The 101,512-nt window shown below is 75.2% G+C and carries 102 protein-coding genes and 2 rRNA genes; 32 read left to right on the top strand and 72 right to left on the bottom strand.

Annotated features, from left to right (window positions below):
• Nucleotides 1-193: 193 nt before the first annotated feature.
• The 7 genes from ACI78S_RS16855 to ACI78S_RS16825 form a co-directional block, all read right to left on the bottom strand.
• Entirely contained in the window at nucleotides 194-1,201 is a 1,008-nt protein-coding gene (locus tag ACI78S_RS16855) for a sugar phosphate isomerase/epimerase family protein (RefSeq protein WP_456975366.1), read from the bottom strand.
• Between the two features lie 91 nt (nucleotides 1,202-1,292).
• Nucleotides 1,293-2,456: a Gfo/Idh/MocA family protein gene (locus ACI78S_RS16850; RefSeq protein WP_456975364.1), complete on the bottom strand. Its 1,164-nt coding sequence runs from the start codon at nucleotides 2,454-2,456 to the stop codon at nucleotides 1,293-1,295.
• A 70-nt stretch (nucleotides 2,457-2,526) separates the two neighbouring features.
• The gene (locus tag ACI78S_RS16845; RefSeq protein ID WP_456975362.1) at nucleotides 2,527-3,579 is read right to left on the bottom strand and encodes a substrate-binding domain-containing protein; all 1,053 of its coding nucleotides are present in this window, start codon (nucleotides 3,577-3,579) and stop codon (nucleotides 2,527-2,529) included.
• Nucleotides 3,580-3,690: 111 nt separating this feature from the next.
• Nucleotides 3,691-4,815, bottom strand: a complete 1,125-nt coding sequence (locus ACI78S_RS16840; protein WP_456975360.1) for an ABC transporter permease — start codon at nucleotides 4,813-4,815, stop codon at nucleotides 3,691-3,693.
• A complete protein-coding gene (locus ACI78S_RS16835; RefSeq protein ID WP_456975358.1) occupies nucleotides 4,812-6,371 on the bottom strand; it encodes a sugar ABC transporter ATP-binding protein in 1,560 nt (519 codons plus the stop codon). The genes ACI78S_RS16840 and ACI78S_RS16835 overlap by 4 nt, the downstream gene beginning before the upstream one ends.
• Before the next feature lie 176 nt (nucleotides 6,372-6,547).
• Complete coding sequence (locus tag ACI78S_RS16830; protein WP_456975356.1) at nucleotides 6,548-7,717, bottom strand: ROK family protein; 1,170 nt, start codon at nucleotides 7,715-7,717, stop codon at nucleotides 6,548-6,550.
• A gap of 39 nt (nucleotides 7,718-7,756) precedes the next feature.
• Nucleotides 7,757-8,428 (bottom strand): alpha/beta fold hydrolase, encoded by a 672-nt coding sequence (locus ACI78S_RS16825; protein ID WP_456975354.1) that lies wholly within the window; start codon nucleotides 8,426-8,428, stop codon nucleotides 7,757-7,759.
• A 238-nt stretch (nucleotides 8,429-8,666) separates the two neighbouring features.
• Between ACI78S_RS16825 and ACI78S_RS16820 the strand changes: the two genes are divergently transcribed.
• A complete protein-coding gene (locus ACI78S_RS16820; protein WP_456975352.1) occupies nucleotides 8,667-10,025 on the top strand; it encodes an NAD(P)/FAD-dependent oxidoreductase in 1,359 nt (452 codons plus the stop codon).
• Nucleotides 10,026-10,058: 33 nt separating this feature from the next.
• Here the strand turns inward: ACI78S_RS16820 and ACI78S_RS16815 are convergent, their stop codons facing one another.
• From ACI78S_RS16815 to ACI78S_RS16795, 5 genes are all read right to left on the bottom strand, one after another.
• On the bottom strand, nucleotides 10,059-10,835 hold the full coding sequence (locus ACI78S_RS16815; RefSeq protein WP_456975350.1) for a sporulation protein: 777 nt from the start codon (nucleotides 10,833-10,835) through the stop codon (nucleotides 10,059-10,061).
• A gap of 71 nt (nucleotides 10,836-10,906) precedes the next feature.
• Nucleotides 10,907-11,596, bottom strand: coding sequence for an alpha/beta hydrolase (locus tag ACI78S_RS16810; RefSeq protein WP_456975348.1), 690 nt, complete (start codon nucleotides 11,594-11,596; stop codon nucleotides 10,907-10,909).
• Complete coding sequence (locus ACI78S_RS16805) at nucleotides 11,593-12,873, bottom strand: erythromycin esterase family protein (protein WP_456975346.1); 1,281 nt, start codon at nucleotides 12,871-12,873, stop codon at nucleotides 11,593-11,595. Before ACI78S_RS16805 ends, ACI78S_RS16810 begins: the two co-directional genes overlap by 4 nt.
• A 1-nt stretch (nucleotide 12,874) precedes the next feature.
• Nucleotides 12,875-14,056: a carboxylate-amine ligase gene (locus tag ACI78S_RS16800; protein ID WP_456975344.1), complete on the bottom strand. Its 1,182-nt coding sequence runs from the start codon at nucleotides 14,054-14,056 to the stop codon at nucleotides 12,875-12,877.
• 176 nt (nucleotides 14,057-14,232) lie between these two features.
• A complete protein-coding gene (locus ACI78S_RS16795; protein ID WP_456975343.1) occupies nucleotides 14,233-16,203 on the bottom strand; it encodes an alpha-amylase family protein in 1,971 nt (656 codons plus the stop codon).
• 224 nt (nucleotides 16,204-16,427) lie between these two features.
• Here ACI78S_RS16795 and ACI78S_RS16790 point away from each other — a divergent pair, with 224 nt between their 5' ends.
• Entirely contained in the window at nucleotides 16,428-17,390 is a 963-nt protein-coding gene (locus ACI78S_RS16790) for a S1C family serine protease (protein ID WP_456975341.1), read from the top strand.
• Between the two features lie 92 nt (nucleotides 17,391-17,482).
• The gene (locus ACI78S_RS16785) at nucleotides 17,483-18,409 is read left to right on the top strand and encodes a diguanylate cyclase (protein ID WP_456975339.1); all 927 of its coding nucleotides are present in this window, start codon (nucleotides 17,483-17,485) and stop codon (nucleotides 18,407-18,409) included.
• Between the two features lie 55 nt (nucleotides 18,410-18,464).
• Here ACI78S_RS16785 and ACI78S_RS16780 read toward each other — a convergent pair whose 3' ends face one another.
• From ACI78S_RS16780 to ACI78S_RS16770, 3 genes are all read right to left on the bottom strand, one after another.
• Nucleotides 18,465-19,271 (bottom strand): SDR family oxidoreductase, encoded by an 807-nt coding sequence (locus ACI78S_RS16780; protein WP_456975337.1) that lies wholly within the window; start codon nucleotides 19,269-19,271, stop codon nucleotides 18,465-18,467.
• Nucleotides 19,272-19,355: 84 nt separating this feature from the next.
• Nucleotides 19,356-19,535: a hypothetical protein gene (locus ACI78S_RS16775; protein WP_456975335.1), complete on the bottom strand. Its 180-nt coding sequence runs from the start codon at nucleotides 19,533-19,535 to the stop codon at nucleotides 19,356-19,358.
• Between the two features lie 118 nt (nucleotides 19,536-19,653).
• Nucleotides 19,654-20,634, bottom strand: a complete 981-nt coding sequence (locus ACI78S_RS16770) for a helix-turn-helix transcriptional regulator (RefSeq protein WP_456975333.1) — start codon at nucleotides 20,632-20,634, stop codon at nucleotides 19,654-19,656.
• Nucleotides 20,635-20,724: 90 nt separating this feature from the next.
• On the opposite strand from ACI78S_RS16770, the gene ACI78S_RS16765 reads away from it, so the two are divergent.
• Nucleotides 20,725-21,240 carry a DinB family protein gene (locus ACI78S_RS16765; protein ID WP_456975331.1) on the top strand — a complete coding sequence of 172 codons (516 nt, stop codon included), beginning with the start codon at nucleotides 20,725-20,727 and terminating at the stop codon, nucleotides 21,238-21,240.
• 81 nt (nucleotides 21,241-21,321) lie between these two features.
• On the opposite strand, the gene ACI78S_RS16760 is transcribed toward ACI78S_RS16765, so the two are convergent.
• From ACI78S_RS16760 to ACI78S_RS16730, 7 genes are all read right to left on the bottom strand, one after another.
• Nucleotides 21,322-21,519 carry a hypothetical protein gene (locus tag ACI78S_RS16760; protein ID WP_456975329.1) on the bottom strand — a complete coding sequence of 66 codons (198 nt, stop codon included), beginning with the start codon at nucleotides 21,517-21,519 and terminating at the stop codon, nucleotides 21,322-21,324.
• A gap of 101 nt (nucleotides 21,520-21,620) precedes the next feature.
• Nucleotides 21,621-22,817, bottom strand: a complete 1,197-nt coding sequence (locus ACI78S_RS16755) for a vWA domain-containing protein (protein WP_456975327.1) — start codon at nucleotides 22,815-22,817, stop codon at nucleotides 21,621-21,623.
• Entirely contained in the window at nucleotides 22,810-23,724 is a 915-nt protein-coding gene (locus ACI78S_RS16750) for an AAA family ATPase (protein ID WP_456975325.1), read from the bottom strand. The genes ACI78S_RS16755 and ACI78S_RS16750 overlap by 8 nt, the downstream gene beginning before the upstream one ends.
• On the bottom strand, nucleotides 23,717-24,586 hold the full coding sequence (locus tag ACI78S_RS16745) for an XdhC family protein (RefSeq protein ID WP_456975323.1): 870 nt from the start codon (nucleotides 24,584-24,586) through the stop codon (nucleotides 23,717-23,719). The genes ACI78S_RS16750 and ACI78S_RS16745 overlap by 8 nt, the downstream gene beginning before the upstream one ends.
• Nucleotides 24,587-24,680: 94 nt before the next feature.
• Complete coding sequence (locus ACI78S_RS16740) at nucleotides 24,681-27,095, bottom strand: aerobic carbon-monoxide dehydrogenase large subunit (RefSeq protein WP_456975321.1); 2,415 nt, start codon at nucleotides 27,093-27,095, stop codon at nucleotides 24,681-24,683.
• Nucleotides 27,092-27,583 (bottom strand): (2Fe-2S)-binding protein, encoded by a 492-nt coding sequence (locus ACI78S_RS16735; RefSeq protein WP_456975319.1) that lies wholly within the window; start codon nucleotides 27,581-27,583, stop codon nucleotides 27,092-27,094. The genes ACI78S_RS16740 and ACI78S_RS16735 overlap by 4 nt, the downstream gene beginning before the upstream one ends.
• Before the next feature lie 15 nt (nucleotides 27,584-27,598).
• On the bottom strand, nucleotides 27,599-28,477 hold the full coding sequence (locus tag ACI78S_RS16730; protein ID WP_456975317.1) for an FAD binding domain-containing protein: 879 nt from the start codon (nucleotides 28,475-28,477) through the stop codon (nucleotides 27,599-27,601).
• A gap of 115 nt (nucleotides 28,478-28,592) precedes the next feature.
• Between ACI78S_RS16730 and ACI78S_RS16725 the strand changes: the two genes are divergently transcribed.
• Nucleotides 28,593-29,519: a LysR family transcriptional regulator gene (locus ACI78S_RS16725; protein ID WP_456975315.1), complete on the top strand. Its 927-nt coding sequence runs from the start codon at nucleotides 28,593-28,595 to the stop codon at nucleotides 29,517-29,519.
• Nucleotides 29,520-29,650: 131 nt separating this feature from the next.
• On the top strand, nucleotides 29,651-30,100 hold the full coding sequence (locus ACI78S_RS16720; RefSeq protein ID WP_456975313.1) for a DUF1643 domain-containing protein: 450 nt from the start codon (nucleotides 29,651-29,653) through the stop codon (nucleotides 30,098-30,100).
• Nucleotides 30,101-30,102: 2 nt separating this feature from the next.
• Here ACI78S_RS16720 and ACI78S_RS16715 read toward each other — a convergent pair whose 3' ends face one another.
• The 11 genes from ACI78S_RS16715 to ACI78S_RS16665 form a co-directional block, all read right to left on the bottom strand.
• A complete protein-coding gene (locus tag ACI78S_RS16715; protein WP_456975311.1) occupies nucleotides 30,103-30,411 on the bottom strand; it encodes a hypothetical protein in 309 nt (102 codons plus the stop codon).
• Nucleotides 30,412-30,479: 68 nt separating this feature from the next.
• Nucleotides 30,480-31,436: a hypothetical protein gene (locus ACI78S_RS16710; RefSeq protein ID WP_456975309.1), complete on the bottom strand. Its 957-nt coding sequence runs from the start codon at nucleotides 31,434-31,436 to the stop codon at nucleotides 30,480-30,482.
• Between the two features lie 339 nt (nucleotides 31,437-31,775).
• Nucleotides 31,776-32,747 carry an aldo/keto reductase gene (locus ACI78S_RS16705; protein ID WP_456975307.1) on the bottom strand — a complete coding sequence of 324 codons (972 nt, stop codon included), beginning with the start codon at nucleotides 32,745-32,747 and terminating at the stop codon, nucleotides 31,776-31,778.
• Nucleotides 32,748-32,817: 70 nt separating this feature from the next.
• Nucleotides 32,818-33,855, bottom strand: coding sequence for an L-glyceraldehyde 3-phosphate reductase (gene mgrA, locus ACI78S_RS16700; RefSeq protein WP_456975305.1), 1,038 nt, complete (start codon nucleotides 33,853-33,855; stop codon nucleotides 32,818-32,820).
• 79 nt (nucleotides 33,856-33,934) lie between these two features.
• A complete protein-coding gene (locus ACI78S_RS16695; protein WP_456975303.1) occupies nucleotides 33,935-34,231 on the bottom strand; it encodes a DUF1905 domain-containing protein in 297 nt (98 codons plus the stop codon).
• A gap of 44 nt (nucleotides 34,232-34,275) precedes the next feature.
• On the bottom strand, nucleotides 34,276-34,653 hold the full coding sequence (locus ACI78S_RS16690; protein ID WP_456975301.1) for a hypothetical protein: 378 nt from the start codon (nucleotides 34,651-34,653) through the stop codon (nucleotides 34,276-34,278).
• A gap of 54 nt (nucleotides 34,654-34,707) precedes the next feature.
• On the bottom strand, nucleotides 34,708-35,082 hold the full coding sequence (locus ACI78S_RS16685; RefSeq protein WP_456975299.1) for a formylglycine-generating enzyme family protein: 375 nt from the start codon (nucleotides 35,080-35,082) through the stop codon (nucleotides 34,708-34,710).
• A 27-nt stretch (nucleotides 35,083-35,109) separates the two neighbouring features.
• Nucleotides 35,110-35,364 (bottom strand): hypothetical protein, encoded by a 255-nt coding sequence (locus tag ACI78S_RS16680; RefSeq protein ID WP_456975297.1) that lies wholly within the window; start codon nucleotides 35,362-35,364, stop codon nucleotides 35,110-35,112.
• A gap of 24 nt (nucleotides 35,365-35,388) precedes the next feature.
• Nucleotides 35,389-36,909 (bottom strand): MFS transporter, encoded by a 1,521-nt coding sequence (locus ACI78S_RS16675; protein WP_456975295.1) that lies wholly within the window; start codon nucleotides 36,907-36,909, stop codon nucleotides 35,389-35,391.
• Nucleotides 36,910-36,992: 83 nt separating this feature from the next.
• The gene (locus ACI78S_RS16670; protein WP_456975293.1) at nucleotides 36,993-37,961 is read right to left on the bottom strand and encodes an NADPH:quinone oxidoreductase family protein; all 969 of its coding nucleotides are present in this window, start codon (nucleotides 37,959-37,961) and stop codon (nucleotides 36,993-36,995) included.
• Between the two features lie 12 nt (nucleotides 37,962-37,973).
• Nucleotides 37,974-39,083 (bottom strand): DUF3616 domain-containing protein, encoded by a 1,110-nt coding sequence (locus tag ACI78S_RS16665; RefSeq protein WP_456975291.1) that lies wholly within the window; start codon nucleotides 39,081-39,083, stop codon nucleotides 37,974-37,976.
• Between the two features lie 55 nt (nucleotides 39,084-39,138).
• On the opposite strand from ACI78S_RS16665, the gene ACI78S_RS16660 reads away from it, so the two are divergent.
• The 3 genes from ACI78S_RS16660 to ACI78S_RS16650 are packed head-to-tail and all read left to right on the top strand — an operon-like array spanning nucleotide 39,139 to nucleotide 41,278.
• Nucleotides 39,139-39,933: an SDR family NAD(P)-dependent oxidoreductase gene (locus tag ACI78S_RS16660; protein ID WP_456975289.1), complete on the top strand. Its 795-nt coding sequence runs from the start codon at nucleotides 39,139-39,141 to the stop codon at nucleotides 39,931-39,933.
• Between the two features lie 42 nt (nucleotides 39,934-39,975).
• Complete coding sequence (locus tag ACI78S_RS16655) at nucleotides 39,976-40,365, top strand: hypothetical protein (protein ID WP_456975287.1); 390 nt, start codon at nucleotides 39,976-39,978, stop codon at nucleotides 40,363-40,365.
• A 43-nt stretch (nucleotides 40,366-40,408) separates the two neighbouring features.
• Entirely contained in the window at nucleotides 40,409-41,278 is an 870-nt protein-coding gene (locus tag ACI78S_RS16650) for a DUF1206 domain-containing protein (RefSeq protein ID WP_456975285.1), read from the top strand.
• 5 nt (nucleotides 41,279-41,283) lie between these two features.
• Here ACI78S_RS16650 and ACI78S_RS16645 read toward each other — a convergent pair whose 3' ends face one another.
• The gene (locus ACI78S_RS16645) at nucleotides 41,284-41,958 is read right to left on the bottom strand and encodes an NAD(P)-dependent oxidoreductase (RefSeq protein ID WP_456975283.1); all 675 of its coding nucleotides are present in this window, start codon (nucleotides 41,956-41,958) and stop codon (nucleotides 41,284-41,286) included.
• Between the two features lie 155 nt (nucleotides 41,959-42,113).
• Here ACI78S_RS16645 and ACI78S_RS16640 point away from each other — a divergent pair, with 155 nt between their 5' ends.
• A complete protein-coding gene (locus ACI78S_RS16640; protein ID WP_456975281.1) occupies nucleotides 42,114-42,908 on the top strand; it encodes a cupin domain-containing protein in 795 nt (264 codons plus the stop codon).
• 9 nt (nucleotides 42,909-42,917) lie between these two features.
• Nucleotides 42,918-43,061, top strand: a complete 144-nt coding sequence (locus ACI78S_RS16635; protein WP_456975279.1) for a helix-turn-helix domain-containing protein — start codon at nucleotides 42,918-42,920, stop codon at nucleotides 43,059-43,061.
• On the opposite strand, the gene ACI78S_RS16630 is transcribed toward ACI78S_RS16635, so the two are convergent.
• From ACI78S_RS16630 to ACI78S_RS16605, 6 genes are all read right to left on the bottom strand, one after another.
• Nucleotides 43,062-43,490 carry a DUF1622 domain-containing protein gene (locus tag ACI78S_RS16630; protein WP_456975277.1) on the bottom strand — a complete coding sequence of 143 codons (429 nt, stop codon included), beginning with the start codon at nucleotides 43,488-43,490 and terminating at the stop codon, nucleotides 43,062-43,064.
• An 83-nt stretch (nucleotides 43,491-43,573) separates the two neighbouring features.
• Complete coding sequence (locus ACI78S_RS16625) at nucleotides 43,574-43,828, bottom strand: hypothetical protein (RefSeq protein WP_456975275.1); 255 nt, start codon at nucleotides 43,826-43,828, stop codon at nucleotides 43,574-43,576.
• Nucleotides 43,829-44,109: 281 nt separating this feature from the next.
• Nucleotides 44,110-46,971, bottom strand: a complete 2,862-nt coding sequence (locus ACI78S_RS16620) for a vitamin B12-dependent ribonucleotide reductase (protein WP_456975273.1) — start codon at nucleotides 46,969-46,971, stop codon at nucleotides 44,110-44,112.
• A gap of 150 nt (nucleotides 46,972-47,121) precedes the next feature.
• A complete protein-coding gene (gene nrdR, locus ACI78S_RS16615; RefSeq protein ID WP_456975271.1) occupies nucleotides 47,122-47,643 on the bottom strand; it encodes a transcriptional regulator NrdR in 522 nt (173 codons plus the stop codon).
• 361 nt (nucleotides 47,644-48,004) lie between these two features.
• Nucleotides 48,005-48,748 (bottom strand): hypothetical protein, encoded by a 744-nt coding sequence (locus ACI78S_RS16610; protein WP_456975269.1) that lies wholly within the window; start codon nucleotides 48,746-48,748, stop codon nucleotides 48,005-48,007.
• Nucleotides 48,749-48,900: 152 nt separating this feature from the next.
• Complete coding sequence (locus ACI78S_RS16605) at nucleotides 48,901-49,482, bottom strand: LysM peptidoglycan-binding domain-containing protein (protein WP_456975267.1); 582 nt, start codon at nucleotides 49,480-49,482, stop codon at nucleotides 48,901-48,903.
• Nucleotides 49,483-49,701: 219 nt separating this feature from the next.
• Between ACI78S_RS16605 and lexA the strand changes: the two genes are divergently transcribed.
• Complete coding sequence (gene lexA, locus ACI78S_RS16600; RefSeq protein WP_456975265.1) at nucleotides 49,702-50,496, top strand: transcriptional repressor LexA; 795 nt, start codon at nucleotides 49,702-49,704, stop codon at nucleotides 50,494-50,496.
• 22 nt (nucleotides 50,497-50,518) lie between these two features.
• Here the strand turns inward: lexA and ACI78S_RS16595 are convergent, their stop codons facing one another.
• The 4 genes from ACI78S_RS16595 to ACI78S_RS16580 all read right to left on the bottom strand — a co-directional run bounded on the left by ACI78S_RS16595 (nucleotide 50,519) and on the right by ACI78S_RS16580 (nucleotide 54,390).
• A complete protein-coding gene (locus ACI78S_RS16595) occupies nucleotides 50,519-51,556 on the bottom strand; it encodes a hypothetical protein (protein ID WP_456975263.1) in 1,038 nt (345 codons plus the stop codon).
• Nucleotides 51,557-51,560: 4 nt separating this feature from the next.
• Nucleotides 51,561-52,304, bottom strand: coding sequence for a phosphatase PAP2 family protein (locus ACI78S_RS16590; RefSeq protein ID WP_456975261.1), 744 nt, complete (start codon nucleotides 52,302-52,304; stop codon nucleotides 51,561-51,563).
• Between the two features lie 66 nt (nucleotides 52,305-52,370).
• Nucleotides 52,371-53,786: a GTPase HflX gene (hflX, locus tag ACI78S_RS16585; protein WP_456975259.1), complete on the bottom strand. Its 1,416-nt coding sequence runs from the start codon at nucleotides 53,784-53,786 to the stop codon at nucleotides 52,371-52,373.
• 76 nt (nucleotides 53,787-53,862) lie between these two features.
• On the bottom strand, nucleotides 53,863-54,390 hold the full coding sequence (locus ACI78S_RS16580; RefSeq protein WP_456975257.1) for an ArsR/SmtB family transcription factor: 528 nt from the start codon (nucleotides 54,388-54,390) through the stop codon (nucleotides 53,863-53,865).
• Nucleotides 54,391-54,459: 69 nt separating this feature from the next.
• Here ACI78S_RS16580 and ACI78S_RS16575 point away from each other — a divergent pair, with 69 nt between their 5' ends.
• Nucleotides 54,460-55,740, top strand: coding sequence for an MFS transporter (locus tag ACI78S_RS16575; protein ID WP_456975255.1), 1,281 nt, complete (start codon nucleotides 54,460-54,462; stop codon nucleotides 55,738-55,740).
• A gap of 9 nt (nucleotides 55,741-55,749) precedes the next feature.
• The gene (locus ACI78S_RS16570; RefSeq protein ID WP_456975253.1) at nucleotides 55,750-55,965 is read left to right on the top strand and encodes a hypothetical protein; all 216 of its coding nucleotides are present in this window, start codon (nucleotides 55,750-55,752) and stop codon (nucleotides 55,963-55,965) included.
• Here ACI78S_RS16570 and dapF read toward each other — a convergent pair.
• From dapF to ACI78S_RS16555, 3 genes are read right to left on the bottom strand one after another with little or no spacing between them, the layout of a single operon-like run.
• Entirely contained in the window at nucleotides 55,962-56,828 is an 867-nt protein-coding gene (gene dapF / locus ACI78S_RS16565) for a diaminopimelate epimerase (protein WP_456975252.1), read from the bottom strand. The two genes, ACI78S_RS16570 and dapF, sit on opposite strands and share 4 nt — an antisense overlap.
• On the bottom strand, nucleotides 56,825-57,748 hold the full coding sequence (miaA, locus tag ACI78S_RS16560; protein WP_456975250.1) for a tRNA (adenosine(37)-N6)-dimethylallyltransferase MiaA: 924 nt from the start codon (nucleotides 57,746-57,748) through the stop codon (nucleotides 56,825-56,827). The genes dapF and miaA overlap by 4 nt, the downstream gene beginning before the upstream one ends.
• Entirely contained in the window at nucleotides 57,745-58,452 is a 708-nt protein-coding gene (locus ACI78S_RS16555) for a hypothetical protein (protein WP_456975248.1), read from the bottom strand. The genes miaA and ACI78S_RS16555 overlap by 4 nt, the downstream gene beginning before the upstream one ends.
• A gap of 112 nt (nucleotides 58,453-58,564) precedes the next feature.
• Between ACI78S_RS16555 and ACI78S_RS16550 the strand changes: the two genes are divergently transcribed.
• A complete protein-coding gene (locus ACI78S_RS16550; RefSeq protein ID WP_456975246.1) occupies nucleotides 58,565-60,055 on the top strand; it encodes a DUF349 domain-containing protein in 1,491 nt (496 codons plus the stop codon).
• A gap of 59 nt (nucleotides 60,056-60,114) precedes the next feature.
• On the opposite strand, the gene miaB is transcribed toward ACI78S_RS16550, so the two are convergent.
• Nucleotides 60,115-61,554: a tRNA (N6-isopentenyl adenosine(37)-C2)-methylthiotransferase MiaB gene (miaB, locus tag ACI78S_RS16545; protein ID WP_456975244.1), complete on the bottom strand. Its 1,440-nt coding sequence runs from the start codon at nucleotides 61,552-61,554 to the stop codon at nucleotides 60,115-60,117.
• 111 nt (nucleotides 61,555-61,665) lie between these two features.
• Here miaB and ACI78S_RS16540 point away from each other — a divergent pair, with 111 nt between their 5' ends.
• The 7 genes from ACI78S_RS16540 (at nucleotide 61,666) to ACI78S_RS16510 (ending at nucleotide 67,933) form a co-directional block, all read left to right on the top strand.
• On the top strand, nucleotides 61,666-62,421 hold the full coding sequence (locus tag ACI78S_RS16540) for an amino acid ABC transporter ATP-binding protein (protein ID WP_456975242.1): 756 nt from the start codon (nucleotides 61,666-61,668) through the stop codon (nucleotides 62,419-62,421).
• Between the two features lie 47 nt (nucleotides 62,422-62,468).
• Nucleotides 62,469-63,362 (top strand): glutamate ABC transporter substrate-binding protein, encoded by an 894-nt coding sequence (locus ACI78S_RS16535; RefSeq protein ID WP_456975240.1) that lies wholly within the window; start codon nucleotides 62,469-62,471, stop codon nucleotides 63,360-63,362.
• Nucleotides 63,363-63,437: 75 nt separating this feature from the next.
• Nucleotides 63,438-64,088, top strand: a complete 651-nt coding sequence (locus ACI78S_RS16530; RefSeq protein ID WP_456975238.1) for an amino acid ABC transporter permease — start codon at nucleotides 63,438-63,440, stop codon at nucleotides 64,086-64,088.
• On the top strand, nucleotides 64,085-64,975 hold the full coding sequence (locus tag ACI78S_RS16525) for an amino acid ABC transporter permease (protein ID WP_456975236.1): 891 nt from the start codon (nucleotides 64,085-64,087) through the stop codon (nucleotides 64,973-64,975). The genes ACI78S_RS16530 and ACI78S_RS16525 overlap by 4 nt, the downstream gene beginning before the upstream one ends.
• Before the next feature lie 58 nt (nucleotides 64,976-65,033).
• On the top strand, nucleotides 65,034-65,429 hold the full coding sequence (locus tag ACI78S_RS16520; protein ID WP_456975234.1) for a hypothetical protein: 396 nt from the start codon (nucleotides 65,034-65,036) through the stop codon (nucleotides 65,427-65,429).
• A gap of 119 nt (nucleotides 65,430-65,548) precedes the next feature.
• Entirely contained in the window at nucleotides 65,549-67,309 is a 1,761-nt protein-coding gene (gene ctaD / locus ACI78S_RS16515) for an aa3-type cytochrome oxidase subunit I (RefSeq protein ID WP_456975232.1), read from the top strand.
• Nucleotides 67,310-67,540: 231 nt separating this feature from the next.
• Nucleotides 67,541-67,933, top strand: a complete 393-nt coding sequence (locus ACI78S_RS16510) for an MmcQ/YjbR family DNA-binding protein (protein WP_456975230.1) — start codon at nucleotides 67,541-67,543, stop codon at nucleotides 67,931-67,933.
• 55 nt (nucleotides 67,934-67,988) lie between these two features.
• Here the strand turns inward: ACI78S_RS16510 and ACI78S_RS16505 are convergent, their stop codons facing one another.
• From ACI78S_RS16505 to ACI78S_RS16475, 7 genes are all read right to left on the bottom strand, one after another.
• A complete protein-coding gene (locus tag ACI78S_RS16505; RefSeq protein ID WP_456975368.1) occupies nucleotides 67,989-68,486 on the bottom strand; it encodes a regulatory protein RecX in 498 nt (165 codons plus the stop codon).
• 324 nt (nucleotides 68,487-68,810) lie between these two features.
• On the bottom strand, nucleotides 68,811-69,842 hold the full coding sequence (recA, locus tag ACI78S_RS16500; RefSeq protein ID WP_456975228.1) for a recombinase RecA: 1,032 nt from the start codon (nucleotides 69,840-69,842) through the stop codon (nucleotides 68,811-68,813).
• 184 nt (nucleotides 69,843-70,026) lie between these two features.
• Nucleotides 70,027-70,221 (bottom strand): DUF3046 domain-containing protein, encoded by a 195-nt coding sequence (locus ACI78S_RS16495; protein WP_456975226.1) that lies wholly within the window; start codon nucleotides 70,219-70,221, stop codon nucleotides 70,027-70,029.
• Nucleotides 70,222-70,262: 41 nt separating this feature from the next.
• Nucleotides 70,263-70,895: a PH domain-containing protein gene (locus ACI78S_RS16490; RefSeq protein WP_456975224.1), complete on the bottom strand. Its 633-nt coding sequence runs from the start codon at nucleotides 70,893-70,895 to the stop codon at nucleotides 70,263-70,265.
• Entirely contained in the window at nucleotides 70,892-71,356 is a 465-nt protein-coding gene (locus ACI78S_RS16485) for a MarR family winged helix-turn-helix transcriptional regulator (protein ID WP_456975222.1), read from the bottom strand. The genes ACI78S_RS16490 and ACI78S_RS16485 overlap by 4 nt, the downstream gene beginning before the upstream one ends.
• 154 nt (nucleotides 71,357-71,510) lie before the next feature.
• Nucleotides 71,511-72,779, bottom strand: coding sequence for an MFS transporter (locus ACI78S_RS16480; RefSeq protein ID WP_456975220.1), 1,269 nt, complete (start codon nucleotides 72,777-72,779; stop codon nucleotides 71,511-71,513).
• Nucleotides 72,780-72,825: 46 nt separating this feature from the next.
• Nucleotides 72,826-73,971 (bottom strand): acyl-CoA dehydrogenase family protein, encoded by a 1,146-nt coding sequence (locus ACI78S_RS16475; RefSeq protein WP_456975218.1) that lies wholly within the window; start codon nucleotides 73,969-73,971, stop codon nucleotides 72,826-72,828.
• A gap of 150 nt (nucleotides 73,972-74,121) precedes the next feature.
• On the opposite strand from ACI78S_RS16475, the gene ACI78S_RS16470 reads away from it, so the two are divergent.
• The gene (locus ACI78S_RS16470) at nucleotides 74,122-78,708 is read left to right on the top strand and encodes an ATP-dependent helicase (RefSeq protein ID WP_456975216.1); all 4,587 of its coding nucleotides are present in this window, start codon (nucleotides 74,122-74,124) and stop codon (nucleotides 78,706-78,708) included.
• A 116-nt stretch (nucleotides 78,709-78,824) separates the two neighbouring features.
• On the top strand, nucleotides 78,825-79,670 hold the full coding sequence (locus ACI78S_RS16465) for a cold-shock protein (protein ID WP_456975214.1): 846 nt from the start codon (nucleotides 78,825-78,827) through the stop codon (nucleotides 79,668-79,670).
• Nucleotides 79,671-79,719: 49 nt separating this feature from the next.
• Here ACI78S_RS16465 and ACI78S_RS16460 read toward each other — a convergent pair whose 3' ends face one another.
• A complete protein-coding gene (locus ACI78S_RS16460) occupies nucleotides 79,720-80,307 on the bottom strand; it encodes an antibiotic biosynthesis monooxygenase (RefSeq protein WP_456975212.1) in 588 nt (195 codons plus the stop codon).
• 100 nt (nucleotides 80,308-80,407) lie between these two features.
• On the opposite strand from ACI78S_RS16460, the gene ACI78S_RS16455 reads away from it, so the two are divergent.
• Nucleotides 80,408-81,259, top strand: a complete 852-nt coding sequence (locus ACI78S_RS16455) for a DNA-formamidopyrimidine glycosylase family protein (RefSeq protein ID WP_456975210.1) — start codon at nucleotides 80,408-80,410, stop codon at nucleotides 81,257-81,259.
• On the opposite strand, the gene ACI78S_RS16450 is transcribed toward ACI78S_RS16455, so the two are convergent.
• Both ACI78S_RS16450 and ACI78S_RS16445 read right to left on the bottom strand, forming a co-directional pair.
• Complete coding sequence (locus ACI78S_RS16450) at nucleotides 81,256-81,762, bottom strand: cupin domain-containing protein (RefSeq protein ID WP_456975208.1); 507 nt, start codon at nucleotides 81,760-81,762, stop codon at nucleotides 81,256-81,258. The genes ACI78S_RS16455 and ACI78S_RS16450 overlap by 4 nt on opposite strands.
• A gap of 10 nt (nucleotides 81,763-81,772) precedes the next feature.
• Nucleotides 81,773-82,615: a PspA/IM30 family protein gene (locus ACI78S_RS16445; RefSeq protein WP_456975206.1), complete on the bottom strand. Its 843-nt coding sequence runs from the start codon at nucleotides 82,613-82,615 to the stop codon at nucleotides 81,773-81,775.
• Nucleotides 82,616-82,746: 131 nt separating this feature from the next.
• On the opposite strand from ACI78S_RS16445, the gene ACI78S_RS16440 reads away from it, so the two are divergent.
• Nucleotides 82,747-83,766, top strand: coding sequence for a carbohydrate kinase family protein (locus ACI78S_RS16440; RefSeq protein ID WP_456975204.1), 1,020 nt, complete (start codon nucleotides 82,747-82,749; stop codon nucleotides 83,764-83,766).
• Nucleotides 83,767-83,847: 81 nt separating this feature from the next.
• On the opposite strand, the gene ACI78S_RS16435 is transcribed toward ACI78S_RS16440, so the two are convergent.
• From ACI78S_RS16435 to ACI78S_RS16410, 6 genes are all read right to left on the bottom strand, one after another.
• The gene (locus ACI78S_RS16435; protein ID WP_456975202.1) at nucleotides 83,848-84,399 is read right to left on the bottom strand and encodes a TetR family transcriptional regulator; all 552 of its coding nucleotides are present in this window, start codon (nucleotides 84,397-84,399) and stop codon (nucleotides 83,848-83,850) included.
• 8 nt (nucleotides 84,400-84,407) lie between these two features.
• Nucleotides 84,408-84,821 (bottom strand): helix-turn-helix domain-containing protein, encoded by a 414-nt coding sequence (locus ACI78S_RS16430; RefSeq protein WP_456975200.1) that lies wholly within the window; start codon nucleotides 84,819-84,821, stop codon nucleotides 84,408-84,410.
• A gap of 109 nt (nucleotides 84,822-84,930) precedes the next feature.
• On the bottom strand, nucleotides 84,931-85,428 hold the full coding sequence (locus ACI78S_RS16425) for a CinA family protein (protein WP_456975198.1): 498 nt from the start codon (nucleotides 85,426-85,428) through the stop codon (nucleotides 84,931-84,933).
• A 13-nt stretch (nucleotides 85,429-85,441) separates the two neighbouring features.
• Nucleotides 85,442-86,107 carry a CDP-diacylglycerol--glycerol-3-phosphate 3-phosphatidyltransferase gene (gene pgsA, locus ACI78S_RS16420; protein ID WP_456975196.1) on the bottom strand — a complete coding sequence of 222 codons (666 nt, stop codon included), beginning with the start codon at nucleotides 86,105-86,107 and terminating at the stop codon, nucleotides 85,442-85,444.
• 5 nt (nucleotides 86,108-86,112) lie between these two features.
• Complete coding sequence (locus tag ACI78S_RS16415) at nucleotides 86,113-87,528, bottom strand: MiaB/RimO family radical SAM methylthiotransferase (RefSeq protein WP_456975194.1); 1,416 nt, start codon at nucleotides 87,526-87,528, stop codon at nucleotides 86,113-86,115.
• Between the two features lie 46 nt (nucleotides 87,529-87,574).
• Entirely contained in the window at nucleotides 87,575-90,067 is a 2,493-nt protein-coding gene (locus tag ACI78S_RS16410) for a DNA translocase FtsK (protein WP_456975192.1), read from the bottom strand.
• A gap of 129 nt (nucleotides 90,068-90,196) precedes the next feature.
• Between ACI78S_RS16410 and ACI78S_RS16405 the strand changes: the two genes are divergently transcribed.
• Nucleotides 90,197-92,116 carry a prolyl oligopeptidase family serine peptidase gene (locus ACI78S_RS16405; RefSeq protein WP_456975190.1) on the top strand — a complete coding sequence of 640 codons (1,920 nt, stop codon included), beginning with the start codon at nucleotides 90,197-90,199 and terminating at the stop codon, nucleotides 92,114-92,116.
• Nucleotides 92,117-92,147: 31 nt separating this feature from the next.
• Here the strand turns inward: ACI78S_RS16405 and ACI78S_RS16400 are convergent, their stop codons facing one another.
• The 5 genes from ACI78S_RS16400 to thyX are packed head-to-tail and all read right to left on the bottom strand — an operon-like array spanning nucleotide 92,148 to nucleotide 96,931.
• Nucleotides 92,148-93,848: a ribonuclease J gene (locus ACI78S_RS16400; protein ID WP_456975188.1), complete on the bottom strand. Its 1,701-nt coding sequence runs from the start codon at nucleotides 93,846-93,848 to the stop codon at nucleotides 92,148-92,150.
• The gene (gene dapA, locus ACI78S_RS16395; RefSeq protein ID WP_456975186.1) at nucleotides 93,845-94,744 is read right to left on the bottom strand and encodes a 4-hydroxy-tetrahydrodipicolinate synthase; all 900 of its coding nucleotides are present in this window, start codon (nucleotides 94,742-94,744) and stop codon (nucleotides 93,845-93,847) included. The genes ACI78S_RS16400 and dapA overlap by 4 nt, the downstream gene beginning before the upstream one ends.
• A gap of 9 nt (nucleotides 94,745-94,753) precedes the next feature.
• Nucleotides 94,754-95,329 carry a dihydrofolate reductase gene (locus tag ACI78S_RS16390; protein WP_456975184.1) on the bottom strand — a complete coding sequence of 192 codons (576 nt, stop codon included), beginning with the start codon at nucleotides 95,327-95,329 and terminating at the stop codon, nucleotides 94,754-94,756.
• Between the two features lie 17 nt (nucleotides 95,330-95,346).
• Nucleotides 95,347-96,156: a thymidylate synthase gene (locus ACI78S_RS16385; RefSeq protein WP_456975182.1), complete on the bottom strand. Its 810-nt coding sequence runs from the start codon at nucleotides 96,154-96,156 to the stop codon at nucleotides 95,347-95,349.
• A 22-nt stretch (nucleotides 96,157-96,178) separates the two neighbouring features.
• Nucleotides 96,179-96,931 (bottom strand): FAD-dependent thymidylate synthase, encoded by a 753-nt coding sequence (gene thyX / locus ACI78S_RS16380; protein ID WP_456975180.1) that lies wholly within the window; start codon nucleotides 96,929-96,931, stop codon nucleotides 96,179-96,181.
• Between the two features lie 99 nt (nucleotides 96,932-97,030).
• Here thyX and ACI78S_RS16375 point away from each other — a divergent pair, with 99 nt between their 5' ends.
• Genes ACI78S_RS16375 through ACI78S_RS16365 form a run of 3 tightly spaced genes read left to right on the top strand, consistent with a single transcriptional unit; the run spans nucleotide 97,031 to nucleotide 98,521 of the window.
• On the top strand, nucleotides 97,031-97,186 hold the full coding sequence (locus tag ACI78S_RS16375) for a hypothetical protein (RefSeq protein ID WP_456975178.1): 156 nt from the start codon (nucleotides 97,031-97,033) through the stop codon (nucleotides 97,184-97,186).
• A 16-nt stretch (nucleotides 97,187-97,202) separates the two neighbouring features.
• Nucleotides 97,203-97,691 carry a toxin-antitoxin system HicB family antitoxin gene (locus ACI78S_RS16370; protein WP_456975176.1) on the top strand — a complete coding sequence of 163 codons (489 nt, stop codon included), beginning with the start codon at nucleotides 97,203-97,205 and terminating at the stop codon, nucleotides 97,689-97,691.
• A 32-nt stretch (nucleotides 97,692-97,723) separates the two neighbouring features.
• Nucleotides 97,724-98,521: a DUF4097 family beta strand repeat-containing protein gene (locus ACI78S_RS16365; RefSeq protein ID WP_456975174.1), complete on the top strand. Its 798-nt coding sequence runs from the start codon at nucleotides 97,724-97,726 to the stop codon at nucleotides 98,519-98,521.
• Between the two features lie 19 nt (nucleotides 98,522-98,540).
• On the opposite strand, the gene ACI78S_RS16360 is transcribed toward ACI78S_RS16365, so the two are convergent.
• The gene (locus tag ACI78S_RS16360) at nucleotides 98,541-99,767 is read right to left on the bottom strand and encodes a winged helix-turn-helix domain-containing protein (protein WP_456975172.1); all 1,227 of its coding nucleotides are present in this window, start codon (nucleotides 99,765-99,767) and stop codon (nucleotides 98,541-98,543) included.
• A gap of 63 nt (nucleotides 99,768-99,830) precedes the next feature.
• Here ACI78S_RS16360 and ACI78S_RS16355 point away from each other — a divergent pair, with 63 nt between their 5' ends.
• Complete coding sequence (locus ACI78S_RS16355) at nucleotides 99,831-100,433, top strand: N-acetyltransferase family protein (RefSeq protein ID WP_456975170.1); 603 nt, start codon at nucleotides 99,831-99,833, stop codon at nucleotides 100,431-100,433.
• The gene (locus ACI78S_RS16350) at nucleotides 100,430-101,089 is read left to right on the top strand and encodes a DUF2461 domain-containing protein (RefSeq protein ID WP_456975168.1); all 660 of its coding nucleotides are present in this window, start codon (nucleotides 100,430-100,432) and stop codon (nucleotides 101,087-101,089) included. The genes ACI78S_RS16355 and ACI78S_RS16350 overlap by 4 nt, the downstream gene beginning before the upstream one ends.
• Before the next feature lie 82 nt (nucleotides 101,090-101,171).
• Here ACI78S_RS16350 and rrf read toward each other — a convergent pair.
• A 5S ribosomal RNA gene (gene rrf, locus ACI78S_RS16345) occupies nucleotides 101,172-101,288 on the bottom strand.
• 108 nt (nucleotides 101,289-101,396) lie between these two features.
• Nucleotides 101,397-101,512: ribosomal RNA gene (locus ACI78S_RS16340) — 23S ribosomal RNA — on the bottom strand; the annotation flags it as partial.

The following is a 101,512-nucleotide window of genomic DNA, read 5'->3' as shown; positions in this document are numbered from 1 at the left end:
GGGGGGGGGGGGGGGGGGGGGGGGGGGGGGGGGGGGGGGGGGGGGGGGGGGGGGGGGGGGGGGGGGGGGGGGGGGGGGGGGGGGGGGGGGGGGGGGGGGGGGGGGGGGGGGGGGGGGGGGGGGGGCGCGGCGGGGGGGGGGGGGGGGGGGGGGGGGCGCCCCCCCCCCCCCCCCCCCCCCCCACTCCGGTACCTCAGTTCCCGCTGGCGAAGGCGGCGTCGAAGGCGGCCGCCGGCGGGTCGAACGCCAGCCGGCGGACGAACGCCAGGGCCTCCGGCGCCCCGACGAGCCGGTCCATGCCGGCGTCCTCCCACTCCACCGAGATCGGCCCGTCGTAGCCGATCGTGTTGAGCATCCGGAAGCAGGCCTCCCACGGGACGTCGCCGTGGCCGGTCGAGACGAAGTCCCAGCCGCGCCGCGGGTCCGCCCACGGCAGGTGCGAGCCCATCCGGCCGTTGCGGCCGTTGCCCACCTGCTTCTTCGCGTCCTTGCAGTCGACGTGGTAGATCCGGTCCTTGAAGTCCCAGATGAAGGAGACCGGGTCGAGGTCCTGCCACACGAAGTGCGACGGGTCCCAGTTGAGCCCGAACGCCTCGCGGTGGCCGATGGCCTCCAGGGTGCGCACCGTCGTCCAGTAGTCGTAGGCGATCTCCGACGGGTGCACCTCGTGCGCGAACCGGACGCCGACCTCGTCGAAGACGTCGAGGATGGGGTTCCAGCGGGCGGCGAAGTCGGCGTAGCCGTCCTCGATCATCGACTCGGGCACCGGCGGGAACATCGCCACGGTCTTCCAGATCTTCGACCCGGTGAACCCGACGACGGTCTTCACGCCCAGCTTCGCCGCCGCGCGGGCGGTCAGCTTCATCTCCTCGGCGGCCCGCTGCCGCACGCCCTCGGGCTCGCCGTCGCCCCAGACGCGCGCGTTCACCATGCCGCGGTGCCGCTCGTCGATCGGGTCGTCGCAGACCGCCTGCCCGTGCAGGTGGTTGGAGATGGCCCACACCTTCAGGCCGTACTTGTCGAGCAGCGCGAGCCGCTCCTGCACGTAGGAGTCGTCGTTCGCGGCGCGCTCGACGTCGAGGTGGTCGCCCCAGCAGGCGATCTCCAGGCCGTCGTAGCCCCACTCGGAGGCGAGCCGGGCCACCTCCTCGAACGGCAGGTCGGCCCACTGGCCGGTGAACAGGGTGACGGGACGGGGCATCAGAGAGGTCTCCTCGTTCGATTGGTCCTGTGGCCCCGTCCAGGGCACCGCCGCGAGCTCGCGAGGGGCGGGGAGGACGGGGTCCTTGGTCTCAGATCGCGGTGAAGGTCGACTTGTCGCCGGCGCTGCGCTCGACCGCCGCGAGCACCCGCTGCACCTGCAGCCCGTCGGCGAACGACGGCGTCGGGTCCTCGCCCGAGGCGATGGCGGTCAGCAGGTCGACGACCTGGTGGGTGAAGCCGTGCTCGTAGCCGAGGCCGTGCCCGGCCGGCCACCAGGCGGCCACGTAGGGGTGCTCGGGCTCGGTGACGACGATGCGCCGGAACCCGGCCGTCGCGGCGGGCTCGCTCGCGTCGAGGAAGTGCAGGACGTTCATGTCCTCGAAGTCGAACGCGAGGCTGCCGGCCGAGCCGTTGATCTCGATGCGGATGGCGTTCTTGCGGCCGGTGGCGAACCGGGTCGCCTCGAACACGCCCAACGCGCCGCCGTCGAAGCGCGCCAGGAAGACGGCGGCGTCGTCCACGGTGACCCGGCCGACGCCCTCGCCCCCGACGCCGGAGAGGGCGCCGCCGGCGGCGGCCAGCGGCCGCTCCTCGACGAACGTCTCCAGCATGCCGCTGACGCCGGCGATCGCCTGGCCGGTGATGTACTGCGTGAGGTCGATGATGTGCGCGCCGATGTCGCCGAGCGCGCCGGAACCGGCCTTGTCCTTCTCCAGGCGCCACGACATCGGCGCGGACGGGTCGGCGATCCAGTCCTGCAGGTACTGCGCGCGCACGTGCCGGATCTCGCCCAGCCGGCCGTCGGCCACCAGCTGCCGGGCCAGGCCGATCGCCGGCACGCGGCGGTAGGTGAACCCGACCATCGACCGGACGCCGCGGGCGGCGGCCCGGGCGGCGGCCTCGGCCATCGCCTCCGCCTCGGCCACGGTGTTGGCCAGCGGCTTCTCGCAGAGGACGTGCTTGCCGGCCTCGAGCGCGGCGATGGCGATCTCGGCGTGCGTGTCGCCGGGGGTGCAGACGTCGACCAGGTCGACGTCGTCGCGCTCGAGCAGCCGGCGCCAGTCGGTCTCGGTGTCCTGCCAGCCCAGGCGCGCGGCGGCGTCCTCGAGCCGGGCCTTGTCGCGGCCGACGAGGACCCGCAGCTCCGGCTGCAGCGGGAGGTCGAAGAAGTGGGGGGCGGTGCGCCAGGCCTGCGAGTGCGCGGCGCCCATGAACGCGTAGCCGACGAGGCCGACGCCGAAGGTGGGGGGCATGAGCGGGTCTCCGTGGATGTGCGGGGTCACCGGGGAGCGGGTGCCGCTCCCCGGTGACCCCACGGGTGGGTCAGGACTCGAAGGCGCGGTCGATGTACTGGTCGACGTTGTCCGCGGTGACCACGGGCGCGTTCAGCACGATCGTGCGCGGCACCTCCTGCGAGACGATGTCGGACAGCGACTTCTCCTGCGCGACCAGGCGGGCCAGCCGGATGCCGTCGGCCGCCTGGGTGTGCGGGTAGATGACCGTCGCCTGCAGCACGGAGTCACCGGACTGGATCTCGCGCATCGCGTTCGCCGAGCCGGCGCCGCCGACCATGAAGAACTCGTCGCGGCCGGCGTTCTCGATCGCCGCGAGGACGCCGACGCCCTGGTCGTCGTCGTGGTTCCAGATGGCGTCGATCTGCGGGGCGGCCTGCAGCAGGTTGGCCGCGGCCTCCTCGCCGCCCTCGACCGTGAAGTCCGCGGCGACCCGGTTGCTCACCTCGAGGCCGCAGTCGGCCAGCGCGTCGGCGAAGCCCTGGCTGCGGTCCTGGGTCAGCGGCAGCGAGTCGATGCCGGCGATCTCCGCGACGACCGCGTCGGGGTTGTCGCCGAGCTGCTCGCAGATGTAGGTGCCGGCGGAGACGCCCATGCCGTAGTTGTCGCCGAGGATCGTGGCCCGGGCGGCGAACGGGCTGTTGAACTCGCGGTCGACGTTGATGACCGGGATGCCGGCCTCCATCGCCTGCAGCGCGACCGGGGTCAGCGCGTCGCCGTCGAAGGGCAGCAGCACGATCACGTCGACGCCCTCGTTGATGAAGGTCTCGACCTGGCTGATCTGCGTGCTCACGTCGTTGGTGCCCTCGGCGACGCTGAGCTCGATGTCGCCGTACTCCTCGGCGGCGGCCCGGGCCGCCTCGGTGATGCCGGCCATCCAGCCGTGGTCGGCCGCGGGGGCGGAGAAACCGATGGTGACGGTGTCGCCCTCCTCGTCGTTCGAGCTGGCCGCCCGGGTGCCGCCGTCGTCCCCGGAGTCCTCGGGGGTGTTGCTGGTGCAGCCGGCCACGAGCGCGCCGGCTGCGAAGAGGCCCACGGCCGTGGGCATCAGGCGCCGGAACCGGCGCTGCCGCACTGCAGACATCTCTCTCTCCTCGGTGAGTGGACCCCTGGCACGGAACCAGGGCCGAGCGGTGCCGGTGGACCGGGTGGTCCGCCGGGGTGGTGCCGACCGGGGCGCGGACGCCGCGCCGGGTCAGGTCGTGGGTGACGGGCCGCTCGCGGGCGGGGCCGACCCGGCGGACGTCGTGCCGCCGGACGCGAGGCCACCGGGGCCGCCCGGTGAGCGGGCGCTGCGCATCCGGCCCTCGCGGCTGGCCAGCCGCTGCTGCAGCAGGACGGCGAGCACGATGATCACGCCGCGGGCGACCGCCTGCGCCGAGCTGGACAGGTTGTTCAGCGTGAAGACGTTGCCCAGCGTGGTGAAGATCAGGACGCCGAGGACGGTGCCGACGATCGTGCCGCGCCCACCGATGAGCAGGGTCCCGCCGATGACCACGGCGGCGATCGCGTCGAGCTCGTAGAGCGTGCCGTGGGTGGAGCTGCCCGTCGTCGTCCGGGCCATCATCATGACCGCGGCGATGCCGCAGGTGATGCCGGACAGCACGTAGAGCGCCACGGTGTGCCGCTGCACCCGGATGCCGGCGAGCCGGGCCGCCTCGGCGTTGCCGCCGACGGCGAACGTGCGCCGCCCGAACGTCGTCCGGTTGAGCAGCACCCAGCCGGCCGCGGCGACCAGCGCAAAGATGATCACCAGCGTCGGGACGCCGAGGACGCTGCCGGAGAAGAAGTCGAGGAAGCTCTCGTCGCGCACGATCTGGGTGCGCCGGTTGCTCATGATCTCGGCCAGGCCGCGGGCGGCGGCCAGCATGGCCAGCGTCGCGATGAACGCGGCGAGCTTGCCGTAGGCGATGACCACGCCGTTGACCAGCCCGCAGCCGGCGCCCACGGCGATGGCCGTGAAGACCATGACGATCCAGTGCGTGTCCTCGGCCATCGTCTGCGTGGCCAGGGTGGTGGCCCAGACCGACGACAGCGCCACGATCGCGCCGACCGAGAGGTCGATGCCGCCGCCGATGATCACGAAGGTCATGCCCACGCTGACCACGCCGATGACCGCGGCCAGCCGCAGGATCGTGAGCACGTTGTCGACGTCGGCGAAGCGGTCGCCGGCGGTGATGACGCCGACGACGCAGAGGATGACGAGGGCGACGACGAGGCCGAGCAGCCGGCCGAACGGCCCGGCCATCAGGCCCGGTCCGCGGCCGGGGGCCGTCGCGGTGGACGACCCACCCGTGCTCGTGCTGGTCGTCGCGCTCATGCTGCGTCCCCTCCGTGCCGTGAACCTGCCGGGACGGCGACCGTCCCCTCCATGACCATGTCGAGCACCGCGTGCTCGTCGAGGGCGCCGGCCGGGCGCTCGGCCACGACCGCGCCGTCCGAGATGACGAGGACCCGGTCGGCCAGACCGAGCACCTCCGGGATCTCGCTGGAGACCACGACCACCGCCACCCCGCGGTCGGCGAGGGTGCGGATCAGCGCGTAGATCTCCGACCGCGCGCCGACGTCGACGCCGCGGGTGGGCTCGTCGAGCAGCAGCACCTTGCAGTCGCGCAGCAGCCAGCGGGCGAGGACCACCTTCTGCTGGTTGCCGCCGGAGAGCGTGCGCACCTCGCGCTCGACGTCGGCCGGCCGCACCTCCAGCGCGGTGACCTGCTCGCGCGCCGCCGTCCGCTCCGCGCCCCGGGCGAGGAAGCCGGCGCGGGCGAAGCGCGCCATGCTCGAGACGCTGATGTTGCGGTAGACCGCCTCGCCGAGCAGCAGCGCCTGGCTCTTGCGCTCCTCCGGCGCCAGCCCGATGCCCGCGGCCACCGCCGACGCGACGTCGCCGGCACGCAGCCGCTTGCCGAGGACGCGCACCCGGCCGCTGGTGGGCCGGCGGGCGCCGTAGACGGTCTCGAGGATCTCGGAGCGGCCCGAACCCACCAGGCCGGCCAGGCCCACGATCTCGCCGGGGCGGACGACGAACGAGACGTCGGCGAAGTGCCCGGCCAGCGACAGGCCCTCGACCTCCAGCACCGGCGCCTCGTCGCCGAGCCGGGCCCGCCGCTCGGGGAAGACGTACTCGATGTCGCGACCGGTCATCAGGGTGATGACCTCGCGGGTGGGGGTCTCGCGCACCGGCAGGCCGGTGGCGACCGTGCGACCGTCCTTGAGCACGGTGATCCGGTCGCCGATCTCGCGGATCTCCTCCAGCCGGTGGGAGATGTAGACGACGGCCACGCCGTGGGCCGTGACGTCGCGGATGACGGCGAACAGCCGCTGGACCTCCTCGTTGTCCAGCACGGCCGACGGCTCGTCCATGATGATCAGCTGCGCGTTCTGCGACAGCGCCCGCGCCATGCTGACCACCTGCTGGGCGGCCGCCGGCAGCGAACCGACCTCGGCGGTGGGCCGGATCTCGGGGTGGCCCAGCCGCGTGAGCAGCTCGGCGGCCTCCCGGTTGGCCTGCGCCGGGCGGGACAGGCCGAAGCGCGCTCGCTCGCGGCCCAGGAAGATGTTGTCGGCCACGGTCAGGCCGGCGACCAGGTCGAGCTCCTGGTAGATCGTGGCGATGCCCAGGCTCATCGCCGCCTGCGGGTTGCCCAGCCGCACCGGCTCGCCGCGCCAGGTGATCTGCCCGGCGTCGGGCTGGTGCGCACCGGCGAGGACCTTGATCAGGGTCGACTTGCCCGCACCGTTCTGGCCCAGCAGGCAGTGCACCTCACCGGCCCGGACGTCGAGGTCGACGCCGTCGAGCGCCCGCACCCCTGGGAACGCCTTGACGATGCCGTGCATCTCCAGCAGCGGACCCCCCGCCGCGGACGCCTCGACCACGAGACCTCACCCCCGGACTTCTGCTCACCATTGACCATTAGTCGGCTGAGCGCAGAACATAAGGGGGCGCCGGGGTGTGGTCAAGGCCACCCCGGGGTGTTGACCGAACTGCAACCAACGGTGACCCGCGCCACCACGGCGCGAGCAGCCACCGTCGGGGGCCGCCCGGCGGGCCGTCAGCGGGCGGCGAGGGCCTGGTGGACGCCGTCCTCGTCGAGGAAGCCCTCGATCGCCATGAGCGCGGCGCCCACCCGGCCGGACATCTCCGGGGCGTCGCTGACCGTGATCTCCAGCGACCGCGCGGCCAGCGGCATCGACCGCCGGTAGACCGTCTCGCGGATGCCGGCGAGCAGGGGCAGCCCGGCCTGGGCCACACCGCCGGTCATCACGATGCGGTGCGGGTTGAAGAAGTTGACCAGCGCGGCCAGCACCGTGCCGATGGTCCGCCCCGCGTCGCGCACCAGCTCCAGCGCGGCGCCATCGCCCTGCACCGCCAGCTCGACGACGTCCCGGGTGCTGGCGACCGGCAGGCCGGCCGCTATGGCGTCGCGCAGCAGCGCCCCGCCGCCGGCGATCGCCTCCAGGCAGTTCTCGTTGCCGCACCGGCAGGTGACGGTGCGGCCGTCCGGCTGGGCGACGTAGATGTGCCCGATGTCGCCGGCGCTGCCCTGGGCGCCCCGGTAGACCTGGCCCTCGACGATGACGCCGCAGCCGATGCCGGTGCCCACCTTCACGACGAGGACGTCCTGCAGCGAGCCGGCGACGCCCATCTCGCCGAGCGCCATGACGTTCACGTCGTTGTCGACGTAGACCGGGCACTCGTAGCGGCCGAACGCGCTGGGGACCGGGTAGTCGTGCCAGCCCGGCATGATCGGCGGGTGGGAGGGCCGGCCGGTCGAGAACTCCACCGGGCCCGGCACCCCGACGCCCACGGCCCGCACGTCCTCGGGGGTCAGGCCGGCCTCGCCCAGCACCTTCTGCGCCAGCCGGTCCACCTCGGCCAGCACCGGCCCCGGGCCCTCGGCGATGTCGATCGGGTGCCCGATGGTGGCGAGGACCTGCGCGGACAGGTCGGTGACGGCGACGTCGACGCTGGTGACCCCCAGGTCGACGGCGAGCACGCAGCCGGCGCGGCTGTTGAACCGCAGGATGGTGGGGGGCCGGCCGCCGGTGCTCCACCCCCGGCCGCCCTCCTCCAGCAGGTTGGCCGCGATGAGCTGGTCGACGCGCGCGCTGATCGTGTTCCGCGAGGCGCCGGTGAGCGCGACGAGGTCGGCCCGGCTGCGCGCACGGCCGGTGCGCACGTGCCGCAGCAGCGCGCCGGCCGAGGCAGAGGTGGACCCCACGGCGTCATAGTGGCACGTCGGCGGCTCGCCATCGGTCGATCAGCGATCGCACGCGACCCCACGGGGTGGCGCTTCCTCCGCCGGCCGGAGGAGGCCGGCGACCGCGTCCGGGCGGGTCAGCGGCGTCATGTGCGCGGCCCCGGGCAGCTCCACCAGCCGCCCGAGCGGGGCGGCCGCGGCGACGGCGCGGGCCCAGTCGGCCGGGCAGAGCGCGTCGCGCGTGCCGCGGACGACGGTGACCGGCACGCCGACCCCGCGCAGCCGGTGGTCGATCCGGTCGGGCGCGGCGGAGCGGAACAGCGCCGCCATCGCGCGCGGTCCGGTGCGCAGCCACTGCGCGAGCACGAGGGGGTACTGCCAGGGCGGCTCGCGCAGCGCGGTCGCCAGCCAGCGCGCGGTCAGGCCCCACGGCGAGCGCAGCCGCGGGTCGGTGGTGGGCCCGAGCAGGACCAGCCCGACGACCCGCGGGTCGCCGGCGGCGGCGACCACCACCTGGCAGCTCTGCGAGTGGCCGACGAGCACCACCGGCCCCTCCCCCAGCCCCGCGCGCAGCAGGCCGGCGAGCGCGTCGACCGAGGGCACCGGCGCGCGCCGCCCCATGCCGGGCAGCGCGACGACGTCGGCGGCCAGCCGGCGGCGCAGCCGTGCCCAGGTGCGGCGGTCGAGGCCGAGGCCGGGCACGAGGACGACCCGGGGCGCTGCGGGGGGCATACGCGCCCCCTACCCGTGGTTGACCAGTGCGGGAGGCCGCGGCGGGACGGCCGCGGAGCTCACGATTGGCCCACTCGGGGGCTGGGCAGGGAGACTGTGTCCCGGATCGCACGGCCTCCCAGCATGCCCCTGGCGGCCGGAGAACCCCGGAGTGGGAGACTGATTCATCATGACGACATCATCTGCGGGCGTTCAGACAGGCAGCGGCTCCGCGACCGGCCGGCCGCGCGTGGTCATCGTGGGCACCGGGTTCGGCGGGCTGTTCGCCGCGCAGGCGCTCAAGCGCGCTGATGTCGACGTCACGATCATCGGCAAGACCGCCCACCACCTGTTCCAGCCGCTGCTGTACCAGGTGGCCACCGGCATCCTCTCCGAGGGCGAGATCGCCCCGGCCACCCGCGAGATCCTGCGCCGGCAGAAGAACGCCCGGGTGGTGCTCGGCGAGGTCACCGACATCGACCTGACCCAGCGCACGGTCACCTCGACGATCCTGGGCCGCACCACGGTGCACCCCTACGACGAGCTGATCGTCGCCGCCGGCGCCGGCCAGTCGTACTTCGGCAACGACCAGTTCGCCGAGTTCGCCCCCGGCATGAAGAGCATCGACGACGCCCTCGAGCTGCGCGGCCGCATCTTCGGCGCCTTCGAGCTCGCCGAGCTGGCCACCGACCAGGCCGAGATCGACCGGCTGATGACCTTCGTCGTCGTCGGGGCCGGCCCCACCGGCGTGGAGATGGCCGGCCAGATCGCCGAGCTCGCGCACCGCACGCTGCGCCGCGACTTCCGCAACATCGACCCGACGACGGCGCGGATCATCCTGCTCGACGCCGCGCCCATGGTGCTGCCGTCGTTCGGCGAGCGGCTCGGCGGGCGGGCCCGCCGGCAGCTGAACAACATCGGCGTCGAGGTCCAGCTCGGCGCGATGGTCACGAACGTCGACGAGAACGGCATCGAGGTCAAGGACGCCGACGGGCAGGTCCGGCGGATCAACGCGGCCACCAAGATCTGGGCCGCCGGCGTGCAGGCCTCCCCGCTCGGCAAGCAGCTCGCCGAGCAGTCGGGCGCCGAGATCGACCGCGCGGGCCGGGTCTCCGTCCAGCCCGACCTCACGCTGCCCGGGCACCCCGAGGTGCACGTCGTCGGCGACATGATGAGCCTGGACAAGCTCCCAGGCGTCGCCCAGGTGGCCATCCAGGGCGGCAAGTACGCCGCCGACGCGATCAAGCGCCGGCTGGCCGGCAAGCCCCCGGCCAAGCCCTTCCACTACTTCGACAAGGGCTCGATGGCGACGATCTCCCGGTTCTCCGCGGTCGCCGACATCGGGAAGTTCAAGTTCGGGGGCTTCGTCGCCTGGGTGCTCTGGCTGGTCGTCCACCTCTTCTACATCGTGGGCTTCAAGAGCCGGGTCACCACCGTGCTGCACTGGGCGGTCAGCTTCCTGGGCCGGGGCCGGTCCCAGCGCGTCGCCACCCAGCAGCAGGTCTACGGCCGGCTGGCGCTGGAGCACCTCGGCCCCGACTTCGAGGTGTCCAAGACCGGCGGGCTCACCGACGGCGAGGAGGTCCACGGCGACCTCACGGGACGCCGCTCCGCCTAGCCGTGGGCCCCGCCCCGCACGGCGGGGCCCGCGTCAGAGCCAGCCGCGCCGGGCCCCCAGCCGGCGGACGGCGTCGTCGAGCTGCGCGGCGGCCGTCGCCGGGTCGGTGCCGTGGGCCAGCCGCAGCCGGCCGGCGGCGTCGTACCCCTCGGTGAGCAGCCCGCCGCGGCGGTCGACCTCGAGGACGACCTCGACGCCCTGCGGATCGGCCAGGAAGGTCACCTCGAGCTCGTTGATCCGCCCGCGCAGGTCGGGCGGCGGGGCGAACTCCACCTCCTGGTAGAAGGGCAGGTCGCTGCCGCGCAGCCGCCCCTTCTCCACGTCGGCCCCGAGGAACCGGAAGCCCCGCCGGCCCAGGGCCTGCAGCACGGTGCGCTGCACCGGCAGCGGGACGACGTCCACCGCGTCGAGGTCGCCGGGGTCGACCGCGCCGGAGATGTCCACGCGGGTGCGCAGCCCGACCGACATGCCGCGCAGGTGCCAGCCGTCGAGGCTGGTGAACGGGCACTGCAGGGGGACGGCGAACCGGAACGGCACGCTGCGGCGCTCCCCCGGTTCGATGCGGGCGGCGCCGGCGATCGCGGCGGAGCCGAAGACGACCTCCTCCCGCCACTCGCTGTCGTGGTCCTCGACCTCGACGGTCGCGACCAGCTCCACCCGGATCTCGTTCACGTCCTGGGCCAGCTTGCCGCCGGTGACGGTCGCGGTGCCCGAGACGGTGCCGCCGGGCGTCGTCTCGGCGGAGTCGAGCACCGTCTCGACGTCGGCGTTGCCCGCGCCGAGGCGGGCCATGAGGTTGCGGAAGGCCATCGCTGCACTCCTGGGGGAAGGGGAGCTGCTCGACGCAGCCCGCGTGCCCCGGCAACGTCCTCGCCGCCCCGTCAGGTTCCGGCGTCCAGCCACCACGCGAGGGCCTGCCGGGCCAGGGCCGGCGGCACGACGTGGCCGCCGTCGAACTCCTCGTAGGTGACGGTGTAGCCCTCCCGGCGCAGCACCCGCACCACCCGGCGGCCGCACACGTCGACCGGCAGCACCCGGTCGCCGGTGCCGTGCGAGATCCACACGCGGGGCCGCCCGTGCACCGCCGGCGGCGCCACGAACCCCGGCGAGAAGGCGACGACCGCCTCGGCGAGGTCGCCGTTGCCCAGGCCGAGCGAGAGGGCGTAGGAGGCGCCGTCGGAGAATCCGGCGAAGCCGACGCGGCTGATCGCGCACGTCTGGGCCGCGGCGTCGAGCGCCGCGTCCAGGACGGCGACGTCGCGGCCCCACCCGCCGGCCAGCAGGTCCCAGGTCGTCGCCGCCGACGTGGGCGCGAGCACGAGCACGCCGCGCTCCTCGGCGACGCCCCCGAGGGCCGCGATGCCCTGCGCGGCCGTGCCGCCGGCGCCGTGGAAGAACACCAGCAGCGGCCGCGGCGCGGGCTCCCCCGGTGGCACGGCGAGCACGACCTCGACCCCGGGGCCCAGGTCGAGCGGGTGCAGGCCGGGCTCCGGGCACCCCCGCGGCGCCCCGGTGGTGGGGCGGCTCTCCAGCCGGCCCTCGGCCGCCGGGCGCGGTGCGGGCCCGGTCACGTGGCGTGCGCCAGCGGCGGCACGTGCTCGTCGGCCCGCTCGAGGTGCAGCGGCCGGACCGGACGGGTGTCCTCGAACCAGAGGAAGGCGTCGTAGCGGTCGCCGAGGACGGTGGGCACGTAGTTGCCCCACCGCTCCCGCTCCGGCCGGTAGACCACGCCGATCGCCCGGTGGTCCAGCCGCCGGTCGAGCCACCCGGGCCGGTCGCCGCCGTCCCACACGAGCAGCGCGTCCCGGCCGAGCCGCTCGTGCAGCAGCGCCTCGAGGCTGCCGGCGCGGGCCGGCGGCACGGGCATCCGCTGCATCTGCGCGCCCCACGCCTCCCCCGCGACGACCCCGCCGCGGTGCCCCCCGCACCCGACGAGGACGACGTGCTCGCGGCCGTGCCGCTCCCGGGCCAGCTGCCCGAGGTTGACCATCCCGGCGTCGGCCATGTCGGTGTGGCGCGCGTCGCCGACGTGGGTGTTGTGCTCCCACACGACGACCTTGCCGGCGGTGTGCTCGAGCAGCCGGTCGAGGGTGTCGGCCATGTGCACGTCGCGGACGTTCCACGACTCGGCCGAGCCGCGGACCATCGCGCGGTAGTACCGCTCCGCGCCGACGACGACCGCCGCGTTCTGCTCGGCCGCGAACCGGCCCTCGTCGTCGGTCGCCGCCTCCGCGCGCCCGCGCTCCTCGCAGAGGTGGCGCAGCAGGTCGACCACCGCCTGCTCGCACGACGAGGGGGCGAACCGGCTGGCGAACGCGTACTCGGCGCCGTCCTCCCCGAAGGGCTCGAAGCAGCGCAGGGCCCGCGCGGCGGTGTCCACGGACCCCGGCTCGTGCGCGCGCAGCCACCCGACGAGCTCGTGCATCGAGTCCCAGAGGCTGTAGACGTCGAGCCCGTAGAAGCCGACCCGCGCGGCCTCCGCCCGCCCGGCGTTGAAGCCGCGCAGCCAGCGGCAGAAGTCGACGACCTCGTCGTTGGCCCACATCCACGTCGGCCAGCGGGCGAAGGCGTCGAGCGCGGCGCGCGGGTCGTCGTCGGAGCCGGGCCGCAGCCGCACGCTGCGGTTCACCCGGTAGCAGTCGGGCCAGTCCCCCTCCACGGCGACGGCGCCGAAACCGAGCTCGGCGACGAGCCGGCGGGTGAGCTCGGCGCGCCAGGCGTAGTACTCGTGGGTGCCGTGGCTGGCCTCGCCGATCGCCACGATCCGCGCGTCCCCGATCCGCGCCAGCAGCGGGTCGAGGTCGGCCGGCGTGGCGAGCGGGCGCGCCAGGGAGTGGACGGCGTCCACGTCAGCTCCCTCCGGTATTGCCCTCCCGCACGACCGCCTCGGCGACCGCCCGGGCGTCCCGGGTGCGCAGCCAGGTCCTCCGCTGCCGCGCCGCGGACGTACCCCGCGCGAGCAGCCCGGCAACCAGCTCCCCCACCTGCTCCCACTCGCCGGCGGCGCGCAGGTCGTCCTCCAGCTCGGTGAGCAGCCGCCGCACGGCCAGCCGCGCGTCGACCAGCGTGCCGAGCACCGGGTCGAACAGCTCGCCCCACAACCCGTGCCGGGCGGCCCGCCAGCGGGCGGCCCGCAGCAGCTCGGGCCGGGGGTCGGGGCAGGGCTCTCCGCGCGCCGCGCGGGCGGCCAGCACCCGCACGAGCGAGCGGGCCAGCGCGGCGTGCAGCACGGCGTCGTCGACGCGGGTGCACACGTCGCCGATCCGGAACTCCAGCGTGGGCAGGTGGTAGGAGGGCCGCACGTCCCAGTAGAGGTGGGAGCTGTCGGCGACGACGCCGGAGGCGACCAGGCCGGCCACCACCTCGGTGAACCGCTCCGCGCTGCCGAAGCGCTCGGGCGAGCCGCTGTTCGGCCAGCGCGACCACCACAGCGTGCGGTAGCTGTCGTAGCCGGTGTCGACGCCGTCGTGGAACGGCGAGCTGCCGGTCATCGCCAGCAGCAGCGGCAGGTACGGGCGGGCGCGGTCCATGACGGCCACCGCCGTCTCCAGGTCGGGCACGGCGACGTGCACGTGGCAGCCGCAGATGTCCTGCTGCAGGGCGAGCACCGCCCACCGCTCGACCATCGCCTCGTACCGCGGCGCGGCGGTCAGCCGCAGGTCGCGCCACGAGCCGGACGGGTGCGTGGACGCGGCGAGCAGCGCCCGCCCGGCCGAGGCGGCCGCGGCGGCGGCCTCGGCCCGGGTGGCGGCGAGCTCGGCCCGCAGGTCGTCGAGGGAGGCGCACACGCCGGTCGCCGTCTCGAGCTGGGTGGTGGTGATCTCCGCGTGCAGGCGGCCCCCGGCGCGGCCCGACATCGCCGACGCCGACAGCTCCGGAGCCGGCGCCAGCGCGAAGGTCTCCGGGTCGACGAGGTGGAACTCCTCCTCCACGCCGAGCGTGGCGCCGGGCAGGGGCGGCGGGGCCGGCGCGAGCACCGAACCGCCGGGGTCGACGGGCGAGGACCCGGGGATGCCGGACGGACGCTCCATCGCGCGCTCCTCTGCACTGAGGGGCGGGACGCCGACCAGCGGCGCCGCCGGCTGACCGGACACAGGGCGGCACGATCCTCGGCCGTGCCGGAACGGTACGGCGTCCCGGCGCTCCCGCGCACCCCGTCCCGCGGCCGGTTCCGGACCGGATGCCCGCCGCTCCGGCGACGGGTCGGTCACGGCTCGGCGAACCAGGCGAAGCCGAGCCCCGGCAGCACCAGCCGCCCCGCCACGACCTCGGGCGGCCCGTCGCTGGTGAGCACCGGCTCGAACGTGCCGAAGCCCGTGACGGTGTCGGCGTCGACGTGCTGGGCCGCCGGCGAGAAGTTGGCCAGCCCGACGAAGGTGCCGCTGCGCGGGTGCCGCCGGCGCCAGGCGAGCACCGCCTCGCTCCCGACGTCGAGCACCTCCGACTCGCTCCCGCCGCGCAGCGCCAGCAGCGACCGGCGCACCTCCCCGAGCCGGCGGATCCGGGCGAACACCCGGCCCTCGAGCGTGGTCGGGTCGCCCCGGCGCGCGGCGGCGGCCCAGTCCATCGGCGGGCGGTGCAGCCAGCGGTTGTCCGGCGCCCGCGCGGGGTCGGCCAGGTAGCCGTGGTCGTTGCGCAGGGCCAGCTCGTCGCCCATGTACAGCAGCGGGATCCCGCCCCAGGCGTAGGTGACGGAGTGGAGCAGCTCCAGCCGCCGGAGGGCGGCCTCCAGCGCGTCGCCGTCCCCGGCCTCCAGGGCCGCCTCGACGCCGCACAGCGACGCCGCGGAGCCCGAGATCCGCGCGTCGCCGGTGGCCTCGTTCTCCTGGAACAGCGCGCCGCGGGCGAAGGAGCCGGGGAAGCGGCCGGAGTAGAAGTCGTTGAGGAACCGCCGGTGCGCGAAGCCGTCCGCCCCGATCGCCGCGGCGTCCTCGTCGGAGACGGCCCAGCCGATGTCGTCGTGCCCGCGGACGTAGGTGACCCACGACGTCCCCGGCGGAATCGGCTCCATCCGGCGCAGGGACTGCCGCGCCAGGCGGGCGTCCTGGGTGGCCAGGCTGCTCCACAGCAGCACCATGAGCTGGTTGTGGTAGGCCAGCTCGCACTCCGGGCGGTACCGGTCGTGGCCGCCGAGGTAGGGCACCAGGTCGTCGGGCGCGACGATCGCCTCGGCCTTGAAGACGACGCCGGGCGCGGCCAGCCGGGTGACCGCGTGCAGCAGCTGGAGCAGCGTGTGCCCCTCCGGCTGGTTCTGGCACGTGGTGCCCAGCCGCTTCCACATGAACGGGACGGCGTCCATGCGGAAGACGTCGACCCCGCGGTTGGCCAGCCAGGTGATCTCGCCGAGCATCGCGAGGGTGACCTCGGGCTCGGTGTAGTCGAGGTCCCACTGGTAGGGCCAGAACGTCGTCCAGACCCAGCCCCCGGCGCCGCCGCAGGCCTCCGGCACCCAGCTGAACGACCCGGGCGCGCGGTCGGGGAAGACCTCCGGGATGGTCGCGTCGTAGGCGTCGGGCATCTCCCGGTCGGGGAAGGCGGTGTAGAACCCGGCGTACCCCGGGTCGCCGGCCAGCCAGCGCCGCGCCCACTCGTGCTCGCGGGCGGTGTGGTTGAGCACCAGGTCGATGCACAGGGCCATGTCGCGCTCGTGCAGCGCCGCCGCGACCCGCTCCAGGTCGGCCATGGTGCCCAGCCTCGGGTCGACCGCGCGGTAGTCGGCGACGGCGTAGCCGCCGTCGTTCTCGCCCTCCCGGGGCCTCAGCAGCGGCATGAGGTGCAGGTAGGTGGTGCCCAGCTCGGCGAGGTGGTCGAGCCTCGACGGCAGCTCGGCCAGGGTGCCGCAGAACCGGTCGACGTAGCAGACGTAGCCCTGCACGCGGGCCCGCTGGAACCAGGCGGGGTCGATCTCGCGCCGCCGGTCGAGCCGGCGCAGCGACGCCGGCCGCTCGGCCGCGGCGGCCAGGGCCAGCCGCAGCGCGCGGGCGAGGAGGTCGTCGGCCCGGTCGCCGTAGAGGACGGCGAGGGGCTCGTGGACGTCGAACAGGGCCAGCTCGGCGCGGGCGAGGAAGGCGTCGCCCTCGGTGCCGAGCGCCGCGTGCGCCTCGTCGGCCAGGGCGGGGCGCAGCGCGCGCCAGGCCGTCTCCGCCGCTGCTCGGCGGGTGGCGTCCGAGGCCGTCATGCGCTGCCCTCTCCGTCGAGGTCCGGCGGTCCTGGGGGGATCATGCTGCCGGGCCGGCGGGAGCGCGCGCCGGGTCGTCCTGCCCGGTCCGCACCGAGATCGGCGTTCCGGGGCCCTGGCGGCGGCGCTGTTCACCGACGGCGCAACGCGGCGGGTGCCACCGACGCCCTCGGCGGCGTTCACTGGACGTGTAATCGCGTAATCACGTCGGAAGGGGGCGCGTCGTGAGCGTCCTGCCCGAGCCGGGGACCGCGGCGGCGGCCGAGGGTGCCCTGGACGCCTACTCCCGCATCGTCACCGCGGTCGCCGCCGACCTCACCCCGCACGTCGCCGCCCTGCAGGTCACCGGCCCCGACGGCCGCTCCGGCGCCGGGTCCGCCGTCGTGTTCACCCCCGACGGGCTGCTGCTGACCAACGCCCACGTCGTGGCCCGCGCGCGCCGCGGGCGCGCGGTGTTCGGCGACGGCACGGAGGCCGACGTCGACGTGGTCGGCGCCGACCCGCTCTCCGACCTCGCCGTGGTCCGCGCCCGGACCGAGACGCCGCCGCCGGCCGAGCTCGGCGACGCCGGCTCGCTCAAGGTGGGCCAGCTGGTGGTCGCCGTCGGCAACCCGCTCGGGCTGGCCGGGTCGGTGACCGCCGGCGTCGTCAGCGGGCTGGGCCGGTCGCTGCCCACCCGCGACGGCCGGACGGCCCGCGTGGTGGAGGACGTCATCCAGACCGACGCCGCCCTCAACCCGGGCAACTCCGGCGGCGCGCTGGCCGACTCCGCCAGCCGGGTGGTCGGCATCAACACCGCGGTCGCCGGCTGGGGGCTGGGGCTCGCCGTCCCGATCAACGACACCACCCGGCGGATCGTCGGCTCGCTGATCACCGACGGGCGGGTGCGCCGGGCCTACCTCGGGCTGGTCAGCACGCCGGCGCCGCTGCCCGCGCAGCTGGCCGAGCGCACCGGGCGGCGGCACGGGCTGCGCATCGTCGACGTGGTCGCCGGCTCGCCGGCCGACCGGGCCGGGCTCAAGGCCGGCGACCTGGTGCTGGAGGCCGGCCGCCGCCCCGTGGCCGAGGCGCAGAGCCTGCAGCGGCTGCTGTTCGCCGACGCCATCGGGCAGCCGCTGCCGGTGACCGTGTACCGGCGCGGCGCGATGGTCGACGTCATCACCGTGCCCACGGAGCTGACCGGCTGACCGCTGCCTCACCCGACCGGGTGACGGCCCCCGCCGGGGCGCGCGGCTCCCTCCGCGCGGCTGCCGATGCTGGCGGCCGAGGGAGGGATGTCGTGCACGCCGGTCGACCGGCGGCGACGGTGCTGCTGTCGCTGCTCTACGCGCTCAGCGGGGCGCTGTGCCTGGTGGGCGCGGCGCGCCCGATGGACGCGCGCACCCCGGTGACCTTCCTGTGGGTCCTCGGGGCCGTCGGGCTGGCCGTGGGGACGGCGGTGCGGCTGCTCGGCCGCCGCGTCGGGCCGGCCGCGCAGCACGTGCTCACCGCGGGCATGGCCGTGCTCGTCGGGCTGCTGGCCTGGCGCTCGGCGACGGCGGTGGGCATCGTCGGCCTCGGGCCGGTCCTCGTCGCGCTCGGGCTGTACGCCGCCTGGTTCTTCCCCCTGTCCGCGGCCCGGGCCCACGTGCTGCTCCTCGTCGTCGCCGCGACGGCCGGCGCGGTCGCGGCGCGGCCCGGCGGGTTCGCCTCGGCGTGGGTGCCGGTCGTCGTCGCCACGCTGGTGCTCGCCGAGGTGCTGGCCCGGCTGGCCGCCGCCCTCCGCGCGGCCGCGGCGACCGACCCGCTCACCGGCGTGGCCAACCGGCGGGCCTGGGAGCAGGAGGCCGCGCGCAGCCTGGCGCACGCCAGCCGCACCGGTGAGCCGCTCACGGTGGCGATCCTCGACCTCGACCGGTTCAAGGAGGTCAACGACACCGAGGGCCACGGCGCCGGCGACGCGCTGCTGCGCGACCTCGCCGACCGGTGGAGCGCGCAGCTGCGCCGCGCCGACCTGCTCGGCCGCTACGGCGGGGACGAGTTCGTGCTCTGCCTGCCCGACACCGACCAGCGGGGCGCGACCGAGATCCTCCAGCGGCTCGACGCCAGCCACGACTTCGGCTGGTCGGTGGGCGTGGCCGACGTCCGCCCCGGGGACACCCTCGGCAGCGTGCTCGCCCGCGCCGACGCCGACCTCTACCGGCACAAGCGCAGCCACCGCCGCTAGGTCCCGTCCCGGGTCCCGCCCTGGGCCGGTGAACGGCGGGGAGGGCGGGGTCCTCTCAGGGCCGGCGCCAGTCGTCGGACTGCAGGTGCGAGCCGGCCATCGGGCCCATCTGCAGCATCCCGCCGTCGACGCTCCACGACGCCCCGGTGACGTACCCGGCCGCCGGCGAGGCGAGGAACGCGACCACCGCGGCGACCTCGCGCGCGTCCCCCGGGCGGCGCAGCGGCACGCCGGGCCGGTCGTGACCCGGTGCGGTCGGGTCCTCGTTCTCCTGCCCCGTCATCGGGGTGGCGATCTCGCCCGGCGCGACCGCGTTCACCGTGACGCCGTGCTCGGCCAGCTCGATGGCCGCCACGCGGGTGAGCAGGCCCAGTCCGCCCTTGGCGGCGCAGTAGGCGGCCGCGCCCACCCGCGGCTGGTGCTCGTGGACGCTGGTGATGTTCACGATCCGGCCGCCGCGGCCGGCGTCGACCATGCGCCGGGCGGCCCGCTGCAGGCAGAGGAAGGCGCCGTCGAGGTCGGTGGCCAGCACCTCCCGCCAGGTGGCGAAGTCCAGGTCGAGCACGGTGGTCATGTGCCCGGTGCCGGCGTCGTTGACCAGGACGTCGATCCCGCCCAGCGCGTCGGCCAGCTCGTCGACGACGTCGGCGGCGGCGGGCAGCCGCGTGAGGTCGAGGTGGCGCACCTCCGCCCGGCGGCCGAGCGCCCGCACCTCCTCCGCGGTGGCCTCGGCGGCCTCCTCCTCGCGGTACCAGGTGATGCCGAGGTCGCAGCCCTGCTCGGCCAGGGCCACGGCGGTGGCCCGCCCGATGCCCGACTCCGACCCGGTGACGATCGCGATCCGGGATCCGCTGTCCGCCATGCCTGAAGGCTAGGAACACCGGCGGGTCGCCGCAGGACGACGGCCCGCCGGGTCGACCCCGCGCCTCGGACCGGCGGAGGGCTCCTAGCGGCGGGCCAGCCGCTCGTCGAGCAGCGCGTCGACGTCGCGCTCGGCCTCGGCCAGCCGGCGGGTGTTCTCGGCCGACGGGCTGTGCGCCCACGCGCTGCGGGCCGCGCCGAGGACGAGGTAGGCCAGCGAGATGTCCAGGTCCAGCTGGTCGATCGTGGTGACGGTGGGGCTCATGGCGACCTCCCGGCGGTGGTGCGTCGCTGGCGGTACCAGGCTCCTGCCACGGCGGCCGGGACGGCAGCCTGGAACAGGTGACCCGGCACCCCCCTGTGGTGGGGGAACGCCCTGGACGTTAGGCCGGGGGTACGACAGAACCGGCCGCCTCGGTGAACCTCCGCGCCAGCTCGTGGAGGTGGTGGCGCAGCTCCGGGGAGACCGCGGTGAACGGCGCCCCGGTGAGCGCCAGCCCCGTCGCCGCCCACGTCAGTTCGTCGGCGTCGAGCCGCACCCGGCAGCGGCCGGGGCCCTCGGGCTCCACGGTGGCCCAGCGGCCGATCCGGTGGCGCACCTCCTCCGCCGGCGCCTCGACCAGCGCCTCCGCCTCGCGGCGCACCGGCAGCTCCGCGATCCGGTCGCGGACGAAGGTGGCCGCGTCGGCGGCCGGGAAGCGGCGCGGGCCGAAGCGGGCCCCGGTGCCGCGCGGGCCGAAGACGCGGTCGAGGCGGAAGCTGCGCCAGTCGCCGCGGTCGAGGTCGTAGCCGACGAGGTACCAGCGGCGGCCGAGCGAGACGAGGCGGAAGGGCTCCACGGTCCGGTCGGTGCGCTCGCCGCGGGCGGCCGTGTAGGCGAACTCGACCCGCTCGGCGTCGCGGCAGGCCAGCGCGAGCGAGGTGAGCACGGCGGGGTCGACCCCACCGGCCTGCGCCGGCGCCTCCCCCCAGGCCGCGGGCACGGTCACCGCCCGCAGCGCGTCCACCCGCTTGCGCAGGCGGGCCGGCATCACCTGGACGACCTTGGCCAGCGCCCGCACCGACGTCTCGGCCACCCCCGCGATGTCCGCCGACGCCGCGGCCTGCAGCCCGACGGCGAGCGCGACGGCCTCGTCGTCGTCGAGCACCAGCGGCGGGAGCGCGGCGCCGGGGGCGAGGGCGTACCCGCCGTCCACCCCGCGCCGGGCCTCGACCGGGTAGCCGAGCTCGCGCAGCCGGTCGACGTCGCGGCGCAGCGTCCGCACGGAGACGCCGAGGCGGGCGGCGAGGTCGGTGCCCGCCCAGTGCCGCCGGGCCTGGAGCAGCGACAGCAGCCGGAGGGTGCGCGAGCTGGTGGCGGCCACGACCCGAGTATGTCCGGATTGCGGTCAGGAACTGGCACCTGCGGTCCCTAACGTGGTCCTCACCAGCCGGGACGACGAGAGGACGCGACCATGACGAGCACCGGGACCACCCTCACCGGCGAGCGGGCCGACCTGGTGCAGACCCTGGACAAGCACCGCGGGTTCTTCCGCCACACCGTCCGGGGCCTGACCGACGAGCAGGCGACCGCGCGGCCCACGGCGAGCGAGCTGACCCTCGCCGGGTTGGTGAAGCACGTGGCGAGCACGGAGCGGCAGTGGGCCGACTTCGCGGTGGACGGCCCCTCGGCCTTCGACATGGGCGAGGGCGGCTTCGAGGCCTGGATGGCCCAGTGGCAGCTCCAGGACGGCGAGACGCTGGCGAGCGTGCTCGCCGGCTACGAGGAGGTCGCCCGGCGCACCGACGAGCTGGTGGCCACCCTCGACCTCGACGCCGCCCACCCGCTGCCCGAGGCGCCGTGGTTCGAGCCGGGCGCGGTGTGGTCGGTGCGGCGGGTCTTCCTGCACGTGATCGCCGAGACCGCCCAGCACGCCGGCCACGCCGACATCCTGCGGGAGACCATCGACGGCCAGAAGACCATGGGCTGAGGTCCGCCTCAGCCGGTGATCATCGAGCTGTTGCCGCTCCCCGCGGCGCGTCCGCGCGTGCCGGCGGCGACAACTCGATGATCACGCCGCCGCCCGCGGGGCCTGGACGGCGAGGCGGCGGTCGAGCAGCTGGTCCAGGTCGGCCTCGGCCTCGGTGACCCGCAGCTCGTTCTCGGCGCTCGGGCAGCGGGCGAACCGCCCGCGGGCGCTGCCGAGGGCGATCCAGGCGACGGAGATCTCGAGGTCGAGCTCGTCGGTGCTGGCGGCGGTGGGGATCATGGCGACCTCCTGACGACCGTTCGGTGCGGCGAACGCTAGGTGCCAGATGTGACCGATCGGCGACGCGGAAGTCACCGCTCGGCGCAGCTCTGTCACACCGGTCACACCTCTGCCACCGCGGCCGCCACCTCCTCCAGCGCGGCGAGGCTGTGCCCGCTGACGAACGCGTCGACGTAGGGCAGCGCCGCGGCCATCCCGCCCACCAGCGGGGCGTAGCCCGCGGCCGCCCGGCGCGGGTTCACCCAGACCACGCGGTGCGCCAGCCGGCGCAGCCTGGCCATCGCCGCGGCGACGTCGTCCGGCTCGTCGAGGGCCCACCCGTCGGACAGGACGACGACCACGGCACCGCGGGCCACCCCGCGGCGGCCGTGGTCGACGACGAACCGGCCCAGCGCCTCGGCCAGCCGGGTGCCGCCGGCCCAGTCCGACGACGCCGCCCCGGCGCGGGCCAGGGCGGTGTCGGGGTCGCGCACCGCCAGCTGGCGGGTGAGGCGGGTGAGCCGGGTGGAGAACGCGAACGCCTCGGCCCCCGCTCCGGCCACCGCGCCCTGCAGCAGCGAGAGGTAGACGCGGGTGTAGGGCTGCATCGACCCGGAGACGTCGCAGAGCAGCACCAGCCGGCGCGGCCGGGTGCGGCGGCGGTCGGCGACCAGGCGCGCCGGGTCCCCGCCGGTGCGCTGCGCGGCGCGCACGGTGCGGCGCAGGTCCAGCCGGTCCCCGCGCCGCCGGGTGGAGCGGGTGCGGCGGCTGCGCCGGTGCGGGGTGGCGAGCACCAGGCGGCCCACCACCCGGCGCACCTCCAGCAGCTCCTCGGCGGTCAGCTCGGCGAACGAGGTGTGCCGCAGCCGTTCCTCCCGCGAGGCCGCGGCGAGCAGCACCTCGCGCTCGGCGTCGCCGGCCTCCCCCTCGCTGCCGGGCAGCGACAGGTCGGCCTCCCCCGATCCCGTCCCCGGCGGGCGCTCCGACGACGGCTCGTGCGGCACCGGCCGGGTCCGCGGCTCCGACCCGATCGCCGGTGGCGCGGTGGGGTCCCCCCGGCCGTCCGCCGGGTCGAGCGGGTGGGCGGGGGTGGAGGCATCGAAGACGGCGGAGAAGACGGCGTCGAAGGTGGGCAGCTGGGCGCGGTCGGTGACCAGCGCGATCCGGCAGGTCCAGTAGAGGGCGTCGCGGTCGGTGGGCGGCACCAGCCGCAGCGCCCGGGCCAGGCCCACGGAGCGCTCCGGCGGCGCGGGCAGGCCGGCCCGGTGCAGCGCCGTCGTCAGCCCGACCGCCAGCGGGCCCGGGGCGACCTCAGGCACCGGCCAGCCACGCCGCGCCGCGGGCCTGCGCCAGCTCCAGGTCCTCGCGGTTCTTCAGCACCGAGCCCCAGGTGGCCTCGACCGACGCCGGGTCGAGCCGGTCCACGCCGAGCAGGCCGAGGGCCGCCACCCAGTCGATCGCCTCGGCGATCCCCGGCGGCTTGGCCACGTCCAGCCCGCGCAGCCGGGTGACGGCGGCCGCGGCCTCGAGGGCGAGCGGCTCGTCGCTGCCCGGGACGCGCCGCCGGACGATCTCGGCGACCCGCTCGGGCGACGGGTAGTCGATCCAGTGGTAGAGGCAGCGGCGGGTCAGGGCGTCGTGCAGGTCGCGGGTCCGGTTGGAGGTGAGGACGACGACCGGCGGGTGGCCGGCCCGCACCGTGCCGAGCTCCGGCACGGTCACCGCCGCCTCGGCGAGCACCTCGAACGTGAACGCCTCGAACTCCGCGTCGGCCCGGTCGATCTCGTCGAGCAGCAGCACCGCCGGGCGGGGGCCGGGGTGGGCGATGGCCTGCAGCAGCGGCCGGCGCAGCAGGTACCGCTCGCCGAAGAGGTCCTCCTCGGCGAGCTCGGCGTGCCGCGCCTCGGCCAGCCGGATGCCGAGCAGCTGGCGCGGGTGGTCCCACTCGTAGAGCGCCTCGGCGGCGTCGATGCCCTCGTAGCACTGCAGCCGGAACAGCGGGGTGTCGAGCACCCGGGCCAGCGCCTTGGCCGCCTCCGTCTTGCCGACCCCGGGCTCGCCCTCCAGCAGCAGCGGCTGCGGCAGGCGGACGGCGAGGAACAGCGCCGTCGCCAGGCCGGCGTCGGCGAGGTAGTCGACGCCGTCCAGGGCGGCGGCGAGCGCGGCGACGTCCGGCATCCGCTCCAGGACCTCGGCCTCCGCGCCCGCGCGGGCCGACTCAGGCATAGGCGGCCGGGTCGGCGAGGAAGGCGCGGCGGCAGCCCTCGCCGCAGAACCACGTCCGGACGCCGTCGACGTCGGCGTGCAGCGAGGACCCCACCGCGGCCACGGTCATGCCGCACACCGGGTCCACGGCGGAGGCCGGTGCGGCGACGGGTTCGGGCGACGCCGGCCGCGACCGCCGGGTCGCGACGATCTCGGCCAGCACCGACAGCGCGATCTCCGCCGCCGTCCGGGCGCCGATGTCCAGGCCGGCCGGCGTGCGCACCCGCTGCCGGAGCTCGTCGGGGACGTCGAGCGAGGCCAGCACCGCGGCCCCCCGGCGCCGGCTGGCGACCAGCCCGACGTAGGGCACCCCCGCCCGCAGCGCGGCCGCCAGCGCCGGCTCCTCCCCCGTCCCGTGCGAGGCCACCACGACGGCCTCGGCGTCCTCGGGCGTGACGTCGTCCCCCCGCTCGACGGCGAGGCCGAGCGGGCGGCCCAGCTCGGCCAGCGCATCCGCGATGGGCGAGCCGCCCACCACGACGACGCGCGGCGCCGGCACCCGCGGCTCGAGGAAGATCTCCACCGAGCCGCCGGACAGGCACGGGTTGGCGACGGTGACCGCCCCCTCCTCGTCCGGCGCCGTCCCGACGCCGTCCGGCACAATCCGCAGCAGCAGCGGCTCGCCGCCGGAGAGCACCTTCAGCCCGTACTCGCGCACCGACGCCTCGGCGCACTGCCCGCCGACGAAGCCGTCGATCACCCCGTCGGCGCGCACCAGCGCGGTGTCGCCGGCGTGCGCGCTGGTGGGCCGCGAGGCGCGGACCACCGTCGCCTGCACGAACGGCACCCGCGCCCGCGCGAGGGCGTCAGCGGTCTCGAGCACCGAGGACACGATGGCTCCTCCGATCCGCGCGGTCGGCCCCGCTGCAGGGGTCCGCCGCGAGCCTGCGAGTGGTGGGGGGCAGCGGGGTCCTGGCTCAGATCGGCGGGGTCGGCCGGCCCTGCATCGCGGCCCACACCCGGGCCGGCGTGCACGGCATGTCGACGTGGACGACGCCGAACGGCGCGAGGGCGTCGACGACGGCGTTGACCACCGCCGGCGGCGACCCGACGGTGGCCGACTCCCCGATGCCCTTCGCGCCGATCGGGTGGTGCGGCGAGGGGGTGACCGTGTAGCCGGTCTCCCAGTCCGGCACCTCCATGGCGGTGGGGATCAGGTAGTCCATGAACGACCCGCCGAGGCAGTTGCCCTGCTCGTCGAAGCCGATGAACTCCATGAGCGCCATGCCCACGCCGTCGGCCAGCCCGCCGTGGATCTGCCCCTCGACGATCATCGGGTTGATCCGGGTGCCGCAGTCGTCGACGGCGACGAACCGCCGCACGTGCACCTTGCCGGTGCCCGGGTCGACGTCGACCACGCAGATGTAGGCGCCGAACGGGAAGGTCAGGTTCGGCGGGTCGTAGGTGACCTCGGCATCGAGGTTGCCGTCGATCCCCTCCGGCAGCTCCACGGTGCCGTGCGCGCCGAGCGCGATCTCGGCGATCGTCTTCGCCGCCGTCGGGTCGCCCGCCACGGAGAAGCGTCCCTTCTCCCACTCGAGGTCCTCGGGGCGGGTCTCGAGCATCGCCGCGGCGATCGCCCGTGCCTTGTCCCGCACCTTGCGCGCGGCCAGGGCCACCGCTCCCCCGCTCACCGGCGTCGAGCGGCTGCCGTACGTGCCCAGGCCGAACGGCGTCTGGTCGGTGTCGCCGTGCACGACCTCGATGTCCTCGGGCGGGATGCCCAGCTCCTCGGCGACGATCTGCGCGAACGTCGTCTCGTGGCCCTGGCCCTGGGTCTGCACCGACAGCCGGACGACGGCCTTGCCGGTGGGGTGCACCCGCACCTCGGCGCCGTCGGCCATGCCCAGCCCGACGATGTCCATGTGCTTGCGCGGGCCGGCGCCGACGGTCTCGGTGAAGAACGAGACGCCGATGCCCATGAGCTCGCCGCGGGCCCGCTTCTCGGCCTGCTCGCGGCGCAGCTCGTCGTAGCCGATCTGCTCCATCGCCATGCGCAGCGCCGGCTCGTAGTCGCCGGAGTCGTACTCCCAGCCGGTCTTGTTCTTGTACGGGAACTGCTCGGGGCGGATGAAGTTCTTCAGCCGGAGCTCGGCCGGGTCCATCTCCAACTGCTGGGCGAGGACGTCGACCATCCGCTCGACCAGGTACACCGCCTCGGTCACCCGGAACGAGCAGGCGTAGGCCACCCCGCCCGGGGCCTTGTTGGTGTAGACGCCGGTGACCGAGCAGTGCGCGGCCTCCAAGTCGTAGCTGCCGGTGAAGATGGAGAAGAACCCGGCCGGGTACTTGGTCGGCTGGGCGGTCGCGTTGAACGCGCCGTGGTCGGCCAGCACCTTGGTGCGGACGGCGAGGATCTTGCCCTCGCGGGTCGCCGCCACCTCGCCCTGCATGATGTAGTCGCGGGCGAACGAGGTGCTCATCAGGTTCTCCGAGCGGTCCTCCACCCACTTCACCGGCTTGCCGGTGACGATCGAGCCCACGACGGCGCAGACGTAGCCCGGGTAGATGCCCACCTTGTTGCCGAAGCCGCCGCCGATGTCGGGGGCCACGACGCGGATCTTGTGCTCCGGGATGCCGGCGACCATCGCGTAGAGGGTGCGGTGGGCGTGCGGCGCCTGGGTGGTCTCGTAGAGGGTCAGCTTGCCGTCGACCGGGTCGTAGTCGGCGACCGCGCCGCAGGTCTCCATCGGGGCGGGGTGCACCCGCGGGTAGACGACCTCCTGGCTGACGACGACGTCGGCGCGGGCGAACACGGCGGCCGTGGCCGCGGCGTCGCCGGCCTCCCAGTCGAAGATGTGGTTGTCGGTGCGCCCCTCGAGGTCGTCGCGGATCACCGGGGCGCCGGGGTCGAGCGCGCGGCGGGCGTCGACGACCGGCGGCAGGTCCTCGTACTCGACGTCGATGAGCTCGAGCGCGTCGCGGGCGGAGTAGCGGTCCTCGGCGACGACGAAGGCGACCTCCTGCCCCTGGAAGCGCACCTTGTCGGTGGCCAGGATCGCCATCACGTCGGCCGACAGGGTGGGCGCCCAGGCGAGGTTGAGCGCCTCGAGGTCCTTGCCCGTGATCACCGCGTGCACCTTGGGGTGCGCCAGCGCCTCGGTGGTGTCGATGGAGACGATCCGGGCGTGCGCCAGCGGGGAGCGCAGGATCGCCCCGTGCAGCATTCCCGGCAGCACGAGGTCGTCGACGTAGCGGCCCTTGCCGCGCACGAACCGCGGGTCCTCCTTGCGCTGCACGCGGCCGAAGCCGATCGGCCGGTCGGCCGAGGTCATCGCGGGGTTGGGCTCGCGCTCCTGCGGCATGGTGGAGCGCTCGACGACGGTGGTCATGCCCGCACCTCCTGGTCGGTCGGGGTCGCGGCCGGGTGGGCGGCGGCCCACTGCACCGAGCGGACGATGGTGGCGTAGCCGGTGCACCGGCAGATCTGACCGGAGATGGCCTCGCGGATCTCGCCCTCGTCGGGGTCGGGGTTGCGGTCGAGCAGCGCGCGGGCGGTCAGCATCATCCCGGGCGTGCAGAACCCGCACTGCAGCCCGTGCTCCTCCATGAAGCCCTGCTGCACCGGGTCGAGGGTGCCGTTCTGCGCCATCCCCTCGACGGTGCGGATCTCGTGCCCCTCGGTCATCGCCGCGAGCACGGTGCAGGACTTCACCGGTTCGCCGTCCATGAGGACGACGCAGGTGCCGCAGTTGCTCGTGTCGCAGCCCCAGTGGGTGCCGGTCAGGCCGAGGGTGTCGCGCAGGTAGTGCACGAGCAGCAGCCGCGGCTCGACGTCCTTCGTGATCTCGGTGCCGTTGACGTTCGTGGTGATCTGCACGGGAGGCCTTCCTGCTCAGGCGGGGGTGAGCGCGCCGGCGCGCGCGACGGCGCGGCGCAGCACGCGGCGGGTGAGCTCGTCGGCGAGGTGCCGCTTGTAGTCGACCGGGCCGCGCTGGTCCTCGACCGGCGAGCTGGCCTCGGCGGCGAGGCGGCCGGCCTCGTCGAACAGCTCCTCGGACGGCTGCTGCTCGCAGAGGGCCTCGAGGACGCCGGGCACGCAGCCCTCGACGCCGAGCGCGGTGAGACCGACGGTGACGTCGCAGATCCGGCCGTCGTCCTCGAGGACGACGGCGGCGCCGGCGGCGGCGACCGCCCAGTCGCCCACGCGACGCTCGACCTTCTCGTAGGCGCTGCCCTGGCGGGCGCGGATCGGGAAGCGGACCTCGGTGATCAGCTCGTGCTGCTCGCAGGCGGTCTCGTACGGGCCGCGGTGCAGGTCGGCGATGCCGACGACCCGCTGCCCGGTCTTCCCGGTGATGACGATCTCGGCGTCGAGGACGTCGCACACCGTGGTGAGGTCCTCGGCGGGGTCGGCCTGGCCGAGGGACCCGCCGATGGTGCCGCGGTTGCGGACGACGGGGTCGGCGATCACGCGCTCGGCGTCGTGCACGATCGGGAACAGCCGGCCGACCAGCGGCGAGGCCAGCAGCGTCGCGTGCCGGGTCAGCGCCCCGATGCGCAGGTGGTCGGCGTCCTCGGTGACGAAGTCGAGCTCGGCGAGGCCGTTGATGTCGATGACCCAGTCCGGCCGCGCGAGCCGCAGCTTCATCATCGGCAGCAGGCTGTGGCCGCCGGCGATGACGCGGGCCTCCGGGCCGTGCCGCTCGAGCAGGTCGAGCGCCTCGGCGACGCTGCCGGCCCGGGCGTAGTCGAACGGAGCAGGTGTCTGCACGGGCGCACCCCCTGACCGCGGGCCCCCACGCCGGAGCCCTGGTGGCGGCGAACCTTGTCCGCCCCCGGGGCGGGTGTCAACATCCCGATAAGCAACCCCTTAAGAGGGCGGGACAGTGACGTTCACCCAGCTCAGGACGTTCGCGCTCGTGGCCGAGCTCGGGTCCCTCCGCGCGGCGGCGGCCGCCCTGGGCGTGAGCGAGCCGGCCGTCTCCGCGGCGCTCGCCGCGCTGCGCAACGACCTCGGCGACGCGCTGTTCGTGCGCACGGGCACCGGCATCGCGCTCACCCCGGGCGGCCGGGCGCTGGCCGGGCGGGCGCGCGAGCTGGTGCGGCTGGCCGACCGGACCCGCCGCGACGTGGCCGAGGCGACGTCGGAGGGCCGGCTGCGGGTGCACGCGACGCACGCCTGCGGCGAGCACGCCGCCGAGCCGGTGGTGGCGGCCTTCACCCGCCGGTTCTCCGGGCACGGGGTGCAGATCCGCACCGGCGCGGCCGAGGGGGCGGCGCACGCGCTGGCCGAGGACGCCGCCGACATCGCCCTCGGCGGCCGGCCGGTGCCGCTGCCGGGGCAGCTGCTGGAGAGCGTGCCGTTCCTGCGCTGGTCGCGGGTCCTGGTGGCCGCACCGGCCCTGCCGCTGCCGCGGCGGGGACCGGTGCCGCCGTCGGCGCTGGCCGGCGCCCGGTGGCTGGCGGGGCCGGCGGGCGTGGAGGGCGACCTCGGGGCCGGGCTGCTCGTCGAGCGGCTCGACAGCGAGACCGAGGCGCTGGCCGCCGCCCGCGCCGGCGACGGGGTCTTCCTCGCCCTCGCCCACCTGGTCGCGGAGGACCTGCGCCGCGGCACGCTGGTCCGGGTGCCGCTCGAGCCCACCCCGGTGACCGGCATGTGGTGGGCGACGATCGCCACGGCCTCGGCGACCGGGCCGGCCCGCGCGCTGCAGCGCTTCCTCACCACCCCCGACGCGACCACCGCGCTGCTCGCCCGCCCGCCGCGCAGCACCCGCCGAGCGGCCCCGACGGTGCGCGTCGAGCTCTGGAGTTAGGGGACCCGCGCCGCGGGCACCGGCGACAGGGATGGACGAACTTCGCGGAGCTGGCGGCCCGGCACGGGCTCGAGGACCGGACGGGCACGTCTCCGGACGGACTGCCGGAGCGGTACCTGTACTCGCCGGACATGGCCTACCGGTACGCCTTCGGCCGCTGGTGGGGCGCACCGGACCCGCGCACGACCGACGTGTGGGTCCTGCTCAACCCGGCGACCGGGGACACCGAGCGGCGTCGCCGGCCCACGCTGGAGCGGTGCATCGCCGGGAGCCGGGCGGCCGGCCGGAGCGGGTTGCTCGTCGTGAACCTGTTCGCGCACCGGCACACCGACCCGAAGGCGCTGCGCCGGGCGGCCGAGCCGGTGGGTCCCGCGAACGACGACGTCCTGCGGCGCTTCACCGCGTCTGTCGCCGGGACGATCGCGGCCTGGGGCGCCGGCGGCTCGCTGCACGGGCGGTCACGGGCCGTCGCACCCCTGCTGGACCGGCCGCTGTGCCTCGGCACGACACGGCTCGGGGAGCCGCGGCACCCCCTCTACGTCCCGGCGGACGCGCTGCTGGTCCCCTGGACGGCGCCGTAGCGTCAGGCCCCGTCGATCGGGCGGGCGCCGCGGACCGACTGCGCGGCGCCGGAGCTGACGCCCTCGGTCCCGGCGGGCGCCGTCCCCTCCTCCGCGCCGGAGCCGTGCACGACCTGGCCCTGGGTCATCTCGGGGTCGTCGCGCACCTGCTCGACCGGCGCCTCGCCGGACTTGTCGAACTGCCCGCGGTCGTGCACCTGCTCGACCCGGCTGCCGGCCTCGGCCACCTCGATCGCCTCGGCGATGTCGGCGCCGCTGCGGGAGTCGTCGGGCGCGGTGTCGGCGATCGGGTCGTCCTGGGGAGCGCTCATGCTGGTCTCCGCACGTCGTCGGGCCGGATGGCCGCCGAGTGTGGCCCCGGCACCCCGCGGCGGCAAGGTCAGCGCTGCTGCAGCTCGGCCAGCCGGGCGAGCGCCCGGTCGCGGGCGGCCGCCGCCTCGCCGGCGCGTCGGCCGGCGGACTGCGCGCGCCGCTGGGCGCGGGACAGCTGCGCGTTGACCGAGTTGACCTCCTCGCGGGTGCGGGCCAGCTCGTCCATCAGCTCCTCGACCCGCGCCTCGAGGTGCTCGTGCCGGCCGGCCAGCTCGTCGGCCCGCGCCTGCTCGCGCTCGGCCGCGGCGGCGGCGTCCTCCGCGAGCTCGGCCGCCTCGTCGGCGGCCTCCTGCGCCTCCGCGAGCTCCCGCCGGCGGCGTTCCTCGGCCTCGCGCCGGGCCTGCTCCTCGGCCTGCCGCCGCTTCTCCTCGGCGGCGCGGCGCCGCTCCTGCGCCGTCGTCCGTGCCTCGGTCCGCTTCCCGGTCGCCTTCCGCGGCGCGGGACCGGCCTCCCGCTCCGGTGGCCGGACGACGCGCAGGTCTGGCCGCTGCCCGGTGCCGAGCCCGCTGTAGGACAGCGGCGAGGTCAGCCGCCCGGAGAGCACCGCCTCGCCCGCGTCCGGGTCGGCCATCGCCGCCCGCAGCGTGTCCTCCACCTGCCCGGCCACGCCGCTGCTGATGGGGTGGCCGAGCCGGCGGGCCAGCCCCATCCCCTGCCGGCTCAGCGCGGCGAGCAGCTGGTTGCGCTGCACCGACAGGGCACGCAGCTGGTCGCCGGCGAGGTTCTCCTGCGCCTCGCGCAGCAACCCGCCGAGCTCGACCAGCGACTCGATCTCGTCGCGGTGGTGGCGGACCAGCACGTTCGTCGCCCACGCGGCCAGCGACGGCTTGGGCAGCTGGGAGATCGACTTGGCGAGCACCCGGTCGCCGCCGGCGCGGGCCTCCTCCTCGCGGGCGCGCCGGGTCGCGGTGAACTCCTCCGGCGGGATGCCGTAGAGCTCGTCGGCGACCTCGTCGAAGTCCACGTCCCGACCCTGGCATGCCGGGGCGCGTCCGCGGGACCCCGCATCCCCCGGAGGAGTACCGAGGGTCTGCCGACGACGCCGTCCTGAGCTGCGGGAACGGTCGTACCCGCTCCGTGGGTTCGGGGCGTGCCGCGGATCTCCGGTTCCTCGACCTTCGAGGGCGTGCTGATCGACCGGTCGATCCACCCGCCGGCCACGCCTGCGCGCGTGCCGGCAGCGTGGCTGGACCCGCACCGGGTCGCGGCCCGGCTCCAGCGGATCCAGCGCAACCGGGCGATGGGCGCCGCCGAGGAGTGTCGGCCCGCCGCGAGGTCGACGAGCCGACACGTGCCTGCGCGATCAGCGTCCCAGCGGCGTCATGTCGGCGTAGCGGTCGCCGACCGGCGGCTGGATCGCGCTCAGCCGGCCGAGCTGCTCGTCGGTCAGCCGCAGGTCGTCGGCGGCGGCGTTCTCCTCCAGCCGCGCGACGCGCTTGGTGCCGGGGATCGGGACGACGTCGTCGCCCTGGGCGAGCAGCCAGGCCAGCGCCACCTGCCCCGGGGTCGCGTCGGCCTCGCGGGCGACGGCCTCCACCTCCTCGACGATGCGCAGGTTCCGCTGCAGCGCCTCCCCGGCGAACCGGGGGTTGCTCGCCCGGAAGTCGGAGCCGTCCAGGTCCGCCGCCGAGCGGATCTGCCCGGTGAGGAACCCGCGGCCCAGCGGCGAGTAGGCGACGAACCCGATCCCGAGCTCGCGGACCAGCGGCAGGATCTCCGTTTCGGGGTCGCGGGTCCACAGCGAGTACTCCGTCTGGAGCGCGGTGACCGGGTGGACCGCGTGCGCGCGGCGGATCGTCTCCGCCCCCGCCTCCGACAGCCCGATGGCGCGGACCTTGCCCTGCTCGACCAGCTCGGCGAGCGCCCCCACGGTGTCCTCGATCGGCACGTCGGGGTCCACGCGGTGCTGGTAGCAGAGGTCGATGACGTCGGTCCGCAGCCGCCGCAACGACCCCTCGACCGCGGTGCGGACGTTCGCCGGGCTGCTGTCGTACCGCCGCTCCCCGCCCGCCGCGTGCGAGATGTTGCCGAACTTGGTGGCGAGCACGACCTCGTCGCGGCGGCCGGCGATCGCCCGGCCGACGAGCTCCTCGTTGGTGTACGGGCCGTAGATCTCGGCGGTGTCGAGGAACGTCACGCCGAGGTCGAGGGCGCGGTGGATGGTGCGGGTCGACCCGGCGTCGTCCGTGCCGGCGCCGGTGTAGAACGCCGACATCCCCATGCACCCCAGACCGAGCCGGGAGACGTCGAGCGAGCCGAGGGAGACGTGCCGCATGTGCGAGCCCTTCGAGGTGTCAGGAGCAGGGACACCTCAACCGTAGGCGCCTCCGCTTCGGCCCGCCGCCCTACAGCGTCTTCTCCCGGGCCCCCTGCCACAGGTCGATCCCCGCGTCGACGGCGTGCCGGTCGATCTCCGCCAGCTCGTCGGCGCCGAAGTCGAGGCGCTGCAGCGCGCCGACGTTGGTCTCCAGCTGCCGGACGCTGCTGGCGCCGATGAGCACGGTGGTCACGCGCTCGTCCCGCAGCGCCCAGGCCAGCGCCATCTGGGCCAGCGACTGCCCGCGTCCGGACGCGATGTCGTTGAGCGCCCGCACCCGGTCCAGCGACTCCTCGGAGAGCAGGTCGGCGGAGAGCGACTTGTCCTGGCTGGCGCGCGAGCCCTCCGGGATGCCGTTCAGGTAGCGGTCGGTGAGCATGCCCTGCGCCAGCGGCGAGAACGCGATGCAGCCGACCCCCTTGTCGGCCAGGACGTCGAGCAGGCCCTCGGTCTCGATCCAGCGGTTGAGCATCGAGTACGAGGGCTGGTGGATGAGCAGCGGCGTGCCGAGGTCGGCGAGGATGTCCGCGGCCCGGGCGGTGTCCTCGGGCGAGTAGGACGAGATCCCGGCGTAGAGCGCCTTGCCGGAGCGGACGGCGGTGTCGAGCGCGCCCATCGTCTCCTCGAGCGGCGTCGTCGGGTCCGGCCGGTGCGAGTAGAAGATGTCGACGTAGTCCAGGCCCATGCGCCGCAGCGACTGGTCGAGGCTGGCCAGCACGTACTTGCGCGAGCCGCCGCCCTGACCGTACGGCCCCGGCCACATGTCCCAGCCGGCCTTGGTGGAGATGATCAGCTCGTCGCGGTAGGCGGCGAAGTCCTCGCGCAGGTGCCGGCCGAAGTTGCTCTCGGCGCTGCCGTAGGGCGGCCCGTAGTTGTTGGCCAGGTCGAAGTGGGTGATGCCCAGGTCGAAGGCCCGCCGCAGGATCGACCGCTGCCGGTCGAGGGGGACGTCGTCGCCGAAGTTGTGCCACAGGCCCAGGCTGATCGCCGGCAGGTCGAGGCCGCTGCGGCCGCAACGGCGGTAGGTCATCGAGTCGTAGCGGTCCTGCGCCGCGGTGTAGCCCATGCCTCCATCCTCGTCGGCGGCCTCCGGCGCGGTCAGGCCGGGTCCCGGCGCGGGCGCGGCGCCAGGGAGGCCGGCACCGTCAGCCGAACCGCTCCCGCAGGTGCACCGTCACCTGCTCACCGGCCGCGCTCTTGCCGATCGCCGCGCAGAGCGCCTTGCGCAGCGGCAGCCAGTGCGGTCCCTCCCCCGACGGCATCAGCGTGGCGGTGAACGGCTGCCCGTCGAGCAGGCCGCCGACCTTGACCGGCCGCCGCGTGCCGAGCAGCTCGGCGGAGCCGGTGAGCTCGAGGTAGGTGGGGAAGGCGCCGTCGGTGCGGATCCGCTCGGTGAAGGTGGCGTCCAGGGGCTCGGGTCCCAGGGGCTGCGGTGTCGTCACGCGGGGTTCGACCGGCACGACGGCCGCGACTCATCGGCGGCGGCTCATCGGCCCAGCGCGTCCAGCCTCTCCTGCCGGGCCGTGCGCAGCAACGGCGCCAGCCGCGGGTCGGCGAGGGTGTCCGCCGTCCGCACGGTCAGCTTGCGGAACGACTTCCCGGTGCCCTCGAGCAACCCCTCGTCCGGCAGCCGCGCGCCGTGGTTGAACCCGAGGTTGAGGTGCCGGTCGAAGGCAGCGATGTAGGCGTAGTGCTCGGACATCTTCTTGGGGCCGACGCCGTACCCGACGGTGCGCTGGTGCGGCCAGACGACCCGGACGACGCCGGGGTCCACCTCGTGCACGAGCGCGTCGACCGCCCGCACCAGGTCGGCCACCTCGGGGGTGAGGCGGGGCAGGAGCTCGTCGAGGTCGGCGCCGGCCACGGCGTCCTTCCTACCGCCCCCGGCGGGTCCGGGAGCCGGTCGCGCCCCGATCGGTCACCCCGAGCGGGCCAGGCGGAACCCCAGGTCGTCGATGCGGAAGGTCGGGTGGCTCCTGCGCCGGCAGGAGGCGCGCAGGCTGCGCGGCAGGTCGTGCCACCCGCCGCCGCGGAAGCCGCGGTACGGCCCGTAGACCACGGGGTCGTAGAGGTCCCAGCACCACTCCCAGACGTCGCCGATCGTGTCGTGCAGGCCCCAGGCGTTGGGCGCCCGCGTCCCCACGTCGTGGGCCGCGCCGCCGGCGTTGCCGCGGTGCCAGGCGATGTCGTCGAGCTCCCCGTGGCGCACGTCGCCGGAGCCGGCGCGGCACGCGTGCTCCCACTCCGCCTCGGTGGGCAGCCGGAAGCCGTCGGCGTCGCGGTCCCACACCACGTCGAGCCCGTCGACGTCGTCGCCGGGCTAGTAGGCCGGTGCCAGGCCGTGGTGCTGCGACAGCAGGTTGCAGAAGCGCACGGCGTCGAGCCAGGAGACCTCCGTGACCGGGGCGCGCGGGGCGGGCGCCGGCCCCTTCCCCAGCACCCGCGCGTGGAGCTCCCGCGTGACCGGGTGCGCCGCCAGCCGGAAGGGCGCGACCTCGACCGGCCGGCCGGTCCGGGTGCCCTCGTCGCGCAGGACGATCGTGCCGGCGGGGACGTCGACCATGACCGGTTCCACCGGGCCAGCTTCCCGGTGCGGCCGTCAGCCGGTGCGGGTGGGGGCGAGCTGCGGGCCGGTGACCCCGCAGTGCGGGCACTCCTCGACCCGCAGGCGCGCCGGTTCCCCGGGCCCGGGTTCGGGGGCTGCCGCCAGCGGCCGGCGGACGAGCAGGGCCGCGAGCACGCCCCCGGCGACGAGCAGGACGACGAGGACGAGCATGGCCGTCCGGAACCCGTCGTCGAAGGCCGCCGGGTCGGCGTAGTCGTCGCCGCCGATGCCGGCCGCCACCGGGACGACGGCGACGGCGAGCAGGCTCGCGGCGCGCGCGACGGCGTTGTTCACCCCCGAGGCGACGCCGGCGAACCGGTCCTCGGCCGAGGCGAGCACGGTCGCGGTCAGCGGCGCCACCAGCAGGGTCAGGCCGGCGCCGAAGGCGATCGTGGCGGGCAGCACGTCGGTGACGTACGAGGCGTCCGGGCCGATGCGCAGCATCAGCAGCACGCCCGCCGCGGCCACGAGCGGGCCGGCGGTCAGCAACGGCCGCGGGCCGACGCGCTGGGCCAGCGCGCCGACCCGCGCCGAGAACAGCAGCATGAGCACGGTGACCGGCAGCAGCGCCGTGCCGGCCAGCAGCGGGCTGAAGCCGGAGACGACCTGCAGCTGCAGCACCAGGAGGACGAACACGACCCCCAGCGCCGCGTAGACCAGCAGCGTGACCACGTTCGCCGCGGTGAACTGGCGGTCGCGGAAGAGCGCCGGGGGCACGAGCGGGTGCGGCGAGCGGAGCTCCACCCGCACGAAGAGGGCGAGCGCGAGCAGCCCGACGACGGCGGTCGCCCCCACGACCGGACCGGCTCCCTGCTCGCCGGCCGCGGTGAGCGCGTACGTCAGGGCGCCCAGGCCGACCACCACGAGGGCGGTGCCCGCGAGGTCCAGCCGCGGCGCCGCGGCCGGGTCCCGGGTCTCGGGCACGTGCCGGACCGCGACCAGCACGATGACGACGGCCAGCGGCAGGTTGAGCAGGAACACCGCGCGCCAGTTCCAGTCCACCAGCCACCCGCCGAGGAACGGTCCCACCGCGCCGGCGACGCCGCCCAGGCCCGACCACGCCCCCACCGCCGCCGCGCGGTCGCCCTCGGCGAACGTGGCGGAGATGATCGCCAGGCTGCCCGGGGTGAGCAGGGCTCCCCCGACGCCCTGCAGCGCCCGGGCGGCGACGAGCGTCTCGATGTTCGGCGCGAGACCGCACAGCAGCGAGGCGACGGCGAACCAGCAGACGCCCACGACGAAGACCCGCCGCCGGCCGTACCGGTCGCTGAGCGAGCCCCCGAGCAGGATCAGCGCCGCCAGGGTGAGGGTGTAGGCGTTCACCGTCCACTGCAGGCCCGCGAAGCCGGTCCCCAGGTCCGCGCCGATCCGCTCCAGGGCCACGTTGACCACCGTGGCGTCGAGCATGGCCAGGCTGGACCCGAGCACCGTGGTGAGCAGCACCCAGCGCGCCTGCGCCGTTCCCATGCGCAGGCCCGGCCGGCCGACCGCGGGACGGGATGCCTCTGCGTCCATGTCGCCGTCCCCTCGCGCCGCCCCGTCCGCCGGTCAGGATCGACCCCCGGCGGGGTCGCCGTCCAGCGGCGACCGCCCGCGGGTCAGCCGCGGACCCGGAGCAGCACCTTCCCGGTGGCGCGGCGCTCCTCGAGCTCGGCGATCGCCGCCGCGGCGTCGGCGAGGTCGTGGGTGGAGCCCAGCACCGGGTCGAGGGCGCCCTTCTCCAGCAGCGGCAGCAGCTCCCGCCACTGCTCGGCGACGTACCCGGGCTCCCCGGACCAGAAGGCGCCCCAGCCGACGCCGAGCACGGAGATGTTGTTCAGCAGCAGCCGGTTGACCCGCACCGTGGGGATCTCGCCGCCGGTGAAGCCGAGCACCAGCAGCCGGCCCTCGCGGGCGAGGCTGCGCAGCGAGTCGGTGAAGCGGTCGCCGCCCACCGGGTCGACGACGACGTCGACGCCGCGGCCTCCGGTGAGCTCCTTGACCCGGTCGCGGAAGCCGTCGGCGAGGACGACGTCGTCGGCGCCGGCCGTGCGCGCCACCTCCCCCTTGTCCTCGGTCGAGACCACCGCGAGGACGCGCGCCCCGTACGCCTTGGCGAGCTGGATGGCCGCCGTGCCCAGCCCGCCGGCGGCGCCGTGCACGAGCACGCTCTCCCCGCTGCGCACGCCTCCCCGCCGGGTCAGCGCGAAGTGCATGGTCAGGTAGTTCATGGGCAGCGCCGCGCCCTGCTCGAACGACGTCGAGTCCGGCAGCGGGAAGACGAACCGCGGGTCGGCGGCGACCACCTCGGCGAACCCGCCGAAGCCGGGGAAGGCGGCCACCCGCTGGCCGGGGGCGAACCCGCTGCCCTCGGGCGCCCGCCGGACGGTGCCGGCGACCTCGCTGCCCGGGACGAACGGCAGCTCCGGCTTGAGCTGGTACGCGCCGCGGCTGAGCAGCACCTCGGGGAAGGTGACCCCGGCGACGTGCACGTCGACCAGGACCCTGTCCTCGTCGGCGGGCTCGGGGACCTCGGCGAGCTGCGCCGCTCGCGGGCCGTCGAGGGTGGCGATCTGGACAGCGCGCACGGGACCTCCTGATCAGGACGGGCGGACGCCGCCGAGCATGTCACCCGGCAACCGGACGACGTCGGCGAGGACGCTGCCGTCGGCGCCGAGCCGCTCCGGCGACGGGCTGTCGTACACGACGAGCAGGCGCGGCCGCTCCGGCGGGCCGACGAGCCCGATCCCCTCGGCGTGGTCGCACTCCTCGCCGTAGCCGAGCACGAGGTCGCGGGTGAGCTGGTCGCCGCGGACCACCTGCGGGGTCTCCGCCCGCAGCGCGTCGTGCCAGCGGAAGACGTGCACCGGCCCGTCGAGGTCCATCGTGGGCCCGGCCAGCACGAGCAGGTCGTCGCCGTGCGGGCACAGGTCGCGGACGCCGAGCCCCTGCAGGCGCAGCACGTGCTTGCGGTAGGGGCGGCCGTCGTCGAACGGCGTCAGCAGCAGCCGGTCGGGGGCGTCGGGGTCGACCTCGGGGCGCAGCTCCAGCACCACCGCCCAGCCGCGCAGCACCGGGCCGCGCAGGCCGAGGTACACCCGCGGGCCCGCCACCGCGATGCCCTCGACGTCGAGCCCGTTGTCCTTGCCCGGCAGCGGCAGGAAGGGGCCGAGGTGCTCGTCGTCGGCGAGCAGGTCCCGCAGGTCGGGGCCGTGCGCCCCGAACGAGGCGGCACGGGAGCGGACGCCGTCGCGCTCGAGCTCGCGCACGACGGTCGGCAGGCCGCCGTCCATGCGGACCGGCAGCCGGACCAGGACCTGGCGGTTGGGCTGGCCGGAGACCTTCGCCAGCCGGCGCAGCGCCTTCTCGCCCTCGTGCCGGGCCTTGATCTGCTTGCGGCGCAGGCTGTGCGACCCGACCGCCCACAGGAAGTCACCGGCGCGGGCCAGGCCCTCGAGGTCGGCCTCCCCCTCCTCGTCCTCGCCGCCGCCGGGCAGCGGCACGAGGTCGGCGAGGCGGAAGCTGGTCTGCTGCCCGTAGACGTGCGGGTCGTCGGGGTCGTCGGCCACCAGCCGCTCGACGGTCGCGGTCTCGTCGCCCGCGACCCACAGCACGGGGCCGTCGCTGCGGACGGCGGAGAGGTTGGTGTGCGTGCCGGCCGTGCGCGCCGACTCCTCGAACAGCAGGCGGACGGTCCGTTCCACGGTCACGCCGCCCACCCTTCCACGGCGGAACAGCAGGTCCGCCGCGCGCCTTGCTCGCAGCATGCAGATCGACCTCAGCGGCCGCCGCGCCGTCGTCACCGGCTCCTCCCAGGGCATCGGCCTGGCCATCGCCACCGGGCTGGCGCGCGCCGGCGCCGCCGTCGTCCTCACCGGGCGGGACGCCGCGGCGCTCGACGCGGCCGCCGGGCCGATCCGGGAGCAGGGCGTCGCCGGCGGGGTGACCACCGTGGCCGGGGACCTGACCACCGACGAGGGGACGGCGCAGCTGCTCGCGGCCGTTCCCGACGCCGACGTGCTGGTCAACAACCTGGGCGTCTTCGGCGCCCGCCCGGCCCTCGAGATCTCCGACGACGAGTGGCGGCGGTACTTCGAGACGAACGTGCTCACCGCCGTCCGGCTGACCCGGGCGTACCTGCCGGGGATGCGGGAGCGCGGCTGGGGCCGGGTGCAGTACATCGCCAGCGACTCGGCGGTGGCGATCCCGGCCGAGATGATCCACTACGGCATGACGAAGACGGCGCTGCTCGCCGTCTCCCGCGGGTTCGCCAAGGAGGCGGCCGGCTCGGGGGTCACGGTCAACTCGGTGATCGCCGGCCCGACGCACACCGGCGGGGTCGAGGAATTCGTCCGCTCCCTGGTCGGTGAGGAGCTGCCGTGGGACGAGGCGCAGCGGGAGTTCATGCTGCGGCACCGGCCGCAGTCGCTGCTGCAGCGGCTGATCGAGCCGGAGGAGATCGCGAACATGTGCGTCTACCTCGCCTCGCCGCTGGCGTCGGCGACCACGGGCGGTGCACTGCGCGTCGACGGCGGGTACGTGGACGCGATCGTGCCGTGAGAACGGGCCCGCGTTCCCAGGAGCCGGCGCTACGGTGCGCGCATGACCACCGCGGTCCGCACCCACCGCTCGCTGACGGCCTCGCTGCTCGTGGGAGCGGGGGTCGTCGCCGCCGTCGGCCTGGTCGGCTGGCTGCTGCTGCTGTTCGTCAAGGGCACCGTCGTGCTGGTCAGCTGGGCGCTGGGCATCGCGCTCGTGGTGCTGCCGCTGCTGCTGGCGCGGCGCATCCTCGGTGGGCACACCGGGGCCGAGCGGCGGCAGCGGCTGTGGACCATCGGGCAGGCCGTGGCGCTCGGCGTGGCCCTGTGCGCGATCGCCTACTTCGTCGGCGACCACGGCTGGCTGCTGGTGGCGGTGCCGGCGGCGGTGGTCGCGGTGCTGCGCGTGGTCCGCGCCGTGCAGGCCCGGCGCGAGCGGCGCGCCGTCCGCTGAGCCCGCCTGGCGGCTCCGCCCCGGCTCCACCACCATCGGCGCGGTGACCTCCGCCGCCCGCTCCCTGCTCGGCCGGGTGCACCGGATCGTCGAGCGCGCCCGGCAGGTCACCGACCACCCGGTGCTGGAGGCGGTGGCCCGCGTGGGGCTGGTCGCCTACGGGGCGGTGCACCTGCTGATCGGCTGGCTCGCCCTGCGGCTGGCGTTCGGCAGCACCCGCGCCGACGCCGACCAGACCGGGGCGCTGCAGACGGTCGCCTCCTCCCCCGGCGGGCTGGTGCTGCTGTGGGGGATCGGGCTGGGCATGGTCGCGCTGGCGCTGTGGCAGGCCGGCGAGGTGCTGCTGTGGTGGCGCGGCCTGCTCGACCGCGCCCTCCGGGGGCGGACGGCGTTCGTCTGCGCCAAGTGCCTGGCCAAGGCCGGGGTCTACGCCGTCCTGGGGGTCACCGCGCTGCTGTTCGCCGTCGGGGTGGAGTACGAGGCCGACGAGCGGCTGCGCGAGCTCACCGACGAGACGCTGGACGTGCCCGGCGGCGCGGCGGTCGTCCTCGCCGTCGCCGTCCTCGTGGTCGCCGTGGGCCTCTACACCTTCGTGCGGGGGCTCACCGGTGGCTTCATGAAGGACATCGACCTGCCGGCGGCGCCGGACCCGCTGGAGCCGTGGATCGAGACGATCGGCCGGGTCGGGTACGTCGCCAAGGGCATCGCCTTCGGCCTGGTCGGTGTGCTGCTGTGGCAGGCCGCGACCTCGGCCGACGTCTCGACCGCCACCGGCCTCGACGGCGCGATGACCGTGATCGCCGGGGTCCGCGGCGGGCCGTGGCTGCTCTCCGGGGTGGCGGCCGGGTTCGCCGCGTTCGGCGTGTACGCGCTCGCCCGGGCCCGCTACCCCGACCGCGACCCGTCGTCCTGACGCTCTCAGGCGGGGACGGGCGCCGGCGCTCCGGAGACCGCCACCGTGCGACCGACCAGCCCGGCGTCGGCCACGGCGTCGGCCAGCACGCCGCCGACCGCCCGCCGCGACACGCGCATGCCCTCGACGGCCAGGGGGGCGGCGTCGGCGTCGGTCGACCGGGTCGCCTCCTGCTCGTCGTCGGTCAGGTTGACCGGCTGCACCAGGGTCCAGTCGAGCCCGCTGTCCCGGACCACGCGCTCCTGCCGCTCGGTGTCGGCGATCTGCGGGCGCAGCAGCAGGGCGAACACCAGCCGGCTCGAGAACGGCAGCCGGTCGCGGGTCGGCCCCACGCCGTAGGACGACAGCACGACCAGGCGGCGGACGCCGTGCGCCCGCATCGCGGCCACGATCCGCTCGGTACCGCGTGACCGGACGTCCATCGGCGTCCCCGCGCTGCCGCGCAGCCGGACCCGCAGCGGGCTCTCGGCGATGCCGAGCGCGACCACGACGGCGTCCTGCCCCCGCACCGCGCGGTCGACGTCCGCGGCGACGGTGGCGTCGCCGATCGCCGTCCCGACGCCGGGCGGGAAGCCCGCCGGCCTCCGCGCGAAGGCGGTCACCTCGTGACCGCGCGCGACCAGGGCCTCCACGGCCGCCCGGCCCGATCCTCCAGTGGCTCCCACGACCAGCACTCGCATCGTCCGCTCCTCCCTCGGTGGTGCCGGCCCCGCCGGCCGGCCTGCATCCAGCCTGCGGACGTCCGGAGCGGGGGAACAGGCTCACGCGTCCTGGTTTCCGCGCCGTTCGTCCAGCGACGCTGGACGACCGGCGCGCCCGGCGGCACAGTGGGCCGGTGACCACCTCGCGCAGGCCGTGGACGGCGGCCGACCCGCTCGGCGGTGTGCTCGCCGACCTGCGGATGCGCGGCACGTTCTACTGCCGGGCCGAGGGGACGGCGCCCTGGGGCCTGGAGATGCCGGCCCTCGACGGGTGCCTGAGCTTCCACGTGATCACCGAGGGCGGCTGCCGGCTGGAGGTCGGGGGCACCGTGCACACCCTGGGGTCCGGCGACCTGGCGCTCGTGCCGCACGGCCGCGGTCACCTGCTGCGCAGCGGTCCCGGAGCCCCGATCGCCGGCCGCGCCGATCTGCTGCCGCAGGAGTTCCTCGCCGAGCACTACTCGGTGCTGCGGCTCGGCGGTGGCGGCTCCCTCGCCGGGATGTTCTGCGGCGTCGTGGAGATCGACCGGCCCGGAGCGGCGCACGTGCTGGACCTGCTGCCGCCGGTGCTGGTCCTCTCCGGCCGCGACGCCCGGCACTCCGGGTGGTTGCCGGTGGTGCTCGGGCTGCTCGCCGACGAGGTGCGCCACGACCGCCCGGGCGCGGAGGCGGTCGTCACCCGCCTGGCCGACGTCGTCGTCATCCAGGCGATCCGGGCGTGGCTGGAGACCGGCGGCGACTCCCCCGGCTGGCTGCGGGCGTTGCGCGACCCGCAGATCGGGCGGGTGGTCGCGCTGGTCCACCAGGACCCCGGGGCCGCCTGGACGCTCGACGGCATGGCGCGGGAGGCCCGCATGTCCCGGTCGGCCTTCGCCGCCCGCTTCACCGAGCTCGCCGGGGAGCCCGCCATGCGGTACGTGACGCGCTAGCGCATGCACGTGGCGGGGACCGCCCTCACCCGCGGCGCGCGGGTCGGCGAGCTGGCGCGGGACCTCGGGTACGAGTCGGAGACGGCCTTCGCCCGGGCGTACAAGCGGGTGGCCGGGACGACGCCCGGCGCGGCCCGGACCGCGTCCTCCTGATCAGCTGGGCGTGAGCCCCTCGTCCTCCGCCGTCGCCTCCGCGGTGGCCCGCCGCCCGGCCGCGCGGAGCCGGCCGGCGCCGCTCACGAACGCGCGGCGCCACGGGGCGACGCCCTCGATCTCGATCTCCAGGGAGAAGCTGAGGACCGTCCGGATCAGCACGATCGCGCCGAGGACGAGCACGTTCTCGGCGGTCGGCGCGACGACGACGGTGCGCACCAGGTCGGCCGCGACCAGGATCTCCAGGCCGAGCAGGATGACGGCGCCGAACGACTCCCGGAGCACCCGGTAGGCCCGCCGGCCGTCGTGGGCGTGGCGCCAGGACCGCCCGGCCAGCACGACCGCGACGACCAGCCCGCCGAGCAGCACGAGCGCACCGAGGGCCTCGAACGCCTGGGCGACGCGCTCCATCACCTCGGAGAACGACATGCCGGCGGATCCTGGCCCGCACCAGGCCCGGGCACGTCACCCGCAGCAGAGGAGCTGCACGGCCGGCGGCCCGGGCCCGGCTGCTACGCCACGGCGCGCAGGTCGCCCGTCGCCGTCAGGTCCGCGTAGGCGTCGTCGATCGTGCCGCGGCTGACGACGAGCTCCCGGACCGCCTGGCCGCGCACCAGGTACAGCCGGTCGCCCGCGTCGGGCTCGAACACCGCCGCGTCGCGGAAGCGGAAGGCGTGCCAGAGCGGCACCACGCCACTCAGCTCGGCGGTGAGGTCCCGCCCCAGCCACCGGCTCAGGACGGTCACCTCGTCGACGAACTCGCCCATGTCCCGCTCCTCCCTGACGCCCCTGCCGCGCTGACCGACCGGATCATCGAGCAGGACGCCGTCGCGCGGGGTGCGCCGTGAGCGGTGGTCACGGAGTCGTCATGAACCCGTCATGGACGCCGCCACGCGGCCGGGCAGGGACCCGGTGCACGGGACACGGGCGGACCCGCCGGTGGGCCGCGCACGGACCGCCTTCTCGGCCGGCGGCGGCGTCCCGCACGACGACCGGCGCCCCGGCCCGCGCGGAGCGGGACCGGGGCGCCGGTGGGTTCAGCGGCTGATCAGCTGCAGCCGCTGGTGGAGCCGCAGCCCTCGCAGACGTAGCAGCTGCCGGCGGGGCGCATCTTCGTGCCGCAGGTCATGCACAGCGGCGCGTCGGTGACGTTGCCGGTGACCAGCTCGAGCAGCTCGGCCGAGGAGTGCGCCTCCTTGGCCGGCTTCTCCGCCTTGGGCTCCGGCTTGCGCTCGTCGGTGGGCACCGAGCTGCGCAGCGCCTCGACGTCGACCTCCTCCTCCTCGACGACCGTGCCGGCCGACGCGGAGGTGTCGTAGCCGGACACCTGGGCGGCCCGCTCCTCGGCGGTGAAGATGCCGAGGGTCGCGCGGGTCTCGACCGGCAGGTGGTCCAGCGCCAGGCGGCGGAAGATGTAGTCCATCACCGACTGGGCGATCCGGATGTCCGGGTCGTCGGTCATGCCGGCCGGCTCGAAGCGCATGTTGGTGAACTTCTGGATGTAGGTCTCCAGCGGCACACCGTGCTGCAGCGCGATCGACAGCGCGATCGAGAAGGCGTCCATGACACCGGCCAGGGTCGAGCCCTGCTTGCCGAGCTTGAGGAACACCTCGCCGAGGCTGCCGTCCTCGTACATCCCGGCGGTCATGTAGCCCTCGGCGCCGGCGACGCTGAACGAGGTCGTCATGCTCGTCCGCTTCTTCGGCAGCCGCTTGCGCACCGGGTGGGCCAGCGCCGTCGGGGCGGCCTCGACCTTCACCTCGGCGTCGGCCTTCTTCGCCTTGGCGTCGGAGAGGGGCTGGCCGACCTTGCAGTTGTCGCGGTAGATGGCCAGCGCCTTGAGGCCGAGCTTCCAACCCTGGAAGTAGATGTTCTCGACGTCCTCGACGGTGGCCGACTCCGGCATGTTGACCGTCTTGCTGATGGCGCCGGAGATGAACGGCTGGACCGCCGCCATCATCCGCACGTGGCCCATCGGGGAGATGGCCCGCTCGCCCATGGCGCAGTCGAAGACCTCGTAGTGCTCCGGCCGCAGGCTCGGGGCGTTGACCACGTGGCCGTGCTCGGCGATGTACTCGACGATCGCCTCGATCTGCTCCTCCTGGTAGCCCAGGCTCTTGAGCGCGCGCGGCACCGTCTGGTTGACGATCTGCATCGAGCCGCCGCCGACCAGCTTCTTGAACTTGACCAGCGAGAAGTCCGGCTCGATGCCGGTCGTGTCGCAGTCCATCATGAAGCCGATCGTGCCGGTGGGGGCGAGCACCGAGGCCTGGGCGTTGCGCCAGCCGTTCTCGGCGCCGATGGCCAGGCACTCCTGCCACTCGGCGGTGGCCGCCCTGAGCACGTCGGCGTCGTCGGCGCCGACCGGGCGGATGGCGTCGTTGGCCGCGGCGTGCTTGCGCATCACGCGGGCGTGGGCGTCGGCGTTGCGGGCGAAGCCGTCGTACGCGCCGACGATGCCGGCCAGCTCGGCCGAGCGCCGGTAGGCGGTGCCGGTCATCAGCGAGGTGATGGCCGCCGCGAGGGTCTGGCCGCCGCGCGAGTCGTAGGCGTGGCCGGTGGCCATGAGCAGCGCGCCCAGGTTGGCGTAACCGATGCCGAGCTGGCGGTAGGCCCGGGTGGTCTCCCCGATCGGCTCGGTCGGGAAGTCGGCGAAGCAGATCGAGATGTCCATCGCGGTGATGACCAGCTCGACGGCCTTGACGAAGTTCTTGGTGTCGAAGGTCCCGTCGTCCTTGAGGAACTTCATCAGGTTCAGCGACGCAAGGTTGCACGAGCTGTTGTCGAGGCTCATGTACTCCGAGCACGGGTTGGACGCGTTGATCCGGCCGGTCTCGGGGTTGGTGTGCCAGTCGTTGATCGTGTCGTCGTACTGGATGCCCGGGTCGGCGCACTCCCAGGCGGCCTGCGTGACCTTGCGGAACAGCGTCTTGGCGTCGACGGTCTCGATGACCGAGCCGTCGAGCCGCGCCCGCAGCCCGAACTCGGTGCCCTCCTCGACCGCGCGCATGAACTCGTCGGAGACCCGCACCGAGTTGTTGGCGTTCTGGTACTGGACGCTGGTGATGTCCTTGCCGCCGAGGTCCATGTCGTACCCGGCGTCGCGCAGCGCGCGGATCTTGTCCTCCTCGCGCGCCTTGGTCTCGATGAACTCCTCGATGTCGGGGTGGTCGATGTCGAGGACGACCATCTTGGCCGCGCGGCGGGTGGCGCCGCCGGACTTGATGGTCCCGGCGGAGGCGTCGGCACCGCGCATGAAGCTGACCGGGCCGGAGGCGGTGCCGCCGGAGGAGAGCAGCTCCTTGGAGGAGCGGATGCGGGAGAGGTTGAGGCCGGCACCCGAGCCGCCCTTGAAGATGAGCCCCTCCTCCCGGTACCAGTTCAGGATCGAGTCCATCGTGTCGTCGACGGCGAGGATGAAGCAGGCGCTGACCTGCTGCGGCGCGCTGGTGCCGACGTTGAACCAGACCGGCGAGTTGAAGCTGAAGTACTGGTGCAGCAGCATCCAGGTGAGCTCGTGCTCGAAGATCTCGGCGTCGCCCTCGCTGGCGAAGTAGCCGTGCTCGCGGCCGGCCGCCCCGTAGGTCAGGACGACCCGGTCGATGAGCTGGCGCAGGCTGCTCTCCCGCTGCGGGGTCCCCACCGCCCCGCGGAAGTACTTCGTCGTGACGATGTTCGTCGCGTTGATGCTCCACTCGGCGGGGAACTCCACGCCGCGCTGCTCGAAGTTGATCGAGCCGTCACGCCAGTTGGTCATGACGACGTCGCGGCGCTCCCAGGTCACCTCGTCGTACGGGTGCACCCCGGCGGTGGTGAAGACCCGCTTGACCTTCAGGCCCTTCCCCCGGGCAGGCGCCTTGCCCCCGCGGCGGCTGCGGGCGGTGGACAGGCGGTCGTCGGTCTCGGTCATGAGTTGGAGCTCTCCCTTGGTGCGGCTGCGGCTGGGGAAGCGCCGCGATCGGTGGTGCCCTGACTGGTGTGTAGCGGGTGGTGCTGACAGTTCTCGCTGGTCGTGCTCGGGTTCCGGCGCCGGCGCCGGAGGTGGTCCGCGGCCCGGTGGCTAGGTGCGCCCGCCCCGGCGGCGGGTCGGCGGGCCCTCCGGCGGCAGGCCCGGCAGCGGCGGGGTGCCGCCGGGCAGGTGGCGCGCGCGCAGCTCGGTGATCTCCTTCTCGAAGTCCTCGAGCGAGTCGAACGCGCGGTAGACGCTGGCGAAGCGGAGGTAGGCCACCTCGTCGAGCTCCCGCAGCGGGCGCAGGATGGCCAGGCCGACCTCCTGGCTGGGCACCTCGGCCGCACCGGTGGCGCGGATGGCGTCCTCGACCTGCTGCGCGAGCTGCTGCAGCTGCGCCTCGTCGACCGGCCGCCCCTGGCAGGCGCGGCGCACGCCGGCGACCACCTTGCTGCGGTTGAACGGCTCGCTCACCCCGCTGCGCTTGACGACGGCCAGCACCGCCTCCTCGACGGTGGTGAACCGGCGCCCGCAGGCGGGGCAGGACCGGCGTCGCCGGGTGGTGGCGCCCTCGTCGGCCTCGCGCGAGTCGATGACCCGGCTGTCGGGGTTGTGGCAGAACGGGCACCGCACGGCGATCGACCCCCTCCCGCGGCTCGCCCCAGGCCCCGCCCGACCCGCTCCCTGTGGACCCCCCTGGGGACATCCGGTGGACGTCCCGGGGAGAACCTGAGGACCGGGTGTGGACGGGCTTACAGACCTGTAACTACTAGATGTAGGGGAACCCTAGGGCGGGCTCCACTACATGTGCAAGACGACGCGCGAGACTTCTGTTCCGCCGTGACCAGCCGCAACACCGCGACCCAGCAGTCACACGACACGCCGCGCGACTCGCCCACGCGGGTGGCGACCGCCGAGCCGCGGGTGCATCCTGCGCACCCCGCGGCACACCGGGAGCGGGCGGCCGGTGATCCGGCGGGGACCCCGCCCGGCCCTAGACCCCGGTGAGCGTGTCGTCCCAGCGGGCGGCCCGGGGCTTGGGCACCGCACCTGCGCGCCCCACCCCGTCGAGGCGCATCGGCCGGGTGAAGAGGTCGGGCTCGGGCGAGGGGACCACCGCGGGGACGGGCGCTTCGGGGCCCCGCGGGGCGGGAACCCGTGGGGCCTGCCCGGTCGCGGCGACGAGCACGCCCGTGTCGGCGGCACGGTGCCGACCGGTGCCGGCCGGCGCGGCCGGCGCGCGGTGCCGCCCCGCCGGGACGGGCGCCTCCACCGCCGGGAACTCCGCGGTCTCCCCCACGACCCGGGAGTCGGCACGCCGGCGCCGGCCGGCCGGGTGGCTCGCGCGGCTCGCCGCGTCGCCCCGGTACGCCGGCAGCCCCCGGGTCGCGGCCGGGTCGGCCACGGTGCCCGTCGCACGCGCGGCCCCGGGCGCGGCCGGACGCCCGCGGCGCGCCGCCCCGGCGGTCGCCACGTCGGCCAGGCGCATGCTGCGGGTGGCGGCGGGGTCGTCGGCCGACGTGGGCGCGACCGCGAGGCGCCGCTCCGGCAGGCGGAGGCACTCGAGCTCCGTCCACACGGACTCCTCGACGCCACCCACGGTGAGCCGGACCCGCACCTGGCAGCCGCCGTCGGCGTCGTGCCGCCAGCCGAGGAGCGAGCCGGGCAGCCACTCGCCCGCCGAGTAGACCTCGACGGCCTGCGGCTGGCTGGTGAACACCGCTGCACGACTTCCCATGGCGCCTGGCACGCGACGACCGTATGCGTCCGGGTCAGCACAGAGCGTGAAGGCTCGGGTACTGAGGGTTGACGAAGTCGAGCCCTCGATCTTGTCGGTGTCCTTGCGGCCGGCCGCCCGTCCGTCGACCCCACCGCCCCGCTCGGGGGACCTCAGGGCAGCTCCAGCACCTGCCCCGGCACCAGCGCGGTGCCGTCGAGGTGGTTGACCCGCTGGAGGGCGTCGACCACGGCCCGGACGTCCTGGCCGGGGGCGAGCGTGCCCGCGATCGACCACAGCGTGTCACCCGGCCGCACGACCACGCGGCTCTCCCCCACCAGCTGCAGGCCGGCCTCGTCCCCTCCCGTGACGAGCGGCCCCACCCAGGCCCCCAGTGCCACCCCGGCGCCGAGCGCGAGGACCACGGCCATCCGGCGGGCTCGCCGGGTGAGCCGCACCGGGGCCGGCCGCGGCCGCCGCCGGGGCGTGCACCCTCCGTGCACCGTGCGCACGGTCGGCGCCGGCGGCGCGGCGGGCGCCCGACCGCCCGGCGCCCGGCCGGGTACCGGGCGGCGCGGGCGGGGTGGGGGCGGGACGGCGGCAGGCGTCCGCCCGACCCGGGCGCGCGTCGGACCGGGGACCTCCACCGCCGGGCGGACGGGGTGCGCGGGGCGGGCCACGGCCCGCAGCGACGGGCGCCACGGCGCCTGCACCGCCTCGTCGAACTCCAGCACGGCCTGCTGCACGCTTCCCACGGCCACTCCTCCCGACGTTGCGGACCCGTCGCGTTCTCGAACGTCTGTTCGAATCGAACGCCTGATCGATGTCTACCGGAGCGCGCCGACAGAAGCGACCCGACACGGCCGCCCTTCGAACGTGTGTTTGATTCTTCGCGTCGACAGCGCTACCGTCTGCCACGACGACGGACGGACGCGTGGGACGGTGGGCACCGGCCCGGCGGGCGAGGAGGAGACGTGGCGAGCACGAGGGGGACGTCGGGCGGTCGCCGGGCAGCCGGCGACGGCACGGGGACGAGCACCCGGCGCCGGGCCGCGGCCACCGCGGAGCCGGCCGGGACGGCGACGGAGGAGCGGACGGCCGCCGTCCGCGCCTTCCCCGACCGCGCGGACGCCGGCGACGGGCTCACCCAGCGGCAGCGCCGTGTCCTCGAGGTCATCCGCGACTCGGTCGAGCGGCGCGGCTACCCGCCGTCGGTGCGGGAGATCGGCGAGGCGGTCGGGCTCTCCTCGGCGTCCTCGGTCGCGCACCAGCTGTCGGTGCTGCAGAAGAAGGGCTGGCTGCGCCGCGACCCCAACCGCCCCCGCGCCCTCGACGTGCGGCTGCCCGGCGACCACGCCCTGCCCGCGGCCCCCGTGGCCGACGACGCGGCGCCGGCGCCCACCTACGTCCCGCTCGTGGGCCGGATCGCCGCCGGTGGGCCGGTGCTCGCCGAGCAGGCGGTCGAGGACGTCTTCCCGCTGCCGCGCGAGCTGGTCGGCGACGGCACGCTGTTCATGCTCAAGGTGGCCGGTGACTCGATGGTCGAGGCGGCGATCTGCGACGGCGACTGGGTGGTCGTGCGACAGCAGCCGACCGCCGAGAACGGCGAGATCGTCGCGGCCATGATCGACGGCGAGGCCACCGTCAAGACCTACAAGCGCCGCGACGGGCACGTCTGGCTGCTGCCCCACAACCCAGCGTACGAGCCCATCCCGGGTGACGACGCGACGATCCTCGGCCGGGTCGTCACCGTCCTGCGCCGGGTCTGAGCCCGGCCCGCGGGGCGGGGTCCTAGACCCCGCTCCGCCGCAGCCGCCGGAGCAGGCTGCCCACCCCCACGACGATCGTGGCGACCGCCGCGGCGACGAGCGCCGCGGTGAAGGTGGGCGGGCCCGCGCCGGTCGCGCCGGGCGCGGCCGACGACGCCGCGGCGGCCACCGGTGCCAGCTGGGCGGTCGCCGCCACGAGCGTCACGTTCCCCGGTGGCCCCTCGCCGGCGACCACGAGCTGGCGGTCGTCGGCGCTGAAGCTGATCGCCTCGCCCTGCGGCTCGGCGGGTAGGGCGAGGCGCACCGGTTCGCCGGCGAGCGCACCGGGCACGTCGGAGCCGCTCAGCGGCCACACGTAGGCGTCGGTGTAGGTGCGCAGCGCCAGCAGACGCCCGTCGCGGGAGACCGCTCCCCCGGTGGCCATGAGCTGGCCGGCCCGGCCTACCGGACCGCCCTGGGTGCCGGTCAGGGTGAAGCTCACGGTGCCGACGCGCTCGAGGGGCACCGTCCCGCCGTCGGCCAGCGGCGCGGCCGGCCGGTAGACGCCGCTCGCGCCGAGCACCTCCTTGGTGACCAGGTACGGGGTGCCGTCCGGGGCCAGCAGCAGCGACTCCGCGTCGTGCGGACCGTCGGGGTAGGTCAGCCGGTGGACGCCGGTGCTCCCGTCCGGCCGCAGCGCCAGCAGCGCGACCGTCGGCCGGTCGAGCCGGTTGTCGCCGATGTCGGCCAGCCACACCGTGCCGTCCGCGCCGACGGCCAGGTCCTCGGGGTCGTAGGGGTCGACCGTGCCGGTGCGCGACTCCACCACCTGGCAGGCGGCGTCGAGCACGTGGACGGCCAGCTGCTCGCCGCCGTCGTTCATCGCCACCATGCGGTCGCCCACGACGACCAGGCCCGACAGCTCGGCCAGCCGGGGATCGGTGACCTGGCACAGCGTCTGCGGCGCGCCGGAGCCACCGGCGGCCGACCCGGGTGCGGCGGGCGCCGCGCCGGCGGGGACGGCGGGGCCGAGGGCGAGCGTCGCGACGAGCGCGCCGGCCGTCAGGAGGCGCGCGGGCACGCGACTACGCGGACCGGCCGTCTCGGGCACGAACCCAGCGTGACAGAACCGTCGCGTCGAGTGCATGCACCACGCCCAGCAGCAGGATGCCGACGGCGCCGCCCACGACCGCGTCGGTGACCCAGTGGAAGTCCAGCGACACCATCGCCACGGCCGTGGCGACGGGGCCCAGGATCGACAACCACCACAGCGCGCGCTGCACCCGGGCGGGCAACCCGAACTCCACGGCCTGCCAGCGGGCGACGCCCCACATGAGGACGGCGTTGGCGACGTGGCCCGACGGGTAGGACTCGCCGTCCCGGTGGAAGAACGAGCCGGGGTACGCCGGGGCGGTGCGGCCGGTGCCGTACTTGAAGCCGTAGACCACCACGGTGAGCAGGAAGAGCGCCACCAGGACGCGCAGCAGCGGCAGCAGCGTGCGGCGCGACCAGCAGGTGTAGCCGACCAGCACGGCCAGCATCAGCAGGATGAACCCGCGGCCGCCGAGCTGGGTGACCGCCCAGACCGGCCAGTACGCCGCCGAGTCGCGCAGCCCCCAGGAGCTGACGACCTCGGAGACCCGCAGGTCCATCCACTCCAACCAGCCGCGGCTGAGCAGGTCGACGGTGACCACGGCGGTGACCACCGCCGCCACCCCGGCCAGCCACCAGGACGGCCGGCCGTCCGAGACGGCGCGGCCCGGCTCCGGCGGCGGGCCGGGAACGGCGGACGGGTCGCCGGGTGGCCGTCGCACCGCGCCGCTCGTCACGGCGTCACGGTACCGGGCCGTGACCCGATCGTGATCTCCATCGCCCGGACGGGTGGCGCGCGCCGCTCAGGCGGTCGGCGCCGCGAACTCCTCCAGGGCCGCGGCCAGGGCGCCGTCGACGCGCGCGGTGAGCCGCGTGCCCCCGGCCTCGTGCTCCTCGGAGAGGACCTCGCCGTCGCGGTGGACCCGGGCCACGAGGTCGCCGCGGCCGTAGGGCACCAGCACGTCGACGTCGACGTCCGGGTGCGGCAGCCGCGCCGCGACCTCGTCGCGGAGCCGGTCGATGCCCAGCCCCGTCTTCGCCGAGACCCACACCGCGCCGGGCAGCGCCTGGCGCAGCGCGAGCACGTCGTCCTCGGTCATCGCGTCGACCTTGTTGACGACGACGAGCTCGGGCACGGCGGCGGCGTCGATCTCCGACAGCACGGTGTGCACCGCGTTGATCTGGCCGAGCGGGTCGGGGTCGGAGCCGTCGACCACGTGCAGCAGCAGATCGGCGGCGGCGACCTCCTCGAGCGTCGACCGGAACGCGTCGACCAGCTGGTGCGGCAGGTGCCGCACGAAGCCCACGGTGTCGGTCAGCGTGTACTCGCGGCCGTCGGGCGCCTGCGCCCGGCGGACGGTCGGGTCGAGGGTGGCGAACAGCGCGTTCTGCACGAGCACGCCGGCGCCGGTGAGCTGGTTGAGCAGGCTCGACTTGCCGGCGTTGGTGTACCCGGCGATCGCCACGCTGGGGACGGCGTTGCGCCCCCGGCTCGAGCGCTGGGTGGCCCGCGCGGTGGCCATGCCCGCGATCTCGCGGCGCAGCTTGCTCATGCGGGCCCGGATGCGCCGCCGGTCGGTCTCGATCTTCGTCTCACCGGGGCCGCGGGTGCCGATCCCGCCACCGCCGGCGACGCGGCCACCGGCCTGCCGGGACAGCGACTCACCCCAGCCGCGCAGCCGCGGCAGCATGTACTGCATCTGGGCGAGCTCGACCTGCGCCTTGCCCTCCCGGCTGCTGGCGTGCTGGGCGAAGATGTCGAGGATCAGCGCCGTCCGGTCGACGACCTTGACCTTGAGGATCTTCTCCAGCGCGTTGAGCTGGCCGGGGGTCAGCTCGCCGTCGCAGATCACGGTGTCGGCGCCGGTGGCGGCGACGATGTCGCGGATCTCGGCGGCCTTGCCCGAGCCGACGTACGTGCCGGCGTCGGGCGTGGAGCGGCGCTGGTTGACCGCCTCGAGGACGACGGAGCCGGCGGTCTCGGCCAGCGCGGCGAGCTCGGCGAGGGACCGGTCGGCGTCGGCCGCCGTCCCCTCGGTCCAGACGCCGACCAGCACGACGCGCTCCAGGCGCAGCCGGCGGTACTCGACCTCGGTGATGTCGGAGAGCTCGGTCGACAGCCCGGCGACGCGCCGGAGGGCACCGCGCTCCTCGAGGGCGTAGGAGCCGGTGGTGTCGTCCGGCTCGTCGACGAGGGGGCGTTCGTGAGCGGTGGTCATCGGGTCCAGCGTGGCACGTGGGTCCGACACGGTCACCTGGGTTCCTGCAGCAGATGTCATCGCCGGGTACAACGCATCACGCCTCCGGGTGCATCCCGAGGTACAACGACCACCGCTCGCCGTCCGGCTCGTGCGGCCGGCGGGCGTACTCGTCGAGCAGGGCGTGCAGCCGCCGGCGGAACTCCTCGAGGTCCGCGGCCGCGAGCCGCAGCCCCAGCCGGCTGCTCTGCAGGCGCTCCTCCCCCACCTCGGCGACCTCTTCGAGGAAGGCGGCCAGCATGGGGTCGCGGGCGGGGTTCGGGCGGTCGTCGACGTCCATCAGCCAGCTCTTGCCGGTGGCCCGGTAGGGCACCTCCCGCGAGCCGCGGGCGCCCCGGCGGGCGGGTTGCGCGGCGAGGAAGCCGGTGTCGACCAGCGTGCGCACGTGGTGCAGCACCGTCGCGGGGTTGCGGCCGAGCCGCTCGGCGAGCTCCTTGTTGGTGAGCGCCTCGGACGCGCACAACCGCAGGATCCGCAGCCGGACGGCGGAGGCGACGGCGCGGTACTCCGCGTCGGTGGCCCGGCGCTTCTCCCCGCGGATCCACGGCACCTCCGGCTCGGTCACGCCGCGAGCCTAGGCGACACGCCGCCGACTGATTGACTTTCCCCAATCAGTCGGCGGAGGCTTCCCGCCGTGAGCACCCCGGAGAGCCTCTGGCGGCACGGCGACTTCCGCCGGCTGTGGGCCGCGGAGACCGTCAGCCAGGTCGGCACGCAGATCACCCTGCTGGCGCTGCCGGTCCTCGCCGTCACGCTGCTGCACGCCACCCCGCTGGAGATGGGGGTGCTCACCGCGCTGGAGACGGCGGCGTTCCTCCTGATCGGCCTGCCGGCCGGCGCCTGGGTCGACCGGTGGCGGCGCAAGCGCGTGATGGTGGTCAACGACCTGGTCCGGGCCGCGGCGCTGGCCTCGCTGCCGATCGCCTGGTGGCTCGACCTGCTGAGCCTGCCGCAGCTGTTCGTGGTGGCGGCGGTCACCGGGACGGCGACGGTCTTCTTCGACATCGCCTACCAGAGCTACCTGCCCACGCTGGTCACGCCCGACCAGATCGTCGACGGCAACGGCAAGCTGGAGAGCAGCCGCGCGGTGGCCCACGTGGCCGGGCCCGGGATCACCGGCGTCCTGCTCCGGGTCCTGGGCGCGCCGCTGCTCATCGCGTTCGACGCCCTGTCCTTCCTCCTGTCGGCGCTCTTCATCGGGCGGATCCGGCACGTCGAGGCGGTGCCCGACCGCGCCACCCGCCGGCCGCTGCGCGTGGAGATCGCCGAGGGGCTCGCCTTCGTCGTCCGCCACCCGCTGCTGCGCCGGATCGTCGCCTGCACCGGCACGGCGAACTTCGCCGGCGCGATGAGCGGCGCGCTCCTGGTGCTCTACGCGCTGCGCGAGCTCGGGCTGTCGGAGAGCACCGTCGGCATCGTCTTCGCGGCCGGCGCGGTGGGCGGCCTGGTGGGCGCGGTGACCGGGGCGCGCTTCGCCCGGTGGGTCGGCGAGGGGCGGGCCATCCCGCTGGCGTCGGTGGTGCTGCTGCCGTTCACCGCCCTGGTCCCGCTGGCGGTCCTCGGCGCCCCGGCGGTGCTGCTGGTCCTGGGGTGGTTCGGGTTCAGCTGGGCGGTCGTGGCCTACAACATCACCCAGGTCAGCTTCCGGCAGCGCCTGTGCCCGCCGCACCTGCTCGGCCGGATGAACGCCTCGGTGCGCTTCATCGTGTTCGGCACCCAGCCGCTCGGCGCCCTGCTCGGCGGGGCGCTCGGGACCTGGCTCGGCGTGGTGCCGACGCTGTGGATCTCCGTCGCCGTCAACGGGCTCGCCGCGGTGTGGGTGGTGGCGAGCCCGCTGGTGCGCATGCGGGACCTGCCGCGCGAGTGGGACGCGACCGCCGGGGACGCGCGGGTGAGCAGCACCTCCGCCGGGTAGGTGGCCCGCATGAGCGAGACCGGTGCCACCAGCACGAGCCACGACGTCGACGACCCCGGCGCGGACCCGGCGGGCCTCGACCCGCCGCGCAACGTGCTCTTCGGCGGCAGCCAGGACACCGGGCAGGGCCGGCCGGCGGGCGAGGGCAACGTCGGCCCGGCCGACAAGCCCGAACCGCCCACCGAGGAGCCGGAGAACCGGGCCGACAGCCCGGACAACCCCTAGCCGGCCAGCCACTCCCCGGTGAGCTCGCCGGCCGAGACGACGACGGCCGGGCCGGTGAGCACGGTGGTCGCGCCGTCGATCCGGACCGAGAGCCGGCCGCCGGGCACGTCGACGACGACGTCGCCGGTGGCGGCGCCGCCCGCGGTCACCGCCACGTAGGCCGACGCCACCGCGCCGGTGCCGCACGAGCGGGTCTCCCCGACACCCCGCTCGTGGACCCGCAGCCGGATGTGCCGGCCGGGGTCGAGCACGTTGACAACCTCGACGTTGACGCCCTCGGGGAACAGCGCCGGGTCGACGACGGGCGGCGCGGTGAGGTCGAGGGAGTCGACCGGCACGTCGGTGAGGCAGACCAGGTGGGGGTTGCCCATCGAGACGGCGAGCCCGGGCAGGGAGCCCCCGGGCAGCTTGGCGTCGCCGCGGCCGAACGGCCGCGCCGGCCCCATGTCGACCCAGTAGCCGCCGCCGGGCACCGCGCCCACCCGCCGCGGGCCGCCGCGGGTGCCGACCAGCACCCCGGCCTCGCAGGCGGACCGGTCCAGCAGGCCCTCGATGACGAGCACGTGGAGGAACAGCCGGATCCCGTTGCCGCACATCTCGGCCAGCGACCCGTCGGCGTTGCGGTGGTCCATGAACCACTCGCAGCGGGCGAGGTCGTCGCCGAGGACGGCCGGCGCGTCGGGCACGCGCACCGAGCGGACGACGCGGAGCACGCCGTCGCCGCCGATCCCGGCCCGCCGGTCGCACAGCCGGCGCACCAGCCCCGGCGTCAGCCGGTCGGCGGGCCAGGCGGTGCCGTCGGGGTCCGGCAGGACGACGAAGTCGTTCTCGGTGCCGTGCCCCTTGAGCACCCGGTCGGTCACGCGTCGATGGTACGGGCGCCGACGTGCGCGGTGACCGCCTCGGCCAGGTCGGGCCGGGCGGCGTCGAACCAGGTGAGCGCGGCGTCGCGGCGGAACCACGAGCGCTGCCGGCGGACGAAGCGGCGGGTGGTGCGCACGGTCCGCTCCCGCGCCTCGTCGGGGCCGAGCTCCCCGTCGAGCTGGGCCAGCACCTGGGCGTAGCCGAGCGCGCGCGCGGCGGTGGGGCCCTCCCGCAGGCCGTCGGCCGCCAGCCGCTCCACCTCGGCGACGAAGCCGGCCGCCCACATCCGCTCCACCCGCACGGCGATCCGTTCGTCGAGCTCGCCCGGCTCGCGGTCCAGGCCCACGCCGACCACCGGGTAGCGGGGCGTCGGCTCGGGCAGCGTGGCGCGGAACGGCTGCCCGGTCACCTCGAGCACCTCCAGCGCGCGCACGATCCGCCGGCCGTTGCTCGGCAGGATCGCCCCGGCCGCCTCGGGGTCCAGCCCGGCGAGCCGGGTGTGCAGCACGGCCGGGCCGACCTCCGCCAGCTCGGCGGAGAGCCGGGCCCGCACCGCCGGGTCGGTCCCCGGGATGTCCAGGTCGTCGAGGACCGCGCGCACGTAGAGGCCCGAGCCGCCGACCAGCAGGGGAACCACGCCGTCGGCGCGCAGCCGGTCGATCGCCGCCCGGGCGTGCCGGCGGTACTCGGCGACCGAGGCCGGCTCGCGGACGTGCCACAGGTCGTACACGTGGTGCGGCACCCCGCCGCGCTCCTCGGCGGTGGGCTTGGCGGTGCCGATGTCCATGCCGCGGTACAGCTGCATGGAGTCGGCGTTGACCACCTCGCCGCCCAGCCGCCGGGCCAGGTCGACGGCCAGGGCGGTCTTGCCGGTGGCGGTCGGCCCGACGACGGCGACCACGGGGGGCGGCGGGGTCACGCCACGACCCAGTCGGCGACCAGGTAGCCCACGCCGAAGGGCGCGTCGTCGTGGTGGAGGGTCGCGGTGACGCGCGCCCCGGCGAGCGCGGCACCGACCGCGCGCCAGACCGGGACCCCGGCGGCGAGCAGCCGCTCCCCCTCCGCCGGGTCGAGGGCGGCGAGGGCGGCGGCGTCGCCCTCGGCCAGCGCCGCCGCGACCGCGGCGTCGAAGGGAGCGGCGGCGTCGTCGAGGGAGCCGGGGGCCTTCGGCGTGCGGCAGGCGGAGCCGTCGCCCATGGCCAGGACGGCGACGTCGCCGGGCAGCCCGGCGAGGACGTCGGCGAGGTCCGCCGGGCCGGTGCCGAGGCGGGCGCCCGCGTGCCCCGCCCGGTCCAGCAGCCAGGCGCCGAGGGTGTGGGCCAGCGGCGTGCGCCGGCCGCCGGGGCGGACCGGACCGGAGAACGGCACCTCGAGGTCGACGCCGAAGCCGCGCAGGTCGCCGCCGTCGCCCGCCCCGAAGCGGGTGCCCGGTGCGGCGCCCGGGCCGACGACGACCACCACCTCCGGCGCGCGGGCGAGCGCCGCGGCCACCGCCGTGGTGCAGGCCGACCGCAGCGCCGCCGTGTCGGCGGCCGCCCGCCCGGCCACCTCGGGGGGCAGCAGGGGCGGGCAGGGGCAGAAGGCGACGGCGACCGTGCGCGCCCCGGCGGGGGTGGTGCTCACACCGAGAGTGTCGCCGATGCGGCGTGGGACACTGCGCTCCGTGTCGAGCACGCAGACCCCCGGAGACGGGACGCAGCAGGCCCTTCCGCCGGATGCGGCGGCTTCCGACGCGGTGACCCCGGACGCGGGGACGCCGGCCGCGCCGGTGCCCGGTGACGCGGAGCTGGCCGACCCGACGGCCGACGCGCCGTCCGCGGCGCAGGAGCCGGCCGCCGAGGAGCAGGCGCCCGCCGAGGAGCGGCCCGCCGCGGAGCGGCCCGCCGACGAGCAGCCCGCCGAGGAGCAGCCCGCCGCGGAGCAGGCACCCGCCGCGGAGGCCCCCGCCGTCCCCAGCCCCGCCGCCGTCCCGACCCACGCGCCCGCTGCCGAGGCCCCCGCCGAGCCCGCGGCGGTCGCCCACGACCCCGCCCGGTGGGGGCGGGTCGACGAGGACGGCACGGTCTACGTGCGCACCGCCGACGGCGAGCGCGCGGTCGGCTCGTGGCAGGCCGGCGACCCGGCCGCCGGGCTGGCCCACTACGCGCGCCGCTACGACGACCTGGCCACCGAGGTGTCGCTGCTGGAGGCGCGGCTCAAGGCGCACACCGGCAATCCCGGCGAGCTCAAGGCCAAGGCGCAGGCGCTCGCCGACTCCATCCCGACCGCCGCCGCCGTCGGCGACCTCGACGGGCTGGCGGCGCGGGCGCGCGCCATGGTCGAGACGGCCGACTCCGCCGCCGCGGAGTCCCGCGCCGAGAAGGCCGCCGCCCGGGCCGCGCAGATCGCGCGCAAGGAGGCGCTGGCCGCCGAGGCCGAGCAGATCGCGGCCGAGTCCACGTCGTGGAAGGCGGCCGGCGACCGGCTCAAGGCGATCGTCGAGGAGTGGAAGACCATCCGCGGCATCGACCGCAAGACCGACGAGGCGCTCTGGTCGCGGTTCGCCGCCGCCCGCGACGCCTTCGGCCGCCGCCGCGGAGCGCACTTCGCCGCCCTCGACGCCCAGCGCAACGAGGCCCGCGCGGCCAAGCAGGAGCTCATCGCCGAGGCGCAGCGGCTGTCGACGTCCACCGACTGGGGGCCGACGTCGGCGGCGATGCGCGGCCTCATGGAGCGGTGGAAGGCGGTGCCCCGCACCGGCCGCGACGGCGACGACGACCTGTGGAAGCAGTTCCGCGCCGCGCAGGACGTCTTCTTCAACGCCCGCGCCGAGCAGGACAAGGCCCGCAACGCCGAGCAGGTGGCCAACCAGGAGAAGAAGGAGGCGCTGCTCGCCGAGGCCGAGAAGATCGACCCGTCGTCGGGGAACGCGCAGAACCTCCTGCGCCGGATCCAGGAGCGCTACGACGCGATCGGCCATGTCCCGCGCGGCGCCATGCGCGCCCTGGAGGACCGGATGCAGGCCGTCGAGCAGAAGGTCCGCGGCGCCGCCGACGCCGGCCGCTCGCGGGTCGCGCCCGAGAACCCGATGGTGACCTCGATGCGCGCCGCGGTCACCAAGGCCGAGGAGCAGCTGGCCAAGGCCGAGGCGGCCGGCGACGCGCGGCGCATCGAGGAGGCGCGGGCGAACCTCGCCACCCGCCGCGAGTGGCTGGCCGAGGCCGAGAAGTCCGCCGCCCGGCGCTAGCAGGAGGGCCCCGCTGCCCCCACCGCTCGCACGCTGGCGGCGGGGCCCTGCAGCGGGGCCTACACCCGGACGGCGGGCATGCCCAGGAGGACGCCCGGCGTGGTCGGCCGGGTGCCGGCCTCGCCGGCGTCACCGGCGCGGGTGCGCCGGTGCGACCGCAGCGGCCCGTCGGCGACCAGGTGGTGCGGCGCGGCCTGGGTGAGCACGGTCTCGACGACGTCGCCGGGCCGGACGCCGTCGGTGGCGGTGAAGTGCACGAGCCGGCCGTCGCGGGCCCGGCCGGTCATCCGCCCGCGGACGGCGTCCTTGCTGCCCTCCCCCGCCGACACCAGCAGCTCGACGGCCGTGCCGACCAGCGCCCGGTTCTCGGCCCAGCTGATCTCGTCCTGCAGCGCGACCAGCCGCTCGTAGCGCTCCTGGACGACGGCCTTGGGCAGCTGGCCCGCCATCTCGGCCGCCGGCGTGCCGGGCCGCTTGGAGTACTGGAACGTGAAGGCGCCGGCGAAGCGGGCCTGCCGGACGACGTCGAGGGTCTGCTCGAAGTCGGCCTCGGTCTCGCCCGGGAAGCCGACGATGATGTCGGTGGTGATCGCGGCGTCGGGCATGGCGGCGCGCACCCGCTCGAGGATGCCCAGGTAGCGCTCCTGCCGGTACGCCCGCCGCATCCGCCGCAGGACGTCGTCCGAGCCCGACTGCAGCGGCATGTGCAGCTGGTGGCAGACCGCCGGCGTCTCCGCCATCGCGGCGATGACGTCGTCGGTGAACTCGCGCGGGTGGGGGCTCGTGAACCGGATCCGCTCCAGGCCCTCGATCCGGCCGGCGGCCCGCAGCAGGTCGGCGAACGCGCCGCGGTCGCCGAACTCGACGCCGTAGCTGTTCACGTTCTGCCCGAGCAGGGTCACCTCGAGCACGCCCTGGTCGACCAGCGCCTGCACCTCGGCCAGGATCTCGCCCGGCCGGCGGTCCTTCTCCTTGCCGCGCAGCGCCGGGACGATGCAGAACGTGCAGGTGTTGTTGCAGCCGACGCTGATCGACACCCACGCCGAGTAGGCCGAGTCGCGCTTGGCCGGCAGCGTCGAGGGGAAGACCTCCAGCGCCTCGGCGATCTCCACCTGCGCCTCGGCGTTGTGCCGCGCCCGCTCCAGCAGCGCCGGCAGCGAGCCGACGTTGTGCGTGCCGAAGACGACGTCGACCCACGGCGCCTTGCGCACGATCTCGCCGCGGTCCTTCTGCGCCAGGCAGCCCCCCACCGCGATCTGCATGCCGGGGTGCGCGTCCTTCACCGGCCGCAGGTGCCCCAGGTTGCCGTACAGCCGGTTGTCGGCGTTCTCCCGCACGGCGCAGGTGTTGAGGACGACGACGTCGGCGTCGTCCCCGTCGGCGGCCGGCCGGTACCCGGCGGCCTCGAGCAGGCCGGAGAGCCGCTCGGAGTCGTGCACGTTCATCTGGCACCCGAAGGTGCGGACGCGGTAGGTGCGGGCGGGCGCGGTCGTGTCCATGGCAGCTCCCGAGGGTACGGCGCCGGGCACGGGCGGCCGCCGGGACGCTTCGTTATGGCTTCGTTGCCGCGCGGCGACTTCCGCGGAAATCCGTCCACCTAGGGTCGTTGCGTGGCCAGCCCCGCGACGACCGAGCCCCTGGTGCGGCTCACCGGTGTCAACAAGTGGTTCGGCGACCTGCACGTGCTCCAGGACGTCGACCTGACCATCGAGCGCGGCGAGGTCATCGTCGTCATCGGCCCGTCGGGGTCGGGCAAGTCGACGCTGATCCGCACCGTCAACCGGCTGGAGGCCATCCAGCAGGGCGAGATCACCATCGACGGAGAGCCGCTGCCCGCGGAGGGCCGGGAGCTGGCCAGGCTGCGCAGCGACGTGGGCATGGTGTTCCAGAGCTTCAACCTCTTCGCCCACAAGACGATCCTGCAGAACGTCACGCTCGGCCCGGTCAAGGTGCGCGGCCAGCGCCGGGCCGACGCCGAGAAGCGCGCCCGGGAGCTGCTCGACCGGGTCGGCGTGGGTGCGCAGGCCGACAAGTACCCGGCGCAGCTCTCCGGCGGCCAGCAGCAGCGGGTGGCGATCGCGCGGGCGCTGGCGATGGATCCCAAGATCATGCTCTTCGACGAGCCGACGTCGGCGCTCGACCCGGAGATGATCAACGAGGTCCTCGACGTGATGACCTCGCTGGCCCGCGACGGCATGACGATGGTCGTCGTCACCCACGAGATGGGCTTCGCCCGCCGGGCGGCGAACCGGGTCGTCTTCATGGACGGCGGCCGCATCGTCGAGTCGGCCGACCCCGAGACCTTCTTCACCAGCCCGCGCTCGGAGCGGGCGCAGGACTTCCTGTCCAAGATCCTCCACCACTGAGGACCCCGCCGGGCCGTCCCGGCACGCACCACGAGAAAGGACCCTCCATGCGCATCACCCGCACCGCCGCCGCCCTCGCGGCCGCCGGCGTCGTCCTCGCCGGCTGTTCCAGCGAGGCCGGGCAGGACACCGAGCAGCAGGCCGAGAACACCCAGGAGGTCCAGGAGGACGTCGAGTTCGAGGCCGGCACCACGATGGCCGCCCTCAACGAGGCCGGCACCGTCACCGTGGGCACCAAGTTCGACCAGCCCGGGTTCGGCCTGCTCAACCCGCAGACCCAGCGCCCCGAGGGCTTCGACGTCGCGATCGCCGAGATCATCGCCGCGGAGCTCGGGATCGACCCGGAGAACGTGGAGTTCGTCGAGACGGTGTCGGCCAACCGCGAGCCGTTCATCCAGAACGGCCAGGTCGACTTCGTCGTCGCCACGTACACCATCAACGACCAGCGCAAGCAGGTCGTCGACTTCGCCGGGCCGTACTACGTCGCCGGGCAGGACATCATGGTCGCCACGGGCAACCCCGAGGGCATCGAGGGCCCGGACGACCTGGCCGGCCTCACGGTCTGCTCGGTCGAGGGCTCGACCCCGGCGCAGAACATCCGGGACAACTACCCGCAGGCCACGCTGGTCACCTACGACGTCTACTCCAAGTGCGCCGACGACCTGCGCAACGGCAACGTGCAGGCGGTGACCACCGACAACGTCATCCTGACCGGTCTGGTCGCCGGCAGCCCCGACGACTTCGAGCTGGTGGGCAACCCGTTCACCGAGGAGCCGTACGGCATCGGCCTGCCCAAGGGCGACGACGAGTTCCGGACCTTCATCAACGACGTCCTCGAGGAGTCCTACGAGGACGGCCGCTGGGCGGAGGCCTGGGACAGCACGGTCGGGCAGATCACCGGCGAGGAGGCCCCGGAGCCGCCGGCGGTCGACCGCTACTGATCGCACGGGGCGGGGACCGGGCGGCGAGCCCGGTCCCCGCCCCTCGTGTCCGGCTGGAGCCAGGGAGGAGGGCCCGTGTCGTTCGTCGTCGACAACTTCCCGCTGCTGCGCAGCGCGTTCCTGACCACGCTGTCGCTGGCGGTCCTGAGCGGCCTCGTCGCGCTGGCGCTCGGCACCGTGCTGGCCGGGATGCGCGTGAGCCCGATCCCGCCGCTGCGCGGGTTCGCGGGCTTCTACGTGGAGGTCTTCCGCAACACCCCGCTGACCGTCGTCTTCTTCTTCCTCGTCTTCGGCATCGTCGAGATCGGCCTGCAGTTCCCGTCCCGGTTCGTCGCCGCGGTGGCCGCGCTGTCGCTCTACACGGCCGCGTTCGTCTGCGAGGCGCTGCGGTCGGGGATCAACGCCGTCCCGCCCGGGCAGGCCGAGGCCGCGCGGGCGCTCGGGCTCGACTTCGGGCAGACGCTGCGCTCGGTGGTGCTGCCGCAGGCCTTCCGCACGGTCGTCCCCCCGCTGGGCAACGTGTGGATCGCCCTGGCCAAGAACACCTCGATCGCGGCTGGCTTCGCGGTCACCGACCTGACCGCGGCCCTGCAGCGGCTGTCCAACGTCAACGCCGACCGGCTGCTGGCCGTCTTCCTCGCGATCGTCGCGGCCTACCTGCTGATCACGCTGCCCTCGGCGTGGGCGATCCGCACCGTCGAGAAGCGGGTGGCGATCGTCCGATGAGCGCGACCGTCCTGTTCGACCTGCCCGGCCCCCGCGCCCGGCGCAACCAGCGCATCGGCACGGTGGTCGGCGGCCTGTTCGTCGCCGTCCTGCTGGGTCTGGCGCTGTGGCAGCTGGCGAAGAACGAGCAGCTGGACCCCGACCGCTGGGCGATCCTGTTCGACCCCGCAGCCGGCGTGCCCCAGGCGCTCTGGGACGCGCTGCTGAACACGCTGGCCGCCGCCGCGGTCGGCATGGTGCTCGCCACCGTGCTCGGCGCGCTGCTCGCCGTCGGCCGGCTCTCCGACCACGCCTGGGTGCGCGTGCCCGTCACGGCCGTGATCGAGTTCTTCCGCGCGGTCCCGCTGCTGATCCTGATCCTGTTCTGCCTGCTCTACCTGCCCACGCTCGGGCTCCCCATGACGGCGTTCCGGGCCCTGGTGCTCGGGCTGACGCTCTACAACATGGCCGTCCTGGCCGAGATCTTCCGGGCCGGGATCCTGTCGGTCGACCGCGGTCAGCGGGAGGCGGCCTTCGCGCTCGGCATGCGCAAGACGCAGGTCATGACGACGGTGCTGCTCCCCCAGGCGGTCCGCCGGATGCTGCCGGTCCTGGTGGCGCAGCTGGTCGTGCTGCTCAAGGACTCCTCGCTCGGCTTCATCGTCGGCTACCTGGAGCTGCTGCGGCAGGCGCGCAGCCTGGTCGAGTTCTTCAACTTCCGCTTCGGTGACACCTACACCTTCCAGCTCTACGTGGGCGCCGCGGTGCTCTACATCGTGGTCAACGTGCTGCTGTCGGCGCTGGCGCGGTACGTGGAACGGCGCACCCGGCGGACGCCGAAGTCGACCGGCGCCCCGGCCCGACTGCCCGCCGACGCGGAGATGACCGCTGGGGGCGGCCCCGTCTGACGCCGTCCGGCGCGCCGCGGCTGCACGCGATGTCACTGCGGCGAAACTGATCGTCACCATGGAGACGACGCTCGCCGCTGGACCGCTGCTGCCGGTCCCCGACCCTGCGCGGCGCGAGCGGCAGGACCCGGCGCAGCAGTTCGTCGCGCGCCTGCGGGCGGCCGCCCCGGAGTTCGCCCGCGCCGCGGGCGCGCAGACCGCGGTGGTCCGCGAGGCCGTGCCGCCGGCCCGGCACCGCCGCTGCCGGTGCCGGGTGGTGTTCCGGGCGGCCGACGGGGCGGTCGTCGACGTCACGCTCCTGGGACCCGCCGGCCGGCCCGGCCGCGGCTTCGAGGCGCAGATCGCGCGCTGGCTGGCCGAGGGCGCGCCGCGGGACCCCGCGTGGCTGGTGTCCGACGCCGACTCCCCGGACGGCGTCGCGGTCGACCTCTCCGCCTGGATCGCCACCGGCTGATCCCGCGGTCGCACGAGTTTCGCTCGGGGCGCGGGTGGGCCACGATGGGGCTGTCGCGTGAAGGCGCCGCGCGACAGGGTCACGGGTGGCCGCGGTGGCGGCCGCATGGAGGTGGCGGCATGACCGCGATCGCCCCGAAGCCGATCGTCAGCCGGCCGAGCCCTGCCGCCCACCCGGTCAAGGGTTCGCGGTTCACGAACCTCCTGCGCACGACCGACCACAAGACCATCGGCCTGATGTACTTGGTCACGTCGTTCGTCTGGTTCATCGTCGGCGGCTTCATGGCGATGCTGATCCGCGGCGAGCTGGCCCGCCCGGGCCTGCAGTTCCTCTCGCCGGAGCAGTACAACCAGCTGTTCACGATGCACGGCACCGTGATGCTGCTGTTCTTCGCGACGCCGCTGTTCTTCGCGTTCGGCAACCTGATCATGCCGCTGCAGATCGGCGCCCCCGACGTCTCCTTCCCGCGGCTCAACGCCTTCTCCTACTGGCTGTTCCTCTTCGGCAGCTCGATCGCGGTCGCCGGCTTCCTCACCCCCGGTGGCGCGGCCGACTTCGGCTGGTACGCCTACACGCCGCTGTCCGACGTGGTGCACAGCCCCGGTGCCGGGGCCAACCTGTGGATCGCCGGCCTGGCCGTCTCGGGTCTGGGCACGATCCTCGGCGCGGTCAACTTCGCGACCACGATCGTCACCCTGCGCGCTCCCGGCATGACCATGTTCCGGATGCCGATCTTCACCTGGAACACGCTCATCACGAGCCTGCTCGTGCTGATCGCGTTCCCGATCCTCACCGCGGCGCTGTTCGCCCTGCTGGCCGACCGCAACCTCGGCGCGCTCGTCTACTCGGACGAGAACGGCGGGCCGATGCTGTGGCAGCACCTGTTCTGGTACTTCGGCCACCCCGAGGTCTACATCATCGCGCTGCCGTTCTTCGGCATCATCACCGAGGTCATCCCGGTCTTCAGCCGCAAGCCGCTGTTCGGCTACAAGGGCATGGTCTTCGCGACGATCGCGATCGGCTTCCTGTCCTTCTCGGTCTGGGCGCACCACATGTTCGCCACGGGCGCGGTGCTGCTGCCCTTCTTCAGCTTCCTGACCTACCTGATCGCCGTGCCGACCGGCATCAAGTTCGTCAACTGGATCGGCACGATGTGGAAGGGGTCGCTGAGCTTCGAGACGCCGATGCTGTGGTGCATCGGCTTCCTGGTCACCTTCCTGCTCGGCGGGCTCACCGGGGTGCTGCTCGCCTCACCGCCGCTGGACTTCCACCTCAACGACAGCTACTTCGTCGTCGCCCACTTCCACTACGTCGTCTTCGGCACCGTGGTGTTCGCCGCCAATGCCGGCATCGCCTTCTGGTTCCCGAAGCTGTGCGGCCGGATGCTCGACGAGCGGCTGGGCAAGCTGCAGTTCTGGATGACGTTCATCGGCTTCCACGGCACGTTCCTGGTGCAGCACTGGCTGGGCAACGAGGGCATGCCGCGCCGGTACGTCGACTACCTGCCGACCGACGAGTTCACCGTGCTCAACACGATCTCGTCGATCTTCAGCTTCGTGCTCGGCGCCTCGATCATCCCGTTCGTCTACAACGTGGTGAAGTCGTGGCGGAGCGGCCCCCTGGCGCTGCGCGACGACCCCTGGGGCCACGGCAACTCGCTGGAGTGGGCGACGTCGTCGCCGCCGCCGCGGCACAACTTCCTGGAGATCCCGAAGATCCGCTCGAACCGCCCGGCGTTCGAGGCGCACTACCCGCACCTCGTCGAGCGGCTGGACGCCGAGGCGCACATGGGCAAGCGGCACGAGCCCTACGCCGGCGTCAGCGAGATCGGGGCGTCGGAGGGGCAGCGGCAGGGCCCGAAGGACCCGGACCCGACGTGAGCGGCCACCGTCGCCGCGACGGTTGAACCGCCGAGGCCCGGAACCGGCATGGTTCCGGGCCTCGCCGTTCGACGGACGCTCGCGGCCGGCCCGCCCCGCCGGGCGCGAGCACGGCGGACGAGGGTGCTGTCATGGGTCCGTGTGGTGCTCGAGCCCGGCTGCTCAGGGCGGCGGTCTCCGGACGACGACGCCTGCCCGGACGCGCGGGCGCTGGAGGAAGAGCTGGACGGCATGGACGGCGTGAAGCTGCTGGCGATCGCGATGGAGACCGCCTCCCAGCTCCCGGCGGTGACGCACGAGCACCCGTTCGGGCCCGAGTGGGAGGTGTTCAAGGTCGTCGGCAAGGTGTTCCTGCTGGCGACCGAGGTGCCCGGCGAGCCGGTCGTGACCCTGAAGTGCGAGCCCGAGCACAGCCAGGCCCTGCAACAGCGGTACGCGGAGGTCGTCCCCGGCTACCACATGAACAAGCGGCACTGGCTGACCATCCGTGCCGGTGACGCGGTGACGCGGGAGCTCGTCGACGAGCTGGTGCGCAACTCGTACGAGCTGGTGGTGGAGGGACTGCCCAGGACGAAGCGCCCGACCAGTGCGATGCAGGCCCACGGCGATCCGAAGGCCACCTGAGCCGGGACGAGACGGACCCATCCGCGGCCCTTGTCCGCCGAACCCGCCCCGGGCGTCAGGGGAGGAAGGCGTCCAGGCCGAGCTCCGGGTGGGACGGACCGCCGTCGTCCTCGTCGCCCCGCTCGTCGAGCGCCTCGCGGACGACGTAGGCCGCCAGCCCCCCGCCGTAGCCCTTGCGGGCGAGCATGCCGATCAGCCGGCGTTCGGCGGTCTGCCGGTCCAGCCGGTGCATCGACGGCAGCCGCCGCGCCACCAGGCGCCGGGCCGCGTCCCACTCGTCCTGCGGATCGATCTCCTCCAGCGCCGCGGCGGCGACCTCGGGTGCGACGCCCTTGGCCCGCAGCTCGGCGCCCAGCGCCCGCCGGGCGAGGCCGCGACCGGCCTGCCGGGAACCGACCCAGGCGCGGGCGAAGGCGGCGTCGTCGATGAGGCCCACCTCGGTGAACCGGTCGAGAACGGCGGCCGCGGCGTCGTCGGGCACGCCGCGGCGGGCCAGCAGATCGGCCAGCTGCTGGCGCGTCTTGGCCGCGCCGGTCAGCGCCCGCAGGCAGATGGCGCGCGCGACGGACTCCGGGTCACCCGGCTCGTCCTCGGCCGGACCCGGGGTGTCGACGAGCTCGGGGTCGCGCGCCGCGCCGTCCGGCGTGCCACCGCGGGCTGACCGGGGGGGGGGGGGGGGGGGGGGGGGGGGGGGGGGGGGGGGGGGGGGGGGGGGGGGGGGGGGGGGGGGGGGGGGGGGGGGGGGGGGGGGGGGGGGGGGGGGGGGGGGGGGGGGGGGGGGGCGCGCGCGCGGCGCGGGCGGCGGCCCCCCGGCGGGGGCCCCGCCCCGACCCGCCGGCTCGGGGCCGGCGGGTCGCGCGGGTGGTCATCGAGGGCCTCAGAAGTCGGCCGGGGCCTCGACCGGTGCGTCGAGGGTCGGGCCGACGCCGAGCTTCTCCTTGACCTTCTTCTCGATCTCGTCGGCGAGGTCGGGGTTGTCGCGGAGGAAGGCGCGGACGTTCTCCTTGCCCTGGCCGAGCTGGTCGCCCTCGTAGGTGTACCAGGCGCCGGACTTGCGGATGAAGCCGTGCTCGACGCCGGCGTCGATCAGGCCACCCTCGCGGCTGAACCCGACGCCCCAGAGCAGGTCGAGCTCGGCCTGCTTGAACGGCGCGGCGACCTTGTTCTTGACGATCTTGACGCGGACCCGGCTGCCGACCGCCTCGGTGCCCTGCTTGAGGGTCTCGATGCGGCGCACGTCGAGCCGGACGGAGGCGTAGAACTTCAGCGCCCGCCCACCGGTGGTGACCTCGGGCGAGCCGTAGACGACGCCCACCTTCTCGCGCAGCTGGTTGATGAAGATCGCGGTGGTGCCGGAGTTGTTCAGGGCACCGGTGATCTTGCGCAACGCCTGGCTCATCAGCCGGGCCTGGAGGCCGACGTGGCTGTCGCCCATCTCGCCCTCGATCTCGGCGCGCGGCACGAGCGCGGCGACCGAGTCGATGACGATGATGTCGAGCGCGCCGGAGCGGATGAGCATGTCGGCGATCTCCAGCGCCTGCTCACCGGTGTCGGGCTGGCTGACCAGCAGGGCGTCGGTGTCGACGCCGATGGCCCGGGCGTACTCCGGGTCGAGCGCGTGCTCGGCGTCGATGAAGGCCGCGATGCCGCCGGCGGCCTGGGCGTTGGCCACCGCGTGCAGGGCGACCGTGGTCTTGCCGGAGGCCTCGGGGCCGTACACCTCGACGACGCGGCCGCGGGGCAGCCCCCCGACGCCCAGCGCGATGTCGAGGGCGATCGAGCCGGTCGGGATGACCTTGATGGCCTGCGAGGTGCTCTCGCCCAGGCGCATGACGGAGCCCTTGCCGAACTGCTTGTCGATCTGGGCGAGGGCCATGTCGAGGGCCTTGTCGCGGTCGAGCGTTGCCATGGTGCTCACCTTCGGGAAGTCACGTGGAGCGGTCGGGATCGACGCTAGGGCGGGGGTCCGACACTTTCGGGTGATCGGGTGGGCCTGTGGAGAGCGGGTCCACCTGTGGACGCACTGTAGACCGAACAGGCGTTCGACTGCCAGGTCGACGCGCCGTCCGCCACAGCCGCCCCGCGAGCCCCGCTCAGCGCAGCTTGGGCGGGACCTCGAACTCCTCGCAGATGGCCAGCCAGACCCGGCGGACCGGCACCCCCGCGTCGATGGCGTCGACGGCGCTGCGCCCGCCGAGGGAGGAGAAGACGTGGTCGCGCGCCACGCTCTCGGCCCGCATCGTGCCGAAGTGGTCGCGGAGGCGGGACCAGAACTCCTGCAGGCGCACGCCTCGACGCTAACCCGTAGGCGCGACCGCCCGCCCGCGCGTCAGGACGCCGCCCGCGCGGACAGCTCCGCCCGCAGCCGGGCGGCCAGGGCCTTGGGGTCGTCGGCGTACAGGCGCACGACCGCGACCGGCCGGCCCTCGGTCCGGCGGACCGGGAGCACCAGCGGCTCGCGCAGCTCGACGTCGACGTTGGTCTGGCTGCCCACGCCGACCGACAGCACCCGGTCCGCGCCCTCCCCCGCGACCTGCACGTTGCGCATGCCCTCCAGGGAGCGCATGCGCTGGCGCACCGCCGCGACGTCCTCCCACCGCAGGAGCACGTCGAGGGTCGTGCCGTTGCGCACGCGCAGCCCGTCGTCCTCCACCACGTGCGGGTGGACCTTGAGGCTCGCCAGCATCCCCACCATCCAGAGCAACCCGTAGACGCCGACGACGTCGGCGGCCAGCCGGACGGCCTCCCAGGGCAGCAGCAGGTGGAGCACCGGGACCTCGATCGCCGAGACGGCGATGAACGCCCAGATCACCGGGGTGACCACGCCCGCGTAGGAGAACGCCGTCCCGCCGCCGACCACCGGCCGGCGCGCGATCCAGCGGAGCAGGCTGCGCCACATCCCGATCTCGTAGACCAGCGCGGTCCGCGCCAGGCGGCCGACGGCCGCGAGCCGGCCGCTCACCGCTCGGCCTGCGCGTCGAGGGAGACGCCGTGCTCGCGCAGCCGGGCCAGCACGTGGTCGAGGCCGTCGGCGAAGGCGCGGAAGCGGTCGGCGGGCAGGTCGGCGAAGAGGATGCGCGCGAACTCGGCGTGCTCCCGCTCGAGCCGGGCGGCCGTCGCCGCGCCGTGGGGGGTGAACGAGACCAGCGTCGCCCGCCGGTCGGTGGGGTGCGGCCCGCGCGTGACGAACCCGCTCTCCACCAGGCCGTCCACCAGGCCGGTGACGTTGCGGGGGCTCACCCGCAGGGCCTCGGCCAGCGCCCGCTGCGGCAGGGGGCCGCGGTGCTGCAGCTCCCAGAGCACGTGCGCGCGGGCCGGCGTCAGCCCGTCGCGGGCCAGCCCCTCGCGGGAGTCCACCTCGAGGACGGCGACGAGTTCGAGGATCCGGTCGAGCACCGCCGTCGCCGTCGCGTCGTCCGTCATGCGGAAGTCCCTTCATCGTGAAGTCACTTCACGATACCAGCGGCGCTACGCTGGCGGCCATGGGGCTCAGCACGGGCTCGGGTTTCTGGGATGCGGTCCTCCAGGTCGGGATCGCGCTGTGCCTCGTCGTGACGATCGTGCTGCTGATCCGCAACTACCGGGACCGCTGAGCCGTCCACGCGTTCCAGACCCACACGACGGCCAGCGGGACGAGCAGCGCGGCCGAGACGGTGGCCACCAGCCCGAAGCCGCCGACGGCGAGCAGCGGCCCGCCGACCGCGCCGGCGACCGCGGCGCCCAGACCCATGAGCAGGTCGGTCGCGCCCTGGGCGGTGGGCCGCAGCCCGACCGCGACCGCCTCGGTGACCAGCGTGGAGCCGGCGATGAGACCGCACGACCAGCCGAGGCCCAGCAGGAACAACCCCGCCCCCAGCTGCAGCGCCGCCCCGGGCGCGGCCGTGCCGGCCAGCACGGCCGCCAGCAGGAGCAGGAGGCCGCCGAGGGCGACCGTCGTCGTCCGGCCGGCCCGGTCGGCGAGCAGCCCGACGAGCGGGGAGAACAGGTACATCCCGGCCACGTGCACGCTGATCACCAGGCCGATGACCCGCAGCGTCGCCCCCTCGTCCCCGCCCGCGTGCCCCATGTGGACCGGGGTCATGACCATTACGCCCACCATCACCGAGTGGGCGACGACGACCGCGGCGAGGCCGAGCCGCCCGCCCGGCTGCGCCCACACCGCGCGCAGCGCCGCGGCGGTCGCGCCGCGCGGCCGGTCCACCGGGGCGCCCGAACCGCCGAGGCGGCGGGCCAGCAGCAGCGGGTCGGGCCGCAGCAGCGCGAGCAGCCCGGCGGCCACGACGGCGAAGACGGCGATCGAGACGACGAAGGCGCCCCCGAGCGCCGGCAGGCCCAGCGCCCGGCCCAGGCCGTCGCCGGGACCGGCGAGGTTGGGGCCGAGCACCGACCCGACCGTCGTCGCCCAGACGACGAGGGAGAGGTCGCGGCCGCGCCGCTCCGCCGCCGCCAGGTCGGCCGCCGCGTAGCGGGCCTGCAGCCCGCACGCCGTGGCGGCGCCGAAGGCGAACAACCCGACCAGGAGCAGGGCCAGCGACGACAGCGCCGCCGCCACCACGGTCAGCACCGCGCCGAGGACCGCGACGCCGTACCCGGCCGCCAGCCCCGCCCGCCGGCCGGACCGGTCGGACAGGCGGGCCAGGGGCACCGCGATCACCGCCGCGCCGAGCACACCCGCCGTCTGCCCCAGGCCGGCCGCGCTGTCGGTGCCGGCGACGTCGCGGGCGAGCAGCCCGCCGACGGTGATGCCGACGGTCACGCCGAGACCGGCCAGCGCCACCGCGCCGGACAGCACCCCGACGGTGCGCCGCTGGACGCGGATGGTGTCGGTGGCCGGCAGGGTCGTCACGGCCCGTGAGTCTGGCAGAGGCCACCGACCGGGTCAGGGCATCTCGCTACAAGCCCAACGAGCGCCCGATGATCTCCTTCATGATCTCGTTGGTGCCGCCGTAGATGGACTGCACCCGCGCGTCCCGCCAGGCCTTGGAGACCGGGTACTCGTCCATGTAGCCGTAGCCGCCGTGCAGCTGCAGGCACCGGTCGGCGACCTTGTTCTGCAGCTCCGTCGTCCACCACTTGGCCATGGCGGCGTCGACGGCGGTGAGGTCGCCGCTGTTGAGCTGGCGGACGCACTCGTCGACGAACGTGCGGGCGATCGTGGCCTCGGTGTGCAGCTCGGCCAGCACGAAGCGGGTGTTCTGGAACGAGCCCACGGGCCTGCCGAACGCCGTCCGGCCGGTGACGTACTCGCGGGTCTGCGCCAGCACCGTCTCGGCCGAGGCAACCGCGCCGACCGCGATCGACAGCCGTTCCTGCGGCAGGTTCTCCATCAGGTGGTAGAAGCCGCGGTTCTCGGTGCCGAGCAGGTTCTCGGCCGGCACCCGGACGTCGTCGAAGAACAGCTCGGCGGTGTCCTGCGCCTTGAGCCCCACCTTCTCGAGGTTGCGGCCGCGGGTGAACCCGGGCATGCCCCGCTCCACGACGAGCAGGCTGGTGCCCTTGGCGGCCGGCGCGTCGACGTCGGTGCGCGCGACCACGATGACCAGGTCGGCGTTGATGCCGTTGGTGATGAACGTCTTCGCGCCGTTGAGCACCCACCCGTCGCCGTCCCTGCGGGCGCTCGTGGTGATGCCCTGCAGGTCGCTGCCGGTGCCCGGCTCGGTCATCGCGATCGCGGTGATCAGCTCGCCGCTGCAGAACCCCGGCAGCCAGCGCTGCTTCTGCTCCTCGGTGGCGAGGTCGCGCAGGTAGGGGGCGACGACGTCGTTGTGGAGCCCGAAGCCGACGCCGCTCGCGCCGATCCGCGTCATCTCCTCGTCGAGGACGGCGTTGTAGCGGAAGTCGCGCACGCCCCCGCCGCCGTACCGCTCCTCGATGTCCGTGCCGAGCAGGCCCTGCTGCCCGCCGGAGAGCCACACCTCGCGCGGCACGATGCCCGCCTTCTCCCACTCGGCGTGGAACGGGGCGACGTTCTTCTCGGCCCAGGCGCGGACCATGTCGCGGAACTCGTCGTGCTCGGTCTCGTACAGGGCGTGGCGCATGCCAGGCAGTGTGCCCGACGTCACCCGGGGGCGGCCGGGACCGTCGCCGGGCCGCCCGTGCACAGCGGCACCACGGCGCTCGGGGCGGTGCGCCCGCCGGCGGCCCGAGCAGCCCGGCGAACTGTCGTCCCCGCGTGGAGACTTGTCGCCGTGTCGACTCTCGACCGGTTCTCCGAGGCCACGCGGGCCTGGTTCACCGGTGCGTTCGAGGCGCCGACCGCCGCCCAGGAGGGCGCGTGGTCGGCGATCAGCAGCGGCGAGCACGCGCTCGTCGTCGCCCCCACCGGGTCCGGCAAGACGCTGGCGGCGTTCCTGTGGTCGCTGGACCGGCTGGCCAGCACGCCGCCGCCCGCCGACGAGCAGGCCCGCTGCCGGGTCCTCTACGTCTCACCGCTCAAGGCGCTCGCCGTCGACGTCGAGCGCAACCTGCGCGCGCCGCTGACCGGCATCGGCCAGGCGGCGCTGCGGCTGGGGCAGCCGCGGCCGGAGATCTCCGTCGCGATCCGCTCCGGGGACACGCCCGCCGACGAGCGCCGCGCCTTCGCCCGGCGCCCCTCCGACATCCTCATCACCACGCCGGAGTCGCTGTTCCTGCTGCTCACCAGCTCCGCCCGCGAGGCGCTGCGCGGCGTGGAGACGGTGATCGTCGACGAGGTGCACGCGGTCGCCGACACCAAGCGCGGCGCGCACCTGGCCGTCACGCTCGACCGGCTCGACGAGCTGCTCGAGCGGCCGGCCCAGCGGATCGGGCTGTCGGCCACCGTGCGGCCGATCGAGGAGGTCGCCACCTTCCTCGCCGGCGGCCGGCCGGTGCAGGTGGTCGCCCCGCAGGCGCGCAAGGAGTGGGACCTCTCGGTCGTCGTCCCGGTCGAGGACATGGGCGAGCTCGGCCAGCCGACCGGCGAGTTCTCCGGGTCCGCCGCCGGCGCCGAGCCGCGCTCGTCGATCTGGCCGGCGGTCGAGGAGCGGGTGCTCGACCTCGTGCAGGCCCACCGCAGCACCATCGTCTTCGCCAACTCCCGCCGGCTGGCCGAACGGCTGACCAGCCGGCTCAACGAGCTCGCCTACGAGCGGGCGACCGGCGAGCCGGTGCCGCCGGGCACCAACGCGGCCGCCCTCATGGCGCAGGCCGGGTCCGGCGGCGGGCTGCCCGAGGCGTTCCAGCCGGTCGCCGCCGCGCACCACGGCTCGGTCTCCCGCGAGCAGCGGGCGATCGTGGAAGAGGCCCTCAAGACCGGCCGGCTGCCCGCTGTCGTCGCCACCTCCAGCCTCGAGCTCGGCATCGACATGGGCTCCGTCGACCTCGTCGTCCAGGTGGAGGCCCCGCCCACGGTCGCCTCCGGACTGCAGCGCGTGGGCCGCGCCGGGCACCAGGTCGGCGCGGTCAGCCGCGGCGTGCTCTTCCCGAAGTACCGGGGCGACCTCGTGCAGTGCGCGCTGGTCGCCGAGCGGATGAAGGCCGGCGCGATCGAGTCCATCCGCTACCTGCGCAACCCGCTCGACGTCCTGGCCCAGCAGGTCGTCGCGATCGTCTCCGAGCGTCCGCGCACGGTCGACGAGGTGGGCGCGCTGGTGCGCCGGTCGGCGCCGTTCACCTCGCTGCCGGAGTCGGCGCTGCACGCCGTCCTCGACATGCTAGCCGGCCGCTACCCCTCCGACGCCTTCGCCGAGCTGCGCCCCCGGCTCACCTGGGACCGCGTCACCGACACGCTCACCGCGCGGGCCGGCGCCCAGCGGCTGGCGGTCACCAGCGGCGGCACCATCCCCGACCGCGGGCTGTTCGGCGTCTTCCTCGTCGCCGGCGCGGGCGAGACCGGCGGGCGGCGGGTCGGCGAGCTCGACGAGGAGATGGTCTACGAGTCGCGGGTCGGCGACGTCTTCCTGCTCGGGTCGTCGTCGTGGCGGATCGAGGAGATCACGCACGACCGCGTGCTGGTCAGCCCCGCCCCCGGCCAGCCGGGGAAGATGCCGTTTTGGCACGGCGACGCGCCCGGCCGTCCGCTGGAGCTGGGCCGGGCGCTGGGCGCCTTCCTCCGCGAGGTCGGCTCGGCCACCCCGGAGGCGGGGCTCGAGCGGGCCCGGGCCGCCGGCCTCGACGAGTGGGGCGCGGCCAACCTGGTCACCTACCTCGCCGAGCAGAAGGCCGCGACCGGCCACCTGCCCGACGACCGCACGCTGCTGGTCGAGCGGTTCCGCGACGAGCTCGGCGACTGGCGCCTGGTCGTCCACTCCCCCTTCGGCGCGCAGGTCAACGCCCCGTGGGCGCTGGTGCTCGCCGCCCGGCTGCGGGAGCGCTACGGCGTCGACGTCGCCTCCATGCACTCCGACGACGGCATCGTGCTGCGGCTGCCCGACACCACCGGCGAGCCGCCCGACGCCGAGCTCGCCGTCCTCGACCCCGACGACGTCGAGCGCGAGGTCACCGCCGAGGTCGGCAACTCCGCGCTGTTCGCCAGCCGCTTCCGCGAGTGCGCGGCCCGCGCGCTGCTGCTGCCGCGCCGCGACCCCCGCAAGCGCACCCCGCTGTGGCAGCAGCGGCAGCGCGCCGCGCAGCTGCTCGGGGTCGCCGCCGACTTCCCGTCCTTCCCGATCACCCTCGAGGCCGCGCGCGAGGTCCTGCAGGACGTCTACGACGTGCCCGGCCTGGTCGAGCTGATGCGCGACGTCCGCTCCCGCCGGGTCCGGGTCGCCGACGTGCAGACCCAGAGCGCCTCGCCGTTCGCGCAGTCGCTGCTGTTCGGCTACGTCGGGCAGTTCCTCTACGAGGGCGACGCACCGCTGGCCGAGCGCCGGGCGCAGGCGCTGGCGCTCGACACCGGCCTGCTCGCCGAGCTGCTCGGCCGCTCCGAGCTGCGCGAGCTGCTCGACGCCGAGGCGATGGCAGAGATCGAGCGCGAGCTCCAGCGGCTGCCCGCCGACCGGCACCCCCGCGACCTCGACGGCGCGGCCGACCTGCTGCGGTTCGTCGGCGACCTCACCGCCGCCGAGGCGATGGCCCGCGGCGTGCCCCCCGCCTGGCTCGAGGAGCTCGTCGCGTCGCGGCGGGCGCTCGAGGTGCGCATCGCCGGGCACGAGCGGTTCGTCGCCATCGAGGACGCCGGCCGGCTGCGCGACGCCCTCGGCACGGCGCTGCCGGTCGGCGTCCCCGAGGTGTTCACCGAGCCGGTGGCCGACCCGCTCGGCGACGTCATCGGCCGCTACGCCCGCACCCACGGGCCGTTCCAGCCGGCCGAGGTCGCCGCCCGCCTCGGGTTGGGCGTGGCCGTGGTGACCGCCACCCTGCAGCGCCTGGTCGGCACCGGCCGGCTGGTCACCGGCGAGTTCCGCCCCGGCGGCGTCGGGCAGGAGTGGTGCGACGCCGACGTGCTGCGGTCGGTCCGCCGCCGCAGCCTGGCCAAGCTGCGCCAGGAGGTCGAGCCCGTGCCGATCGGCACGCTGGCGCGGTTCACGCCGTCCTGGCAGTCGGTGGGCAGCCGGCTGCGCGGGGCCGACGGCGTGCTGGCCGTCGTCGAGCAGCTGGCCGGGGCGCTGGTGCCGGCGTCGGCGCTGGAGGCGCTGGTGCTGCCCACCCGGGTGCGCGACTACTCCCCCGCGATGCTCGACGAGCTGACCAGTGCCGGTGAGGTGCTGTGGGCCGGCGCCGGGGGGCTGCCCGGCGGCGACGGCTGGATCAGCCTGGTGCCCGCCGACCTCGCCGACGTGCTCCTGCCCGAGCCGCTGGAGAGCCCCGAGCCCGAGTCGGTCGGCGCCGCGGTGCTCGAGCAGCTGGCCGGTGGTCAGGCGCTGTTCTTCCGCGGCCTGTCCGACCTCGTCGGCGCCACCGACGACACCGCCCTGGCCGACGTCGTCTGGGACCTCGTGTGGTCGGGCCACCTGACCAACGACACGCTGGCGCCGCTGCGCACGCGGCTGGCCGGGGGCGGCACGCACAAGCGCGCGGCGGCGCCGCAGCCGCGGCTGACGCGGTCCCGCTACGGGCGGCCGCGGCTGGGCCGGCCGGCGATGCCCTCGCGCACCGGCCCCCCGACGGTGGCCGGCCGCTGGTCCCGGCTGCCCGACCGCGAGGCCAACCCGACCAGGCGCACCACCGCGCGCGCCGAGGCGCTGCTCGAGCGGCACGGCGTCCTCACCCGCGGCGCCGTGCAGGCCGAGCAGGTGAGCGGCGGCTTCTCGGCGGTCTACCCGGTGCTGCGGGCCTTCGAGGAGAACGGCCGAGCCCGCCGCGGGTACTTCGTCGAGACCCTGGGCGCGGCGCAGTTCGGCACCGCCGGCGCGGTCGACCGGCTGCGGAGCTTCGCCGCCCCCGACCGCGTGCCGGCCGGCGCGGTCGTGCTCGCGGCCACCGACCCGGCCAACGTCTACGGCGCGGCGTTGCCCTGGCCGGAGCGCGCTCCCGGCGACGCCGAGGAGGCCGTCGGCATCGGCGAGGGCACCGAGCGGCGGTCGAGCGGGCACCGGGCCGGGCGCAAGGCCGGCGCGCTGGTGGTCCTGGTCGACGGTGAGCTCGTCCTCTACGTCGAGCGCGGCGGCAAGACGCTGCTGTCGTGGACCGAGGACGAGCAGGTGCTCAAGGAGGCGGCCACGGCCCTGTCGGGGGCGGTGGCGGCCGGGGCGCTGGGCCGCATGGTGGTGCAGAAGGCCGACGGCGCCTCGGTGCACGAGTCCACCCCGCTGTCGGCGGCCCTGCAGGCGGCCGGGTTCGCCGCGACACCGCGGGGTCTGCGGCTGCGCGGCTGACCCGGCGACGGCGCGGGGGTCCCGCGCCTGGGACGCTGGTGGGGAGAACGAGGTCCACCAGCACGGTGGACCGTCCGGAGGACGCGGGCGGGTGCCCGCGGGAAGACGAGCAGCAGATGGCAGTCGGCACGGTGCGGTGGTTCAACCCGGAGAAGGGGTTCGGGTTCATCGAGCCCGAGAGCGGCGGGGACGACGTCTTCGTCCACTTCTCGGCCATCGCGGACACCGGGGGTTTCCGCACCCTCGACGAGGGCCAGCGGGTCGAGTACACGGCTGCGCCCGGTCCCCGGGGTCCGCAGGCGGAAGAGGTCCGGCCGCTGGGCGACGCCCGCGGCGGACGGGGCCGGGACGACCGGCGGGAGCCGCGCGGGGGACGCGACACCGGCCGCGACACCGGCCGCGACACCGGCCGTGACGCCGGGCGCGGGTCCGGCGGGCGCGGGCCGGTGCTCACCGGCACCGTGGCGCGCTTCGACGGTGACAAGGGCTTCGGGTTCATCGTCCCCGACGACGTGTTCGTGCACGTCTCCGCGGTGCGCGGCCGCGGCGAGGAGCCCGAGGAGGGCGACCGCGTCGAGTTCGAGCTGGTCGAGGGCCCGCGCGGGCTGCAGGCCGACTCCGTGCGCTTCCTCGCGCCGTCCCGCCGCGACCTGCGGCCGCCGGCCGGCCGCGACCGGGACCGCGGCGACCGCGGCGAGCGCCGCGACGACCGCGACCGGGGCAGCCGCGGGAGCCGGCGCCCGGCCGGCGGCGCGGCCCAGGGGACGGTGCAGTGGTTCAACCCCGACAAGGGCTTCGGGTTCATCTCCCCCGACGACGGCGGGGACGACGTCTTCGTGCACTTCTCCGAGATCGAGGACTCCGGCGGCTACCGCGAGCTCACCGAGGGCCAGCGGGTGGAGTTCACCCGCACCAGCGGCGACCGCGGCACCAGCGCGACCGGCGTGCGCCCGCTCGACTGAGCGGCGAGCGGCGCCGTCGGGACGGACGGCGCCGGCGTGCGCCGTCGGGTCAGTCGCGACGCGGGTGCAGCCAGCGGCGGAACACCCGGGTCAGCAGCGGCATGACCACGTAGCCCAGCAGCACCACCACCACGACCGCCGACAGCAGCAGCCGGGCCTCGAGCGGCCAGCTCGTCAGGTGGGGGAAGACGAACAGCTGCAGCGGCGAGGTGATCGCGAAGACGGCGACGATGGTGAGCAGCGTCGACCGCCAGCGCGGACCGGGCGTCGCGGGCCGGGTGAAGAAGCTCTCCAGGCCGGCGACGCGGGCGTAGCGCACCTCGTCGACCATGGCGTCGAGGCGCTCGAGGGCCGCGCGGCGCTCGGGCGAGCGCTCCCAGCCGGCCAGCGACTCGCCGTCGGCGAAGCGGTAGACCAGGTGGTACTCCCGGCTGCCCGGGCCGGGGTGGAGCAGCGAGGTGCCGAGGTTGCCGGGGAAGCGGGCGGCCAGGGCGAGGACGTCCTCCGCCCAGCGCTCGAACTCGGCGCGGTGCTCGGGGCGGACGACCCGGGCCACGGTCACCGTCACCGGCTCGGCCGCGGGCTCCGCCGCCGTCCCACCGCCCAGCAGGGTGCGCAGTCGCGTCGCTCCGTCCACGTCGCACACCAGCGCGCCGGCGGGTTCCCGTCATCCCCGCTGTCGGCGGTCTCACACGGCCCGGGAGCAGGGACGACGGAGGACGGGGAGACTGGGCGCCGTGCCCGAGGGAGACACCGTCTGGCTGGCGGCCAAGCGCATGCAGCAGGCGCTGGCCGGCGCCACGCTGCGCCGCGGGGAGTTCCGGGTGCCGCAGCTGGCCGCCGTCGACCTCGCCGGGGTCGGCGTGCGCGAGGTGGTGCCGCGCGGCAAGCACCTGCTCATCCGCCTCGACGACCACCGCACCCTGCGCACCCACTTCCGCATGGACGGCAGCTGGCACCTCTACCGGCCGGGGGCGAAGTGGCGCGGCGGTCCGGCGTACGACATCCGGGCGGTGCTGGCGACCGACGACTGGGAGGCCGTCGGCTACCGGCTGCACGACATGGCGCTCGTGCCCACCGCCGACGAGGACCAGCTGGTGGGCCACCTGGGCCCCGACGTGCTGGGGCCGGACTGGGACCTGGACGAGGCGCTGCGCCGGCTGCGCGCCCACCCCGACGAGCAGATCGGCGTCGCCCTGCTGGACCAGCGCAACCTCGCCGGGATCGGCAACCTCTACAAGGTCGAGTCGCTGTTCCTGTGCGGCGTCCACCCGTGGGCCCGGGTCGCCGACGTGGGCAACCTGCGGGAGCTGGTGGAGCGGGCCCGCACGCTGATGCTCGCCAACCGCGAGCACCCCGAGCAGAGCACCACCGGCATCCTCCGCCGCGGCGAGGACCACTGGGTCGCCGGTCGCAAGGGCCGGCCGTGCCGCCGCTGCCGCACGCCCATCCTGCTCGGCGAGCAGGGCCCGGACACCCAGGAGCGGGTCACCTGGTGGTGCCCCCGCTGCCAGGCGGCCCGCTCCCCCGTCGACCCGCGGGCCCGCACCGGCGAGCCGGGCCGGCCGCCGCCGCTGACGGTGCGCTAGCCGCCGTCGACCCAGAAGGTGTCGTGGCGGAGGTAGAACTCCGTCCAGTCGTCGGCGGTCATCGCGTCGCGGCGGACCTCGTCGGCGAGCGTCTCGAAGTAGTCCTCCCGCGGCGCGCCGGGGGTGAACAGCAGCAGCATCGACGCCGGCTCGCCCGACTCGTTGCGGAAGCCGTGCACGCCGCCCTCGGGCACGAAGAGGAAGTCGCCGGCGCCGGCGTCGACCCAGCCCCGGCCGTCGTGCAGCCGCACGGTTCCGGAGAGCACGTAGAAGGACTCGGTGATGCTGCGGTGGAAGTGCGGCGCGGGGCCGCTCGGGCGCGGCCCCATGTCCCACCGGTAGAGCCCGAACGCGCCGCGCGTGCCGGCCCCGGTGGCGAGGTAGGAGGCCCCGCCACCGGAGCCGTGCGTCAGCTCCGGCGGGGTGCCGGCCCGCCGCAGGACGGCGCTGACCTCCCCGCCGTCCCCGGAGTGGACGTCGGGCGGGTAGGCGGGGCCGGACACCCGGGCCGGCTCAGGCGGTCGGTTCCTGGCGCTGCGCCGGCTCGGCCACCGGCGCGTCGGCCGGCTGCTCGACGGGCGTCGTGCCCTGCTCGATCGCCGGCGCGGCCGCACCGCTCTCGACCGCGGCGGGACCGCCGCCCATGGAGGCGCGGATCTGGTCCAGCCGCGACGCGCCGGCGACGTCGAGGGTGGCCTTCTGCACCTCCAGCATGCGGCCCTCGACCGAGGTCTGCGCCAGCTCGGCCTGCCCGAGGGCGTTGGCGTAGCGGGCCTCGATCTTGTCTCGGACCTCCTGCAGGCTCGGGGTGTTGCCCGGCGCGGAGAGCTCGTTGACCTGCCGCAGCGAGTCGGCGACGTGCTCCTGCATCTTCGCCTGCTCGAGCTGGCTCATCAGCTTGGTGCGCTCGGCCAGCGTCGTCTGCAGCCGCATGCGGCTCTGCTCGACCGCGCCGCGCGCCTGCTCGGCGGCCTGCAGCGCCTCGTCGTGGCTGCGCTTGAGGTCCTCCATCGCCTGCTCGGCGGCCACCAGCTGCGTGGCGAACGCCTGCGCGGCGTTCTCGTACTCGGCGGCCTTGGCGGCGTCGCCCTTGGCGCGGGTCTGGTCGGCGAGGACCAGCGCCTGGCGGGCGGAGGCCTGCAGCTTCTCCACCTCCCCCAGCTGGCGGTTGAGCCGCATCTCCAGCTGCCGCTGGTTGCCCAGGACGGCGGCGGCCTGGTTGGCCAGCGCCTGGTGCCGCTGCTGCTCCTGCTCGATCGCCTGGGCGATCTGGATCTTGGGGTCGGCCTTCTCGTCGATCTTGGCGTTCGCCGAGGCCGTGAGGTACTTCCAGAACTTCACGAACGGGTTGGGCATTCGTTCCTCCTGTCCGGCGCGAGGTCCGGCCGGACCGCGAGCATCTGTCGTCCGCAACATCGTCGCAGGTGTTGCGCTACCGCGGGCAACTGCTCGGCTCGCCGCAGGGTTCCCGCGGCTAGGGTCGCAGGGTGCCTGCAGGGAACCCGGTGCTGAGCGTGCTCGGCGAGTTCGTCGTCGACCTGATCCCCGACCCGTCGGGGGACGCCGGCCCGGAGGGGACGGCGCCGCGCTACGTCGCCCGCCCCGGCGGGAACGCGCTCAACGTCGCCGTCGCCGCCGGCCGCCTGGGCGCGCCGGTGCGGCTGCTCGCGCGGCTGGGCACCGGCCCGCTCGCCCCGGCGCTGCGCCGGCACGCCGAGCTGTCGGGCGTGGCGCTCGACGGCCTGGTCGCGGCCGTCGAGCCGGTGAGCCTCGCCGTCGTCGGCCTGGGCCCGGACGGCTCCCCCGACTACGGCTTCCACGTGCTGGGCGCGGCCGACTGGCAGTGGACCGACGCCGAGCTCGCCGCCGTGTACGGCGACCCGCCGGGCATCGTGCACGTGGGCTCGATCTCCAGCTGGACGCCGCCGGGCAGCGACGCGATCGCGCGGCTGGTGGAGCGGCTGGACGACGACGGCGCCACGCTGGTGAGCGTCGACCCCAACATCCGCCCGATGCTGGCCGACGGGCCGGTGGGGGCGAGCCTGGGCAACGGCGCCGCGGCGGTGCGGCAGAGGCTGGACCGGCTCGTGGCCCGCGCCGACGTGGTGAAGGTCAGCGCCGAGGACCTGGCGTGGCTGGAGCCGGGCACCACCGACCTCGACGAGGCCGCCGTCCGCTGGGCGCATCGGGGGCCGGGGCTGGTGCTGCTCACCGACGGCGGCGCGCCGCTGCGGGTGGCCCGCCCGGGCCGGCCGGTGCGGCACCGCACGCCGCCCGCCGTGGCGGTCGCCGACACCGTGGGCGCCGGGGACTCGCTGGCGGCCGGGCTGCTGAGCGAGCTGCTGACCGCCGGGGTGACCACCCGCGGCGCGCTGGACGCCCTCGACGACGACCGGCTGACCGCGATCCTCGACGACGCCCTGCTGGTCGCGGCGCTGAACTGCACGCGGGTGGGGGCCGACCCGCCCACCCGCGCCGAGCTCGACGCGGCGAAGGCGGCCCGCTGACCATCGGCTCGGATCAGCCGACCTGATCCCGGGAGGTCCTCCCCCACGCCGCACCGCGAGGGAGGAACCCTCACGACCAGCTCAGCTGATCGTGGCCGCGGACGGGCCGAGGGCCGCGGCGAGGCGGGCGGCGGCGCGGTGCCGCAGCCCCGACCGGCCGGGCTGCAGGACGACCCCCAGCAGCCACCGGGCGGCCAGCTCGGCGGCCTCGTCGTCCACCCCGAGCGCGGCGGCCAGCCGGCCGGTGACGCCGGCCCAGCGCTCCGGGTCGGCGCCGAGGACGGCGGCCAGCACGTCGGGCTCGTTCTCGGCCAGCCGCCTCAGCACCGGGTGGCCGGCGGCCTCGTCGGACAGCGCGGCCAGCGCGTCGGCGAGCGGCAGGCCGGCGGCCAGCGCGGTGACCCGGTCCAGCTCGGCCGCGAGCAGGGCGCGGGCCACCTCGTCCTTGGTGCGGAAGTGGTTGTAGAGCGTCGCCTTGGCGACGCCCGCCGCGGCCGCGATGGCCTGCATGCTGGTGCGCCGGGGCCCGGCGGCCGCGAACGCCCGGGCGGCACCGTCGAGCAGGCCCCGCCGCGTGCGCTGCAGGGCCTGCTCGGCCCGGGTGCGGGCTCCGCCGGGGGCGCGAGCGGGCAACGGCCGCGTCAGGCGGCGAGCGAGACCGCCCCGCGGCGGGCCGCGGCCCGGCTCGGCTGGCCCGCGCCGACGAGCGCCAGCGCCGGCTCGGCGGCGGGGACCGGGGCGGGCTGCGCCGTCGCGGCCGGGGCGGCGGTCTCCGCCGCGGGCTCGGCGGAGGGCGCGAGCGGGCGGACCGTGGCGGTGCCGGAGTCGTGGCGCAGCGAGGTGCTGACCTCGACGAGCAGGTCGGCGAGCTCGACGTCGAGGGCGTCGCAGATCGAGGCGAGCAGCTCCGAGGAGGCCTCCTTCTGCCCCCGCTCGACCTCGGAGAGGTAGCCCAGGCTCACCCGGGCCTTGCCGGAGACGTCGCGCAGCGTGCGGCGCTGGCGCAGCCGGTGGCCCCGCAGGGTGTTCCCGAGCTGGGTGCGCAGCAGCGTCATGGCCGTCTCCTGTCCTGCCTGTGGGAAGCGGCGGCGCCCCGGGGAGGCGCCGTGCGCTCACGGTACGCGGCGCCACCCCCGGGATCCCACCCGACCGGGCCGCGTCCGCTCACGGCGTAACGCCGTGGTCAGGCGCGTCGTTCCCGAGCCGCGCCAGCAGCCCGTCGAGCGCGGCGGCGACCGCCGCCTCGCGCACCGCCTGCCGGTCGCCGGGCAGGTCGAGCGCGACGACGTCCGTGCGGTGGCCGTCGGCGAGGCCGAGGTAGACCCGCCCGGGGCCGTGCCCGTCGACGGGGTCCGGCCCCGCCACGCCGGTCAGGCCGACGCCCCAGGTGGACCCGCACCGCGCGCGGATGCCCTCGGCGAGCGCGGCTGCGGTCTCCGGGCTGACCGGCCCGTGCGCCGCCAGCAGGTCCTCGGGGACGTCGGCGAGGGCGGCCTTGAGGTCGGTCGCGTAGACGACCGCGCCGCCGCGCAGGGTGGCGCTGGCGCCGGGGACGGTGGCCAGCGTGGCGCAGAACAACCCCGCGGTGAGCGACTCCGCGGCGGCGACCGTGTCACCCCGCGCGAGCAGGGCCCGGTGCAGCCGGGCGGCCGGCTCGGTCACGCGGCCGGCCCCTTCACGCGGCGCTGTCGGTCACCGGGCCGGAGGTCCCCTTCGCCGCGCGGCGTTCGGCGGCGGCCGCCAGGGCGCGGGCGCTGGTGCGGCGCAGGGTCAGCGCCCGGTACACGTAGTCGAGCCCGGTGACCACGGTGAGCAGGAGCGCGATGCCCATCACCCACCAGCGGGCGCTGGCGAGCACGCCGGTCAGCGGCAGGATGTACAGCCCGATCGCCAGGGCCTGCAGAACGGTCTTGGCCTTGCCGCCGCGGCTTGCGGCGATGACCCCGTGCCGGATCACCCAGAACCGCAGGAGCGTGACGCCCACCTCGCGGACGAGGATGACCAGGGTCACCCACCAGGGCAGGAGGGCGAGGACGGAGAGCCCGATGAGCGCGGTGCCGGTGAGCGCCTTGTCGGCGATCGGGTCGGCCAGCTTGCCGAACTCGGTCACCTGGCCGCGGCGCCGGGCGATCAGCCCGTCGTAGCGGTCGGTGATGATCGCCAGCGCGAAGAACAGCGTGGCCCAGTAGCGCCCGGCGGTGGAGTCGCCGTGGTCGGACAGCAGCAGGACGGCGAACACCGGGACGACGGCCAGCCGCAGGACGGTGAGCGCGTTCGGCAGGTTGACCAGCCGTGCCGTTTGCGGCGGGGTGGCCGCGGGGTCCGGGGCGACGGCGCTCATGCCGGTCACCGTACGGCCGCGGAGCGGGCCGGGACGAGAGCGGCCGCGGCGAGGTCGACGCCGTCGCTGCCGGTCACCTCGGCGGCGACGACCTCTCCGGGCCCCGCGCCGGCGGGCACCCCGGTGACCGTCGTCGTGCCGTCGCTGTCGGGGTCCTGGTGGGCGGCCGACCCGACCCACTCCCCGCCCCCGAGGTCCTCGAGCAGCAGGACGTCGACCCGCTCCCCGATGCGCTCCTCGGCGCGCTGCGCGGTCAGCTCCTCGACCAGGTCGGTGATCCGCCGGACCCGGTCGTCGATCTCCGCCTGGTCGAGCTTGCCGGGCAGGCGCACCGCCTCGGTGCCCTCCTCGTCGGAGTAGCCGAAGACACCGACCGCGTCGAGGCGGCCCTCGGTGAGGAAGCGCTCCAGCTCGGCGACGTCGTCCTCGGTCTCCCCGGGGAAGCCGAGGATGACGTTGGTGCGGAAGCCGGCCGTGGGCGCGAGGGAGCGGGCGCGCTCGACGAGCGCGAGGAAGTCGTCGGTGCCGCCGAAGCGCCGCATGCGGCGCAGCAGGGACGCCGAGGAGTGCTGGAACGACAGGTCGAAGTACGGGGCGACCCCGTCGGTGCCGGCGATCACCTCGAGCAGCCCCGGCCGGAGCTCCGCCGGCTGCAGGTAGGCGACCCGCACCCGGGCGATGCCGTCGACGTCGGCCAGCCGCGGCAGCAGCTCCTCCAGGAGGCGCAGGTCGCCCAGGTCCTTGCCGTAGGAGGTGGAGTTCTCGCTGACCAGCACCAGCTCGGTCACGCCCTGGCCGGCCAGCCACCGGGCCTCGCCGAGCACCTCGGCCGGCGGCCGCGAGACGAAGGCGCCGCGGAAGGTGGGGATGGCGCAGAAGGCGCACCGGCGGTCGCAGCCCGACGCCAGCTTCAGCGCGGCGGAGGGGCCGCCGGCCAGCCGCCGGCGGCGCAGCCAGTCGTGCCCGGGGATCGCGGCGACCTCGGCCGCGCGGGTCCGCTCCACCGGGCTGATCGGCAGCAGGGTGCGCCGGTCGCGCGGGGTGTGCGGCACCAGCGGCCGCCCGGCGAGGACGTCGTCGAGGCGGTCGCCGATCTGCCCGTAGTCGTCGAAGCCGAGCACGGTGGCCTCCGGCAGGGCGCCGGCGAGCTCGCTGCCGTAGCGCTCGGCCATGCAGCCCACGGCGACCACCCGCGCGCCGCCGTCGCCGGCGGAGAGCAGGGCGTCGACGGAGTCCTTCTTGGCGCTGTCGATGAAGCCGCAGGTGTTGACCAAGACGGCGTCGGCGGTGCCGGCGTCGTCCACCAGCTCGTAGCCGTCGGCGGCGAGCCGGCCGGCGAGCTCCTCGGAGTCGACCTCGTTGCGGGCGCACCCGAGGGTGACCACCGCCACGGTGCGGGCATGGCGGGGCTGCGGTGTCACCGATCCATCGTAAGCGCCGCGCGCCACCTCGCCCCGGCTCGCCGGGTCAGGCACCGCCGCGGAGCGTGAACAGCGTGGCCTCGAGCTCGTCGGGCTTGATCAGCACGTCGCGGGCCTTGGACCCCTCGGACGGGCCGACGATGCCGCGGCTCTCCATGAGGTCCATCAGCCGGCCGGCCTTGGCGAACCCGACGCGCAGCTTGCGCTGCAGCATCGAGGTGGAGCCGAACTGGCTGGTGACGATGAGCTCCACGGCCTGCAGCAGCAGGTCGAGGTCGCCGCCGATGTCCTCGTCGATCTCCTTGGCCTCGCCCGCCGCGGCGGTGAAGACCTCCTCGCGGTACTCGGGCTCGGCCTGCCGCTTGGTGAACTCGACGACCGCCTCGATCTCGGCGTCGGAGACGTAGGCGCCCTGCACGCGCTGCGGCTTGCCCGCCCCGATGGGCAGGAACAGCGCGTCACCCATGCCGATGAGCTTCTCCGCGCCCGGCTGGTCGAGGATGACCCGGCTGTCGGTGACGCTCGAGGTGGAGAACGCCAGCCGGGACGGCACGTTGGCCTTGATCAGGCCGGTGACGACGTCGACCGAGGGCCGCTGCGTGGCCAGCAGCAGGTGGATGCCGGCCGCACGCGCCTTCTGCGTGATCCGCACGATGGAGTCCTCGACATCGCGCGGGGCGACCATCATGAGGTCGGCGAGCTCGTCGACGATCGCGAGGATGTACGGGTAGGGCCGGTAGACGCGCTCGCTGCCCGGCGGGGCGGTGATCTCGCCCTTGTCGACCTTGCGGTTGAAGTCGTCGATGTGCCGCACACCGGTGGCCCGCATGTCCTGGTAGCGCTGCTCCATCTCCTCGACCAGCCAGGCCAGCGCGGTGGCGGCCTTCTTGGCGTCGGTGATGATCGGCGTGATCAGGTGCGGGATGCCGTCGTACGGCGTGAGCTCGACCATCTTCGGGTCGACCAGGATCATCCGCAGCTGGTCGGGCGTGGCCCGCAGCAGCAGCGAGACCAGCACCGAGTTGACGCAGCTGGACTTGCCCGACCCGGTGGCGCCGGCGACGAGCAGGTGCGGCATCTTCGCCAGGTTGGCGGTGACGAAGCCGCCCTCGATGTCCTTGCCGAGGCCGACGAGCATCGGGTGCGGGTCCTGCTTGGCCGCACCCGAGCGCAGCACGTCGCCGAGGCTGACCGTCTCGCGGTCGGAGTTGGGCACCTCGATGCCCACCGCCGACTTGCCCGGGATGGGCGCGAGGATGCGGATGTTGTCGTTGGCCACCGCGTAGGCGATGTTCTTGGTCAGCGCGGTGATCTTCTCGACCTTGACCGCCGGGCCGAGCTCGACCTCGTAGCGGGTGACCGTCGGGCCGCGGGTGAAGCCGGTGACGGCGGCGTCGACGTTGAACTGCTCGAGCACGCCGGTGATCGCCTCGATGGCGACGTCGTTGGCCTTGGACCGGGCCCGCGGCGGCGTGCCGGGGCGCAGGGTCGACAGCGCCGGCAGCGTGTAGTCGCCCTCGACCGGCTGGATGGACAGCTGCTCCGGCTCGGTGATCGGCTCGAGCTCCTCGGGGGGAGCCGTGCGGTCGACCACCTGGGGGCGCGCCACGGGCATCGGCGGCGGGGGCGGGGTGACGCTGACCGCCTCCGCGGCCTCCTCGAAGGCGCCGTGGTCGATCGGCCCGGTGGGCAGGTCGTCCTCGACCGCGGCGACCTTCCGGCCCCGTCGCCGGGGCTTCTCCTCCTCGACCTCGTCGACGTCCTCGCCGGCGTAGTCGTCCTCGTCGGCGTAGTCGCCGCGGCCGAGCATGCGGTCGCCGAGCTCGCGCAGCCGCTCGGGGATCTGGTGCACCGGCGTCGCGGTGACCACGAGCAGGCCGAAGAAGGCGAGCAGCACGAGCAGCACCACGCTGACGACCTCGCCGACGCCGGCCGACAGCGGCGTGCCGACGGCCCAGCCGATGAGCCCGCCGGCGCCCGGGCGGCCCTGCGCCGGGCCGTCCTCGGCGCCGCCGCCGACCACCGAGGCGGTGCCCAGAACGGCCGCGACGAGGCAGATCCAGCCGATCAGCAGCCGGCCGCGGGCCTCGGGGTTCGCCGGGTGGCGCAGTAGCCGCAGGGACACGAGGAAGAAGAACACCGGCAGGACGACGACGACCGAGCCGACGAGCCAGCGCGACCCCGCCGCGATCGCCGCGCCGACCGGTCCGATGCCGTTGGTCCACACCGCTGCGCCGAGCACGACCGCCAGGCCGAGGACCGCCAGGCCGACGCCGTCGCGGCGGTGCTCGGCCGCGAGCGGCTCGCGCTCCTCCGGCCGGGCGATCGAGCGGGCCACGCCGCCGACACCACGGGCCAGCAGCGTCCAGCTGCTGCCCACCAGGCGGAGCAGCCCGCCGGTGGGCTGCTGCTTGGCGGCGGGCCTGCGGGTGCCGGCGGAGGTCCGCTTGGCGGGCGCCCGCTTGCGGGACGCCGTCGACCCGGAGCGGCCCCGGGTGGACGACGCCGGCCGGCGGGTCGACGTGCTGCGGGCAGGCATGCGTCAGACGGTAATGGCGCGCCGAGCCCCGACCGGGCAGGCGAGCGGTCGTGTCCGCCACCTCCCCCGGCGCGCGTCCCGGGCGTCCCCCGCGCCGGGTGCCGCGTCCCGCCCACCTACCGTGAGGCCGTGGCTCTCCCGTACGGCAGCTGGCCGACGCCCGTCACCTCCGAGCTCGTAGTCCGGTCCGCCGCCCGGCCCGCCGGGGTCGCGGTCGACGGCGGCAGCGTCTGGTGGGCGGAGGGGCGTCCCGGCGAGGGCGGCCGGACCGCCGTGGTGCGCGACGGCGTCGACGTGCTGCCCGCCCCCTGGAACGCCCGCACCCGCGTGCACGAGTACGGCGGCGGGGCGTGGGCGGTGGCCGGCGGCACGCTCTGGTTCACCGAGTTCCGCGACCAGCGGCTGCACCGCCTCGCGCCCGGGGACGCCGAGCCGGTCGCCGTCACCCCGCAGCCGCCGCGCCCGGCGTCCGTCCGGTTCGCCGACCTGCGCCCGGTGCCCGGCGGGGACGTGCTCGCCGTCCGGGAGACCCATCCCGCCGGCGGGTCGACGGCCGACGTCGTCAACGAGGTCGTGCGGATCGCGCCCGACGGCGCCCGGACGGTGCTGGTGAGCGGGCCCGACTTCGTCTCCGACCCCGCGCTCGGGCCGGACGGCGCGACGCTCTCGTGGCTGCAGTGGGACCACCCGGACATGCCGTGGGACGCCGCGCAGCTGGTGGTCCGGGCGCCCGACGGCGCCGAGACCGTGGTGGCCGGCGGCGCCGGCGAGTCGGTGGTGCAGCCGACGTGGGGCCCGGACGGCACGCTGTGGTTCCTGTGCGACGCCACCGACGTCTGGTCGCTGCACCGCCGGCGCCCCGACGGTCGGGTGGAACTGGTGCTCGACGTGGGCAGCGACGTCGCCGGCCCGCAGTGGGTGTTCGGCCAGCGCCGCTTCGCCCTGCTCGGTGACGGCCGGGTCGTGCTCGCGTTCGCGCGCGACGGCGCCGACCGGCTCGGCGTGCTCGACCCGGACGGCGGGCTGCGCGAGCTCGACCTGCCGTACGCCGCCTTCGGCTCGCTCACCGCCGCCGGGACCGACGTCGTCTGCGTGGCGGGCGGCCCCGTCTCGGAGCCGGTGGTGCTGCGGGTGGGCGTCGACACGGGCGCGACCGAGGTGCTGCGGCCGGCCCGCGACCTGGGCCTGGACCGGGCCTGGTTCTCGCGGCCCGAGCACGTGACCTTCCCGACCGAGGACCGCGGCACCGGCATCGGCCACGCGCACGCGCTGGTCTACCCGCCCACCAACCCCGAGGTCGGCGCGCCGGCGGGCGCGCTGCCCCCGCTGCTGGTGGTCGTGCACGGCGGGCCGACCGCGGCGGCGTCGTCCGTGCTCGACCTCGGCGTGCAGTACTGGACCTCGCGCGGGTTCTGCGTGGCCGACGTCGACTACCGCGGCTCCACCGGCTACGGCCGCCGCTACCGCGAGGCGCTGAAAGGCCGCTGGGGCGTGGTCGACCTCGACGACGTCGTCGCCTGCGCCCGCTGGCTGGCCGAGGCCGGCCGGGTCGACCCGGCCCGGATGGCCATCCGCGGCGGCTCGGCCGGCGGCTACACGACGCTCGCGGCGCTGACCCTGCGCCCCGGCGTGTTCACCGCGGGCGCCAGCCACTACGGGGTCGCCGACCTCGCGGCGCTGGCCGCGGAGACGCACAAGTTCGAGTCGCGCTACCTCGACGGGCTGGTGGCGCCCTACCCGGCCGGCGCCGAGGTCTACGCCGAGCGGTCGCCGATCGCGCACGTGGACCGGCTCGGCACCCCGCTCGCCGTCTTCCAGGGCGACGAGGACGAGATCGTGCCACCCGACCAGGCCGAGGCGATCGTGGCGGCGCTGCGCGGCAGGGGCGTGCCGCACGCCTACGTGCTCTTCCCCGGCGAGCAGCACGGCTTCCGGCGGGCGGAGAACATCCGCACCGCGCTGGACGGCGAGCTGTCGTTCTACGCGCAGGTCTGGGGCTTCGCCCTCCCCGCGGAGGAGGGCATCGCACCGATCGACGTCGTGCGCTGACGGCCCCGCTGCGGGGGCAGCGGGTCCTGGCTCAGACCTCCAGGACGGTCGGGATGATCATCGGGCGCCGGCGGTGGGTGTCGGACACCCACTTGCCGACCGTCCGGCGGATGACCTGCGACAGCCGGTGCGGGTCGACCTCGTCGTCCTCCAGCGCGCGCTTGAGGTTGTCCTCCACCAGCCCCAGCACCTCGTCGAACGCCGACGGGTCGTCGGAGAAGCCGCGGGTGGACAGGTGGACCGGGCGCACGATGGTCCGCGTGGACGGCTCGATGACGACGGTGAGCGCCACGAACCCCTCGTCGCCGAGGATGCGCCGGGCCTGCAGCGACTCCTCCCCCACGTCGCCGACGTTGAGCCCGTCGACGTAGACGTCGCCCACGGGCACGTGCCCGGTGATCGTGGCCTTGCCGTCGACGAGGTCCACGACCACGCCGTTCTCGGCGAGCAGCACCCGGTCGGTGCTCATCCCGGTCTGCTCGGCCAGCGCCGCGTGGGCGCGCAGGTGCCGCCACTCGCCGTGCACGGGCATGAGGTAGCGGGGCTTGGCCACGTTGAGCAGGGTGCGCAGCTCGCCGGCCGGGGCGTGCCCCGACACGTGCACCATCGCCGTCTCCTTGTGCACGACGGTGGCCCCGAGCCGCGCCAGCCCGTTGATGACCTTGTAGACGGCGGTCTCGTTGCCCGGCACCAGCGACGAGGCGAGCACGATGGTATCGCCGGCCTCGATGGTGACCTGGTGGTGCTCGCCGCGGGCCATCCGCCCCAGGGCCGACAACGGCTCGCCCTGCGACCCGGTGCTGATCAGCACCACCTGCTCGGGCGGCATCGACGTCGCCTCGTCGAGGGAGACCATGAGCCCGGGCGCCACCCGCAGCAGGCCGAGGTCACGGGCGACGCCCATGTTGCGGACCATCGACCGGCCGACGAAGGCGACCTTGCGGCCGTGGGTCTCCGCGGCGTCGAGGACCTGCTGGATGCGGTGCACGTGGCTGGCGAAGCTGGAGACGATCAGCCGCTGGGTGGCCCGCCGGAAGACGTCCTCGAGCACCGGCCCGATCGCCCGCTCGGAGGTGACGAAGCCGGGCACCTCGGCGTTGGTGGAGTCGGCCAGCAGCAGGTCGATGCCCTGCAGGCCGAGCCGGGCGAACGCGCCCAGGTCGGTGAGGACGCCGTCGAGCGGCAGCTGGTCCATCTTGAAGTCGCCGGTGTGCACCAGCGTGCCGGCCGGCGTCTGCACCGCGACGGCGAGCGCGTCGGGGATCGAGTGGTTGACGTCGATGAACTCGCAGTGGAACGGCCCGGCCACGTGGTCGTCGCCGGCCGCCACCTCGACCAGGACCGGGTCGATCCGGTGCTCGCGCAGCTTCGCGCTCACCAGCGCGAGGGTGAACCGGGAGCCCACCAGCGGGATGTCGCCGCGCAGGCGGAGCAGGTAGGGCACCGCCCCGATGTGGTCCTCGTGGCCGTGGGTGAGGACGACGGCGACGATGTCGCCGAGGCGGTGCTCGATGACGCCGAAGTCGGGCAGGATCAGGTCGACTCCGGGCTGCTCGGCCTCGGGGAAGAGCACGCCGCAGTCGATGACCAGCAGCTTCCCGTCGAACTCGACGACGGCCATGTTGCGGCCGATCTCGCCGAGCCCGCCGAGGGCCATGACCCGCAGGCCCCCCTCGGGCAGCGGCGGCGGCGCCTGCAGGTCGAGGTGCGGCTGGGTGACCGGGTCGCTCACAGGGTCAGACCTCCGGCGGTCAGGTCGGCGCGCAGCTGCGCCACCTGCTCGGCGCTGGCGTCGACCAGCGGCGGCCGCACCGGCCCGGCCGGCAGGCCGAGCTCGCGCAGCGCCGCCTTGACCATCATGACGCCCTGGCCGGTGCCCATGATGCCGGCGTAGACGGGCAGCAGGCTCTCGTGCACCGCCCGGGCCTTGACCAGGTCGCCCGACTCCACCGCGGCGACCAGCTCGGCCAGCCGGGGGCCCACCACGTGGCCGACGACGCTCACCATGCCGACCGCGCCGACGGCCAGCAGCGGGAAGTTCAGCATGTCCTCGCCGCTGTAGTAGGCGAGGTCGGTGCGGGCCAGGGTCCAGGAGATCGCCCCCAGGTCGCCCTTGGCGTCCTTGACCGCCACGATCCGCGGGTGCTCGGCCAGCCGGACCAGGGTCTCGACCTCGATCGGCACCACCGACCGGGGCGGGATGTCGTAGAGCATGACCGGCAGGTCGGTGGAGTCGGCCACCGCGGTGAAGTGCCGGAGCAGCCCGGCCTGCGGGGGCTTGCTGTAGTACGGGGTGACGACCAGCAGGCCGTGGGCGCCGAGCCGCTCGGCGTCGCGGGCCTTCTCGATGGTGTGCGCGGTGTCGTAGGTGCCGACCCCGGCGACGACGACGGCGCGGTCGCCGACGGCGTCGAGCACCGCCTCCAGCACCGCGCGCTGCTCGGCGTCGGTGACGGTCGGGGACTCCCCCGTCGTCCCGGCGACGACCAGGCCGTCGTGGGCGCCGCGGTCGACGAGGTGGGCGGCGAGCTCCTGCGCGCCGGCCAGGTCGATCGTCCCGTCGTCGGCCAGCGGGGTGACCATCGCGGTCAGCACGCGCCCGAAGGGCCGCGCGGGGTCGGTGCTCATGGGAGGAATCTACCGAGCCGGCAGCGGGCCCGCGGTGACCTCGCCGAACCACCCGCGCAGCGCGGCGGGCACCGGACCGGAGGGGGCGCCGGCGCCGGCCCGGCGCCACCAGGAGACGGAGAACTCCAGCCCCGACGCCGACGCCAGGCGGCCGTCGGCCGGCACCCGCAGCGCGGGTGCCCAGCCCTCGTCCAGCCGTGGCGCCCAGGTGTCGCCGTCGAAGCGGCCCGCCACCTCGGTGACGACCGCCTCGGTGGCGTGCGGCAGGAAGGCCTCGTACACCGCGCCGCCGCCGATCACCCACAGCTCGTCGTGCCCGGCGAGGACGTCCGCGACCGACGTCGCCACCTCGGCCCCGGCCGCGGCGTCGAGCGTCGTGCTGAGGACGACGTTGCGCCGGCCGGGCAGCGGCCGGAACCGGGGCGGCAGCGATTCCCAGGTCCGGCGGCCCATCACGACCGTCGAGCCGACGGTGAGCGCGCGGAAGAGCTTGAGGTCCTCGGGCAGGTGCCAGGGCAGGGCGCCGTCGGCCCCGATGACGCCCCCGGAGCCCTGGGCCCAGACCAGCCGGACCGCGGTCGGCACCCCTGCGCCCCGCGGGCTCAGACCGCGACCGCGGCCCGGATGGCGGGGTGCGGGTCGTAGTCGTGCACGTGGAAGTCGGCGTAGTCGTGCTCGAACAGCGACGGCGCCGGGTCGATCGTCAGCCGCGGGAACGGCCGGACCTCGCGGGAGAGCTGCTCGCGCACCTGGTCGACGTGGTTGGCGTAGATGTGGCAGTCGCCGCCCACCCAGACGAAGTCCCCCGGCGCCAGGCCGACCTGCTGGGCGACCATGTGGGTGAGCAGGGCGTAGCTGGCGATGTTGAACGGGACGCCGAGGAAGAGGTCGGCGCTGCGCTGGTAGAGCTGGCAGGAGAGCCGGCCGTCGGCGACGTAGAACTGGAACAGCGCGTGGCACGGCGCCAGCGCCATCTCGTCGAGCGCCCCCACGTTCCACGCCGAGACGACCATGCGCCGCGAGTCCGGGTCGGTGCGGAGGGTCTCCAGCACGGCCGAGATCTGGTCGATCGCCCGCCCGTCGGGTGTGGGCCAGGACCGCCACTGGACGCCGTAGACCGGGCCCAGGCCGCCGTCGGCGTCGGCCCACTCGTCCCAGATCGAGACCCCGTGCTGCTGCAGCCACGTCACGTTGCCCTCGCCGCGGAGGAACCACAGCAGCTCGTAGGCGACCGACTTGAAGTGCACCTTCTTCGTCGTCACCAGCGGGAAGCCCTGCGCGAGGTCGTAGCGCAGCCGCTCGCCGAACAGGCTGGTCGTGCCGGTGCCGGTGCGGTCCGACTTCGGGGTGCCGGTCTCCAGGACCCGGCGCAGCAGGTCCTCGTACTGGGTGTCGATCGTCCGGTCCGCCACGGGCGTCGACTCTAGGCGCGGATCAGGCCTCGGCCACGTAGGGGCTCGCGGCCACCTCCGTGCCGTCGGCCAGCCGGCTGATGCGGAAGTCGCGGAAGACGTGGGGCGCGACGCCCTGCAGCTCCCGCAGGCAGGCGACGGCCAGCTCGCGGATCTCGACGTCGGCGTGCTCGCTGGCCCGCATCGCCACGAAGTGCCGCCAGGCACGGTAGTTGCCGGTCACGACGATCCGGGTCTCGGTGGCGTTGGGCAGCACGGACCGGGCGGCCTGACGGGCCTGCTTGCGGCGCAACGTCCCGTTGGGGACGTCGGCGAACCGCTTCTCCAGCCCCTCGAGCAGCTCGCGGTAGGCGGTCAGCGCGGCGTCGGTGGCGGCGAGGAACTTCTCGTGCAGTTCCGGGTCGTCGGCGATGACGGCCGGTTCGACGAAGCCGGCGTCCCCCTCGGGCACGTACCGCTGCGAGAGCTGGCTGTAGGAGAAGTTCCGGTGCCGGATCAGCTCGTGGGTCAGCGACCGGGAGACGCCCGTCAGGTACAGGCTCACCGTGCCGTGCTCGAGCACCGAGAGGTGGCCGACCTCGAGGATGTGCCGCAGGTAGGTCTCGTTCGTGGCGGTCGCCGGGTTCGGCTTGTCCCACGACTGGTAGCAGGCGCGCCCCGCGAACTCGGCCAGCGCCTGCCCGCCCTCGGCGTCGGTCTCCCACGGCACGTCGGCCGGCGGCTCGAACCGCGTCTGGGCGATCACTCGGACCTGCAGCCGCACGACGGGAGGCACGGCGCCGAGCCTACGGCGCACCGGCTCCGGCCACCCGTGACTCCACCGCGACAGCAACGTGGTGTTGTCATGGCGTCATGGTGGTGCCATGCTGACGCCATGGAGAACTGGACGTACACCGAGGAGCTCCGCTCGCAGCTCGGCCGGCCGCACCACCGGCGTCGCGCACGCGACCGCGACCGCGACGTCGCCCGGCTGCTGGCGCCGTGGCGCCGCCACGCCGCCGGGCCCGACACCGTCCTGCGGGAGGACTGACGCCACCATGGCGTCCATGGATCTCAGCCACTACGTCGACGCCCTGCGCACCGCGCTCACCACGGCGGCCGCCGCGGGCGGCGAGCAGGCCCGCGAGACGGCCCGGCTGCTCGCCGGCACGATGGAGCCGGCCGTCCGGCTGACCGTTCTCGACGCGCTGTCGGACATGGCGGCCGAGGTGACCGCGGCGCTGGAGGGGGCGCTGGTCGACATCCGGGTGCGCGGCGGCGATCCGGAGGTGGTCGTGGTCCCGCCGGTGCACCACGAGCCGGCCGAGCCGCCCGCTCCCGAGGCCGACGAGGCGGACGACGACGGCGCGGTCGCCCGCATCAGCCTGCGCCTGCCCGAGCCGCTCAAGGCCCGCGCGGAGGCCGCCGCGGCCGCCTCCGGCGTGTCCCTGAACGCGTGGCTCGTGCGCGCCGTGTCCGGCGCCCTCCGCGAGCCGCATCCCGCTCCCCCGTCGGGGCGCGGCCCCCGCCGCTACTCGGGCTTCGCCCGCAGCTGACCATGACCCACCCCTCTCCCCTGGAGGACGCCGTGGACCCACGGACGCACCGCTTCCCCGTCGGTACCGGCCCCGCCGCGGTGGAGGTCCGCAACGCGGCGGGCACGGTCACGGTCGAGGCGGTCGAGGACTGCGCCGAGTACGTCGTGGAGGTCCAGCCGCTCGACGACGCCGCCGAGGACCTGGCCGGCCGGGTCGACCTCTTCCTCGTCGGCTCGCGGCTGCGGATCCACGCGCCGGAGCGCCGGTCGCTGCGGACGCCGTCCTTCGCCGTCCGCGTCACCGTCCCGACCGGTACCGCCACCCGCGTCGCGGTCGCCTCGGCCGACGTCGACCTGCGCGGCGAGCTGGGGCGCGTGGAGCTGACCGGCGCCAGCGGCGAGTCGGCCGTGGAGTCGTGCGCCGACCTGCAGCTGCGCACCGCCAGCGGTGACGCGCGCATCGGTTCGGTCTCCGGCCGCGCCACGATCGGCGCCGCCTCCGGCGACCTGCGGATCGGCTCTGTCGGCGGCGGCCTGGAGGTGAGGACGGCCTCCGGCGACGTGGAGGTGGGCACCCTGGCCGGCGACGTGTCGGTGACCACGGCGTCGGGGGACGTCGGCATCGACCGGGCCACCGGCGGCACCGTGGGCGTGAAGACCGTGTCGGGGGACGTCACCGTCGGCGTCGTCCCCGGCCTGCGGGTGTGGCTGGACCTCTCCAGCGTCTCCGGCCGGGTGGCCTCGCACCTCGACGACGACGCGGCCGGTGGCGACGGTCCGGCGCAGCTCACGCTCGCGGTGCGCACCGTCTCCGGCGACCAGCGCGTGCTCAAGGCGGTGCCTGCCTGACGCGGGTGCTGGGCCGGGCTCAGCCGACCTCGGCCGCCGGCCCCAGCACCGTCTGCAGGTCGCGCGCCAGGTCTCCCCGGTCGGTGACGGCGACCTCTCCCAGCCCCATCCAGCCGGCCATGAGCGCGAGCTCGCCGGCCAGCTCGGTGGCGACGAGGGAGCGGTCCACGCCGTCCTCCGCGTAGGCGCCCTGCACCCGCAGCACGCCGGCCTTGCGATCGGCCTTGAGGTCGACCCGGCCGACCAGCCGGTCCCCGAGCAGGAACGGCAGCACGTAGTACCCGTGCACCCGCTTCTCGGCCGGGGTGTAGATCTCGATGCGGTAGCGGAACCCGAAGATGCGCTCGACGCGGGGCCGCTCCCAGACCAGCGAGTCGAAGGGGCTGAGCAGGGCGCGGGCCCGGATCCACCGCGGCCGCCTGGCACCGGGGTCGAGCCAGGCGGGTGCTCCCCAGCCGTCGACCTCGACCGGCTGCAGCTCGCCGGCCTCCTCCAGCTCGGCGATCGCCTGCCGCGCCGGCGCGGGCTTGAGCCGGAAGTAGTCGCGCAGGTCGCGTTCGGTGGCCACGCCGAGGGCGCGACCCGCGGTGCGGACCAGCTCGCGCACGGCATCGGCCGGCCGGGGGGTGGGGACGGCGAGCACCTCGGCCGGGATCACCCGCTCGGTGAGGTCGTAGACCCGCTCGAAGCCGGCGGTGCGGTGCCGGGCGGTCAGCGCACCGGCGTAGAACAGCCACTCGAGGGCGACCTTGCCCGCGTGCCAGTTCCACATGGTGCCGGGGCGGTCGGGCCGGGGCTCGAGCAGGTCGCTCGCCTTGAGCGGGCCACCCTCGCGCACCCGGTCGAGGATCTCGGCGACGTAACCGGGGCGCTCCTGCTGGATGCGGACCATCGACCCCCAGGCGTGCTCCTCGGCGGCGGCCATGCGCCAGCGCAGGTACGGCTGGAGCCGCACCGGCAGGAAGGACGCCTCGTGCGCCCAGTACTCGAAGAGGTGCCGGCGCCGACCGGCCAGGGCGTCGAGCGACTCCCGCGGGTAGGGGCCGAGCCGGCTGAAGGCCGGCAGGTAGTGCGAGCGGGAGAGGACGTTGACCGAGTCGATCTGGACGACGGCCAGCCGCGAGGTCAACCGGCGCAGCTGCCGGGTGTCCACGACGCCGGCGGGCCGCGGCTCGGCGAAGCCCTGGGCGGCCAGGGCGATGCGCCGGGCGAGGGCGGCCGGCAGCCGCTCCGGTCGGGTGCTCACCCCCACGATCCTGCCGCTCGGGTACGACACGTTCTCGTCGGGCCGCCGTCCTAGGCTGCCCCGGTGGACCCCGCTCCCTCGTTCCCCAGGTTCACGGGGACGGCCGAGGCCTCGGTGCGCCCCGCACGCGCGCAGGACGCCGAGGCGGTCGCCCGGGTGCAGGTCGTCACGTGGCGGACGGCGTACCGCGAAGTGCTGCCCGCCGCCGTCCTGGACGGGTGGGACGACGCCGCCGCGGCGTCCGCCTGGCGGGCGGCGATCACCGCCCCCCCGACGCCGGGGCACGGGGTGCTGGTCGCGGTGGAGCGCGACCAGGTCGTCGGCTTCGCGGCGTTCGGGCCGGCCGAGCTCGGTCCGGGCGAGGCACCGGATCCCGCCGGCCCCACGACGGAGATCGCGACCCTGCTCGTCGAGCCCCGGTGGGGGCGGCGCGGGCACGGCAGCCGGCTGCTGGCCGCCGTCGCCGACGTGGCCCGCGCGACCGGCGCCGCCCGACTGCAGGCGTGGCTGCCGGAGGCGGACAGGGTGTCGGCCCGCTTCCTGGAGTCCGCCGGCTGGGCCGAGCACGGCTGGGCGCGCACGCTCGACACCGGCGGCGCGCCGCTGCGGGAGGTCCGCTGGCACGCGGCGCTCGCCGCACCCGACGACGGAGAGGAGACCAGGTGACGTTCGAGGGGTTCCCCGACGAGGGCCTCGTCTTCTACGAGGGCCTCGAGGCCGACAACAGCAAGACGTACTGGACCCGGCACAAGGGCGACTACGACGCGTTCGTCCGCAAGCCGCTGCTGGCCCTCGTCGAGGAGCTCGCCGCCGAGTTCGGGGCCGCCAAGGTGTTCCGCCCGTACCGGGACGTCCGTTTCAGCAACGACAAGACGCCGTACAAGACGCACCAGGGCGCGGTCGTCACGCCTGAGGGACGCGGCGCGGGCTCCTGGTACGTGCAGATCTCAGCGGACGGGCTGTACGTGGCCGGCGGAGCGTGGCGGCTGGAGTCCGACCAGGTCGACCGGTACCGGCGGGGCGTGGCCGACGACGTGCAGGGCGGCCGGCTGCGGGCCGAGGTCGAACGGCTCGGCGGGGCCGGCTTCGAGATCGGGGGCGACCGGCTCACCCGGGTGCCGTCCGGCTACGCGGCGGACCACCCGCGGGTGGATCTCCTCAAGCACAAGTCGCTGCACGCGTCCCGCCACTGGGAGCCGGCCGACTGGCTGCACACCCGGCGCGCTCTGGACGAGGTGCGCAGCGCATGGCGCGAGTTCGGAGTGCTCAACGCGTGGCTCGCCGACAACGTCGGAGCGACGACGAAGGAACCCCGCCGCTGATCGGGACGAGTCGCCGCCGGTGGGTGGGCATGCGAGACGGGGCCCGCAGCCGGTTGGCTGGGGCCCCGTGTCGGGTGGTTGTGTCCGGCGGCGTCCTACTCTCCCACCCCGTCTCCGGGGCAGTACCATCGGCGCTGAGAGGCTTAGCTTCCGGGTTCGGAATGGAACCGGGCGTTTCCCTCTCGCCATGGCCGCCGTAACGCTGTGAACCTGTCAACCGGGAAGTCGGTTGTTGGTTCAGAACCGCACAGTGGACGCGCACATCGCTTTCGTCTGGGTTTGCCGGCCCCGGTCGATGGGCGGGGTGTGTGGCAAGTCCTCGGCCTGTTAGTACCGGTCAGCTGCACACCTTGCGGTGCTTCCACTTCCGGCCTATCAACCCGCTGGTCTGGGCGGGGGCCTTACCCGATCGAGTCGGTGAGA

Source organism: Geodermatophilus sp. SYSU D00815 (assembly GCF_054050035.1).
Note: the sequence above shows the minus strand (reverse complement) of the source record. Positions and strands in the feature narration are given on the sequence as shown.

Coding starts and splice junctions, on each gene's coding strand:
- ACI78S_RS16855 (WP_456975366.1), bottom strand. CDS start 1,201: ATGCCCCGTCCCGTCACCCTGTTCACCGGCCAGTGGGCCGACCTGCCG.
- ACI78S_RS16850 (WP_456975364.1), bottom strand. CDS start 2,456: ATGCCCCCCACCTTCGGCGTCGGCCTCGTCGGCTACGCGTTCATGGGC.
- ACI78S_RS16845 (WP_456975362.1), bottom strand. CDS start 3,579: ATGTCTGCAGTGCGGCAGCGCCGGTTCCGGCGCCTGATGCCCACGGCC.
- ACI78S_RS16840 (WP_456975360.1), bottom strand. CDS start 4,815: ATGAGCGCGACGACCAGCACGAGCACGGGTGGGTCGTCCACCGCGACG.
- ACI78S_RS16825 (WP_456975354.1), bottom strand. CDS start 8,428: ATGCCCCCCGCAGCGCCCCGGGTCGTCCTCGTGCCCGGCCTCGGCCTC.
- ACI78S_RS16815 (WP_456975350.1), bottom strand. CDS start 10,835: ATGGCCTTCCGCAACCTCATGGCCCGCCTCGGCGCGGGCAACGCCGAC.
- ACI78S_RS16800 (WP_456975344.1), bottom strand. CDS start 14,056: ATGGAGCGTCCGTCCGGCATCCCCGGGTCCTCGCCCGTCGACCCCGGC.
- ACI78S_RS16795 (WP_456975343.1), bottom strand. CDS start 16,203: ATGACGGCCTCGGACGCCACCCGCCGAGCAGCGGCGGAGACGGCCTGG.
- ACI78S_RS16780 (WP_456975337.1), bottom strand. CDS start 19,271: ATGGCGGACAGCGGATCCCGGATCGCGATCGTCACCGGGTCGGAGTCG.
- ACI78S_RS16775 (WP_456975335.1), bottom strand. CDS start 19,535: ATGAGCCCCACCGTCACCACGATCGACCAGCTGGACCTGGACATCTCG.
- ACI78S_RS16765 (WP_456975331.1), top strand. CDS start 20,725: ATGACGAGCACCGGGACCACCCTCACCGGCGAGCGGGCCGACCTGGTG.
- ACI78S_RS16760 (WP_456975329.1), bottom strand. CDS start 21,519: ATGATCCCCACCGCCGCCAGCACCGACGAGCTCGACCTCGAGATCTCC.
- ACI78S_RS16750 (WP_456975325.1), bottom strand. CDS start 23,724: ATGCCTGAGTCGGCCCGCGCGGGCGCGGAGGCCGAGGTCCTGGAGCGG.
- ACI78S_RS16740 (WP_456975321.1), bottom strand. CDS start 27,095: ATGACCACCGTCGTCGAGCGCTCCACCATGCCGCAGGAGCGCGAGCCC.
- ACI78S_RS16720 (WP_456975313.1), top strand. CDS start 29,651: ATGGCCTACCGGTACGCCTTCGGCCGCTGGTGGGGCGCACCGGACCCG.
- ACI78S_RS16715 (WP_456975311.1), bottom strand. CDS start 30,411: ATGAGCGCTCCCCAGGACGACCCGATCGCCGACACCGCGCCCGACGAC.
- ACI78S_RS16705 (WP_456975307.1), bottom strand. CDS start 32,747: ATGCGGCACGTCTCCCTCGGCTCGCTCGACGTCTCCCGGCTCGGTCTG.
- mgrA (WP_456975305.1), bottom strand. CDS start 33,855: ATGGGCTACACCGCGGCGCAGGACCGCTACGACTCGATGACCTACCGC.
- ACI78S_RS16675 (WP_456975295.1), bottom strand. CDS start 36,909: ATGGACGCAGAGGCATCCCGTCCCGCGGTCGGCCGGCCGGGCCTGCGC.
- ACI78S_RS16660 (WP_456975289.1), top strand. CDS start 39,139: ATGCAGATCGACCTCAGCGGCCGCCGCGCCGTCGTCACCGGCTCCTCC.
- ACI78S_RS16655 (WP_456975287.1), top strand. CDS start 39,976: ATGACCACCGCGGTCCGCACCCACCGCTCGCTGACGGCCTCGCTGCTC.
- ACI78S_RS16645 (WP_456975283.1), bottom strand. CDS start 41,958: ATGCGAGTGCTGGTCGTGGGAGCCACTGGAGGATCGGGCCGGGCGGCC.
- ACI78S_RS16630 (WP_456975277.1), bottom strand. CDS start 43,490: ATGTCGTTCTCCGAGGTGATGGAGCGCGTCGCCCAGGCGTTCGAGGCC.
- ACI78S_RS16625 (WP_456975275.1), bottom strand. CDS start 43,828: ATGGGCGAGTTCGTCGACGAGGTGACCGTCCTGAGCCGGTGGCTGGGG.
- ACI78S_RS16620 (WP_456975273.1), bottom strand. CDS start 46,971: ATGACCGAGACCGACGACCGCCTGTCCACCGCCCGCAGCCGCCGCGGG.
- ACI78S_RS16610 (WP_456975269.1), bottom strand. CDS start 48,748: ATGGGAAGTCGTGCAGCGGTGTTCACCAGCCAGCCGCAGGCCGTCGAG.
- hflX (WP_456975259.1), bottom strand. CDS start 53,786: ATGACCACCGCTCACGAACGCCCCCTCGTCGACGAGCCGGACGACACC.
- ACI78S_RS16570 (WP_456975253.1), top strand. CDS start 55,750: ATGAGCGAGACCGGTGCCACCAGCACGAGCCACGACGTCGACGACCCC.
- miaB (WP_456975244.1), bottom strand. CDS start 61,554: ATGGACACGACCGCGCCCGCCCGCACCTACCGCGTCCGCACCTTCGGG.
- ACI78S_RS16535 (WP_456975240.1), top strand. CDS start 62,469: ATGCGCATCACCCGCACCGCCGCCGCCCTCGCGGCCGCCGGCGTCGTC.
- ACI78S_RS16525 (WP_456975236.1), top strand. CDS start 64,085: ATGAGCGCGACCGTCCTGTTCGACCTGCCCGGCCCCCGCGCCCGGCGC.
- ACI78S_RS16520 (WP_456975234.1), top strand. CDS start 65,034: ATGGAGACGACGCTCGCCGCTGGACCGCTGCTGCCGGTCCCCGACCCT.
- ctaD (WP_456975232.1), top strand. CDS start 65,549: ATGACCGCGATCGCCCCGAAGCCGATCGTCAGCCGGCCGAGCCCTGCC.
- ACI78S_RS16510 (WP_456975230.1), top strand. CDS start 67,541: ATGGACGGCGTGAAGCTGCTGGCGATCGCGATGGAGACCGCCTCCCAG.
- recA (WP_456975228.1), bottom strand. CDS start 69,842: ATGGCAACGCTCGACCGCGACAAGGCCCTCGACATGGCCCTCGCCCAG.
- ACI78S_RS16485 (WP_456975222.1), bottom strand. CDS start 71,356: ATGACGGACGACGCGACGGCGACGGCGGTGCTCGACCGGATCCTCGAA.
- ACI78S_RS16475 (WP_456975218.1), bottom strand. CDS start 73,971: ATGCGCCACGCCCTGTACGAGACCGAGCACGACGAGTTCCGCGACATG.
- ACI78S_RS16465 (WP_456975214.1), top strand. CDS start 78,825: ATGGCAGTCGGCACGGTGCGGTGGTTCAACCCGGAGAAGGGGTTCGGG.
- ACI78S_RS16445 (WP_456975206.1), bottom strand. CDS start 82,615: ATGCCCAACCCGTTCGTGAAGTTCTGGAAGTACCTCACGGCCTCGGCG.
- ACI78S_RS16430 (WP_456975200.1), bottom strand. CDS start 84,821: ATGACGCTGCTGCGCACCCAGCTCGGGAACACCCTGCGGGGCCACCGG.
- pgsA (WP_456975196.1), bottom strand. CDS start 86,107: ATGAGCGCCGTCGCCCCGGACCCCGCGGCCACCCCGCCGCAAACGGCA.
- ACI78S_RS16410 (WP_456975192.1), bottom strand. CDS start 90,067: ATGCCTGCCCGCAGCACGTCGACCCGCCGGCCGGCGTCGTCCACCCGG.
- dapA (WP_456975186.1), bottom strand. CDS start 94,744: ATGAGCACCGACCCCGCGCGGCCCTTCGGGCGCGTGCTGACCGCGATG.
- ACI78S_RS16375 (WP_456975178.1), top strand. CDS start 97,031: ATGGAGAACTGGACGTACACCGAGGAGCTCCGCTCGCAGCTCGGCCGG.
- ACI78S_RS16370 (WP_456975176.1), top strand. CDS start 97,203: ATGGATCTCAGCCACTACGTCGACGCCCTGCGCACCGCGCTCACCACG.